The organism is Streptomyces yunnanensis (assembly GCF_029011865.1).
Taxonomy (GTDB): domain Bacteria; phylum Actinomycetota; class Actinomycetes; order Streptomycetales; family Streptomycetaceae; genus Streptomyces; species Streptomyces yunnanensis.
Genome location: NZ_CP095749.1, coordinates 2559393 through 2674735, shown reverse-complemented (window position 1 = coordinate 2674735; position 115343 = coordinate 2559393). Strand labels below are relative to the sequence as shown.

Below are 115343 nucleotides of genomic sequence, written 5' to 3'. Positions count from 1 at the left end.
CTCGTCGAGCCGCTGCTCGGCGGGGTCTACGCGGGCGACGCCTACCGCATCTCGATGCGCGCCGCCGTCCCGCAGCTCTTCGAGGCGGCCCGGCGCGGCGGTTCGCTGATCGAGGGCGTCCGGGGCATCCAGGAGCGCGCCGCGGCCGCCGTGCCCGAGGGGCCGGCCGCGACCGGCCCGGTATCGGTCTTCATGGGCATCGCCGGCGGCATCGGGACGCTGCCGGGCGCGGTCGCCGACGCGGTGCGCCGCTCGGGCGGCGAGATCCTGCTGCGCACGCCGGTGCGCGAGCTGCGCTGGAGCGCCGCGGACGGCTGGCACGTCCAGGCCGGCGACCGGGTGCTCACCGCCGACGCGGTGGTCCTGGCCGCGCCCGCGCCGGCCGCCGAACGCCTGCTGCGCGCCGGCTCCCCGGCCGCCGCCGGCGAGCTGGCCGCCGTCGAGTACGCCTCGATGGCGCTGGTCACCATGGCCTTCCGGCGCGCCGATCTGACGGCCGTTCCGCGCGGCAGCGGCTTCCTCGTCCCGCCGGTCGACGGCCACCGGATCAAGGCGTCGACCTTCGCCAGCCACAAGTGGAACTGGATCGCCGAGGCCCACCCGGACCTGTTCGTGCTGCGCACCTCCCTCGGCCGGTACGGCGACGAGGCCGATCTGGAGCGCGACGACGCCGAACTGGTCGCCCTCTCCCTCGCCGACCTCGGCGAGGCGGTCGGCCTGACCGCCCGGCCGGTGGCCACCACCGTCACCCGCTGGGACGGCGGGCTGCCGCAGTACGCCGTCGGCCATGTGGACCGGGTGGCGCGGATCCGGGCCGCGGTCGCCGGACTGCCGGGCCCGCTGCGGGTCTGCGGCGCGCTCTACGACGGCGTCGGCATCCCGGCGTGCATCGCCTCCGCGCACCGGGCCGCCGACGAGGTCCTCGGGACCCTGACGCCGGGCGTCGCCGGCGGCGAGTGAGAATGGACGACATGACAGACGCTTCCACCCCCGCCTCCGACAAGATCCCCAACGCCGGCAAGAAGGCCAAGGACCTCAACGAGGTCATCCGCTACACCCTCTGGTCGGTCTTCAAGCTGCGCGACGTCCTCCCCGAGGACCGGTCCGGCTACGCCGACGAGGTCGAGGAGCTGTTCGCCCAGCTCGCCGCCAAGGACGTGGTGGTCCGCGGCACCTACGACCTCTCCGGGCTGCGCGCCGACGCCGACGTGATGATCTGGTGGCACTCGGAGAACTCCGACGACCTCCAGGAGGCGTACAACCGCTTCCGCCGCACCCGTCTGGGCCGCGCGCTGGAGCCGGTCTGGTCGAACATGGCGCTGCACCGTCCCGCCGAGTTCAACAAGTCGCACATCCCGGCCTTCCTGGCCGACGAGCACGCCCGCGACTACGTGAGCGTCTACCCGTTCGTGCGCTCCTACGACTGGTATCTCCTCCCCGACGAGGACCGCCGCCGGATGCTCGCCGACCACGGCAAGATGGCCCGCGGCTTCCCCGACGTCCGCGCCAACACCGTCGCCTCCTTCTCGCTCGGCGACTACGAGTGGATCCTCGCCTTCGAGGCCGACGAGCTGCACCGCATCGTCGACTTGATGCGCCACCTGCGGGCCTCCGAGGCGCGCCGCCACGTCCGCGAGGAGATCCCGTTCTACACCGGCCGCCGCAAGCCGGTCGCCGAGCTGGTCGCCGGCCTGGCCTGACCGGTCGGACACCCCGGAACACGGACGTCGGGGCCGCCCCCGAAGGGACGGCCCCGACCTCCACGCTCCGGGGCGGCTACCGCCCCTTCACCTGCTGCACCAGCGTCGGCCGGGCCCGCTGGAGCGGCTGCCCCGGCACCGGCTCGGCGCGCGGTCCGCAGTACGCCCGGTGCCCGGGGACCTTCCCGTGCAGCAGGTACGTCTCGACGTAGGTGTTGACACAGAGGTTGTCGCCGTACGCGATGCCGTGGGTGCCCGCGTCCCGCTCGGTCACCAGGGACGAGCCGGGCAGTCGCCGCTGGAGCTCCAGCGCGCCCGGGTAGGGGGTGGCCGCGTCCCGTTCGGCGGCCAGCAGCAGCACCGGCGGCAGCGCGCCGGGCTCGGTGCGGATGTCCAGCGGGCGGCCCCGCCCGTACAGCGCGTCGTCCAGGTCGGTGTCGGCGGCCTGCTGGGAGGCGTGGGCCAGGGCGTCCCCGGCCGACGCGCCCTTGACGGCCCGCTGGGTGGTGGTGCGGATCGCCTCCTCGACGCCGGCCGCCGCCGACTGCCGGTGCTCCGGCCAGAAGGCGCACGGCAGGTTCATCCAGGCGTTGTCCCAGGTCTCGAACGGCGCGGTGCGGGCCAGGGCGGTGTTGTCCCGGTCCCAGACGTGCCAGTTGCGCGGCCAGGCCGAGTCGTTGCACTCGACGGCGGTGTAGACGGCGTTGGCGTTCTCCTCGCCCTGGCCGTCGCCGGAGGGCAGTGCCTGGGCGATCAACAGCTGGGCGTCGCCGCGCAGGTACTTCGACAGCGCCTCGGCGCGCATCGGCCAGAACGCGTCGTTGTAGCCGGTCTTGAGGTACGCCGCCTGGAGCTGCCCGGGGCCGATCTTCCCGTTGACCGGCGCGCGCCGCAGCCGCTGGATGACGGTGTCGTAGGAGTGCTGCACCGCCTGCTTGTCGGATCCCAGGTGGTAGGTGGCGTCGTGCTTGGCGACCCAGCGCAGCCAGTCGCCCCAGCGGCGCTCGAAGGCGACGCTCTGGTCGAGGTTGTTCTGGTACCAGATCTGCCGGGGATCGGGGTTGACCACGCTGTCGAAGACCATCCGGCGGACATGGCCGGGGAACAGCGTCGCGTAGACCGCCCCGAAGTACGTCCCGTAGGACGCGCCCATGAACGTCAGCTTCTTCTCGCCGAGCGCCGCCCGCAGCATGTCCAGGTCCCGGGCGTTGTTGACCGAGTTGTAGAACGGCAGGTCGGCGCCGGCCCGTTGAGCGCAGCCGTGGGCGTACGCCTTCGCCTCCGCCACCTTCTTCTGCTTGAAGGACTCGCTGGGGTACCGCGGGCTGTCCGTGGGCGCCTTGGTGAAGTCCTTGGGGTCCTGGCAGGACAGCGGGGCGCTGCGCCCCACCCCGCGCGGCGCATAGCCGACGAAGTCGTAGGCGCGGGCGGTCCGGCGCCAGGTCGGCAGCGCTCCGTAGAGGGGGAACTGCATGCTGGACGCGCCGGGGCCGCCAGGGTTGAAGACCAGGGCGCCCTGCCGTTCGGCGGACGAGGTGGCCCGGGTCCGGCTGACCGTCAGCTTGATCTGCTTGCCGTGCGGCCGGGCGTAGTCGAGCGGGACGGCGAGCGTGCCGCACTCGACGGAGGCCGGGAGGTGCTCCACGCCCGCGCACCGGCCGAAGGTGAGGGGGCGAACAGGGGCGGGCGGCGCCGCCGGGTCCCGGGCGGCGCCGCCGGCCGGTGCGGAGGCGAGGCCGGTCAGGACCAGCGACCCGAGGGCGCCGTACAACGCAAGTGCTCTCACGAGCCGTCCCTTCATATGGTGCGCGGTGCGGGGCTCCGGGGAGGGGCTCGCTGCACGGGGTCGCACGGTGGGCATACAAAAGGGATAGTTGGGCCAACCGAGGGCGAAGTAAAGCACCGTACGGCGGTGTCGGACGCTATGCCCCGGAAGAGTGGAGCGCCGCGCGCAAACCGGGATCGACGAGCACGGCGGGTCCGTGCAGGGCGAGTCCCGTCAGGCCGGCCGGCTCCGGCGCCGGACGTCTGTCCCGCACGCCGGGGTGCTCCTGCCGCAGCCGCGCCGCGCCGGCCTCGGTGGCCCAGCCGATGGACGGGCGGGCCTCCGCGCGGGCGATGGCCCAGGTGCCGAGGGCGAGGATCAGCGGGAGCGCGAACCACGCCAGCACCAGCCGGTCGGGCTCGCCGGACGGGGCCGTCCAGTAGGTCGCGCCGGCGGCCGACAGCACCACCAGGGCGGCGCCGCGGACCTGGCGGACCGCGGTGCGGATCGCGGCGGGCGCCGCGAGACCGGCGTCGACCAGCCGGTCGGCCAGCCCCCGGACCGCATCGGTGCCGGACAGGGCGGTCCGGACGGCGGGTATGCGGCACTGCCCCTCGGGGCCGATGGCGGTGAGCGCGGCCCGCTCGACGGGGTCCTGGCCGACCGGGTCGACGACCGTGGCCCAGCCGGTGTGGGCGAGGTGCAGCCGCCGCTGTTGGGCCATCAGGACGAGCACCACATCGGCGAGTCGGTGCGGGCCGCCGGAGAGATAGGCCGTCTCGTACAGGGTCAGCCCGGCGAGGGCGCCGTCGGCGTCCGGCGCGGTGTCCGGTGGGGTGTCCTGGGCGCGGTGCTGGGCCTGGCCGGTGACGACCGCCGTGCGGCAGACCCGGACACAGGAGACGACCGCCGCCACCCAGGCGAGCAGGAGGAAGAGGAGCCACATGGTGGACGTTCTACGGGACGGCGGGCGCGGCCGCCATGACGTTTCTCACCCTGTGGATAGTGCGCCCCGGCCGGCCGGGGCGCCGAACTCGCCGCCCTGGCCAGCCCCTTCGTGCGGACACCCGATCTGACGGTTCGTCAGTCACCGCCGCCGCAGCCCCCGCCGCCGCACCCGGAGCCCCCACAGCCCGAACTCCCGCCGCACGACGACCCGCCGCCGCACGAGGACGCCCCGCATCCGGAGTCCCCACCGCCGTCTGAGGAGCCGCACCACGCCGAGCCCGCGTCCCCGCCGCACCCGCCGGAGCCCGCCGACGACCCGCCCGACGGTGTCGAGGCCGCCACCGCCCCCTGGGCCTGCACGAAGTGGTCCCGCAGCAACTCGTCCGCGAGCACCGCGGTACCGCCCAGCGCCACCGCCAGCCCGGCGACCCGCCAGGCCGCCTCCAGGCCCCGGAGGTCGTCGGGCCGGGTGCCCCGGGGCCGGGCCGCGGCCAGGGCGGACCGGCCCGCCCGGGTGATCCGGCGGGTGAACAACCGCCGGCACGGCAGCCCGACCAGCAGGCCCACGGCCACCGCCGGGACGACCCGGACGGCCACCGGCGGCGCCCACGGACCACCGCCGTCGCGGACGGCGAGGAAGGACAGCACCAGCGCGACGGCGAAGAGCACGAGGCTCGCCTTCACCTGGAGCCCGGCCAGCAGCCGCCAGCCCCGGCCGGCGCGCGGCGGACGCAGCAGTCCCCGGGCCGCCAGCCGGTCGCCGACCTCCTGCACCGCCGCACTGCGCATCACCCGCCCGCGGACGGCGGCCAGCGCCCCGCCCGGGGTGGCGGCGACCGCGTCCAGCACGGCCGCCTCCACCGGGTCGTGCGCGGCGGCGCGCCGCACCGTCACCACGCCCGGGCCGCCGATCGCCAGCCGCCCGTCCTCGTGCATCACCCAGAGCGCGGTGTCCGCCACCCGGCCCGGCCCGCCGGCCAGGAACGCCAACTCCCGGACGTCACGGGTCGGTCCGGCCGCCCGCCCGACCGCCGGCGTCCGCAGCCGCACCACCAGGGCCCCGACGAGCAGCGCCAGCGACGACAGGCCGAGGCTCAGATACACCCCTTGCGTGAACGACACGGCGGCACCTCACTTCCGGCGCAGCGCGCGCTGCAGGGACCCTGCCCGCCGGGCGGCGGCCCGCGCGAGCTGTGCCGCGCGGCCCCCGGACGGCGGTCGCGGACCGGCCCGGTCGCGCCACCAGTGCGTCAGCCGCCGCCGTGCCACGGGGTCCGCGGGGTGGTCCTGCGCCAGCAGGAACGCCGCGAAGTCCAGGGCGTCCTGGCGGTAGCCGCCGGCCATGGGGCGGCGCCGGGCGTAGCCGAGGAAGGCCGACCGGTAGCCGTCGCCGAGGATCTCCGTCAGCTCCGGTGCCACCTTGGCGACCACCGAGGCCCGCTTGGCGGCCAGGGCCCGGCTCTGCACCCGCAGCCGGGCCGGATCAAAGCCCTCCGGGGTGGGCGTCCCGGCCACCAGCGCGGACAGCAGCGCGGCCTGCGCCAGCGCCAACCGCGCACGGGCCGGACCGGTGTCCGCCACCGCCTCAAGCCGCCCGGACACGGCGCGCCTCCTCCACCACGGCGCGGATCGCGTCGAGTTCGCCGGCCAGCTCGCCGCCCTCGGGGAAGTCGTCGTCGCGCTCCAGCAGCACGCCGGGCGGATCGGTCCGGGCGCACAGCTCCGCGAGGACGTCCAGGACCGGCCGGGTCACCGGGTGGGCGTGGCTGTCGTGCCACACCCCGTCCCGCTCGACGCCGCCCGCGACATGGACGTAGGCGAGCGCCTCGACCGGCAGCTCGTCGAGGGTCGCGGTCGGGTCCTCGCCGCGGTTGACGTGGTTGGTGTGGAGGTTGGCGACGTCGATCAGCAGCCCGACCCCGGTGCGCTCGACCAGCTCGGACAGGAACTGCCCCTCGGTCAGCTCCTCGCCGGGCCAGGCGAACAGCGCGGCGATGTTCTCCAGGGCCAGCGGCACCGGCAGCGCGTCCTGGGCGATCCGGACGTTCTCGCACAGCACGTCCAGCGCGTCCCGGGTGCGCGGCATCGGCAGCAGGTGCCCGGCCTCCAGCACCGGCGACGCGGTCAGCGGGCCGCCGGCGCGGACGAACGCGATGTGCTCGGTGACCAGCGGGGCCTCCAGCGCGGTGGCCCGCTCGGCGAGGGCCGCCAGCCGCCCGGCGTCCGGCCGGTCCGCGCCGCCGAGCCCGAGCGAGACCCCGTGCGGGATCACCGTCGTGCCGCGTTCCCGCAACTCCCGCAGGGCGTCCGGGAGATGGCCGGGGCACACGTTCTCGGCCACCACCTCCACCCAGTCCACCCCGGGCAGCGCGGCGATCTCCGCGGCGATCTCCGGCCGCCAGCCGATGCCCGTCCCCAAACGACGCATGGTTCCCCCTTTGTGCTCCCCACGGTCGGGGTAGTCCTGACCCGGCGCGGGCGGGGCGAATCCCGCACCCGCGCGGTTCAGAGGTTGATTTGAGCTTCTCTCACCAGAGGCCGGCCCGGACCGTGCCGTGCGCCGGCCGTTGCGTCCCGCCGCGGCTCAGCGGGCGACCTCCCACCCGACCGCCGCGCCCAGCGCCACCAGCACGCCGCCGGTGGCCTGGTCCAGCCGCCGCCGCACCCGCGGGCGCTGCAGCACCGCCCGCGCCCGGTGCACCGCCAGGGCCACCCCGCCCAGCCACAGCACACCCAGCACCGCGTGCACGGACACCAGCAGCAGCGTCGTGCCGACCACCGGCGCGCCGTGCGGGATGAACTGCGGCAGCAGGGAGAGGTAGACCACCCCGACCTTGGGGTTGAGGACGTTGGTCAGCAGTCCGCCGCGGAACGCCCGCCAGGGGCTGCCCGGAACGGCCGGGGCGGCCTCCTCCGCCGGCCCGTGCTCCGCCGCGTCCGCGCCGCTCCGGCGCCGGGCGCCGCGCAGCGCCTGCACCCCGAGCCACACCAGATACACCGCTCCGGCCACCCGCAGCGCGTCGTACGCCGTCTGCGAGGCGGCCAGCATCGCGGTCAGCCCCACCGCCCCGGCCAGCCCCCACACGAAGCAGCCGGCGGCTATCCCCAGCGCACTGCACAGTGCGGCGCGCCGCCCCGAGCCGAGCGCGGTCCGCAGGACCACCGCGAAGTCCGGGCCGGGGGAGACGGTGAGCAGCGCGGCCACCACGGTGAAGCCGATGAGCGAGGTCAGCATGGGTGACACGGTATGTCCCGCGGTGGGCCGGACCGCCGGCGGGGACGGGGGAGCGGTCCACCGGGGCCCCCGCCGCCGGCGACGCCCCCCGCGCGGGTTCGCTACCGGGCCAAGGCCGTGATCCACGCGCCGTTGCGCGAGCTGAAGGCCACCGCCGAAGCGACCACCCTCGATCAGCGGCACTGAACCCCGACGCCCCGATTCCGTAAGGGGCACGGAACTCACGGTCGAAATCGGCCAGTTCGCGGCGGGTGGCGTGGGTGCGCGGGGTGGTGGATAGGGGTGTTCGAAAGGGGCGGCGGACCTTCGATCTGGTCCCCTGCGTCCCCTTCGGCGCCTCATGTGGAGATCTTCCGACCGTAGTTGCTGACGGCGCGTCAGGTGGGACCTGCTGTGCTGCCCGGTGCGGCCACGGTGTCGCCCCGAGGGCAGACTTCGGTCGGGCGCCGTCCGGAACGCCGGGCAGCCCGTGGTCCGCAATCCGCGCGACCTACGGCCGTCGTGTGCGGGGGAGGGGGCAGAATCGGCTGCCCCCTTCGGTCACCACGGTTTTCCCGGGGGCGATCTCGGTGAACCCGGCGTCCCGCACCACGGGCAGTCCGCTGGTCGTCAGTGCCGGCCAGGCCGCGGGCGTCGCGGTGCGCACGGTCAGCGGGAACCCTGCCGCGCGCCAGGCTTCCCGCTCCGCCGTGGACAGCTCCCACCAGGCCAGCTGTGCGCCGTGCCCGGCCTGTGCCATCGCCTTGCCCGCCGACATCTTCAGCCCGGGATTGAGCCACAGCACCGGCGCGCCGTCCGCGGGCTCCGCGGGGGCCTGCGGTTCGTCCAGCTCGGTGCCGGAGACCTGGAGCCGGGCGAGGTCCTTCGGCCAGCCGTCCAGCGGCACCGGCGGGAAGACCCGCACCTCGGCCTCGCGGCCGGTGACCGTGATGCCGGGCAGGGCCTCGGCCCGCCGCCACTCCGCTCCGCGCGCCCGCCGGACCACCTTCCGTATCCGGGAGTCCTGCCAGTCGTGCACCGCACGGGCCCACTCGCCCGCGTCGGTGGCCCGTTCGTCGGAGAGCAGTACCAGCACCGCCCGCGCCGCGGTCTCCAGCGCGTCCGTGCGCCCGGGGGGTGCGGCCCGCTCCACGCGCACCACCAGCGGCAGGACGTACTCCGGCGCTGGCTCCGTGGGGGCCTGCGCCCGCTGGTCGTCGATCCGGGTGGGCGCGCTGTGCTCGCCGGACGGGCCGGCGGTCTCGGTACTGGTCACCCGATCAGTCTGCCAGCCGCCACCGACAGTCCCCCTCGCGACCGCCGACGGTCGCCGAGCCCGCGCCCGCCGAAGCGATGCTGCCCGCGCCCGGCTACCGTCGGCGGCTACAGGGGAACAGGGGAGCGGGGGAGGTGCGGCCGATGCCGCGGCAGGATGCGCAGCGGATGCGGCTGGACGGGGTCGGGCGGCGCTACGGCCTGCGCGGGCCCTGGGTGCTGCGCGAGGTGCGGCTCGATGTGCCGGCGGGCGCGCTGTTGCGCATCGAGGGGACCAACGGCAGTGGCAAGTCCACGCTGCTGCGGCTGCTCGCCGGCATCGACCGGCCCACCACGGGTCGGATCACCGGGCGTCCGCGCACCGCCTACGTCCCCGAGCGGTTCCCGGCCGCCCTGCCGTTCACCGCCGCCGGCTATCTCGCCCACCTCGGCCGCGTCCACGGCCTGCGGACACCGGAGGCGGCGGACCGCGCCGCCGAGTGGCTGGCGCGCTTCGGCGCCGCCGGTCACGCCCGGACACCGCTGGCCGAGCTGTCCAAGGGGACGAGCCAGAAGGTCGCGGTCGCCCAGGCACTGCTCGCCGAGCCCGAACTCCTCGTCCTGGACGAGGCGTGGACCGGGCTGGACCCGGCTGCCCGCGACACCCTGGACCGCGCGGTCGCCGAACGGGTCGCCGCCGGCGGCACCGTGGTCTTCGTCGACCACGACCCGCGCCGACTGGCCGGGGCCGCGAGCGCCCGCTACCGCGTCGCCGACGGCCGGCTGCTGCCCCGGGAGCCCGGTACGGCCGCCGAGCCGGCCGACGGGGTCGACGCCGGTGCCGGCCCGCGGACCGTCGTCGAGGCGGAGGGTCCGCCGGGCAGCCCGCCGCCGCCCGGCCTGCCGGGCGCGCCGGACCTCGCCGCCGGCCCCGGCAACAGCCTGCGGCTGACCGTCGCCACCGTCCACTCCGACGCCCTGCTGCGCGCCCTGCTCACCGCGCGCCCGCCCTGGCACATCCGGGTGGTCGCCGCCGCCGAGCCGCCCGGCCCCGGAACCCCTGGAACCCCCGGAACCCCTGCTCCCGGAGAGGCCCCCCGTCCATGACCGCCTCCCTGCCCCCGCTGATCCGCTATCAGGCGGCGCTGCTCGTCGGTTCCTACCGCTGGCTGCCGCCGCTCCTCGCCTACGCGGCGTTCCTCGCGATCGGCGTCCAGACCGGCGGCCCGATCCTGGACGCGTACGGCTACGCCGCCGGCGGGCTGCTGCCGGTCTCCGTCTGGCTGGCCCGGATCTGTGCCACCAACGAGCCGCCGGCCGCCCGCAGTTGCGTGGCGGCCGCCGCCGGACCCGGCCGGGCGCACCTCGCCGCGCTGCTGGCCGCGGTCGGCGCGGCGCTGGTCCTCGCACTCGCCGGGACGGCCTTCGTCGCGCTGCTCTCCGACCCGCACTCGACCGGCCACCGGGTCGCGGTCCCGGTGCTGCCCGCGACCGGCGCCGGGCTGCTCACCGCGTTGGTCTGCCTCTTGCTGGGCATCGGGATCGGCGCGCTGTGCTCCCCGCCGGTGCTGCGCCGCCCCGGCTGGGGCGTCCCGGTCGGGCTGATCGCCGCGCTGCTGGTCCTCGTGCTGGGCGCGTCGCCCGCCAACGCCGCGCTGCGCGGCATGATCACCGGCTCCGAGCGGGGCACCGTCGCCGTGCCCTGGCTGTCGCTCGCCGTCGCGGTGCCGCTGGCGTCCGCAGCCACGGCCCTGGCCTGCGCCCTCAGCGGGCGCCGCGGCTGAGGGCTCCGGGTCCGCGGCGTACGCTCGCCCCATGCCCCGCACCGATCCGCACCCCACGCCCGACCCGGACGACCCGGGCCCGGAGGCCCCCGGCGCCGAGGCGGGCGAGCCCCACGCCGACTGCGTCGAGTGCGGCCGTCCGACCGCATACCCGGCGTCCCGGCCGGGCATCGTCCGCTGCCCGGTCTGCGAGTGGCAGGAGGCCCAGCGCTCGGCCTGCTCGGGCTGACCCGCCCGGCGCCCGCCGGACGACCGGCCGCCGGCTACGCCACCAGCGTCTTGGCGTCCCGGGCCAGCGCGGTCAGCCGGGAGATGGCACGGAAGTACTTCTTCCGGTAGCCGCCGCGTAGCATCTCGTCGCTGAACAGCTCGCCGAAGGGCTTGCCGGAGGCCAGCACCGGCACCTCCCGGTCGTAGAGCCGGTCGGCGAGCACCACCAGACGCAGCGCGGTGGACTGGTCCGGAACCGCCTGCACGTCGGTGAGGCAGACCGCCGCTATGCCGTCGCACATCGCGCCGTACCGGCTGGGGTGCACCGTCGAGAGGTGGTGCAGGAGGGCCGGGAAGTCGTCGAGCGACGCGCCGGGGGTGTGGTGCGCCGCGCGGGCCACCGTCTCGTCGTCGTACGGGGCGGGCGCCTCGGGCAGGCCGCGGTGCCGGTAGTCCTCGCCGTCGATGCGCAGGGCGCGGAAGTGGGCGCTCAGGCCCTGGATCTCGCGCAGGAAGTCGGCGGCGGCGAACCGGCCCTCGCCGAGCTTGCCGGGCAGCGTGTTGGAGGTGGCGGCCAGCGCCACACCGGACTCCACCAGCTTGCCCAGCAGGGTGGAGACCAGCACCGTGTCGCCGGGGTCGTCCAGCTCGAACTCGTCGATGCACAGCAGCCGGTGGGAGCCGAGCGTGCGCACGGTCTGCTGGAAGCCGAGCGCGCCGACCAGGTTGGTCAGCTCGACGAAGGTCCCGAACGCCTTGAGCTCGGGGGCGGCGGGGGTCGCGTGCCAGAGGGAGGCAAGCAGGTGGGTCTTGCCGACGCCGTAGCCGCCGTCCAGATAGACCCCGCGCGGGCCCTTGGGCGCGGCGGTCTTCTTCGGTCCCCGGGAGAACCAGCGCCGCTTCCCGCCGGTGTCCGCGTCCGCGCCGTCGATGCCCGCGGCGAACGTCCGCAGGACCTGCACGGCCTCGGCCTGGCTGGGCTGCCCCGGGTCCGGCAGGTAGGTGTCGAAGCGGGCGCCCTGGAAGCGCGGCGGCGGCACCATCTCGGCGACCAGGCGCTCGGCCGGGACGTGCGGCGCGCGGGAGGTGAGCGCGGTGGGCGCCGTGGCGCGGTCCCCGTCGGCCGGGGGCGCGGCTATCGGAGAGGGGGCGGGGGAGGACGAGCAGTGGGAAGGTGACACAGCCGTCCAGCCTAGTCGCTGCGTGGCATCACCCGACCGGGTGAGCGAGGCATGTCACACTGCGCCCATGCGACGCCTGTTCCCCTTCCCCACCCCGACCACCCCCACCCCGGAGGCCGACCGGACCGCCGGTCCCGATACGACCGCCGACCGCGAGTGGACGCTGGACGAGCTGGCCACGGCCTATGCGTACCCGGAGGCGGACGACCCGGTGCGGGCCGGCCGCCCCGGATGGCTGCGCGCCAACATGGTGTCCTCCCTGGACGGTGCGGCGCACCACGAGGGGCGTTCCCAGCCGCTCTCCGGGGATGCCGACATGCGGATCTTCGGGGTGCTGCGGGCGCTCTCGGACGCGGTCGTGGTGGGCGCCGAGACGGTCCGGCGGGAGGGCTACCGGCCGGCCCGCGCCCGGGCCGCGTTCGCCGACCGGCGGGCCGCCGCCGGACAGGGCCCGGCCCCCGCCATCGCGGTGGTGACCGCGGGCCTGGAGCTGGACTTCGCCCTGCCGCTGTTCACCGAGCCGCTGGTGCCCACCCTGGTGCTCACCGGTGCCGGCGCCCCCGAGGACCGGGTGCGCGCGGCCCGGGCGGCGGGTGTCGAGGTGCTCTTCGCCGGCGAGGGGCTGGGCGTCGACCCGGCCCGGGTGGCCGAGGTGCTGGCCGGACGGGGACACACCCGGCTGCTCACCGAGGGCGGGCCGCGCCTGTTGGGGCAGTTCGCTGCGGCCGGGGCGCTGGACGAGATGTGTCTGTCGCTGGCCCCGGTGGTGGCGGTGGGCGATGCGCAGCGGATCATGGACGGGCCCGCGGTCGCGGTTCCCGCGCGGTTCGCGCTGGTGTCCGTGCTGGAGGAGTCCGGATTCCTGTTCACCCGTTACCGCCGGTTCTGACAGCGCCGCAGGTTCTCGAAAGAGCGGAATTATCTGTTCCGCTTAGCTTCCGTTGGGCACACTAAAAGCCGACAGGTCCCGTGTGGCGACGGGGCAGGATGGTTTCTGTGGGCACCGTGGCGAGCGGTGCGGAAGAGAAGAAGGGCGTCCGTCGTGTTCACGAGCGTACTGATGATCGAGAAGCCTCTGACGCCCGCCGACGTGGAGTTCGTCACCACCCTGCACGGCGATGACCCGGTCTCCTTCGTCGTCCTCATGCAGCCGCGCGGCAAACAGGACGTCCTGTTGCGGGCCATCGACGATGTCGCGCTCGGCGAGTTCGAGGACGCCGTGCGGGAGGGCGACGAGCCCGGCGGGGCGAACGCCGTGCTCCCCGCCGAACAGGGCTTGTCGCACACCCTGGAGGCGCTGCGCGCCGCGGGCTCCGAGGCGGTCGGCCAGGTGGTCGAGGACCATCCGCTGGACCTGCTGAAGTCGGTGGTCGACGAGACCGGCGCCGACGAGGTGATCGTGCTGACCACCCCGCACTTCGTCGAGGAGTTCTTCCACCGCGACTGGGCCTCCCGGGCCCGCCACAAGGTCGGCGTCCCGGTCCTGAAGCTGTTCTCGCACGCCGCCGACGACCAGCCGCACGCGTCCGGCGCCTGACCCGCTCCGGTACGGCCCGCACCCGCCGGATCACGTCAATCCCGCACCGACCCGCCACCCGAACGGGGTATCTGTAGCGGACTGCTGTCCCGATTCGGTGCGTTCCTGGTCAGGAAGCGGCCCACCGCGGGCCGCAGCCGGCACCGCCGAGGACCGGCGCATCGAGGAAAGGGGACGTCATGGCGGAGCAGCGGGAACCGGACGCGCCACGCAAGCGCGGTCGTCGCGAGGGCCGGGCCAGGGACGACGAGCGCGACCCGGAGCGGTCGCGGCAGGCCGCCCCGGAGACCGAGGAGTCCACGCCCGAGAGCGGAACCGGCACGAGGCGGGCGACCGACAAGCACGGCCTGTTCCCCACCTTCTCGCACCGTGACGACTAGCAGCCGCGCGTACGGGACGCGCCGGTCCCCCCGCCCGTCCCATACACCCTCACACCCCGGCGCCCGCCCCTGAGGTCAGCCGGCCGTCCAGCACCTCCGCCACCGCGTCCACCGCGTCCAGGTGGGAGCGGTCGTGCGTGACCAGCACCGTCGCGGTGCCGCGGGCGTGGGTGAGCTCGGTCAGCAGGCCGAGGACCGCCGCGCCCCGCTCGTGGTCCAGTGCGCTGGTCGGCTCGTCGACCAGCAGCACCGAGGGCTCGTTCATCAGCGCCCGGGCGATGTTGACCCGCTGCCGCTGGCCGCCCGACAACTGGTGCGGACGCCGGTCCGCCTGGTCCGCCAGGCCCACCGCCGCCAGCAGCTCCCGCGCCCGGGACCGCGCCGTACGGGGCGAGCGGCCGTCCAGATGGGCCATCACCTGGAGCTGCTCGGCCGCGGTCAGCGCCGGCAGCAGGTTCGGCTGCTGGAAGACCGTCCCGATGGTGCTGCGGCGCAGCGTCGTCAGCTCCGCGCGGCTTCGCCCCGTGGTGTCCCGGCCGGCGATCACCACCCGCCCGCGGTCCGGCCGGATCAGCGTCGCGGCGACCGCCAGCAGGCTGGACTTGCCGGACCCGGACGGCCCGACCACCGCCGTCAGGCAGCCCGCCGGCACGGTCAGCGACACCGCGTCCAGCGCGGTCAGCCGGGTGTCGCCGTCGGGGTAGGTGAGGGTGACATCGGACAGTTCGAGGCTCATCGGGCACTTCCCAGGGCGGTCAGCGGATCGACGGACGTGATGCGGCGGATGGACAGCGCGGCGCCCACGGCACCCAGCGCGATCATGATCAGGGCCGGGACCAGCACGGTGGACGGGTCGAGCACGAACGGCACGGTGCCGCCCACCGCGGCGCCCACCCCGGCCGCCGTCGCGGTCCCCAGGGCCGTGCCGGCCACCAGCAGGACGACGGCCTGGCCGAGGGCGTCCCGCAGCAGATAGCGGGTCGAGGCGCCGAGCGCCTTGAGCACCGCGACATCGCCGCTGCGCTGGATCGTCCAGACCGTGAAGAACGCCCCGATGACCAGCGCGGATATCGCGAACAGGAAGCCGCGCATCAACTGGAGCGAGCCGTTCTCGGCGCTGTACGAACCGATCGCGGTCAGGGCGTCCGCGGCGGCCACCGTCCTGGTGTCCAGCCGGCGGTCGGCGGCGGCCAGGCCGTCCGCTCCGGTGGTGGACAGGGCGAGCACGGTCGCGCCCCCGGAGTCCGCGCCGCCGGGGCTCCCGGACAGCCGGTGCCAGTCGCCGAGCGAGGCCCACACCACCGGCGTGTGGCTGTACATCGCCGCGCCCGACACCGCCGCCACCGCGAGCTTCCGGCCGCCCAACGAGACCCGGTCGCCGGCCCGTACACCGAGCGTCGAGGCGGCCTTCTCGGACAGCACCACCGTGCCGTCCCCGGCCGGCCCCGCGGACGGCGCCAGGTGCGACCCGGGCCGCACCCCGAACACCGACACCGCCGCCGACTTCCCGCCGGCCCCCTCGGCCTTCGTGGTGGCGATCCCCAGCGGCTCCGCGCTCCGCACACCGGGCACCCGGGCCCACTCCCGCACCGTCCGCTCCGGCAGCCGGGAATCGGTGAACGACGGCTTGCCGTCCCCGGCGGGAGCGGAGAAGACCAGGTGGTCGGCGGGGAGCGCGGTGATCGCCGAGGTGTTCTCCCGGCCCAGCCCCGCCGTCAGGCCGGACAGCAGCCCCACCAGCACCGTGATCAGGGTGACGACGGTCCCCATCAGGGCGAACCGGCCCTTGGCGAATCTCAGATCTCTCCAGGCGACGAACACCGGCGCGGCCATCCTCGACAACGGTGCCGGGCCCGCTGCCCGGCGACTGGCTCCCACCGTCGCCCACCGCGCGGGTACCGGGCATCGCGCCCAGGTGTGGTTCACCGGGGCCGAAAGATGCGGTCCGGCCTCCACCTTTGGATGCCCGCGCTCCACCTTTCGATTGATGCCGGCGGCGGAACCGGACCGTAGCCTGAAGGGGCCGTGACCGAAGAAGCCAGGACCGACCACTCCCTCACCCCTGTTCTGCGCGTCCTGCGCCTGTGCCTCCATCTGATGGTGGCCGCGCTGCTCGCGCTCGCCGCCGTACGCGCGGTGGCCGACGGGAGGCCCACCGCACCGGCCGTGCTCGCCACCGCCGTGGTCCTGCTGACGCTCTACGTCCTCGGCCCCGTACTGCCCCGGGTCCGCAGCTCCTCCCGCGCCGCCGCGCTCTGGCTCGCCGCCGTGGTCGCGGTCTGGATGGTGCTGCTGGCGCTTACCCCGGACGGCGTCTGGCTGGCCTTCCCGCTCTTCTTCGTCCAGCTGCACCTGCTGCCGCTGCGCTGGGCACTGCCCGCCGTCGCGGCCAGTACGGCCCTCGCCATCGCCGGATTCGCCTGGCACACCCACACCCTCAGCGTCGGCACGGTCATCGGCCCCGTCCTGGGCGCCGCGGTCTCGATCGCCGTCGTCCTGGGCTACCAGGCCCTCTACCGGGAGAGCGAGCAGCGCCGCCGCCTCATCGAGGAGCTCACCGAGGCCCGCAGTGAACTGGCCGTCGCGGAGCGGGCCGCCGGCGTCCTCGCCGAACGGGAGCGGCTGGCCCGCGAGATCCACGACACCCTCGCCCAGGGCCTGTCCAGCATCCAGCTGCTGCTCCGGGCCGCCGAGCGGGCCGTGCCGGAGCGGCCGGAGACCGCCCTCGGCCACATCCGGCAGGCCCGTACCGCCGCCGTCGACAACCTCGCCGAGGCGCGCCGCTTCGTCCGCGCGCTGAGCCCGCCCGACCTGGAGGCCGGTTCGCTGCCGGCCGCCCTGGAGCGGCTGTGCGCCGCCACCGCCCGCACCTCCGGGCTGGTCGTGCACTGCCAGGTCTCCGGCGTCCCCGCCCCGCTGCCCACCCCGCACGAGGTCGCCCTGCTGCGCATCGCCCAGTCCGCGCTCGCCAACACCGTCCAGCACGCCGCCGCCGGCCGCGTCGAGCTGACCCTGAGCTACATGGACACCGAGGTCGCCCTGGACGTCGTCGACGACGGCGCCGGGTTCGTGCCCGCCGAGGTCCCGCCGCCCGGCTCCGCGGCGGCCGGCGACTCCGGCTTCGGGCTGGCCGCGATGCGCGCCCGGGCCCGCGCCCTCCAGGGCACCCTCGCCGTCGAGTCCGCCCCGGGGGAGGGCACCGCACTCGCCGTCACCCTGCCCTGCCCCGACCCGTCCGCCGCCCCCGAGACCGCACCGGGAGCCGCCCCGTGACCGCACCCGCCGCCCCCGTCCGGCTGCTGCTCGCCGACGACCACCCCGTCGTCCGCGCCGGACTCCGCGCCGTCCTGGAGACCGAGCCGGACTTCGAGATCGCCGCCGACGTCCCCACCGCCGAGGAAGCCGTGGAACTGGCCGGGCGGCTCGACGTCGACGTGGTCCTCATGGACCTCCAGTTCGGCGGCCGGATGCTGGGTTCCCGGGCCACCGCCGAGATCACCGGCCGCCCCGGAGCCCCCCGCGTCCTGATCCTGACCACCTACGACAGCGACGCCGACATCCTCGCCGCCATCGAGGCCGGCGCCACCGGCTACCTCCTCAAGGACGCCCCGCCGGACGAGCTCGCCGCCGCGGTGCGGGCCGCCGCCGCCGGGAAGTCCGCGCTCGCCCCCACCGTCGCGCTGCGCCTGATGGACCGCATGCGGACGCCCGCCACCGCCCTCTCCCGCCGCGAGACCGAGGTCCTCCAGCTCGTCGCCGACGGCCTGTCCAACGCGGCGATCAGCAAGCGGCTCTTCCTCAGCCAGGCGACCGTCAAGTCCCACCTCGTCCACATCTACTCCAAGCTGGGCGTCGACTCCCGCACCGCCGCGGTCGCCGCCGCCACCGCCCAGGGCCTGATCCGCCGCTGAGCGTCGCCGCCGCGGGGCCGGCCGCGCGGCGCACACCGCCGCGGGGTCGCGGACCGCCGCTGTCGGTGCCGGGTGCGAGAATCGTCCGCAGCACGACGTACGACACCACGCTCGACCGCACGATCCGCTCGACGATCAGGGAGACCCATCCATGGCACCCGCCACCGCCATCCCAGCCTCGATGGAACGGCCGCACTTCATCGGCATCGGCGGTGCCGGCATGTCGGGCATCGCCAAGATCCTCGCGCAGCGCGGCGCAGCGGTGGCGGGCAGCGACGCCAAGGACTCCGCGACCGCCAAGGCCCTGCGCGACCTCGGCGTCACCGTCCACATCGGGCACGCCGCCGAGCACCTCGCCCAGGACGCCACCAGCGTCGTGGTCTCCTCCGCGATCCGCCCCGACAACCCCGAGCTCGCCGCCGCCCAGCAGCGCGGCGTCCCCGTCGTGCACCGCTCCGACGCCCTCGCCGCCCTCATGGACGGCCTGCGCCCCATCGCCGTCGCCGGCACCCACGGCAAGACCACCACCACGTCGATGCTCGCCGTCTCCCTCGGCGCCCTCGGCCTGAAGCCGTCGTACGCCATCGGCGGCGACCTCGACGCCCCGGGATCCAACGCCGAGCACGGCACCGGCCAGATCTTCGTCGCCGAGGCCGACGAGAGCGACCGCAGCTTCCACAAGTACGCCCCCGAGGTCGCCATCGTCCTCAACGTCGAGCTGGACCACCACGCCAACTACGCCTCGATGGAGGAGATCTACGCCTCCTTCGAGACCTTCGTCGACCGCGTCCGCCCCGGCGGCACCCTGGTCGTCTCCGCCGACCACCCCGGCGCCCGCGAGCTGACCGCCCGCCTCGCCGACCGCGACGACATCGAGATCGTCACCTACGGCGAGTCCAAGGACGCCGACGTCCGCATCCTCCAGATCACCCCGCACGGTCTGGCCAGCGACGTCACCGTCACCCTCACCAGCGGCAAGATCCTCACCTTCACGGTCTCCGTCCCCGGCCGGCACTACGCCGGCAACGCCGTCGCCGCGCTCGCCGCCGGTGTCGCCCTCGACCTCCCGCCGCACCAGCTCGCCGACGCCCTCGGCAAGTACACCGGCGTCAAGCGGCGCCTCCAGCTCAAGGGCGAGGCCGCCGGCGTCCAGGTCATCGACTCCTACGCCCACCACCCCACCGAGATGACCGCCGACCTGGAGGCCATCCGCAGCGCCACCGAGGAGTCCGGCGGCCGCATCCTCGTGGTCTTCCAGCCGCACCTGTACTCCCGCACCCAGGAGCTGGGCACCGAGATGGGCCAGGCGCTCGCGCTCGCCGACGCCTCCGTCGTCCTGGACATCTACCCGGCCCGCGAGGACCCGATCCCGGGCGTCACCAGCGCCCTGATCACCGACGCCGCCCGGGCCGCCGGCGCCCAGGTCACCCCCGAGGCCGACAAGAGCGCGATCCCGGACCTGATCGCCGGAATGAGCCGCCCCGGTGACCTTGTTCTCACCATGGGCGCGGGCGATGTGACCGACCTCGGCCCCGCCATCCTGACCCGCCTGGGCGCATGAGCTGAGGAGCCCCCGATGACGTACGAGATCGACAAGCCCGACGAGCAGTGGCGCGCCGAGCTGACCCCGGCCGAGTACCACGTCCTGCGCCAGGGCGGCACCGAGCCCGCCTTCGTCGGCGAGTACACCGACACCAAGGCCGCCGGCGTCTACTCCTGCCGCGCCTGCGGCGCCGAACTCTTCCGCTCCACCACCAAGTTCGAGAGCCACTGCGGCTGGCCGTCCTTCTACGACCCCAAGGACACCGACGCCGTCGAGCTGTTGGAGGACCGCGGCCACGGCATGGTCCGCACCGAGGTCCGCTGCGCCCGCTGCGGCTCCCACCTCGGCCACGTCTTCGAGGGCGAGGGCTACCCGACGCCGACGGACCAGCGGTACTGCATCAACTCGATCTCGCTGCGACTGCTCTCCGACGAGAGCTGAGCACCGGTCGGGTCGGGAGGAGGTGCCCGTCGCCCCCTCCCGACCCGACCGCCCCGCCTCGCCGCTTCCCCCTCCCCCGCGGGCGACCGACGCCGGCCGCGGACCGCCGGGACCCGTCCCGCGCGCCCGGTCCTACGGTGACGCCGCGCTCCGGTCGGTCCGGACACCGGAGCGGACCGGCGATCCAGGGCGGGCGAGGAACGATGACCATCGACGAGGACGTGCACTTCCCCGAGTACCGGGCTCCGGCGGGATGCCTGGGCGGGCTGGCCCTGCCGAGCGTGGGGCTGACCGGGATCCTGGCCGGGCTGGCGCAGATCTCCCGGAACGGCGCGCCGTTGTGGCTGCTGCTCGCGCTGCCCGCCTTCCTGATCCTGGTGTTCCTCCTCCTGCGGATCGCGTCCGGACGCGTCGCGACGTTCACCGGGCCGGACGGCATCACGCTCCGCAGGCCGTTCGGGGAGCGCGGGACCGCGTGGCCGGACATCCAGGCCATCGAGATCCACTCCAACCCGTCCGCCGTCGCGGACTCCGGCATGATCGCGGAGTTCGTCGTGCTCTACGACCGGGACGGGCGCCGGCTGCTGCTTCCCCACCTCAACAGCAAGACGGTGTTCGGGCTGCACGAGGACGTGGCGAGGCTGCGGGAGCTGTGGGAGCACCTGCGCGGCGAGGACTCGGTGGCGCTGCCGGAGGTCGCGGAGAAGATCGCCAGGACCCGGCGCGGCATGCGCCGGCAGCGCGGGCTCGTGGTCGGGGTGGCGGTCGGTGGCGGAGTGGCGATGGTCGGCCTCGTGCTGTTCCTCGTCCCGGTGCTCACCGGGGCCCTCGACGGTGTCGGGGTGGACGCGCCGCCCCTGGTGGCCGTGGGGTTCGTGGCCGTGGGCGGGGCGGTGGGCGCGGTACTCGGCCAGCGGTCGGCGCGGCGGGGGCCCGCCGCGCCACGGACGCGCTGGACCCGCCTGCACCGATGAACGCGAAAATCCGGTGAAGGCGCACGGTGACGCCCCGGTGACCCACTACGTTCGGTGGTCGCAGGCAGCGGACTTCCGGAGCGTGGGTGAGGGGGCGTCTCGGTGCGCCTGGGAACGACGATGGGTGGGCGCTACCGGCTCACGCGGGGTCCGCTGCGCGGGGGCATGAGCGAGGTGTGGCTGGCCCGCGACCAGCGGCTGCCGCGCGATGTCGTCCTCAAGCGGCTGCTCGCGGCGGACGGGACCGCCCCGTTCGACGTGCTGGAGGCCGAGGCGCGGGCCCTCGCCCGGTTCGGCCACCCCCACGTCGTCACCCTGCACGACGTGCTCACCCTGCCCGCCCCGGGACGGCTCCGGGTGGGCCGCGGACGGCGCACGCGCCAGACCCGGCTGGTGATGGAGTACGTCTGCGGGGGCAGCCTGGAGGACCGGCCGCCGCTGCCGCCGCGGCGCGCCGCCCGGCGACCCTCACCCCGCGGCGCCCCGCCGGCTACACCCCCGACTACGCGGCTCCCGAGGTCGTCCGGGGTCGCCCCGAGCGCGCCTCGGACGTCTTCTCCCTGGCCGCCACGCTGCACCACCTGGTCACCGGCCGGCCGCCGCGCCCCGGCGCCACCGGCGCGGACGCCGACCCGTACGTCCTCGCCCGCCGGGCCGCCCGCGGCGAGGTCGAACTCGCCCCGGATCTGGGCGTGTTGAGCGAACTGCTGCCGGCCATGCTGGCCCGCGACCCCGCCGACCGACCGACCGCGGCACAGGCCCTCCGGTTGCTCCGCGAGGTCGCCGGTCCACAAGACCCGCTGCCGGCGCCAACGCCAACGCCAGCGCCGACGCCGGCGCCGAGCGTCGACGATGCGGGCGCGCCGGCAGCGCCGCCGGCCGGGATCGGGCGGTTCCGGGGCCTGCTCATCGGCGCGGGATCGGCCGCCGTGCTGGGCGCCGTCGTCGTCCTCGCCGTCCGGATCCTGCTCGGCGGTCAGGGCCCCGCGGCGCCGTCGGACGGCACGCCGACGCGGGCGACGGACGCCGGGTCCCGCTGGGGCGACCACCGCACCGCCGACCCCTGCGCGCTGGTCGAGCCGTCCGTGCTCGGGCGGTTCGGCGGGCGGAGCTGGACCCCGCCTACGGCAACTTCGACCGCTGCGACGTCCTAGCGGCACACCGTGGGGACGGCTCCCGAACACCGGGGCGCACCATGGCAGGCCGTCCGCACCTCACCAGGGACACGCCCTGGAGCCACCATCCGAGGAGACCGGCGATGCACTTCTCCGACAGCCTGGCGCGCGGTGTCGCCTCGACGGGGCCCGGCACCCTGCACGCCCGTACCGTCACCGGCGGCATCAAGGTGCCGCCGCGGACGGGACTGACCGTGCGCTTCGGCCGTGGTGAGCGGCCCGATGTCGATCTGGGCGTCGGCGTGGACGACCTGCGGGTCAGCCGCCGGCACGGTCAACTGACGTTCCGCAGACGGCAGTGGTGGCTCACCAACACCGGGCAGCAGCTGCTGCGGCTGCCGCGCGGCCGGATGGTGCACGGCAGCAGCGAGCCGGTACCGCTCGCACCGGGCTACACCCCGCTGTTCGTGCGGGGGTCCGGATTCCGCGAGCACCTGGTCGAGCTGTATGTGACGGGCCACGACGACCAGGGCCCGGTCTCCCGTCGCCGCGCCGACACCGTGGCCCCCGACCGGTGGCCGATGGATGACGACGAACGGCTGCTGCTGGTCGTACTGGGCCAGCGCTACCTGCTCTGCGAGGAGGACCCGCGCCCGCTGAGCCACGGCCGCGCCGCCGAGCAACTCCGCTACCTCCGCTCCGAGGAGAGCTGGAGCGGGCGCAAGGTCGAGTACCGCATCGAGGCGGTGCGCCGGCGCCTGCACGGCACCGGGTTCCCCACCCGCTGATGCACGACACGTCCGCCGGCCGCCCCTCGGACAACAGCCTGCTGCACAACCTGCTCAAGGGCCTGGTGGAGTCGACGACGCTGGTCCCGCCGGACCTGGACCTGATGGAGGAGGGCGGGCTGTGACGATCGCCGCTGCTCCGCCCGCGCCGCCGGCCGATGGACCGGCCCCCGCTGCGGGCTCAGCGTCCGAGGATCCGGCGGAGCCAGCGGGTACGCGCGTCGAGGGCGTCCAGGCTGAGGGCCGCCCGCGGCGCGAGGGTGTCGAAGCCGTGGCAGGCACCGGCCCACACATGGAGTTCGGCCTCGCCGCCGGAGCGCCAGATCGCCTGGGCGTAGGCCACCGCCTCGTCCCGGAAGGTCTCGGCCGACCCGACCTCGACGTAGGCCGGGGGCAGCCCGGACAGCTCCGTGGCGCGCGCGGGTGCCGCGTAGGGCGGCAGGTCGGCGGCGCCGTACCGGTCGCCCAGCAGCGCCTGCCACGCGGTGGCGTTGGAGGTGCGGTCCCAGGTGTCGACGCCGGCCATCTGATGGCCGGAGAAGGTGTCGTTGCGGTCGTCGAGCATCGGGCTCAGCAGCAGTTGACCGATCGGAGCCGGCCCGCCGCGGTCGCGGGTCAGCAGGGCGAGCGCCGCGGTGAGGCCGGCGCCGGCGCTCTTTCCCCCGAGGATGATGCGGTCCGCGTCGAAGCCCTGCCCGGCCGCCTGGTCGGCCGCCCACACGAGCCCGGCGTAGCAGTCCTCCACGGGGTCGGGGTACTGCGCCCGCGGCGCCAGTCGGTACTCGACGGAGAGGACGGCGAGCCGCAGCGGAAGGGCCCATTCGCGCAGCAGCCGCGGAAGCACGGACCAGGCATTGCCCATGATCATGCCGCCGCCGTGCAGGTAGTACAGCAGTGGCAGCGGCCCGGCGATCCCGGCGGGCCGGGCGCTGACGAGCCTGACCTCGCCCCCGCCGCGCGGCCCCGGCGCGGACACCTCCGCCACCTCGAACCGGCCGCCGTCCGCCAGCTCCCGGACCGTCGGCCGGGGCCGGGCCGCGGCGTCCCGCTCCTGCCTGGCCGCGAGGTCCTGAGGGGTGACCGGTCTCCGTGCCGCCTCGTCCATGGCCGCCAGCACGGTGCGCAACTCCGGGTCGATGGGCGGCACCTGACGCGTCGTCGCGCCGGGAGCATGCTCCGACGGCGTCCCACCGAGACCCACACCCACACCCACGACAGGTCCTCCCCACGGTCGCGGGACGCCCGATGCCGTCCCGCCCGGGACAGCTTGTCAGCCGTGGCCGATTCCCGACGAGGCCGGGTCCCGCGTCGGCGGGTGAGGGGGTGCACCCTGGTGGAGAGCGCCGGAAGCGGTCGTGGTCCGCACACCGATGCCCGCCCCTCACCGAGCGAGGAGCGGGCATCCGGGCCGCGCTGTTGCGCGGGGTGCGTCGGGCGTGTGGTGCCGGGCGCTCAGAAGCGGACGACGTTGTTGCAGCCCACGGTCGTGCCGATCCTGGTGTGCTCCACGCCCCGCCGGTCGAACCACCGGTGCCAGGAGCCGAACCAGCCGTTCGCGACCCCGACCCCGCCGAGGACGTCGACGTTCTTGTCGAACGTCCGGCACGAGGTGAACTGCCGGATGACGATCTTGTGGCCGTGCGACGAGCCGCGCCGGCCGTTGGACTGCTGCCGGACGACGGGCTGCCGGATCGGTTGCTGCCGGACGATGTTCTGACGGACCGGCTGGTGCCGGACGACGATCTGCCGTCTCGGCTGCTGGGGGGCGGTGTACTGCCGGATCGGCTGCTGCCGGATGATGACCTGCGGCTGCTGCCGGATGATCACCTGCTGGCCCGGCAGCGTCCGGATGGCGGTCTGCTGGCTCGGCTGGAGCTGGCGGTGGCCACCGCCCGGCCCGGCGTTGGCGGAGGCCGTGCCCGCGCCGAGAAGGCCGACGCTGCCGAGGACAGCCACCATGACGGCAGCCTTGCGAAGCTTGCGCATGTTATCTCCGAAAATCGATCGGATACGATCGGTAATTGATCGTCTTCATACGGTTAGTGGAGATTAATGCAAAATGTGACGCACTTGCCCAGGGACGCGCCGAATTCCGCGGCCGTCACCAACCGGTGCCGCAACGGGTGCCGCAACTGGTGCCGCCCGGGCCGTCTTTGACGGTGTGCCGGGTCAAGCCCACTCGGCCGCACGGCTGACTTCGGATTCCGGGCCGTCGGTTCGGGGCGAGGCTGCCCGCTCCGGCGGGCGTACGAAAATATGACGGGACGTCGGCCCGGCCGGACGGCGCGAGGACGGCGCGCGGTGCCGGGCGGGGCGCGGGTGCCACAGGGCCCGGCCGGGGCGCCCGAGACGGCGCACCTCCCGGCCGGGCCCGCCCCGGTGCCGAACTATCCCCGGCTGAAGGGGAGTTTCGCGGTGAGCCAGGTGACCAGCTCATGGGGGTTGCGGCTCTGGGTCCACAGCCGGCCGGGGCCGGTGAACTCGAAGACCAGGCCCTCGCCGGACTTCAGCGTCTGCATCAGCCCGCGGGTCACCTTGCGCGTGGTGTAGGAGACGCCGTCGTCGAACGCGACCAGGTGCCCGGAGTCCAGGACCATCTGCTCGCCGGGCCCCAGCTCGACCTCGTCCAGCGCCCCGTAGCAGGTTGCGAGGACCTGGCCCCGGCCCTCCGCGCGGACCAGGAAACCGCCCTCGCCGCCGGCCAGGTTCTTGAACCCGCCCCACTTGGTGTCGAGGTCGATGCCCTCGGACGAGCACAGCCAGGCGCCGCGGGCGAGGTTGACGCCGCCGTCGACGGCGATGGCGGTCACGTCGCCGGGGAGGTTCGCGGCGAGATCGACCCAGCCGCCCGCGGGCCCTGCCGTGAAGCGGGTGACGAAGAGCGACTCACCGCCCAGGACGCTGCGCTTGAGCCCCTTGAACAGGCCGCCCTCGGCTTTCGCCTCGACCCCGATGTCCGCGGAGGTGGCCATCATCGCCCCGGACTCGCCGCGGACGGCCTCGCCCGCCGCCAGGTGCACCCGGGCCACCGCGAACGAGGGGCTATGCCGTACTTCGATCTTCATGTCAGCCTTCTCTCGGCGGAGCGGTTCTCCATGGGGTGGTCGCTGCCGGCGACGCGGCGCAGCGCACCGCGGCCCGGCCGAGGGCGGTCTCCGGAGGCGTCGCCCCCGCCTCCTCCGGGCCGCGGCAGCGGCCGCGGCGTCGCCCGGCGCGTCCGGTGGGCCTGCTCCGCGTCCGGCGGATTCCTCCACGTCACAGCCCCGAATCATCCCATGTCGGGGGTGGGCGCGCGGAGGCGTTTCCCGGCCGCCGGGACCGGACGGGAGGGGCGAGCCGGGACCGGCCCGGGCGGCGGGGCGCCGCCGGGCGCTTCCGCGCCGGGTGCCCGGGCCCCGTCCGTCACGCCGGTATCGTCACCGCCGTCACCACCAGTCCCGCCCCGATCAGCCACCGGCCGTTGAATTCGCCGAGCCTCCGGCCGTCCACCACCGGGCCCGGTACCAGCAGCCGGGCGGTGAAACTGGCGTTGGTGGGGTCGAGCGTGAGGTGGGCGTCCTCGAAGCCCAGCCAGCGGCCGGTGAGCGGATACCACGCCTTGTAGACGCTCTCCTTGGCGCTGAAGATCAGGCGGTCCCAGCAGATCTCCGGTTGGTGCCGGGAGAGTTGGGCTATCTGGGCCCGCTCCTCGGGGAGGGACACCAGCTCCAGGACGCCGGGGTCGTCTATACGGGCGTGCGGCTCGGCGTCCACGCCCAGTGAGCGGATGTCCGTCGCCCGGGCCACCGCGGCGCAGCGGTAGCCGGTGCAGTGGGTCATCGCGCCGACGATGCCCTTCGGCCAGATCGGGGCGCGGCCGGGCCCGGGAAGCACCGGGCCGGGGGCGATGCCGAACGTGCCGAGGGCCCGGCGGGCACAGTTGCGCACCGTGCCGAACTCCCGCTGGCGGTGCGGCACCGACTCGGCCACCAGCGCGAACTCCTCCGGGTACATCTCCGAGACCGGGTCGTCGTGGAAGGACTCGGCGGTCGCTATCGGCGGGGGCAGCAGCTTCTCGATCACGCGGGCACTCCGGTGGTCGCGACGGGCAGGATCTGGACCGGGCGGCCGGGGGAGCCGGAGCGGCGCCGCCACTCGCGAGGGTAGCCCAGCGACACCTCCTGATGAGGCACTCCGTCCCAGACGATCAGTCGGGGGATGTGCAGGTGGCCGTAGACCACCGTGGCGGCGCGGAACCGCCGGGGCCAGTCGGCGGTGGCCTCCGTCCCGCACCACAGGGCGAACTCCGGGTACCACAGCGGTCTGGTGGGTTCGCGGACCAGCGGCCAGTGGTTGATCAGGATCGTCGGCAGGTCCTCCGGGAGCGCGGCGAGCCGGGCCTCGGTCTCCGCCACCCGGGCCCGGCACCACGCCTCGCGGGACGGATGGGGGTCGGGGTGGAGGAAGTACTCGTCGGTGCAGACGATCCCGGCCTTCTCGGCGATCGCCAGGGCCTCCTCCTTGGAGCTCGCGCCGGGCATCCGGAAGGAGTAGTCGTAGAGCAGGAACAGCGGTGCGATGACGACCGGGCCGCCCGCGCCCTCCCAGATCGGATAGGGGTCCTCAGGGGTGATCACCCCCAACTCCCGGCAGATCTCCACCAGATGCTCGTAGCGGGCCACCCCGCGCAGCTGGAGCGGGTCCTGGGCGGGCGTCCACAGCTCGTGGTTGCCGGGCACCCAGATCACCTTGGCGAACCGTTCGCTCAGCAAACCGAGTGCCCACCGGATGTCCTCGGAGTACTCCCCGACGTCGCCGGCGACGAGCAGCCAGTCGTCGTCGGATTCCGGTCGCAACCGCTCGACGATGTCGCGGTTCTCCTCGTACCGGACGTGCAGATCACTGACGGCCACCAGCCGGCCCTCGCGCGAGGCGGGGGCCGGCCCGGAGGTGGCGTGTTGGGCGCCGGGGGCGAAGGTGCGGATCTCGTAGGTCACCTCAGCAGTAAAGACGGTGACGCGGGGAGAGTGAAGCGACTTCCATGATCCAACAGCTGTGCCGCCGGCCCGCCGGGCCCGCGTGCCCGGCCGTCACCGGCTCCCGGGCAGGGGGGCGCCGCCGCGCCGGATCCGGGTGGCAAGCCACAGGTCGAAGCGGTCGTCGGGGTCCTCCAGGCGCCGCCCGGTGAGGTCCATCGCCTTGTCCAGACGGTTGCGCACGGTGTGCCGGTGGACGCCGAGCCGGCGGCTGGTGGCGTCCCAGGCCCCGCCGGTCTCCAGCCAGGCGGAGAGGGTGGCGATCAGCTCCTCGCCGTGCTCGGCCAGGTCCAGCGGGCCCAGCACGGTGTCGGCGTAGCCGTGCAGCGTCCGCCGGTCGCCCAGCCCCAGCAGCAGCCGGGCGGCCTCGCTCTGCCGGGCCTCCACGGGCGCGCCGCTGGTCCGACTGACCGCCAGCAGCCCGGTCGCCTGCCGCAGCGACACCCGGACCGCCTCCGGCGCGGTCGCCGGGCCGATGCCCGCCGGGCAGTGCGGCGCGAACCGCCCGAGCACCGCGTGGATGTCCAGCTCCTCACCCACCACCGCCTCGATCAGCGGCGCCGCAGCGGGCCCCGGACCTCCGGTCACCCGCACCAGGCCCCCGGGCATCGCCAGCGCCAGATCGGCCGCCGTCTCCTGGGCCGCGCCCTCCGACGGCCCGACCGGCGCGGGGTCGCCGCCCGCCCCCGTGGCGGGCGCGCTCTCCACGACGACCGCACGCACCCGCTCCGCTGACAGCCCCACCGAGGCCAGCATGTCCCGGGCCCGGTCCGCCGCCAGCTCCTCGTCGGCCAGTAGCTCCGACAACAGCGCCGACCGCCGGCGGCGCTCCGGCTCGTCCCGCAGGTGGCGTCGCTCCAGCTCCAGGGAGAGCAGCGAGATCAGTCCCGGGACGACGGACCGGGCGGCGTCGTCCGGGCGGCCGGCGAGCAGCAGCAGGCCGCGCAGCCGGCGGGCGCCGAGCGGCTGCACCTCCAGCTGCCGGCCGCCGAAGGTGCTGGTCGCGCTGCCCCGCAGCCCCCGTGCGGCGACCCGTTCGACCAGGTCGTGGGCGTGTTCCAGGGGCGTCCGCGGCTCCTGCTCGGCGGTGGCCAGCTGCCGGCCCAGCGGATCGAGGACCGTGGCGCCGATCCCGGTGGCGGCCGTCCACTCCTCCAGCATCGGCTGCAGGCCGTCGCTGGTCGCCGCCGCCGCGGTCAGCCGCCGCTGGGTGGCGAACGCCCGGTGCAGCACCTCCCGCTGCTCGGTGGCCCGGGCGTCGAAGACCGCCTTGGTGACCGCGATGAACGGCACCTCGTCCGGCACCGTCAGCAGCGGCAGCCCGGCCTCCCGCGCCGCCGTGACCAGTGGCTCCGGCGCCGCCTGGTAGGGCAGTCCGTGCCCCAGCCCGAGTGCCAGGCAGGCCGCGCCGCCCTCGGCCACGTCGCGGACGTAGGCCCGGCAGGCCGCCGGCTCCATCGGCAGCAGCAGCCCGATCGTCATCAGCAGCTCGCCGCCCTGCAGCCACTTCCCCGGGACCAGGAGGTCGGAGACGGTCGCCGCCTCGATCGTGCGGGACAGCAGCTCGGGCGGCACGTCGTAGGTGAGGGCCAGATGCAGGCCGGGTCGGGCCAGCAGGTCCGAGATACGCAAGGACATAGACATAGTGTCCACCACATATTCATAATCCGTCGGCCGTGGGTTCGAGTCCCACCCGCCCCACCGCGGGCGGAAGCACCAGGGCGGCGTCCTCGGACAACTGTCACGCTGTCCAGCCCAGAGGTGGGAACTTCAACCCTGCGCCGATCCGACGCGGCGGCCGAGCCATCGGCATGTCCATCAACCCCGACTATTTGAAACGGCCCACCGGATGAACCGATGGACCGTCACGAAGGATCGAGGTCAGGTGAAGGTGCCGAACCCTGTCGCCTCGTCCAGGGCGCTTTCTGCAGCCGTCACGTACATCGACGAGGAGGAGGCCAGCGCCAGTGGTGGCCTCCTCCTCATGTCGGTCTGTCAGTCGGGGCACTTCTCCTTGATCTTGTACGTCATGGCCTTGGGATAGTCGTGGCGGTCGAGCTTGACCTGGATCAGGATCGGGCCGTCGTTGATGCGGTCCTCCGGGTTGGCGATCCGGTTCAGCAGTCCGGCGAGCTGTCCGTGGGTGTGGATCTGCTCGCCGTACATCGGAGTCTTCTCCGAGCCGAACACCTCGGCCAGCCGGTCGTAGTTCCACGGGTGAAGGACGTTGTAGAAGTCGGCACCGTCCGACGTCCGGCCCTTGTAGTAGCAGGGATTGATCAGCATCTGCTCGATCCCGTAGAAGCCCTCGTTGTCCAGCACGAAGACGACGGGATTGATCAACTGCCTGACATGGGTGGACAGTTCCTGGCAGGTCTCCTGGAACGAGCCGTCCCCGACGAACACCACAGGGCGCTTCTCCTGCTCCTGCCGAGCCAGTGCGATGCCCGTGGTGGCGCCGACCGCATAGCCGATCGACAGCCAGCTGTTCTGCGCGATGTACGAGGCACGTTCGGGCATGTGCAGGTTCATCGAGCCGATCAGGGCGAACGCGGCGTCCGAGATGACGGTGTACGGGGTGGTGGCGCTGGTGCCGGAACCCGTGGTCTCGTCCCTGAGGAACGCGCTCATGTGCTCGAAGAAGGTGTCGTAGGTCAGCGGTGACGGCATGGCCTGATCCGCGGAGCTGAGGCCGGCCAGGTAGGCGGCGGTGCTCTCCGGGACGTCGAGGCCCTGGTCGTGGGCCTGGGCGAAGGCGTCGGAGGCCAGTTCGCGAGGGCCGAAGGACTGCGTGAGCGCCTTGCCCAGTTCCGGGATGAAGCGGGCGAGCTGCACATCGGGGAAGTAGGAGGTGCCGACGCTGACACCGTCGCGGGCGGCGACGACCCAGTCGGGGCCGATGGTTTTCGTGCCGGCGAGGTTCTTCGACGTCGACCAGGTGCCCAGGCCGATCCGACAGCACGCGCCCTTGAAGGCGGCGTGCACATCCGGGTCGCTCGCCTTGCCGTTGTAGACGCCGGAGAACCCCGGAGTGTTCTCGGAGACGACGGACTTGGCGCCGATGGTCGTACAGAACGGGATCCCGGTGTCCGCCACCAGCGTGGTGAACTCCTCGGCCAGCCGGTAGCGGTCGACCTCCTCGCCAGCCCACAGGATCGGATTCTTGCCCGGATGTTGGTTCTTGAAGTGCGTGATCAGTTCGACGGTGGCCTTGACCGCATCCTTGAGCATGTCGCGGTTGCGGGAGGTGAACGGGCGAACGCGGCGCTCCAGCCTGCCCTGGGGCGCCTCGCAGGGCGCTTTCCAGAGATCGTCCATGACCTCCAGGTAGACGGGTCTGCGTTCGGAGAGGCACGCGGTGAGCGCGGTGTCGATCTGGGCGGGGGCCAGTGCGGCGTTGGAGATCACCTGGGCGTCGACGGTGACCTGGCGGTAGACGTCGAGATTGCTCTCACGGCGCTGGCTCATATGGGAGGTGAGCAGGCCGACCGCCTGGTAGTTGAGCCACTGCTCGTACGACGGCGCGGCGGTGATGGCGATCAGTGGCACGTACTCGACGTACGCGCCGCCGATGGGGTTGAGCAGGTTGAAGGACCCCACGCTGTAGGTGACCGCGACCGCGCCGATGCCCTGTTCGCCGTCGGCCGGGGTGACGTCGGCGGCACGTGCCCGGGCGTACGCGTCGGCTGCGTAGCCGGCTCCTGTCTCGGTGGGGGTGCCGACCCACTTCACCTCGGTGTTGTCCTGCATGATCGTCAGGAACGGGCCGAGATGGTCGCCGGGCACTCCGAAGAGGTGCGTGATGCCGAGCTGTTCGAGGCGTGTGGCCAGGTAGCGGCCCACGTTCCACTGTTCGGTGCTCGTCATGATGTCAGGGCCTCCTGCGGGCGGGCTTCTTCCGGTGCCATGGCGGCGATGTCGAGAGGGGGTGGGGCGGGGTGTTCGTGCACCGTGATGGCGGCGGCGACGGCGGTTTCCACCGCTCCTTCGATCCAGGCGTGCTTGAGTGAGATGTGCTCGCCGGCGAAGTGCACCGGTCCTTCCGGCTGCATCGCGTCGAGATGGAAGCTGGTCATCTGGTGGGGGGTGTACACCGCGGCCTCGCCGAAGGCGTACCGGTCGCGCAGCCAGCTCTGGGTCTGCCCGCGGTAGGTGTAGAACGCCTCGATGCGGCGACCGTGGACGGTCTGCAGGTTGCGCAGGGCGTAGACGTACCGCTCGTCGTCATCCATGGAGTCCCAACGCGCGGCGTCGTCCGACCAGCTGTAGCTGGCCAGGACCACGCCGCCCTGAACGTCGAGAGCGTCGGAGGCGAGGTGGGAGGGGTAGTACATGAAGCGGTTGGGGTTGTCCGTGGTGGAGCCACCGCCGAAGGCGTTGGTGGCCTCCCGGACGGGAGCCTGGCGCAGCGGCGTGTTGCGGTAGTGCTTCAGCTGTGCCTGGTTGACCTGTGCGGGCTCCAGGCCGCTGCGGCTGCCGAGCGGACCGGTCGGCGAGTCCAGCAGCTCCTGCGGCATGGCCCTGGCGGCCTCGGCTTCGTCCTCGCCCTGCTCCTGGTACCACTTGTACAGCTCTTCGCCGAGCTCTGTTCTCCAGTCCTGCTCGGTGAACTCCCACCAGCGGCGGGAGAATTCCAGCAGCACCTTCGTGGCCTGGTCGTAGTGCGTTTCGATGATGGCGCGGCGCTTCTTGTACGAGAAGGGCGGGTGCACCGCGGTGAACCGCAGGCTGGAGAACGGAACGGTGACGATGGCCATGTCACCCACCCAGGTCTGAGGCGGCGCCAGCGGGTCCGCCTCACTCACGGTGTCGATCACGACCTGAGGGCCGCACGATCCTGTGATCCGGCCGGGTGCCTCGTCGCTGCCGGGGTTCCGGTACTCCAGCCGGATCATCCGCTGGCCCATCTCGATGCTGCCGGCCAGCTGGTCCGCGAGCCGTTGGGGGAGCTGCCAGTTGCCGCCTTTGATCTCCCAGTAGGTGGCGCTCGGGTTGATGTCGCTCCGGCCCAGGAAGGTGTGGAAGAACGCCAGGTGCAGGCGTGAGGTCATGTTCTCGATGGTGCCGATGGCCTCGATCGCCTCGTCGCTGAACTTCGCGTACTCCCGCAGGAACCGGCCCATGGAGTAGCCGTCGAAGTCCCTGATGACCTCGGCCCAGCCTTCCACCCACTCCTCGAACGGCTTGCGCACGCGCTTGCCGTTGTCGTCGATGTACGAGTAGTAGTTACGGACCGGTTCCAGGGCCTCGTGGACCATCTCGGAGACAGGCGTGCACGCCTCGCTGCCGGAGAGCTGGAAGCCCTCGTTGATCGGACGTGGGTTGTTCGCGTAGTGCCCCCTGCGGTTCTGGGTGCGGTTGGTACGGATCCAGGTGCGGTTGGCCTTCTCCGGCTCCTTGAAATCGGGGCTGTCGCTCCCGTACTGCCACTTCTCGTTGTTCTTGAAGGAGTGGTAGACGACGGGAGGGGTCGGCGCGTTCTCGTTGCCCGTACCCGGTTTGACGTCGACGTTGTAGAACAGCCGTCGGTGGAGCCCGAGTTTGTCGATGAGCGCCACGGTGAGCGGATGGAAGTCCGGGATCCGCATCGCCCCGGCCTCCGCGTACTGGCGCTCGTCCTGGAACGGCGGCTTCTTGCCGGCGTCTTCGGTGCGGAACGTCTTGATCCGGCCGCCCACCCGGCTGGCATTGGCCTCCAAGATCGTCACCTCGTGGCCTGCGTTCTTCAGCAGGTGACCGGCGACCAGGCCCGCGATGCCCGCGCCGACGATCAGTACGTGCTTGCGGTTCTCCTCCGTGGCGGCGGGCAGCCCGGTGTCGATGAGCGTCTTGAGATACCGCAGCGTGAGGTCTTCACCTTCCGGGCCGATCAGCAGCAGGGCCTTGGCGAGCTGCCGGTGAATCTCCGAGGGAGGCTCGCAGCCGGGAGAGGTGTTCGAGGGAGGGGTGCTGGTGGTGTCCATGCCTTCTTCCCGTCGGGGTAGGGGGGAGGAGTGCTGTACGGCGCGCCTCAGCTCCTGGGGAGCTTCTTGCCTGCGGCGAGGTGGCGCAGCGTGGTGACCGAGGGAGTGAAGGCGTAGATGGCGCCCTTGGTGGTGACGAACTGGGCCATGTGGATATCGCCCTTCGTCACGAAGGGTTTGTGCAGTTCGATCCTGCCGCCGCCCTCGGGTCCGGTGACCTTGTCGATGCAGTTGGGTGCCCCTTGCGCCCCAGGAGTGAAGCCCGGGGCGTTGGACCAGTCCGCCTGGACGAACTCGAACTGTTCGTCGATGGAGGTGCCGTAGCAGACGAACATCAGCCCACGATCCGCTTCGGAGTCCTCCTCCAAGGCAGGGCCGTACGGGATGCCCCGGCGCATGATGCGGTTGCTGTCCGCGGTGAGCCCCGGTCTACCCATGCGGGGATTGGTCCGACGGATGTGCGCCGCGCAGGGGGTCTGGTAACCCATCTGGTCGTTCTTGTAGTCGAAGTCGTTGCCGTCGCCTTCGATACCCCTTGCAAGGGGGTCACCGTTCTGTTCTCTGCCGACCAGGCACGCTCCGAGCAGTTCGGCGGTGATGGGCCCATCGAACTTCCCGGCCTGTTCGTTCACCGCATTCCACCAGCCCACAACATCCTGGCTCAGCCGACGCACCACCTGGAGTGAGCCGTTCTTCATCCACGTTGGCCCGGTGCGGTTCTTGCTGTTCGGCTCGGTCGGGTAGCCGAAGACGAATTCGCCGGGCTCGATGAGCTTGGCACCGGCCCGGTTCTCGCGGTAACCGGGGTTTCGAGGGTCCTCGCGGTGGAAGTCCTTGACCCCGGGCTGCGAGATGCCGTCCTTGAAACCGAAATGCTCATGCCCCTTCAGAGGCGGGGGCAGGGTCTTGCCGTCATCCTGATGGACCAGCTTGACGCCGTGTGCCTGGTCCGCTACCTCGATGTTCTCCAGCTTGGCATTCAGGGCCTCCTCGCTGTCCGAGGCGACCAGGAGCACCGCGTGCACCGGTGGATTCCCCGACGAGCCGAACAGCCAATTGTCAGGGGCGCTGTTTCCGGTGTCCTTGAGCCGTTCCGCGCTCGCGGGTGCGCCCTTGAGCAACTGTGGGAAGTTCTTGAGGTCCTCTTTGAGGGTCTGCTCACCGTCCTCTGCGACCTTGAGCAGACCAGCGAAGGTGAGGGACACCCCTACCCAGGTCGCCTGCTTGTCAGGGTCGTGGCCGAATGCCCGGCGGGACAGGGAGAACTCCTCGTTGAAGTCCTCCACGTCGGCGGTGACCGACACGGTGTTGAGGATCACCGACAGCCATCCGCGGCCCTTTGCCCTGTCGTCCGGGAACTGCATATAGCGGAACGCCACGTAGTCCTTGTTGAACGCGGCCAGAACGTTGCCCTGGATCTCCCTCGACTTGCGCAGTTCCGGCGTGGGCAGCTGCTCCATCGCGGGTACGGCCATGGGGCGCGCGGGGGTTGTGGTCATGCAGAACTCCTTGGAGCCTGATGGAGTGGTCAGCGAACAACCACGGAGAGTGGATATGGCATATGTTTCTCGCATATGTCGGACCTCTCAAACGCATGGTGCGCCGACTGGCGTCACAACCCACCCGGCGTCCGTGGCGTCGGACTTCGATCCCTGGCAGGCACGTGCTGGCCTCCCTCAACGCGGCTCCTCCGACAGGTGGCGACCGCCACCCTCTCGGCTGGCCCTCCCCCCACAGCCGCTCGGCCGTCCACACGGCCACAGGGTTCCCCGCGGGGCGTCGCCCAGCAGCCACCGTGCGCAGGAGTGCCGCCCTGTTCGAAGGCAGCGCGCCGTCAACCCTTATGCGAGGGCGCGGGGTGGGGCCGCCCTGTCTGTTGCGGCAACCCCGCCCGACATCACCTCGATATGCTGCCGGCCGCTTTTCCCGCCCTCGCCCGGGTCCGTCTGTTCGACCGGCACCCCAAGCGTGCCCGAGGCGTGCCCTCACCCCTGCCGGTTACGGTTGCCGCCACCGCGGCCGAGGCCGTACAGGGAGCGGAGGTCGTGGTGACTGTGACCAACACCGTCGATACCTCGGGTCCGTCGCCCCGGCACTCGATCAACGCCCGGTCGTCGAGCCGAACTTGATGCGGGTCAAGCCCGGCTCGACGGGTGGTCTCGATCACGTGCCCTGGTTCAGCGATCGACTGTCAGCCCGGGTGGGTGCTGACTGGCGTTTCGGTGCCGCGTAGGTGTCAGCGACGCGTGCGGTGGGCTGTCACTGTTGCTCCGGGAGCTGGGGCGCAGGGTCGGTGATGGCACACGTCATCGCCACCGCGCGCGCCGCCGACGAAGACCACGTCCGCGGCTTGGGCGCCGACGAGGTCATCGACTGCCTCACCACCGACATCGTCGCCGAGGTGTCACGGCGCTACCCCGACGGCGTTGACGCCGTGGTGAACATCGCCCTGCCGGCCGACCGACTGATCGACGTCAGCCTGGTGGTACGACGCGGCGGCCGCGTGAGGAATGCGACCCATCCCGCCCCGGAACCCGGCACCTACGAACGCGCGCAGGAACACACCCGCGGCAAGCTGATCGTGGTGAGGGGCACATGAGCCTGACGTGATGGGCCAGAGGCCGGTCTCGGGAAGACCGCGGTGCTCGAACGAGCCGCGGCGGCCGCAGAGCGCACGGGACTGCGAGTGCTGCGGGGGAGGGTCCAGGAGCGGTCAGAGGCATTGCCGTTCGCCTTCATTTCAAGCTGCTTGAGGCTGGCGGAGCTCCCCCGGACACCTGGCGGGCCCACGTCGCCGAGGTGCCGCGTGGCGATGCGGGCCGGAAGCAGGAGCCTCGGCCCGTGCCTGGCGGTTCAGTCCGTGAGGGTGGTGAGCCAGCCGGTCAGCAGACGGTTGACCTCCTCGGGGCGTTCCTGCTGGATCCAGTGGCCGCAGCCGTCCAGGAGGTGCGAGGCGGTCAGGCCGGGGAGGGTGGTGGGGAAGGCAGCGATCGCGTCGGACATCCAGGTGGTGGAGGCGTCCAGGGCGCCGCCGATGAACAGGGACGGCTGCTTGATCGGGACTCCGCGGTGGGGGGCGAGGTCTTCCCAGTCGCGGTCCATGTTGCGGTAGCGGTTGAGGGCGCCGGTCAAGCCGGTGCGCTCGAACTCCCCGGCGTAGACGTCGAGGTCGTCCTCGGTCAGCCAGGCCGGGAGGGTGCCGGCGGGGAAGCGGTCGCGCAGCCGGCCGCCGCGGGCAGCGAAGTGCGGGTCGGGCTCGCCCTGGGCGGGCATGGTGTCGGCGGACAGGGCCGCGTAGAAGCCGGCGAGCCAGCCCCGGACGTCAAGCTCGATCTCTGCCTCGGCGCGGCCGGGCTCCTGGAAGTAGGAGACGTAGAACTCCTGCTCGGGGCCGCCGATCTGGCCGAACACGTCGGTGGGGCGGGGCCCGCCGGGCGGCGCGTAGGGGACGCTCAGCAGGCCGACCGCGCGGAAGACCTCGGGGTGGAGCAAGGCGGAGGCGGCGGCGATGCTGGAACCCCAGTCGTGGCCGACGACCACCGCGTTCTCCTCGCCGAGGGCGCGCACGACGGCGACGTTGTCCTCCACCAGGTCGAGCATCCGGTAGGCGTCGGTCGCCGCAGGCTTGGAGGAGCGGCCGTAACCGCGCACGTCGATCGCCACCGCCCGGTAGCCGGCTGCGGCGAGGGCCGGGAGCTGGCGGCGCCAGGAGTACCAGGACTCGGGGAAGCCGTGCACGAGCAGGACCAACGGGCCGGCGCCCTGCTCGACCAGGTGCAGGCGCCCGGCCGGGGCCTCAACGGTGCGGTGGCGGAGAACGGTGGACGGCTCGGACTGCATGGGGACTTCTCCTCGGTTCGCTGGTCGTCGCGGGTACCCATCGATCATGCGGCGCGGCGACCATCCGACGCGATGAATGTTGCCATTCTGGCAAACTTGCGGGACAGGGTGACGGAGCGCCACATTCGGGAGGTGCAGGGGCGATGGCAGGCGACGACGTGGCCGAGACACTGGCGGCGATGGGCCCCCTGCTGCGGGCCACACGCGAGCACCGCGGCGCCACGCTCACCGGCGTCAGCTGTGCGACCGGCATCTCGCCGAGCACGCTGTCGCGGATCGAGACCGGCCGGCGCAAGCCCACCCTGGAAGTGGTGTTGCAGCTGGCTAAGGAGTACGGCGTCTCCCTGGACGAGCTGGCCGGCACCGCACCCGCCCCTGCGGCCGAACGCCGCACCTCGGTGCCGCTGAGCCTCGGCGACGACAAGGCAGTCCTACCACTGACCCGCTACGTCGGCGGACTGCACGCCCACAAGCACATCCTTCCCGCCGTCGAGGAACCGCCGACGCGGCCGCGGCAGGTCTCCCACGACGGCTACGAGTGGCTGTGCGTCCTGTACGGACGGCTGTGGCTCGCGCTCGGCGACCAGGACCTCGTCCTGGTCGCCGGGGACGTCGCCGAGTTCGACACCCGTACCCCGCACGGGGTCGCGAACGTCGGCCCCGGCGGGCCGGTCGAGTACCTGATCATGTTCGGGCCGCAGGGAGAGCGCCTGCGACCGCGCACCCCGCCCGCCCCCGGCCGCGGGGCCCGATAGCGAGCAGCGAACGAGCGACCTGACATCCCGGATATGCCCGGGATATCAGGCATCCTCCCCGCAAGGAGCGATACCTCCAGCTGCTCGCAGTGGTCAACGGCTGGCCGGCCCCGGAGAGTCTGGCTCCGGTCATCGACTGGTCCGTCCAGGCCCTGCGCGTCCGGACACAGCACTGACGGGGCGGTCGCAAGGCGACATGGGCCGGACGCGGCTGGCGTCGGGTGAAAACACCGCCGCTTACGATCGGTTGGTGAATGCCGCCGTCGTGCTTCAGGTGACCGCGACGCCTGACTCTCCCGCTCTCGTTCTTCGCCCCTGGCGCATGGCGGACGTTGCCGCATTGGTTGAAGTGAGCCGGGATCCCGCAATGCGCCAGTGGGCGAACTCTGTCGTGGACAACGATGCTGACGGGGCACGGTGGGTGGAGGCCCAGCAGCGGGGCTGGGCAGCGGGAGACCAGTTCGGCTTCGCCGTCCTTGCGGCACAACCGGGGTCAGTTCGCGAGCAGTTGGTGGGCAACGTGGCGAAAGACCTGGGTCGGCTTCGCCTCGTTGTCCTTCTGACATGCGAAGACGGACGACCGTCGAGGTAGATCGAGATGGACTGATCGTCCAAGGGGCATGCCATTGAATGGACTATCGGGCGATCGAGTCCCGGCGGCCGGGCGCCTAGGTTCACACCACCGCGGAGTCCGCAGTTGCCAGGCGGCCTCCCGCGGTGTCGTCCGCGCACACCCCGTCGCCACGTCCGAGGAGTAACCCATGGATCCCACGGCACCCGTGGAAGGCACGAGCGAGGGGCGAGGCTCCCGCATGATCGAGGTCCGCTCCATCGACTACGTACCCGTCCGCGAGCGGCACGGGAAGGTGTGGCACCAGGGCCCCTTCTGGTTCACCGGCAACTTCGTGCTGACCACGATGGTCACCGGCTTCCTCGGCCCGGCCCTCGGCCTGAGCCTGCCCGCCTCCGTGGCGGCGGTCGTCCTCGGCGCCTGCTTCGGCACCTTCTTCATGGCCTTCCACGCCAACCAGGGCCCGCGGATGGGCCTGCCGCAGATGATCCAGTCGCGGGCCCAGTTCGGCATCCGCGGCGCGATCGTCCCGTTCGCCGCGGTGGTCTTCGTCTACGTCGGCTTCAACGTCTTCAACGTCGTCCTGGCCGCGCAGGGCCTGCGGACCGTCTTCCCCGGCGGCACCACGCTCTGGTACGTGCTGATCATCGGCGTCGCCATCGTGCTCGCCGTCGTCGGCCACGACCTGCTGCACCTCGTCCAGCGCTGGCTCACCTACGTGCTGATCGCGGTCTTCGGCGTGCTGACCGTCGGCGCGCTGATCCAGCTCGACCCGCACTCCGCGGCCGCCGCCGGGCACGCCGCGCACGGCTCCTGGACGTCGTTCCTGGTCGTCTTCTCCGCCGCGGCCGGCTACCAGATCAGCTACGCCGTCTACGTCTCGGACTACTCCCGCTACCTGCCCCGCGACGTCTCCGCGCGCAAGGTCATCTGGTGGACGTACGCGGGCGCGGCCGGCTCCGCTGCCTGGCTGATGTCGCTGGGCGCGCTGCTCGCCTCGGCGCTGCCGCACCCGGACGCGATCAGCGGCATCCGTCAGGTCGGCAACGCGATCATCCCCGGCTTCGGCACCTTCGCGGTGGTCGTCTCCTCCGTCGCCCTGGTCGGCATCATGGCCGTCAACGCCTACGGCGCGATGCTCACCACCACCAGTGCGATCGACGCCTTCCGCGCGGTCAAGCCGACCGTCCGGATCCGGATCGCCGGCATCGTGGCCATCGGCCTGATCGTCTTCACCGTGGCGATGCTGCTCCCGGAGAACTACCTGGAGAGCTTCAACACCTTCGTGCTGATGATGCTCTACTTCCTGATCCCGTGGACGGCGGTCAACCTGGTCGACTTCTACTGGGTCCGGCGCGGCCACTACGCGGTCACCGCGATCTTCGACCCGGCCGGCATCTACGGCCGCTGGTCCTGGCGCGGCATCGCCGCCTACGTCGCGGGCTTCGTCGCGATGATCCCGTTCTTCTCCACGTCCTTCTACTCCGGCCCGGTGACCGAGGCGCTGGGCGGCGCGGACCTGGCCTTCGTCCCCGGCCTGCTGGTCGGCGGCGGCCTGTACTACCTGCTCAGCCGCAACCTCGACCGGGCGGCGGAGGCGACGGCGGTCGCCGAGAGTGAGCGCGAGCTGGAAGGGGGCGACGGGGTGGGGACGGTCACCGCGGCCTCGCGCCCGCCCGCCTGACCCGCGGGGCGGCGCGGGCCGCCCGGGGTCGCCGCACACCAGCGGATGAGCCGCCCCGTTCCTCCCGCTATGGTCGGTCGGTAGGGACACGTCCCACCGACCGACCGGCGGTTTCCGGCCCCGTCCGGCCATCCGGCCGCCCGGATGAAGGGAAGTGAGCGCACCATGCAGGTGGCGTTTCTGGTGGCCCCCGCGGGCACCGAACAGATCGAGCTGACCGAGCCCTGGCAGGCGGTCCTCGCCGCGGGCGGCACCCCCACGCTGATCTCCACCAGGTCGGGCCGGATCCAGGCGTTCCATCACCTCGACAAGGCCGACACCTTCCCCGTCGACCTGACCGTGGACGCGGCGTCGGTCGCCGACTTCGACGCCCTGGTCCTGCCCGGCGGCGTGGCCAACCCCGACGCCCTCCGGCTCGACAAGGGCGCCATCTCCCTCATCGCGTCCTTCTTCGAGACCGGCAAACCGGTCGCGGCCATCTGCCACGCACCCTGGACCCTGATCGAGGCCGACGTGGTCCGCGGCCGCACCCTCACCTCCTGGCCCAGCCTGCGCACCGACATCCGCAACGCCGGCGGCACCTGGGTCGACAAACAGGTCGTCGTCTGCACCCAGGCCGCCAACACCCTCGTCACCAGCCGCAAACCCGCCGACCTGCCCGCCTTCTGCAAGGCCATGGTCGAGGAGTTCGCCCGCTGAACGGCTGAAGCGCACAGAACCGCTGAACGGCAGAGCGGCAGAACTGCACGACCAGAACTGCTGGGCGGCTGAACCACTCAAGCGCTGAACCGCTCGCCGGCGGCGCGCCCCGGGGCACGGCGGCCGGGGTCCGTCGCCCCTCACGCCGGTCCGTGGACGGCGGGCCGGCAGCCCGGCGCCGCCGCCCGGCCAGCCGCGGAACATCCCCACCCCGCACCGGCGTTGTGGCCCAACAGGGGGCGCGCCCACCCCCTAGGGAACATCCCCCACGCCATCCCCCACCCCATCCGCCGCCCCGTCCCCCACCCACACCACCGCCGATTCCGCCGGCAGGTGCAGTGTCCCGTCGGCCTCCGGGTACAGCGGGCGCGGCCAGCCCGCCACCGCTTCGAAGCGGGATGCCCCGGCGGGGCCCACCGGGATGGTTGACGTGCCCTCAGAGGCGAGGTTGACGGCCAGGTGTACGGGGCCGCGGCGGAGGAGGAGCCAGCGGGCGGACGCGTCGTGGGTGAGGCGGGTGCGGGACGGGTCGGGGTCGGTCAGCGCGGGTTGGGTGCGGCGGAGGGCGAGGAGGGTGCGGTACCAGGACAGCAGGGCGGCGTGCGGTGCGGCGGAGGGTTCGGCCCAGTCCAGGACGCAGCGGTCGCGGGTGGCCGGGTCCTGCGGGTCCGGCCAGTCGGCGTCGAGCCCGTCCCCGTGCGCCGCGCCGCCCTCCTGCGCGGCGAACTCGCGTCGTCGGCCGGCCCGTACGGCCTCCGCGAGCTCCGGGTCCGGGTGGTCGGTGAAGTACTGCCAGGGGGTGCGTGCGCCCCACTCCTCGCCCATGAACAGCATCGGGGTGAAGGGGGAGCAGAGGACCAGCGCGGCGGCGCAGGCGAGCAGGCCGGGGGAGAGCGCCGCGGTGAGCCGGTCGCCGTGGGCGCGGTTGCCGATCTGGTCGTGGGTCTGGGCGTAGGCGAGCAGCCGGTGCGGCGGGGTCGTGCGCAGGTCGAGCGGTGCGCCGTGGCGGCGGCCGCGGAAGCTGGAGTGGCCACCGTCGTGGAAGAAGCCGCCGGTCAGGGTCTTGGCGAGGGCGGCGAGCGGGTCGCGCGCGAAGTCGGCGTAGTAGCCGTGGGACTCGCCGGTCAGCGCGGTGTGCAGGGCGTGGTGGAAGTCGTCGTTCCACTGGGCGTGCAGGCCGAGGCCGCCGCTCGCCCGCGGTGCCGTGGTGCGCGGGTCGTTGCGGTCGGACTCGGCGATCAGGAACAGCGGGCGGCGCAGCTGGGCGGCGAGCGCGTCCACGGCGGCGGAGAGTTCGGCCAGGAAGTGCTGGGCGCGGTCGTCGTGCAGGGCGTGCACGGCGTCCAGCCGCAGTCCGTCGATGCGGTAGTCGCGCAGCCAGCCCAGCGCGCTCCCGATGAGATAGCCGCGGACCTCGTCGGAACCGGGGGCGTCGAGGTTGACCGCGGCCCCCCAGGGCGTGTGGTGGGCGTCGGTGAAGTACGGGCCGAACTCCGGGAGGTGGTTGCCCGACGGGCCGAGGTGGTTGTGGACCACGTCGAGGACGACCCCGAGGCCGTGGCCGTGCGCGGCGTCCACGAACCGCTTGAGCCCGTCGGGCCCGCCGTACGGCTCGTGCACCGCCCAGGGCGCGATCCCGTCGTACCCCCAGCCGTGGGTTCCGGGGAACGGGCAGACCGGCATCAAGGAGATGTGGGTGATGCCGAGGTCGGAGAGGTGGCCCAGGCGGGCCGCCGCGGCGTCGAAGGTGCCTTCGGGCGTGTACGTCCCGATGTGCAGCTCGTAGAGGACCGCGCCGGGCAGCGGACGGCCGGGCCAGGGGTGCCGCCAGGCGAACCCGGCGTGCTCGACGACCGCGCCGGGTCCGCCGGGGCCCTCCGGCAGCCGGGCGGCGCGCGGGTCGGGCCGCGGCGGGCCGTCGTCGAGCCGGAAGGCGTAGCGGTCGCCGTCGCGGGCCGGCGCCTCGGCGCGCCACCAGCCGGGGCGTCCGGGGGCGGGCTCCAGCGGGACCGGGGGTTCGTCGGACCGGTCGCCGGCCCACTGGAGGGCGACCCGCCCGGCACCCGGCGCCCATACCTCGAACAGCACCGTTGTCCTCCTTCGTCACTGCGGCCCCGGCCGGCCCGACACCAGGCGGCCCCGGTTACCGACGACCAAAGCACGCCGCCGCCGTGGACGGAAGGACGCGGCGCGGTGGGGCACCGACATCGCCTGGACACCGACTCGCCGCAGGCCGGACAATCACGCTATGACTTCGCTCCAGTTCCCCGCGCGGCCTTCCGACGCCGATCGGGAACGCGCCCTTGAGCTGCTGCGCGACGGTGCGGCGGAGGGACGGTTGTCCCAGGACACCTTCCTGCGCCGGCTGGAACTCGTCCTGACCGCCCAGCAGCACTCCGATCTCGCGGCCGCCACGGCCGATTTGGAGAGCCGCGGCAAGGTCCAGGGGTTGCTGCTGCGGATGGTCGGCCGGGTGTCGGCGTTCCACATCCGGGTGCGCAGGGCCTGGCGCACGGAGCGGCTGCCGAAGCTGCTGCTGCCGGAGCCCGGGCCGTTCCCGCTGCTGATCGGGCGGGCCCCGGGCGTCGGCCTGCGGCTCAACCACGAGACGGTCTCCCGCAACCACGCCGAGCTGCGCAGCGAGGGCACCGGCTGGATGCTGCGCGATCTCGGTTCCACCAACGGCACTTGCGTCAACGGCCGCCGGCTGGTGGGCGAGATACCGGTCGGTCCCGGCGACCACATCAGGTTCGGGCAGGTCGACTACGTCCTGACGGAGCGCCAGGCCCCGCCCGAGCGCTGACGAACGCGGCAGGAGCGGGGAAAGGACGGGAAAGGGGCGGGGAAGGGGCGCGGTAGTCGGGCGCCCGGGGGCGGGCGACGGAGCGGCAGAGCGGCCCGGCGCGGGTGCGGTCAGTGCTGGTGCAGCCCCCGCCCCGCCAGCGTCAGGAACGCCTCGCCGACCGCCTCCGACAGCGTCGGATGGGCGTGCACCTGCTGGGCGACGTCGGACGGTTCGGCGTCCCACGCCACGATCAGCTGGCTCTCCGCGATCATCTCCGAGACGTGCGGCCCCACCAGGTGGACGCCCAGCACCGCGCCGGTGGCCTCGCCACCCGCCCCGTCCGCCGCCGCGATCACCTTCACGATGCCGCCCTGCCCGTGGACCATGCCCTTCGCGGTGGCCGTCAGCGGCATCGTGTTGACCTTGATCTCCAGCCCCCGGGCCCGCGCCGCGGCCTCGCTCAGCCCGACCGACGCGGTCTGCGGACTGGAGTACGTCACCCGCGGCACCGTCGCGTAGTCCACCGGACGGGACGGCACCCCGGCCAGCGTCTCGGCGACCAACAGCCCCTCCGCGAACGACGCGTGCGCCAGCCCGGGCGACGGCGGCGGCAGCAGATCGCCGACCACATGGATGCCGGGCACCGCGGTCTCCAGCCGCGACCAGTCCGCCGGCGCCACGAACCCCCGCTCGTCCACGGCCAGTCCGGCCGCCGCCAGCCCGAGCCCGTCGGTCACCGGGGCCCGCCCCACCGCGACCAGCAGCCGCTCGGCCTCGACCACCACCTCCTCGCCCTTGGGTGTGACGACGGTGGCCCGTACACCGTCCGGCAGCAGCTCCGTGCCGGTCAGCGTCGAACCCGTGCGGACGGTGATCCCGCGCCGCTTCAGCCCCCGGAGGAGATGCCGGCCGACCTCCTCGTCCTCCAGCGGAAGCAGCCGGTCCGCCGCCTCGACCAGGGTGACCTCGGCGCCCATCGAGCGGTGGAACGAGGCGTACTCGACGCCGATCGCCCCGCCGCCCAGGACCAGCACCGACGCCGGCAGGCCCGGCGCGAACAGCGCGTCGTCGCTGGTCACCACCCTCCGGCCGTCCGCCGGCAGACCCGGCAGCGTCCGGGGCCGGGAGCCGGTCGCCAGCACGATCCCGCGCCGGGCGGTGAACGTGCCGCCCTCCGGCCCGTCGACGACCACCGAACGCGGCCCGGTCAGACGCGCCGAACCGTGCACCACGCGCACCCCGGCGCGCGCCAAGGTGCCGCTCACGCCCTGGTGGTTGCGGGCCACGATGTCGTCCCGGGTGGCGGTCAGCGCGTCCCAGTCCACCGCGTCCACGCTGGCCTTGACGCCCCAGCGGGCGCCCGCCTCCGCGATGCCGTCGACCAGTTCCGCGGCGTGCAGCATCGCCTTGCTGGGGATGCAGCCGCGGTGCAGGCAGGTGCCGCCGACGAGATCGCGTTCAGCGAGCACCACCCGCAGTCCGAGGGCGGCGGTCCGCAGGGCGGTGCTGTAGCCGCCGGTGCCCCCGCCGATGACGACGACATCCGGCGCGTCGGGCCGGTCCGTGAGCGAGTCCGTGTTCATGGCCCCAGCCTCCGCCCACCCGCGGTCATGAGTCCAAGGCAATGTTTCTATGGGAGCGATGCACTGTGTGCATGGGAGCGCACGGGGGAGGCGGGGAGCGGCGGATGAGTCTGCGGCAGATGGAATACCTGGTGGCGGTGGTCGAGGAGCAGTCCTTCACCCGGGCCGCGGAGGCGCTGCACGTCAGCCAGTCCGCGCTCTCGCACCAGATCAAGGCGCTGGAACGGGAGGTCGGCGGTCCGCTGCTGGAGCGGATGAACCGCGGCGTGCGGCTGACCGCGATGGGCCGGGCCTACTACCCGCACGCCGAACTCGCCGTCCGCAGTGCCCGCCAGGCCCGCCGTGCGGCGCTGGCCGCCGGCGGGGCGGAGAGCGGCGAACTCCACATCGCGACGGTGCACGCCCAGGCCATCGGGGTGCTCCCGGCGGTCTGTGCCCGCTGGACCCGGCTGCGCCCCGGGGTCCGCCTGGTGCTCCACGAGTACGCCACCACCGACGAACTGACCGACCGGATGGCGCGCGGGGTGGCCGACGTGGCGCTGGGGCCGCGCCCGGAGGACTGGCCGGGACCGGTCACCGTCGTCGGCCGGGAGCGGATGGTGGTGGTCGTCCCGCACGACGACCCGCTCGCCGCCCGGGAGTCGCTGCGCCTGACGGACCTGGCGGACCGGCCCTGGGTGCGGTGCAGCCTGGAACCGGTGCTGGCGGGCCGCCGCTGGCTGGACGTGGAGTGCGAACGGGCGGGCTTCACCCCGCGCACCGCCGTCCGCACCCAGCACACCTCGACGGCCGTCCGGATGGCCTCGGCCGGCGTCGGCGTCCTGCTCACCGCGGCCCACGAACTGACCGGCCTGGACTGCGCGCGGATACCCACCGACCCGCCGTGGCGCCGCGATATCACGGTCTTCTCGCGGGTGGAACTGACCGGCGCAGCGGCGGAGTTCACCGAGCTGCTGCGGGAGTGGGGTGCCGCCGAGGGCTCCTGACGCTGCGTCAAGTATGCCTGGTCACAGCACCCCTGCCGCCGCCTCCGCCGCTCGGCGCTACTCCCGTACGAGCAGCGCCACCGGCCACTGCGTCAAAAGCGAGTCCACCCCCACCGCGGCACCGCCCGCCAGCGTGCGGCCGGTCAGCAGCTCCCGCCAGTCGCCGCCCGCGGGCAGCCGCAGCCCGGTGTCCCACCAGCCACCGGTCTCCCGCAACCGCAGCGACAGCCGGGTCACCGCCGTCACCACCCGTCCCGCCCGGACGAACGCCACGCAGTGCTCGGCCGCCGGGCCCTCCGCGGCCAGCGGCTCGTACGACGCGGCGGCGCCGAACCACTCCGGGTGCGCCCGCCGCAGCCGCAGCGCGGTGGCCGTCAGCCGCAGCTTCTCGGCGGACAGCCCGACCGGCGCGGCACCGTCGTCCAGCGCCGTGAGCGGTCCCGGATCGCACCGCGCGGGCCGCCGGTTGTCCGGATCGACCAGCGCCGCGTACTCCCGCTCGGTGTCCTGGTAGAGGTCGGGGACGCCCGGCATGGTGAGGTGCAGCAGCGTCGCGGCCAGTACGTTCGCCCGGACGTACGGGGACAGTTCGGCCTCCAGCGCGGCCAGTTGGTCGGCGGCCGGACCGCACGGACCGCTGCGGACGAACTCCGCCACCGCCTCCTCGTACACCGCGTCCGGCTCCGTCCAGGTCGTGCGCAACCCGGCCTCCCGCACCGCCTTGAGGACCGCGGGCGTCAACTGCTCCGCCGTCGGGCCGCCGGCGGCGGACGCACCCAGCCCGAACGCGGTCTGCCAGGCCGACCAGGCCACCAGGGGATCCACCCGCACCGCACCGTCCGCGACCTCCCGCCCGTCGGCCACCACGTTCAACACGTCCCGCCAGCGGTCCGGGCACTCCGAGAGCACCGCGATCCGCGCCCGCACATCGGCACTGCGCTTGGTGTCGTGCGTGGAGAGCACCGTGCCGCTCTCCGGCCAGTCCCGCTGCAGCCGCGCGCAGTACTCGTGGAACGTCCCGGGCCCCAGCGCGGGTTCCCCGGGATCGCCCCCGACCTCGCAGGCCGACAGCAGCACCGGGTAGCGGTAGAAGGCCGTGTCCTCCACGGACTTGGCGTGCAGCGCGGACGCGGTCTGCGCGAACCGCGCGGCGAAGTCCGCGACATCGGGGTCCACGGCGTCCGTCTCCACGGCCTCGCGCTCCACGGCATCGGGACCCGGGGCGCCGGCCCCGCCCGCCTCGCTCTGCGCGCCGTCCGTGCCGTCGGCGTCGTATCCGAACCGCCCCAGCACCAGGTCGTGGACCAGATCCACCGCCCCGGCCTCCTCCGGCACCCGGAAGGTGGCCCGGGCCCGCTCCGCCGCGGCGCGCAGCATCGCCGCGTCCGCCGCGGCCCGGGCGGTGTCCGTGGCCTCCCCGGCGTAAGGCCGGTAGACCGGCAGCCGCACCAGGAGTTCCCGCACCGCCTGCCGCAGTGCCCACGGCGCATGGTCGCCCGGCCGGGGCACCCGCTCGCCGATCCGCGCCGCGGTCCGTACCAGCCGCTCCACCTCCGCCGCCAGGTCGTGCTCGACGACCTCGTAGGCGGCCCGGCGCACCGTCTCGTCCCAGTCGCCGCCCTCGTCGGCCAACGGGGTGACGAAGTCGCGGTAGTGCGAGAACAGCCGCCCGGCGCCCTGCGGGCAGACGAACAGCCCGTCGATGTGGCGGAGCGCGTCATAGCCCGTGGTGCCCGCGCAGGCCCAGCCGTCCGGCAGCCGCTCCGCGCCGGTCAGGATCTTCTCCACCACCGTCCAGCAGCCCTTGGTCCCGGCCCGCAGCCGCGCCAGATAGCCCCCGGGATCCACCAGCCCGTCCGGATGGTCGACCCGCAGCCCGTCGACGACCCCCTCCCGGATCAGCCGCAGCACCGTCCCGTGCGTCGCGTCGAACACCTCCGGATCCTCGACGCGGATCCCGATCAGCTCCGAAATGGTGAAGAAACGCCGGTAGTTGAGCTCGGTGCGGGCCAACCGCCACCAGGCGAGGCGGTACCACTGCGCCTCCAGGAGACGCGGCAGCGGCAGCAGTTCCGTACCGGGGCGCAGCGGGAGGACCTGCTCCCCGTAGTGCAGCAGCCCGCGCTCGACCCGGAACCGGGGCAGCTCGTCCCCGATCCGCCCCTCCAGGACGGGCAGCAGCAGCCGTCCCCCGTGCCCGCCGTCCCAGTCGATGTCGAACCAGTGCGCGTACCGCGACGCCGGCCCGTCGCGCAGCACCTCCCACAGTGCCCCGTTGAGCGACAGCGGAGCGGGCACCGCCATGTGGTTGGGCACGATGTCGACGACCAGCCCGAGGCCGTGCGCCCGGGCCGTCGCCGCCAGCGCCCGTAGCCCCTCCTCGCCGCCCAGCTCCGCCCGGACCGCCGCGTGGCCGGTCACGTCGTACCCGTGGGTGGACCCCGGCACCGCCTCCAGTACGGGGGAGAGGTGCAGATGGGACACCCCGAGGGCGGCGAGGTACGGTACCGCCCGTTCGGCGGCGGCGAACGGGAAGTCCGGCTGGAGCTGCAGCCGGTAGGTGGCGGTCGGCGACGGACTCGAAGGCTGCGTCATGGGAACACCCGTACCCCGCCCACGGCCCGTTCTGTCATCGGGTTGCGTCATCCCGGGCCGTCCCGCCGGTCGTGTTTTCGTCCGAATCGGAAAGCCCCTTCGCGGTATCGCTTTGTACGTACCGCCGCTACGGATCGTGCGGGTGCGGTGGATAGCTTCTTGTGATGACCGCCGCCACCGCCACCTACCGCCGGGTGCTCGCCCTCAGCGGACCGCTGCTGCCCGTCGTCTCCTTCCTCGGGCGGCTGCCGACCGCCATGTGCCAGCTCGGCAGCGTGTTGTTGGTGGCCGAGACCAGCGGTTCGCTGACCACCGCGGGCCTGGTGGGCGGCGCCCTGGCGGCGGGTCAGACGGTCGCCGGCCCGCTGATGGGACGGCTCGCGGACCGGCACGGCCAGCGCCCGGTGGTGCTCGTCGCCTGCTGGCTCAACGCGCTGGCGGTGGCGGCCCTGGTGACGGCCGCGCTGACCCGGACGGCGACGCCGCCGCTCGCCGCGATCGGCCTGCTGGCGGGGGCGAGCGTGCCCCAGATCGGCCCGCTGGCCCGCACCCGGCTGGTCGCCCTGGCGCACCGCGCGGCGGCCGACGACCGGCTGGTGAGCGCCGCGCTGTCCCTGGAGGGCACCCTGGACGAGGTGTCGTTCGTGCTCGGTCCGGCGCTGGTGGGGCTGGCCGCCACCCTGGCGCACCCGGCGGTGGCGCTGGCCCTGGCCGCGGCGCTGCTGGCGGTCTGCGGCTCGGCGTTCGCGCTGCACCCGACCGCGGTCGCCGTGCGGCCCGCCGCGAACGCCGCCGCCCGGGCCGTCCGCCCCGCCCGCACCCGGATGCCCCGCGCCGTCCACGCCATGCGCCTGTCGACGGCCCTCCAGGGCGCCATGTTCGGCGCCTGCCAGGCCGGCATCACCGCGCTCACCGAACGCCTCCACCAGCCCGCCCAGGCGGGGCTGGTGTACGCGGCGATGGGCGTGATGAGCGCCGCCGCGGGCCTCTCGCTCGCGCTGGTACCGGCCCGGATCGGCCTGCCGACCCGCTGGCGGGCGGCCGCCGCCGCGCTCATCGTGCTGTCCGTGCCGCTGCTGTTCGTCCGGTCGATGGCCGCGCTCTACCTGGTCGTCGTGGTGCTCGGGGTGGCGTTCGCGCCGCACCTGATCACTCTCTTCGGGCTCACCGAGCGGCTGGTGCCCGCCACCCGGCTGGCCGAGTCGATGGCGTTCCTCACCAGCGCGGTGGTCGGGGGCCAGGCCGTCGCGCTGGCCGTCTCCGGGCGGCTCGCCGACGCGTACGGCCCGTCCGCGGCCTTCGCGGTCGCCGTCGGCGCCGCCGTGCTGATCCTCGGCGTCGCCCTCGCCACCCGCGCCGGCTCCCGGCCCACCGCCCCCGTCCGCACCGCCCGGCCCGGACGGGGGGCCGCGGCGGACCGCACCCCGGCCCCCTGAACCTCCGGACCCCCGACGGCTCAGGCCGGCCGCTGGAGCACCAGCAGGCTCCGCCCGACCAACGTCAGCCGGTCGCCGCCCTTGACCTTGGCGCCCCGGCCGTCCGCCGCCGCTGCCGGCCGGTCGGTGTCCACCACGACCTGCCACTGCCGGCCCAGGTGTTCCGGCACCGTGAACTCCTTCTCCTGGTCATGGGCGTTGAACATCAGCAGGAACGAGTCGTCGGTGATCGGCTCGCCGCGCGGCCCCGGTTCCGAGATCGAGCTCCCGTTCAGAAAGACCGTCAGCGACTTGGCGTGGACGGACTGCCAGTCACGCGTCCCCATCTCCGCGCCGACCTCGGTGAACCAGGCGATGTCGGACAGCTCGTCGTGGGTGCCCTCCATCGGGTGCCCCTGGAAGAACCGCCGCCGCCGGAAGACCGGGTGGTCCCGCCGCAGCCACACCATCTGCCGGACGAACGCCAGCAGCGCCAGCTCCTCCTCCCGCTCGGCCGCCGCCGGCGTGTCGACCACCGCCCCGCCGTCCCCCTCGACCGCCTCGCCCCCGTCCGCCTCGCCCGCCTCGCCCGTCTCTTCCGTCCCGCCCGCGCCGTCGGGCCGGTCGGCGTCGAGCGTCCCGGCGCCGCCCGGCGCCCCCGGCTCCGGCCACCGCACCCAGGTCAGCTCGTTGTCCTGGCAGTACGCGTTGTTGTTGCCGCGCTGGCTGCGGCCGAACTCGTCGCCGTGGCTGAGCATCGGCACGCCCTGCGACAGCATCAGCGTGGCGAGGAAGTTCCGCATCTGCCGCAGCCGCAGCCGGCGCACCCCGGGGTCCTCGGTCGGCCCCTCCACCCCGCAGTTCCACGACCGGTTGAAGCGCTCGCCGTCCCGGTTGTCCTCGCCGTTGTCCTCGTTGCGCTTGTCGTTGTACGAGACCAGGTCGCGCAGGGTGAAACCGTCGTGGCAGGTGACGAAGTTGACCGAGGCGAGCGGCCGTCGCCCGTCCTCCTGGTAGAGGTCCGACGAACCGGTCAACCGGGAGCCGAAGTCCGCCAGCGTGCGCGGTTCGCCGCGCCACAGGTCCCGCACGGTGTCCCGGTACTTCCCGTTCCACTCCGTCCACAGCAGCGGGAAGTTCCCCACCTGGTAGCCGCCCTCCCCGACGTCCCACGGCTCGGCGATCAGCTTCACCTGGCTGACCACCGGGTCCTGGTGCACCAGGTCGAAGAACGACGAGAGCCGGTCCACCTCGTGGAACTGCCGGGCCAGCGTCGCCGCCAGGTCGAACCGGAACCCGTCCACGCGCATCTCCTGCACCCAGTAGCGCAGCGAGTCCATCACCAGTTGAAGCACGTGCGGACTGCGCATCAGGAGGGAGTTCCCGGTGCCCGTGGTGTCCATGTAGTACCGGCGGTCGTCCGACAGCCGGTAGTAGGAGGCGTTGTCCAGCCCCCGGAAGGACAGCGTCGGCCCCAGGTGGCTGCCCTCGGCGGTGTGGTTGTAGACGACGTCGAGGATGACCTCGATGCCCGCCCGGTGCAGCGCCCGGACCGCGGTCTTGAACTCCAGCACCTGCTGCCCGCGATCCCCCCAGGACGCGTAGGCGTTGTGCGGGGCGAAGAAGCCGATGGTGTTGTAGCCCCAGTAGTTGCTCAGCCCGGCGTCCACCAGCCGGTGGTCCTGGACGAACTGGTGCACCGGCATCAGCTCCAGGGCCGTGACCCCCAGCGCCGTCAGGTGGTCGATGATCGCCGGGTGCGCCAGCGCCGCATAGGTGCCGCGCAGTTCCTCCGGCAACTCGGGGTGGCGCATGGTCAGGCCCTTGACGTGGGCCTCGTAGAGCACCGTCTCGTGGTAGGCGGTCCGCGGCGGGCGGTCGTCGCCCCAGTCGAAGTACGGGTTGACCACCACCGACGCCATGGTGTGCGGCGCCGAGTCCAGGTCGTTGCGCACCTCCGGGCGCCCGAAGCGGTAGCCGTAGACCGCCTCGTCCCAGTCGATCACGCCGCTCATCGCCCGCGCGTACGGGTCGAGGAGCAGCTTGGCGGAATTGCAGCGGTGCCCCCGCTCGGGCTCGTAGGGGCCGTGCGCCCGGAAGCCGTAGCGCTGTCCCGGCATCACCCCCGGCAGATACGCGTGCCGTACGAAGGCGTCGGACTCGCGCAGCTCGACGGCGGTCTCCGACCCGTCGTCGTGCAGCAGACACAGTTCGATGCGCGTGGCGGCTTCGGAGAACACCGCGAAGTTGGTGCCCGCACCGTCGTAGGTGGCACCCAACGGATACATCTGTCCCGGCCAGACCTGCATGCGTAGACTCTTCCACTTTCTCTACGGGGCGGCGGCGGCTCCACGACACCCGTCCGCGGACCGAATCGGATTCCTTCCCCCATACGTCCCAAACTGCCGGATAGTGGGAGATTTTCGTGTGAACTCCGCTGAATGGTGGGTCGTCTTCTGCGATGTCGGATTGTCGTACCGTGCGCCGATCGGGGTCGGTGGCCGGCGTGAACGGTCGGTGTACGGGGCGGCGGACCGGCGGCTGTCCCTCAAGCGGACCTCTTCGACGGACTACATCAAATGCCGGCAGTTTCGCCAGCGATATTCCGGCCCATCGCGGCGCCCCGCGCCCGGTCCGGCCCCGCGGCGCGATGTCAACGGCCCGCCGTCGGAACACTCCATCGCGTGGGCCGGAATCGGTCCGCGCCCCCTGCCCCGGCTATGAAACCGCTCACTCCCCCCGCGCCTTCCGGCCACAACCGGCACTATGAATAAGGGGAGTTGGCATCCGACTCGATGCATCCTGCTGCACCGCCCCCCGCGCCGCAGTAGTCTGCCTTGATCGTTGGCACGGGGGTTCGGGAGGCGGTGGCAGGTGAGCGGCGGGCTGGAGTTGCCCCCTGGTGACGAGAGTCATGAGGGCCACGAGGGCGGCTCCGTGGACGCACCGCCCGGCACGGTGTCCCTGGCCCGCCCCCTGGAGATCGGCGCGGAATTGGACTGGGGGGCCGACGCCTGGAGCGAGGTGCGGACCCGGGCCCGACGGGCCGGCCGCGCCTATATCTGGCTGAATCTCGTCGAGCAGCGCCTGCGGGCCGTCGTCGCGGCCGTCCTGCGCCCCATCTACGAGCCGGTGCACGGCGACGAATGGGTCATCGCGGCCGCCGGGCCCGCCGGCCAGGAGTGGGTCCAGCGTGCGGTCGCGGTCCGCGAGGTCAGCCGCCGCAAGGGCTACCTCCTCGACCCCGCCGACGACAACATCGTCAGCTTCCTGACGCTCCCGCAGCTCCGCGAGCTGATGGTCCAGCACTGGCCCTGCTTCGAGCCCTACGTGGACGACCGCCGCGAGGTCGAGCTGGTCCTGGACGAGCTGGAGGTGGCCCGCAACATCGTCTCCCGCAACCGCGCGCTGTCCGAAACCGTCCTGGCGCAGGCCGAGCGGGCCTCCGCCCGTCTGCTGGACATCCTCGGTTCCGGGGCCGGCACCCGTATTTCCGGGCGGCTGCCCATCGACGCCGTCGAGGACCTCGTCGGCGACCGCTACGCCGACGTGGTCGGCGTGCACCCCGACCGGGTGCGGCTCCAGCGCCAGCTGCCCGCCGAGGACCTCTTCGGCGGCGCCCGCCGCCTCGACGCGGTGGGCATAGGACTCAACCTCCTGGTCCAGAACTACTCCGGCCGCCGGCTCGTCCGGCTCGCCGAGTCCGGCTGCCGGGTCCGGCTGCTGTTCCTCAACCCGGCCAGCAGCGCGGTCCGCCGCCGGGAGCGCGAAATCGGCCTCAAAAAGGGCGAGATGAGCCGCTCCATCGAGATGAACATCCTCCACATGCGCCGGGTCCGGGCCCGGCTCCGGGACCCCGGCGCCTTCGAGATCCAGGTCTTCGACGAGACCCCGCGCTTCACCGCCTACCTCGTCGACGGCGACGGGCCCGACGGGATAGCCGTCGTCCAGCACTACCTCCGCAAGAGCCGCGGGATGGAGTCGCCGGTCTTCGTGCTGCGCGGGGGCGGCCGCGAGGTGGTCCGCCAGGACGCCCGCGATGGCCGGGACATCGACCACGGGCTCTTCGAGATCTACCGCGAGGAGTTCGAGAGCGTCTGGGCGGACTCGCGGCCGGTCTCCTGAGCCGGTCCGGGCGGCGGCGTGCCGGGCGGCCCGGCCCGTTGTCAGTGGCGCGTGGGAGAGTGGTCGGACCACGGGGGAGGAACCACCGAAGGAGGCCGCGCATGAGTGAGCGCAGCGTGGGGATCGGCCCGGCCGAGGGCCGGGACGGCATCGAGCAGGGGTGTGCGCCGCGCCGGTGCGGGGTCGGGCGAAGCGAGGTTTCGGCATGAGCTGGCATCAGGAGCTGCTGGTCGGCTTCGACCTGGAGACCACCGGCACCGACGTCGAGCAGGACCGCGTCGTCACGGCCGCGCTGATCCGGCTGGAGGGGGACGGCCGGGTGGCCGACAAGCGGTCCTGGCTGCTGGATCCGGGCGTGCCGATCCCCGACGAGGCCGCGGAGATCCACGGCATGTCGACCGCATACGTCCAGGAGCACGGCCGAGCGCCGGCGGCTGCCATAGCGGAGATCACCGAGGCGCTGACCGAGGTCCTGCGCGCGGACATACCGCTGGTGGTGATGAACGCCCGCTACGACCTCTCGCTCCTGGACCGCGAGTGCCGCCGCCACGGCATGCCGACGCTGACCGACCGGCTGGGCGGACCGCCCGCCCCGGTCATCGACCCGCTCGTCCTCGACAAGCACGTGGACCGCTACCGCAAGGGCAAGCGTGCGCTCCAGGCGCTCTGCGGGCACTACGGCGTACCGCTCGACGGCGCGCACGAGGCGGGCGCCGACGCGGTGGCCGCGGCCGGCGTCGCCCGTCGCATCGGGGAGAAGTACCCGGCCGTCGCGCTGCCCTCGCCGCGCGCCCTGCACGCCCTCCAGGAGCAGGCCGCCGCCGAGCAGGCCGCCTCGTTCCAGGCGTATCTGCGCCGGTCCGGTGACCCGCGGGCGAGAGTCGAGCCGGCCTGGCCGCTGATCCCGTTCCAGCGCTGAGGCACGCGGCCGGTGCGGCCCGCAGGCCGGGTCACCGCCTCAGAACGGATACCACCGGACCGCCGCGTCCTTCTCGCGCAGCGAGGCGATCCGGCGCCCGAACTCCTTGAGCGCCGCCGGATTCCCGGGCGCGTGCTGGGAGACCCAGGCACAGCTCGCCGTCTCCCGGGATCCGCGCAGGACGGCGCAGCCCTCCCAGTCCCGGACGTCCCACCCGTACACCGACACGAAGGCGTCGTAGGCTTCCGTGCCCAGCCCGTAGCGGTCCCGGCTCAGCGCCATCACGACCAGGTCGTGCTCGCGCAGGTCCGAGGAGAAGGTCTCCAGGTCGACCAGCACCGGCCCGGCGGGCCCGATGTGGACGTTGCGGGGCAGCGCGTCGCCGTGGATCGGGCCGCGCGGCAGATGCGGCTCCAGCGCCGTCGCGGCCAGTGCGAAGGCGTCCCGCCGGCCGCGCAGATACTCCGCGTCGGACGGCGACACCGCGTCGCCGGCCAGCCGCAGCCACCGCTCCACGCCGTCCAGCAACTCGCGCCGGGGGAGCGCGAACGGCGGCTCGGGCAGCGCGTGGACGCGCTTGAGGAGCTCGGCGAGGTCCTGCGGCGCGGCGGGCCGGACGGCCTCCGGAAGCTGCTGCCAGTACGTCACGGGGTGCCCGTCGACGAGCCGCGCGGTCGGCTCCGCGGCCCGCACGGCCGCGACGTCCTCGGCCGCCAGCCACTGCGCCACGGCCAGCTCCCGCTCGGCGCGCGCCAGCAGTTCGGCGCTGCGGCCGACCCGGACGACCGGGCCGCGCTCGCCCAGGGCGAAGACGGCGTTCTCACCGAGTGCGAGCAGCCGGGCGTCCGCCGCCGCGCCGGGGTGCCCGGCCGCGGCCAGCACGTCCCGGGCGCGCGCCTCGGTGAAGGCGGGGCTGGGTTCGGTCATCGGGTTGCCTCCTGCGGTGCGGTCTCGCGACCAGTGTCGCAGGTGCCCGATGCCGCTCCGGGGCCCGTCCGCCCACCGTCGGAAGAGCACTGCCGGGTGGGGGAGTTGGCCGCCCGCCGCACCTTCAGTGTGGCGACTTTTCGCCGTTGAACGATACGTATCGTCTCGCATAGGGTCCTGGGCATGCCTCAGCACCCCTCGCACATCGCCATGTTCAGCATCCCGGCGCACGGCCACGTCCAACCGAACCTCGACGTCATCCGCGAACTGGTCGACCGTGGCCACCGGGTCAGCTACGCCCTCCCGGACGCCTTCGCCGATCTCGTCGCCGCCACCGGCGCCGAACACCGGCCGTGGACCTCCGTCCTGCCCATCGACGAAAATCCGCAGTCCTGGGGCCCGGACGTCCTCGACCACCTCGAACCCTTCCTCGACGACGCGATGCAGGCCCTGCCGCAGCTCGCCGCGGCCTACGAGGGCGACACCCCGGACCTCGTCCTCCATGACAGCGCCGCGTTCCCGGCGCCGCTGCTCGCCCACCGGTGGGGGGTTCCGGCCATCCAGCTCACCCCGCACATGGTCGCCTGGGACGGCTACGAAGAGGAGGTGGGCAAGGGGATTCGGGAGGAGGTGGTGGGCACCGAGCGCGGCCGCGCCTACTACGCGCGCTTCCGGGCCTGGTTGGAGGAGCACGGCGTGCCGGGCGTCATCGTGCCGGATTTCCTCTCCGCCCGCCCCGCCCGCGCCATCGTCCTGATCCCCCGCGCCATGCAGCCGAACGCCGACCGGGTCGACGCCTCCGTCTTCACCTTCGTCGGCTCCTGCCGGGGCGACCGCTCCGCGCAGGGCGACTGGCGGCGGCCCGCCGGCCTCGCGCCGGACGCCAAGGTGCTCCTGGTCTCCCTGGGCTCGGTGTTCACCGACGCGCCGGAGGTCTACCGGGCCTGCATCGAGGAGTTCGGCGGGCGACCGGACTGGCATGTGGTGCTGCAGATCGGGAAGTTCACCGACCCGGCGGTGCTCGGCGAGATCCCGGACAACATCGCGGTGCACACCTGGGTCCCGCAGCTGGCGATCCTCCGCCAGGCGGACGTGTTCGTCACCCATGCCGGGATGGGCGGCAGCCAGGAAGGTCTGGCAAGCGGGGTGCCCATGGTGTGCGTACCGCAGGCCGCCGACCAGTTCATGAACGCCGACACCCTGGAAAGGCTCGGTGTCGCACGGCAGTTGGCGAAAGGGCAGGTGACGGCGCAGGCGCTGGGTGATGCGGTGCGCTCGCTGATCGACGATCCCGATGTGGCCGCGACGCTCCGACGGATCCGCGCGGAGATGGCGGACGAGGGTGGCAGCCGGCGGGCCGCCGATCTCATCGAGGCCCAACTCCCGTAGGGGTAACCGCCGGTACGCAGATCTTGCGAGGCGCGAGCATGCCACAGGGGGACAGTTGAACGAGCAAATGAATCGTCAGCTGTCCCCCTTCGTTGCGCCAACGTAAACGGAGTTGAGTCGGCGTGCGTCAACTCCAGCGCGTCCTTTGGGTACTTCTGAAGCCTTTTGTATTTCTACAGGGTTGTTGCGAATCTCACACGGCCCGGCGGCCCTTGAATTGCACTCGTCAATCCGACAGGGTTTCGAACCAGTCCGCCGGAGATCTCGCGGTCTCCTCGGGCCATTCGCAACGCTTCCCCCCACACCACGAACGAGGAGAACCCTCGCCATGGCTCATAAGCGTTCCAGCAAGAAGCGGCTCATCACGGCGATATCCGCCGCCGTGGCCGCCACTGGTATCGCCGCCGTCACCGCGGTCACCGCGGGCGCGTCGCCCGCCGCCGAGGGCAAGATCTACGGTGCCGACGCCAAGGGCGCCGTCAGCGGCAGCTACATCGTGCTGCTGAAGAAGTCCGCCTCGATGCGCGCCGCCGAGAGCGGCGACCTGGCCGCCAAGTACGGCGGCAAGGTCAAGCGGACCTTCACCTCCGCCATCGACGGCTTCTCGACCACCGGCCTGTCCGCCGAGGACGCCAAGCGCCTGGCGGCCGATCCGGCCGTCGACAAGGTCGTCCAGAACCACACCTTCCACATCGACGGCACCCAGGAGAACCCGCCGTCGTGGGGTCTGGACCGCATCGACCAGACCGACACCAAGGGTGACGGCAAGTACAACTACCCGGACAGCGCGGGCGACGGCGTCACCGCCTATGTCATCGACACCGGTATCCACATCAGCCACAAGGACTTCGGCGGTCGCGCGTCGTACGGCTTCAACGCCATCGACAACAGCAACAAGGCCGAGGACGACAACGGTCACGGCACCCACGTCTCCGGCACCATCGGCGGCACCGAGCACGGCGTCGCCAAGAAGGTCAAGCTCGTTGCCGTGAAGGTCCTCGACGCGCAGGGCTCCGGCAGCACCGAGCAGGTCGTCGCGGGCATCGACTGGGTCACCAAGAACCACAAGGGCCCCTCGGTCGCCAACATGTCGCTCGGCGGCGGCGCGGACGAGGCGCTCGACGCGGCCGTGAAGAAGGCCATCGACTCCGGTGTCACCTTCGGCGTCGCGGCCGGCAACGAGTCCACCGACGCGGGCCAGGGCTCCCCGGCGCGCGTCAAGGAGGCCATCACGGTGGCCTCCAGCACCAAGGACGACCAGCAGTCCGACTTCTCCAACTACGGCAGCGTCGTCGACCTCTACGCTCCGGGCTCCGACATCACCTCGGACTGGAACACCAGCGACGACGCCACCAAGACCATCTCCGGCACGTCGATGGCGACCCCGCACGTCGTGGGTGCCGCCGCGATCTACCTGGCCGACCACAAGGACGCCAAGCCGGCCGACGTGGAGAAGGCGCTGACGGACGGGGCCACCCCCGACAAGATCAGCAACCCGGGCCAGGGCACGCCCAACAAGCTGCTGAAGGTCGTGGAGTAGTCCGTCAGCAGCCGATCGGGTCGTTCGGCACCTGACGCCGGCCGTCGCGCTCGCCCCCACGGGGCGCGGCGGCCGGCGTCGCCGTGCCCGCGGCCCGCCAACGCGCCTTCCCCCGCGTCGGGTTATCCACAGGAGGCTCCCTCCGAATCCGTGGACGGCCGAGCATGGCTACCGTCGGTGACATGCACGGAGTCACGCCGATTCTCGGCATCAGCACCATCGTCTACGGAGTGATCGGACTGATCTGCGTCGTCCTCGGCGCGGTCCGCACGACAGGGGGGAGCCCGCCATGCACACCGTCACCGTCATCGTCCCGGCGCACAACGAGGAAGCGGGGCTACCGGCCACGCTGGAGTCCCTCGCCCGGCAAACCGTCCCGCCCGACCGGATCCTGGTCGTCGACGACGCCTCCACCGACCGCACCGGCGAGGTAGCCGCCGCACACGGCGCCACGGTGCTCCGCCCGCCGCGCAACCTCGGCAGCAAGGCGAGGGCACAGAACCACGCCCTCCCGCGGTGCACCACCGACCTCGTCCTGGCCGTCGACGCGGACACCGTCCTGGCCCCGGACTACCTCGAACGCATCCTCCCGGTCTTCGACGACCCCGACGTCGCCGTCGCCGCGGGCACGGTCCGCACCCGACACACCCGCACCGTCTGGGAGCGGGGCCGCTCCACGGAGTACCTCTTCGGGTTCCACTTCCACCGGCCCATCCAGGCACTCGCCGACAGCCCCATGGTCTGCTCGGGGTGCTGCTCGGTCTTCCGGCGCGGCGAACTGGTGGCGTGCGGCGGCTTCCCCGAGCGCACCATCGTCGAGGACATGGACTACACCTGGTCCCGGCAGATCGCCGGCCGGCGCGCGGTCTACGTCTCCGACGCGGTGGCCCTCGCAGCCGACCCGGAGAACCTCACCTACTTCCGCAAACAGGTCAAGCGCTGGATGGCCGGCTTCTGCCAGAACGTCCGGCTCCACCTCGGCCGACTCCTCGTCCACAAACCGCTGTTGGCGATCTGGGTGCTGCTCGCCCTGTTCGAGATCCTCACCGCGCCGCTGTGGTGGGTCACCCCGTTCGTGCTCACCGCGACGACCGGCGCCTCACCACCGGCCGCCCTCGCGTGGTGGGCCGGCACCGACCTCCTGCTGACGCTGCCACCACTGGTGTACGCCGCCCATCGCCGCAAACTCCCCCTGTGGGGCGTGCTGGTGAACATCCCCTGTGCCTACGCCACCAAGGCGGTCAACGTCGTCTACGCCTGGAAGGCCCTGGTCGTCGAGTTGTTGCTGGTGCCCCTGCACCTGGCGCGGGGACTCACGGTCTATGAGAAGGGGCGCGCCGACGCACCCTCGGGGCAGCGGGTGGTGATGGCGACATGACCCGACCCGCCCCGCTCTGGCCTTGGCCCTGACCTGCACTGACGAGATGTGAGGCGGGGCGGGCCGTGGCGAGGCGGTGGTAGTCGGTGTCGCTCAGGCGATCAACGCCGTCGCGTCGCCGCGGGAGCGGGCCCGGACGGCCTGGTCGTAGCGGCGCAGCAGCAGCCGGGCCAGTTCGGGGGCGGCGCCGAGCACCGGGGCGAGGATGTCGGCGCGGGCCTCGCGGGCACCGGCGGCGATCCGGTCCGGCAGGAAGCCCGGCGCGATGACGTACGGGGCGACGGCCACCCGCTGGACGCCCTCGGCCCGCAGTTCCCGTACGGCGTCGGCCGTGCGGGGAAGGGATGCGGAGGCGAACGCAGGTCGCACGGCACACCAGTCAGCGGTGCGCCGCCACTCCCGCGCGATTTCAGCGATCACTGCGATCGCCTCCGGGTCTGAGGAGCCCGCCGAGGCCAGGACGACCCCGGTCGAGCGGTGGTCACCGGGCCGCAGCCCGGCCTCCTCCAGCCGGCGCTCCAGGGCGCCGGTCAGGAGGAGTGAAGGGCCGAGCACATCGGCCTGGTGGACGGTGAGCAGGGGCAGTCGCGCAGCGGCCTCCCGCAGCACCGCGGGGATGTCGGACTTCGCGTGAAAAGCGTGAGTGAGGAGGAGGGGAAGCGCCACCACGTTCCGTACGCCCTCGGCCGAGAGGCGCTCCAGTACACGGGGCACCCGGGGCGCGTTGAAGTCGAGGTAGCCGACCTCCACGCGCAGCCCCGGCCGCCGCTTCCGGACGCGCGCGCAGAGCGCGGCGACGGTCGCGGTGTGCCGAGGGTCGCGGCTGCCGTGGGCGATGACGAGGAGAGTGGGGCGTGTGCTCATGGTTTCAGCTCTTGACGAGGAGGCCGCGGCTGCGCAGCACCCGGCGCTCGATCGGGGCGAAGATCAACAGCTCGATGCCGATGCCGACGATCAGGATCAGCAGGATCGCGGCCAACACCCAGGACATGTCCTGCAGTTCGCGGCCCTGTTCCAGGAGCTGGCCCAGGCCGGTGCCGAGATCGGGAGCGTTGACGATGAGTTCGGCGGCCATCAGGGACCGCCAGGAGAACGCCCAGCCCTGCTTGAGCCCGGCGAGGTAGCCGGGCAGCGCGGCGGGGAGCAGCACATGGCGGACACCGGCCAGACCGGTCGCGCCGATGGTGCGGCCGGCTCGCAGATAGAGAGGAGAGATCTGGTCGACACCGGACACCAGCCCGTTGGCGATCGAGGGCACGGCGCCGAGCAGCACCACCGCGTAGATGGTGGCGTCGCTCAGCCCGAACCAGATGATCGCCGCCGGGACCCAGGCCACCGAGGGGAGGGACTGCAGCCCGCTCAGGATCGGACCGATCGCGGCCCGTACGGGCTTGACGCGGGCCACGATCAGCCCGAGCACCGTGCCGAGGACGACCGACGCCAGGAAGCCGAGGGCGCCGCGGGAGAGGCTGGTCCACACGAAGCCCAGCAGGGTGCCTTCGAGCCACTTCTGCTGGAGCGAGCGGAAGACGTCGAGCGGGCTCGGCAGCAGATAGTGCGGCTTGAGCTGGAAGTGGTACGCGAGCTGCCACAACGCCAGCACGATCACGATCGCGATGACGGGAGGGAACGCCTTTGACAGCGCAGTATGCAGCCACGGCTGCCGGGCGACCACGGCGGAGTCCAGGGCGTCGAGCCCGGCCTCCAGACCGGCGAGGTCGCCGGCGGCGGGACGGGGCGTGGCGCCGGCCGCCTCCGCGCCGGCTCCGGTCCGGGTTTCCGTGGTCGCCTCGCCGGGGGAACCGTCCGTGGAGCCCGCTGAGCCGGCCCCCGCGTCGGCGGCCGGGGCGGTGGCCGGGGCGGTGGAGGGTCCGGAGGGGTCGTCGCCCGGGTTTCCCTTGGCGGACGGCGCGGTGGTCTCAGTGCTGGCCATGGCGGCGGATCTCCCCACGGAGCTGTTCGGTGATCTCGATGGACAGGTCGGCGACCGCGGAGTCCTCGATGCGGCGCGGCTGGGGGATGTCCACGTGCCACTCCCGGGCGACCCGGCCGGGGCGGGAGGAGAGCAGCACGACCCGCTCGCCGAGCCGCACCGCCTCACGGACGTTGTGGGTGACGAAGAGCACCGAGAGGCTGTCCGCGGCGGAGCCGCTGCTGTTCTGGGTCTGCCAGATCCGGGTCAGTTCGTCGTGCAGCACATCGCGGGTGATGGCGTCGAGGGCGGCGAACGGCTCGTCCATCAGCAGCAGTTGGCTGTCCTGGGCCAGCGCCCGGGCCATAGCCACCCGCTGGCGCATGCCGCCCGACAGCTCGTGCACCCGCTTGCCGTACGCGCCCTTGAGACGGACGAGTTCCAGCAGCCGCTCGGCCTCGCCGCGGCGCTCCGCGCGCGGCACCCCGCGCAGCCGCAGCGCCAGTTCGATGTTGCGGCCCGCGGTCAGCCACGGGAACAGCGCGTGCTCCTGGAACATCAGGGCCGGCCTGCCACCGGGCGTCTCGATGGTGCCGGCGGACGGCTTGTCCAGACCGGCCACGAGACTGAGGAGGGTGGACTTGCCGCACCCGGAGGCCCCCAGGAGGCAGACGAAGGAGCCGGGCGCGACGTCGATGCTGATGTCGTCCAGCACCTGCTGTTGCGCGCCGGGGCGGCCGAAGGACTTCGAGACGTGGTGGATACGAGCGGCGTACGGGCCGGTGGTGCCGGCGTCCGCCGGGGCGGGCTTGGTGAGCGTGCTGGTCGTCATCGGTGTCACCTCCTGGGAGTTCGGGGGGCCGGGGTCAGTTGCCGCCGAGGCCGGCGTCGTCGACCGGCGGCTTGCCCTCGGACTTGAGCACCTTGTTCAGCAGGGTGAGGTCGTAGATGCCCTTGAGGTCGGGCTTCTTCAGCAGCCCCGCCTTGACGGCGTGGTCCGCCTCCTCCTGGAGGGTGGCGGCCAGCGGGTCATCGGTGACGTCGACGTTCTTGAAGGCCGGGTCGATGACGTCGTCCGGGAGCGGCTTGCCGGTGATCGCCGGGTCGGCCAGCTTCTCGTTCAGCGCCTTGACCGCCTCGGCGGGGTGCGACCGGATCCAGGCGTTGGTCTTCACCGAGGCGCGCAGCACGGCCTCGACCGCCTTCGGGTGCTCCTTGAGGAAGCGCTGCGAGACGATCACGTTGGTGATGACGAACTTGCCGTCCTGCCACAGCTTCTTCTCGTCCAGCAGTGCCTTGCCGCCCGCGGCGACCAGTTTGGACGCGGTGGGCTCGGGCACCCAGGCGGCGTCGATGCTGCCCTGCGTGAAGGCGGTGGGCGTGACCTTGTTGTCGATGCGCTGGACGGTGACGTCGCCCTTGCCGGTGGTGGCGTCGACCGTGTAGCCCTTGCCGGAAAGGAAGTTCAGCAGGGCAACGTCCTGGGTGTTGCCCAGCTGCGGGGTGGCGATCGTCTTGCCCTTGAGATCGTCCAGGCTCTTGATCTTCTTGGGGTTGACGATCAGCGAGACACCGCCGGAGGCCGAACCGGCGATGATCTTCAGGCTCTTGCCGTGCGACTTCACATAGCCGTTGATCGCGGGGGAAGGGCCGATCCAGCCGATGTCGATGGCGTTCGAGTTGAGCGCCTCGATCTCGGCGGGGCCGGCGTTGAAGACCGAGGACTTCACCGCGGTGCCGCCCAGCTCCTTCTGGAACTGGCCGGTCTGAAGGCCGATCAGCGGCGTGGCGTGGGTGGTGTTGCCGAAGAATCCGATCTTGACCTGATCGAGCCCGTCGACCTTGGGCCCCTTCGGGGCGACGGTGGCCGCGGTGTCCTTCGGGGCCTGGGAGCCGTAGCCGCAGGCCCCCAGTGCGAGGGTCAGCAACGGGACGGTGGCGGCGACCGCCAGGAGGCGATGACGAACGGCAGACACGGGAGGTGTTCCTCTCGGAAGGCCGGGGGAGTACGCGCCTCGCTAGGGGGGCGCGCCCGGCGAAAGGGTGGAACTTCGGAGGGAGGACGTGGGGGGTACGGAGTCGGGCCCGGTCAGCACATACATCGGCCGACTCCGCCCTGTCCGCTCCCGAGGGCGCCGCTGCCTACGCGGCCCCCTTCCTTCGCGAAGGTCGAGAAGATGTCCCTGAGCATGATCAGAAATCCCACCCCTCGTCGTCGGTCGCACCCTCCGGCGCCGGGTCCGCGGTCGCCTCCGCGAACGCCGTGCCCGCCATGCCCGCGGTCAGCGTGGTGCCGTCCGAGGGGTCGATCAGTAGGAAGGAGCCGGTGCGCCGGGAGTCCGCGTAGGCGTCCAGCGCCAGCGGCGCGGCGGTGCGGACCACGATCCGGCCGATGTCGTTGGCGACCAGTTCGCCGGGGGCCGGGTGCTGGGAGAGATCGTCCAGGGTCAGCCGGGACGGGATCTCCTTGACGATCGCCTTGACGGTGCGGGTGGTGTGCTTGAGCAGCACCCGCTGCCCGACGGCCAGCGGCCGGTCGGCGACGTGGCAGACGGTGGCCTCGACGTCCTGGGTGACCGACGGCGCCGTGGCGGCGGGGGCGATCAGGTCGCCGCGGGAGACGTCGATGTCGTCGGCGAGCCGGAGGGTCACCGACTGCGGTGCCCAGGCGACGTCCACGCTCTGGCCGAGCGCGTCGATCCCCTCGACGGTGCTCGTCCGCCCCGAGGGCAGCACGGTGACGGCGTCGCCGACGCGCAGTACGCCGGAGGCGATCTGGCCCGCGTAGCCGCGGTAGTCGGGGTGCTCGGCGGTCTGCGGACGGATGACGTACTGGACCGGGAAGCGGGCCGGGTCGTCCGACGGGTCGGCGACCACCGGCACGGTCTCCAGGTGCTCCAGCACGGTCGGGCCGCCGTACCAGTCCATGGTGGCCGACGGCGTCACGACGTTGTCGCCGGCCAGCGCCGAGATCGGGATCGCGGTGATCTCCGGCACGCCCAGCGAGCCGGCGTAGGCGGTGAACTCCTCGGCGATGGCCGCGAAGACGGACTCCTGGTAGTCGACCAGGTCCATCTTGTTGACGGCCAGCACGACGTGCGGCACCCGCAGCAGGGCGGCGACCGCGGCGTGCCGGCGGGTCTGCTCGACCACGCCGTTGCGGGCGTCGACGAGGACGACGGCCAGCTCGGCGGTGGAGGCCCCGGTCACCATGTTCCGGGTGTACTGCACATGCCCGGGGGTGTCGGCCAGGATGAAGCGGCGGCGCGGGGTGGCGAAGTAGCGGTAGGCCACGTCGATGGTGATGCCCTGTTCGCGCTCGGCGCGCAGCCCGTCCGTCAGCAGCGCCAGGTCCGGCGCCTCCTGCCCGCGGTTGCGGGAGGCGTGCTCGACGGCCTCCAACTGGTCGGCGAGGACCGACTTGGAGTCGTGCAGCAGCCGGCCGACCAGGGTCGACTTGCCGTCGTCCACGGAGCCGGCGGTGGCGAAGCGCAGCAGCGAGGTGGCACCCGCCTCCACCGTCAGGTCCGCACGGGTGGTGTTGGTCGTGCTCATGGCTAGAAGTACCCCTCGCGCTTGCGGTCCTCCATGGCGGCCTCGGACAGCTTGTCGTCGGCCCGGGTCGCGCCCCGCTCGGTGAGCCGGGACGCGGCGATCTCCGCGATGACGGCCTCGATGGTGTCGGCGTCCGACTCGACGGCGCCGGTGCAGGACATGTCGCCGACGGTGCGGTAGCGCACCTGCCGGATCTCCAGCCGCTCGCCGTCCTTCGGGCCGCCCCACTCACCGGGCGCCAGCCACATGCCGCTGCGCGCGAAGACCTCGCGCTCGTGGGCGTAGTAGATGGCGGGGAGTTCGATCTTCTCGCGGGCGATGTACTGCCAGACGTCCAGCTCGGTCCAGTTGGAGAGCGGAAAGACCCGGACGTGCTCGCCGGGCGAGTGCCGGCCGTTGTAGAGCTGCCACAGCTCGGGCCGCTGCCGGCGCGGGTCCCAGCCGCCGAACTCGTCGCGCAGCGAGAACACCCGCTCCTTGGCGCGCGCCTTCTCCTCGTCCCGCCGACCACCGCCGAAGACCGCGTCGAAGTGGTTCTTCTCGATGGCGTCCAGCAGCGGCACCGTCTGCAGCGGATTGCGGGTGCCGTCCGGGCGCTCGCGCAGCTCGCCGCGGTCGATGAAGCCCTGCACCGAGGCGACGTGCAGCCGCAGCCCGTGCCGCGCCACGGTGCGGTCGCGGTAGTCGAGGACCTCGGGGAAGTTGTGCCCGGTGTCGACGTGCAGCAGCGCGAACGGCACCGGCGCCGGCGCGAACGCCTTCAGCGCCAGGTGCAGCATGACGATGGAGTCCTTGCCGCCGGAGAAGAGGATCACCGGCCGCTCGAACTCGCCCGCCACCTCGCGGAAGATGTGCACCGCCTCGGACTCCAGGGCGTCCAGGTGCGACAACGCGTAGGGGTTGTTGTCCAGTTCCTCGGAAAGCGAAGCAACGGTGGTCACGCGGTATCCCCTTCGTTCTCCCCCAGACTCCGTCCGGGGGCACCCCCATCTCCGCCCACGCGGCGCAGCGGCGCGGGTATCACGGCCGGCTGCGGGTCGGTGCCCGCGTGGGTGTCGCTCACGCCAGTCCCCTCTCGACGAGCAGCGCGTGCAGCGCCGCCGCGGATTCCTGCACGGTCTGGGTGTGCGACTCGATCCGCAGGTCCGGTGCCGCGGGCGCCTCGTACGGGTCGTCCACGCCGGTCAGGCCGGAGATCTCGCCGGCCGCCTGCTTGGCGTACAGCCCCTTCACGTCGCGCTCGGAGCACACCTCGACCGGGGTGGCGACGTGCACCTCCAGGTACGCGGTGCCCTCGCTCTGGTGGCGCTTGCGCACCGCCTCGCGGCTGTCCGCGTAGGGGGCGATCACCGGGACCAGGGCCTTCACGCCGTTGCTCGCCAGCAGTTCGGCGACGAAGCCGATCCGCTGGACGTTGGTGTGCCGGTCCTCGCGGCCGAATCCGAGGCCCGCGGAGAGGAACTCGCGGATCTCGTCGCCGTCGAGCACCTCGACGCGGTGGCCCTCGCCGCGCAGCCGCTCGGCCAGCTCACGCGCGATGGTCGTCTTGCCCGCGCTCGGCAGACCGGTCAGCCAGATCGTGGCGCCCGTCATCTGTGTCTCCAAAAACTCCGCCATCAGTGCAGTCCGCACTCGGTCTTGTTGCTGCCGGCCCAGCGGCCGGCCCGCGCGTCCTCGCCCGCCAGCACCCGGCGGGTGCAGGGGGCGCAGCCGACGGAGGCGTAGCCGTCCATCAGCAGCGGGTTGGTGAGCACCCCGTGCTCGGCCACGTACGCGTCCACGTCGTCCTGCGTCCAGCGGGCGATCGGCGAGACCTTCACCTTCTGCCGCCGGGTGTCCCAGCCCACCACCGGAGTGTTGGCGCGGGTCGGCGACTCGTCCCGGCGCAGCCCGGTCGCCCACGCGTCGTACCGGGCCAGCCCCTCTTCGAGCGGCTTGACCTTGCGCAGCGCGCAGCACAGGTCGGGGTCGCGGTCGTGCAGCCTCGGCCCGTACTCGGCGTCCTGCTCGGCCACCGTCTGACGGGGCGTCAGGGTGATGACGTTGACGTCCATCACCGCCGCCACCGCGTCCCGGGTGCCGATGGTCTCCGGGAAGTGGTAGCCGGTGTCCAGGAACACCACGTCCACGCCGGGGAGGGCCCGCGAGGCCAGGTGCGCGACGACCGCGTCCTCCATCGAGGAGGTGACGCAGAAGCGCGGACCGAAGGTCTCGGCGGCCCAGGTGAGGATCTCCAGGGCGGGCGCGTCCTCCAGGTCGCGGCCCGCCTGCTCGGCGAGCCGCTGAAGGTCGGTGGTGGTGGTCACGGCGTACCTCCGTCTGAAGCGGAAGGAGCTGCGGAAGGGGAAGCGGAAGGGGACGGGGCGGACCCAGCGGCTCCCGGGGCCAGCAGCCCCAGGAACTTCAGCCGGAAGGCCCGGCTGCACGCCCGGCACTCCCACGATCCGCCCCCAAGCCCTCGGCTCCGCTCGGGCAGGGGGGACCCCGCTCCCTCCTCGGAGGGGCGCAGGTCCTCGTCCCCGCAGTACGGGCAGTAGAACGGCGCGGCGCGTTCGCTCACGGTTCCTCCCGTTCGGTCTCGGTGCGTTGCGGCGTCACTTCAGCGCACCCTCTTCGGCGCGCGCCGCCCAGCTGGCGAACCGCTCGCCCTCCGTGCGCTGCTCCTCGAAGTTGCGCAGCACCCGCTCGACGTAGTCGGGCAGCTCCGCGGAGGTCACCTTCAGCCCGCGGACCTTGCGGCCGAAGCCGGGCTCCAGGCCCAGCGCGCCGCCCAGGTGCACCTGGTACCCCTCGACCTGATTGCCGTCGTCGTCCAGCACCAGCTGGCCCTTGAGGCCGATGTCGGCGACCTGGATGCGGGCGCAGGCGTTCGGGCAGCCGTTGAGGTTGATGGTGATCGGCTCCTGGAAGTCCGGCATCCGGCGCTCCAGTTCGTCGATCAGCGCGGAGCCGCGCCCCTTGGTCTCGACGATGGCGAGCTTGCAGAACTCGATGCCGGTGCAGGCCATGGTGCCGCGCCGGAACGGCGAGGGGTTGACCTGGAAGTCCAGCGCCTCCAGCCCGGCGACCAGCGAGTCGATCCGGTCCTCGGCCACGTCGAGGATGATCATCTTCTGCTCGACGGTGGTGCGCAGCCGGTCCGAGCCGTGCGCGGCGGCGAGTTCGGCGACCTTGGTGAGGGTGGCGCCGTCGACCCGACCGACCCGCGGGGCGAAGCCGACGTAGAAGCGGCCGTCCTGCTGCCGGTGCACGCCGATGTGGTCGCGCCACTTGTGCGCGGGCTGCTCCGGCGCCGGGCCGTCGACCAGCTTCCGCTGGAGGTACTCGTCCTCCAGCACCTGGCGGAACCTCTCCGGGCCCCAGTCGGCCATCAGGAACTTCAGGCGGGCGCGGGTGCGCAGCCGCCGGTAGCCGTAGTCGCGGAAGATCCCGACCACGCCGGCCCAGACGTCGGCGACCTCGTCCAGCGGCACCCAGGTGCCCAGGCGCTGCGCGAGCTTGGGGTTGGTGGACAGGCCGCCGCCGACCCACACGTCGAAGCCCGGCCCGTGCTCGGGGTGGACGACGCCGACGAACGCCACGTCGTTGATCTCGTGCACCACGTCCTGGACGGGCGAGCCGGAGATCGCGGTCTTGAACTTGCGCGGCAGGTTGGAGAACTCCTTGCTGCCGATGTAGCGCTCGTGGATCTCGTCCACGGCCGGGGTGCCGTCGATGATCTCGTCCGCCGCGATGCCGGCCACCGGGGAACCGATGATCACGCGCGGGCAGTCGCCGCACGCCTCGGTCGTGGACAGGCCCACCGCCTCCAGCTTCTCCCAGATGGCCGGGACGTCCTCGATGCGCACCCAGTGCAGCTGGATGTTCTGCCGGTCGGTGATGTCCGCGGTGCCCCGGGCGAACTGCTCGGAGACCTCGCCGATGGCGCGCAGCTGGGCGACGGTGAGCCGGCCGCCGTCGACGCGGACCCGCAGCATGAAGTACTTGTCGTCGAGCTCCTCGGGCTCCAGCACCGCGGTCTTGCCGCCGTCGATCCCGGGCTTGCGCTGGGTGTACAGGCCCCACCAACGCATCCGGCCCCGCAGGTCGTTGGGGTCGATGGAGTCGAAGCCGGCCTTGGAGTAGATCGTCTCAATGCGTGTCCGCACATTGAGACCGTCGTCGTCCTTCTTGAACTGCTCGTTGCCGTTGAGGGGCGTGAAGTGGCCAACGGCCCACTGACCCTCGCCGCGGTGGCGGCCGGCCTTGCGGCGGGTCGTGGCGGTGGGGCGTTCCGGGGTGGCGGCCATGGGTTTCGTCCTTCTGGGCGGCTCAAAGGGGGCTGCGGACGGCGCGATGCATCCCTGTTGACCTGCGCGGACACACCGAAGTGCGGCGCGCGGGCGCGCGTCGGCGGTGGGCTGCAGGGTGGGGGGCAACGCGTCCGCGACGGTGGGGACGGCGTGCGAAGTGGTGGTGCCGAGTGCTGTCCGGGTACGCAGGGCGGCGGGGCCCTCACGCGGGCAGCGTCAGCCTGCCCGACAAATGGCGCTGGACATGCGGCCGAGGTCGACGTGGCGTCGACTCACCAAGGCAATTCCAGCTCGAGACATGACGGAAGCGTGGCACGCGGCTCTCTGGCCAGTCCACCGTCATCCAAGATATGGACATCAGCGTCCCGCATTACGAGATGCTGTGGCGTCCGTCACGTACGGAGGGGGTGCCGCCGGATCCCCGGCCGCACCCCCTCCACGGGTCCGCGGTGAGCGCGTGCGTCAGCCGGCGTGGGCCGGCGTCGGTCCCGCGCCGGGCCACGGGCCGGGGTTCTCGACCACCGGCTCCTCGGTCGCCGTGGTGTCGTACAGCCGGAAGCCGCGCCGCTCGTAGTTGGCCCGGGCGTGGGCCCCGTCGTCGCTGCAGGTGTGCACCCACACCCGCGTGGTCTCCGGCACGTCCGGCCACCGCTCGGCCAGGTCCCAGGCCCGCGCCGTACCGTAGCCGAGCAGGTGCCCGCCGATCCGCCGCCCCCGGAAGGCCGGCAGCAGCCCGAAGTAGGCGACCTCCACCACCCCCGCCGGCTGGGCCTGGAGCTCGATGAAGCCGGCGGGCGTGCCGCGCTCGTACGCCACCCAGGTCTCGGTCCCCGGCTTCCCGAGGTGTTCGGCCCACCGCGCGTACGACCACTCCAGGCGGTCGGTCCACAGGATGTCCCCGCCGACCGCCGTATAGAGGAACCGGCTGAATTCGGGCGAGGGTACCTGGGAGCGGACGATCCGCACATCCTGCTCGGCGGGCGGCTCGACGGCGGGCGCCAGATCGGTGCGCGAGGTCTGTTCGAGATACCAGGTGGTGACGGAGTGGCTCATGGCGCCAGCACATCACACCGGGGGAGGGGGTCGGCGGCCGGTCCGGAGAGCGGGCAGGGCCCTTCCGGGGCGGCGTCCCAAGGGGCCGGGCCCGAGGGCGACGCTCACCCGGGCCAGCAGTCGGGGCCGGCCGGCGCGCTCCCGGGCCGCCTCCACATCACGGGACAACCCGTCCATCTGCTGGGACGGCAGGGCCGCCCCGAGGAAGCCGTCGCCCGGGTGGGCCACCCGCTCGACCACGGCCGACACCGACCTGCCGCACAGTACCTCGGTCCGCAGCCGCACCCGGGCACCGTGTTCTCCGAGCGCGCTCCGGCCCCTCACACCGGCCCGACGACGGCCCCCGACCGCCGGGCCGCCAGCACCGCCGGCGACGTGGAGTGCGGCAGCAGCTCCACGGGCCTGGCCGGCAGCCGGAGCTCGACCTGAACCCCGTCCGCGAAGCGGTACGGCCGGTGGGCCAGCACCCCCGCGAGATGGCGCCGCAGCCGGGACAGCTCGGCCCGGACCGTCACCGTGCGCCCGCCGTCGCCGAACACGTCCCGGGCCAGCTCGGCGGCGCTGCGGCCGCGCGGATGGACGGCCAACAGGAACAGCAGCTCGGCGTGGCGCGGGGTCAGCGCGTGCGACCAGCTGCCCGCCGGCCCGGCCACCGTCACCACCGGACCGTCGGCACCGCCGAGGTCCAGCACCACCGGGTGCGGCCCGGGCGCCGGCTCCGGCCGGCCGAGCCGGATCAGCCAGCCGCCCGGCAGCGGTTCCAACGTGCACATCCCGTACCGCGGCAGCCACAGCGGCCCGGCCTCCGGCGCCTTGGGCAGCGCCACCCGGTCCGGCGGGGTCATCCCCGTCACCGCGGCCGTCCAGCCGTGCGGATCGACGGCCAGCGCCCGCCCGCCGATCCGCGCCAGTATCGGCGCCGCGCTCGCCCGCAGCCGTTCCAGGGACGCGTGGTGGCGGGTCCGCAGCTCGCCCTCGGCGAGCCGGGCCACCGCGGAGACCAGGGCCAGCGTCGTCGGGTGGAACGAGGGCGCCGGGCCGCTGACGTCCACCGTGCCCAGCAGCCGCCCGTCGCGCGGGTCGTGCAAGGGTGCCGCGGCGCACGTCCACTGGTGGTGGCTGCGCAGGAAGTGCTCGGCGGAGTGCACCAGCACCGGGCTGCGGGCCACCAGTGCGGTGCCGATCGCATTGGTGCCGACCACCCCCTCCGTCCAGTCGGCGCCCTTGTCGAAGCCCAGCCGGTCGGCCATCCGGCGGATCGGGGCGCTGCCCTCCCGCCACAGCACCCGGCCCTCGGCGTCGGTGACCACCATGATCTGCTGGGCGGCGTCGGCGGTCGGCAGCAGCCCGCCGCTGAGCACCGGCAGTATCGACGCCAACTGGGACTTCTGCCGCCGATGCTCCAACTCGGCCACCGACAGGGGGTGTTGGTCGGTCCCCCGCTCCGGGTCCACTCCGCGGTCCAGCACCCGCCGCCAGGATTCGCCGATCACCGCACGGGGCGCGTCCCGGGGCACGTCCGCCGGCAGGTGGTCGCCGGTCAGCGTCACCTCGTGGAGCCCGGCCAGCCGCCGCGAGGTCTCCCGGATGTCCTGGGCGGACCGGACGGCGCTCTCGACCGGTCTGTCGGTCGGCCGGTCCCCGGTTCGCCCGCCGGTCCTGTCGATCGGTCTGTCGCTCACACTGCTCTCCGTTGTGCCCGTGTGTCCGGTCGGTGCCCATCGTGCCGTCAGCCGCCCGCCGTGGAGAGCCCCTTGACCAGATCGGTTGCAACGGCATGCAACCGTTGTGGCCTATGACGCCTGCGGGGAAATCTGGTGTCAGCGGCCGATGGCACCCTTCCCCTGCCTTGTGGGTCGGGGACCCACATCCGGAGGTTTCGCCGGTCACCCGACGGAGAACCCGCCGGAGCCCGCCGGGGAGGCGATCGGCCGCCCGCGTCGTCGGCACGATGGGGGAGGGGGACGCCATGGTGGCCGCCGCCCCACGTGTCGTGGTGATCGGCACCGGCGAGGGCGGTCGGCTCGCCCGGGCCGCCCGGCTGGCCGGGCACTACGGCGTGCCCCGACTGTCCGCGGTCGACGTCCTGATCAGGCGTCAGCCACTGCCGTGCGCGGGATATGTGATCGACGGTGCGCCGCAACTCCTCGACCGGGTCGCGCGCTTCGGCGGTCCGCTGCCCGCACCGGCCTTCGCCGACCTCGTCGTGCATCTGCGCGAGGCGGAGCGGGACGGCACGGGTGACGCCTCCCGCGTGATCCGGTACTACGAGGCGCGCGGCGTCCTGGTCGGCTTCCGGCCGGACGTACCGGACGCCGAGATCATCGTGGCCATCGACGCGGCGCTGCGCGGGCGCACCGCGGCGCAGCCGCCGCGATGGCCCTGAAGACCGGGATCGGTGCCGAGTCGGCGCGGCACCGTTCCCTGCCCGGCGCGGCGGCGGTTATCCCCTGTCCCGTCCCCCTCGGAGCCGCCTCCTGACGGCTCCGAGGGGACGGCGAACCGCCGCCGCGCCGCTGGAGGCCGGGCGGGCGCCTACTCGGCCACCACCGGGCGCGCCCGCCCCACCACCGCGGCCAGGTCCAGCGTGTGCGGCAGCGTGCCGAACGCCGCCCCCGCATCGCCGCCCAGCCGCGCGGCACAGAACGCGTCGGCCACCTCCGGCGGCGCGTACCGCACCAGCAACGCCCCCTGGAGCACCAGCGCCATCCGCTCGGCCAGCCGCCGGGCGCGCGCCTCGATGCCCTCCAGATCGGCGAGTTCGGTCAGCAGGCCCCTGATCGCCCGGTCCAGTCGGTGGTCGGCGCCCCGCACGGTGCCGATCTCGGACAGATACGCGTCCAGCGCCGCCGGTTCGCGCCGCAGCGCCCGCAGCACATCGAGCGCCTGGACGTTGCCCGCGCCCTCCCAGATCGAGTTCAGCGGGGCCTCCCGCAGCAGCCGCGGCAGCCCCGACTCCTCCACGTAGCCGTTGCCGCCCAGGCACTCCAGCGCCTCCGCGACCATGGGCGTGCACCGCTTGGTCACCCAGTACTTGGCCGCCGGCACCGCCAGCCGCAGGAAGGCCCGGTCCCGCTCGGTGCCGCTGTCGTAGGCCGCCGCCAGCCGCAGCGCCACCGTGGTCGCCGCCTCCGACTCCAGGGCCAGGTCGGCCAACACGTTGCGCATCAGCGGCTGGTCGGCCAGCTTGCGCCCGAACGCCGCCCGGTGCGCGGTGTGGTGCAGCGCCTGCGCCGCCGCCTGCCGCATCAGCGCCGCCGACGCGGTGACGCAGTCCAGCCGGGTCGCCGCGACCATGTCGATGATCGTCGCCACCCCGCGCCCCTCCTCCCCGACCCGGCGCGCCCAGGTGTGCCCGTCGAACTCCACCTCCGCCGAGGCGTTCGAGCGGTTGCCGAGCTTGTCCTTGAGCCGCTGGATCCGGAAGGCGTTGCGGGTGCCGTCCGGCAGCACCCGCGGCAGCAGGAAGCAGGTCAGCCCGCCCGGCGCCTGCGCCAGCACCAGGAACGCGTCCGACATCGGCGCCGAGCAGAACCACTTGTGGCCGGTCAGGGCGTACTCCCCGGCCGCCGCCAGCGGTTCGGCGCGGGTGGTGTTCGCCCGGACGTCGCTGCCGCCCTGCTTCTCCGTCATCGCCATCCCCGCCAGCGCGCCCGCCTTGCGCGCCACGGGCCGCAGCTCCGCGTCGTACACCCGCGAGGTCAGCAGCGGCTCCCACACCGCGGCCAGCTCCGGTTCGGCCCGCAGCGCCGGCACCGCCGCATGGGTCATCGACAGCGGGCAGCCGTGCCCCGCCTCCACCTGCGTCCACACCAGGAAGCCCGCGGTGCGCCGGACGTGCCCGTGCGGGCGCGACCAGGCGTCGGTCAGCCCGGCCGTGACGGCGTGCCCGAGCAGCCGGTGCCAGGCCGGATGGAACTCCACCTCGTCGATGCGGTGCCCGTAGCGGTCGTGGGTGCGCAGCACCGGCGGAGAGCCGTTGGCCTGCTCGCCCCAGCGCTGTGCCTGGGCCGAACCGGCCGCCCGCCCCAGCCGGCCCAGTTCCTCCCGCACCTCGCCGAGGTGTTCCCCGGCGACGTACCGGGCCACCCCCTCGGTGAGCGCCGGATCGGCGGCGAAGACGTCGTAGCCGGTGAGCGGCGGGGGCTGGTTCGTCACGGTATGAGTGGTAGCTGCCATGCCCGATACGGTAAAGAGGTGCAGCCGCCGAACGAACCCACCGAACCGCACGGGCCGCCCCGGGGGCGCCTCACCCGTGCCCGGGCGCTCTACCGCAACGTCTCCAAGCGGCGGCTGGCGTGGCTGCTGGTCAAGGACATCGTCGGCAGCTGCCTGCGCTACCGGGTCACCGGCCTGGCCGCCGAGGCGGCCTTCTGGTGCCTGCTCTCGCTGCCCCCGCTGATCCTCGGCCTGCTCGGCGTCCTCGGCTACACCGAACCGTGGATCGGCCACACCACCCTGGAGAACTTCCGCGGCCACCTGCTGCGCGCCGCCGGCACCGTCCTGTCCCACCGCGGCGTCGACGAGGTCGCCCGGCCCCTGCTGCAGGACGTCTTCACCGGTCGCCGCCCCGACGTCATCTCCCTGGGCTTCGCCCTCGCCCTGTGGTCCGGCTCCCGCGCGCTCAACGTCTTCGTGGACACCATCACGATCATGTATGGGCTCGACGGCCGGCGCGGCATCGTCAAGACCCGGCTGCTGTCCTTCGTGCTCTACCTCGCCGCCCTGGCCGCCGGCGCGATCGCCCTGCCGCTGATGGTCGCCGGCCCCGACGTGGTGGTCGGCTGGCTGCCCGCCAGCGAGAACGTCATCCGCGTCCTGTACTGGCCGGTCGTGCTGATCCTCTCCATCGCCTTCCTGACCACCCTCTACCACCTGTCGGTGCCGGTCCGTTCGCCCTGGCGCGAGGACATCCCCGGGGCCGTCGTCGCCCTGGCGATGTGGATCCTCGGCAGCTTCCTGCTCCGCCTCTACCTCACCGCGGCCGTCGAGGGCCCCACCGTCTACGGCTCCCTGGCCGCGCCGATCGCGGTCCTGCTGTGGATCGGGGTCTCCGCCTTCGCGGTCCTGGTCGGCGCCGCCATGAACGCCGCGCTGGACCGGGTGTGGCCGTCGGTCGCCACCGCCGCCGCCCGCGCGGAGCTCGCCCGGCGCCGCGCCGCCGAGGACCTCGACGCCGGCTGACTCACGGCACCGGAATCCGCAGGAAGCGCCCGGCCACCCGCAGTTCGGCCTCGACGGCGGCGGCGGTCGCGCGCAGCGCGGGCAGCACCGCGGCGCGGGTGGCCGCCGGCGGCCGGCCGGCCGCGTGGGTGGCGACCCCGACCGCGGCGACGGCACGGCCGGCGCGGTCGTGCACCGGGACCGCCAAGGAGCGCAGGCCCGCCTCCAGTTCGTCGTCCACCAGCGCGTGCCCGTCGGCCCGCACCCGGTCCAGGAGGGCCGGCAGCCCGGCCGGGCCGGTGGCCGCGCGCTCGGCGGTCGGCAGGGCGGCCAGCAGGACCCGGCCCGGGGCGGTGGCCGGCGCCGGGGCACGGCTGCCCGGACTGATCGTGACGCTCATGATGCGCCCCGCCGGGACCCCGACGAGGTACTGGACGGCCGGCCCGGCGGCGTCGCCGTCGGCGGCCAGCACCGCCAACGAGGCCGAGTCCCCGACCCGTTCGGCCAGCGCGGCCAGGTGGGGCCGGGCGAGGGCCGGCAGGGTGAGCCCGGAGAGCGGCGCGAAGCCCAGCTCCAGCACCTGCGGGGTGAGCCGGAAGCGCCCGCCGTCGGCCGCGGTGTAGCCGAGGTGCTCCAGGGTGATCAGGGCGCGCCGGGCGGTGGCCCGGGGGAGGCCGGTGGCCTCGGCGACGGCGGAGAGCGTCAGCGCGGCCCGGCCGGCGCCGAACGCGGTGAGCACGGCCAGCCCGCGGGCGACGGACTCCACGAATCCCGGGCCTAGTTGCCGCTTGGCCGCGCGCCGCCAGGCCGCCTGGTGGCGCGCGGCCGGATCCTCGGCGGAGGGCGGCGCGGCCAGCGCGGCCTCCATCGCGGCGACGGTGTCGCGGAGCCGGGCGAGGACCGCGCCCGGCAGCGCGGCGGCGGTGTGCCGGCTGGTGTGGCTGACCACGCTCACCGCGCAGACCGTGCCGCCGGCCGGGTCCCGGACGGGCAGCGCCACGGCGATCAGGCCCGGCTCGATGAGCTGGTCGTCCGGGGACCAGCCGGTGGCGCGGGCCGCGGCCACCCGCGCCGTGAAGTCCGCCGCGATCCGGCGGGCACCGGCCGGCGCGGCGTCGCCGGCGCCCCGGGCCGGTACCGCGGGGAAGCCCGCGTCGACCGGGTCGGCGGCCCGGCGCGCCCGCCAGCGGCGCCACTCCGCCGGGCCCCAGTCCGCCGCGAACAGCGCCCCCGGCGCGCCCCGTTCGGCCGGCAGCAGATCGCCGATGCGGAACGCCAGCGACATCGCGCGGCGGCGGGTCGCCTGGTGGACGAAGCGCACCCCGTCGCCGTCCGGCACGGCCAGCGACACCGACTCGTCGAGCGTGTCGGCGAGGCGGTCGGCGAGCGGGCCGAGCCGGTCGGGGAGCCCGGTGGCGGCGAGGTAGGCGTTGCCCAGTTCCAGCAGACCGGGGGCGAGCACCGCGTCCCGGCCCTCGGCGCGGACGTGGCCGAGGGCGGCGAGGGTGCTCAGGACGCGGTCCGCGGTGGCGCGCGCCAGCCCGGTGGCCCGCGCCAGATCGCTCACCGCCGCTCGGCCGCCGGCTGCCGTCAGCGCGCGCAGCACGGCCAGCGCGCGGATCAGCGGCGTCACCGCCTCCGGTGGCGGCGGGGCGGGCGGAGCGGGGAAGGCGGACGGCGGCAAGGGGCTCTCCACGGTGCGGCGTTGTGGTCCGGGGTAGTCCGGAACCGTACCGGGCGGCCCGTTGACACGGCCCGGGGCCGGCCCCAGACTCGGGGGCAGCACGCAATGTGAACTTCAGTTCACTGGGCGAACGCCCTTTGTCCGGAAGGGAATTGAACCGTCGGGAGGGTCGGGAGCGCGCCACGTCCGGCCGGATCCTGACGGGGGTTCAGCAGGACGCCGCGGCCGCCGCCGGCGCGCCCCGGTGACCGTCGGGGGAAACGTCGGCACGCTGGACCGCGTCCCGGCGAAAGCGGTGTCCACCGCCCGGTCCGTACCCGTCCACCGCAGGGAAAGGGCACCATGACCGCACCGGCATCCCCCGCCCCGCCGCCCCCGGCCCCCGCGCCGTACCGCGGCGCGGTGGAGCGCCACCCCCGACGACCGCTCCTCCCCTTCGACACCGGCACCGACCCGGACGCCGTGGAGCTGACCGGCCCGGTGTTCGGCCCCGCCGACGTCGGCGAGTGGGACGCCGACCTCACCCGGCAGCACCCCGGCGAGCCGCTCGGCGAGCGCATCACCGTCACCGGCCGGATCGTGGACCGCGCCGGCCGCCCCGTCCGCGGCCAGCTCGTCGAGATCTGGCAGGCCAACGCCGCCGGCCGGTACACCCACCGGCAGGACCGGCACCCGGCCCCGCTGGACCCGAACTTCACCGGCGTCGGCCGCTGCCGCACCGACGACCGGGGCCGCTACGCCTTCACCACCGTCAAACCCGGCGCCTACCCGCTGCCCGACGAGAGCTCCTGGCGCCCGGCCCACCTCCACTTCTCGTTCTTCGGCACCGCCTTCACCCAACGCCTGGTCACCCAGATGTACTTCCCCGGCGACCCGCTCCTCCCGTACGACCAGATCCTCGCCGCGGTCCGCGACCCCGCCGACCGCCACCGCCTGATCGCCGCCTTCGACCACGCGCTGTCCCTCCCCGCGGGACCGCTGGCCTACCGCTGGGACGTGGTCCTCGACGGCCCGTCCGCCACCTGGACCGAGGAGGGCCGCTGATGCCGGACACCGACGACCGCGGCGGGCCGCTCGCCGCGACGCCCGCGCAGACCATCGGCCCCTTCTTCGGCCATGCGCTCCCCGTCCCCGACGGCGGCCGGATCGCGCCCGAGGGGCACCCCGACGCCGTCACCGTGCACGGCCTGGTGCGCGACGGGGCGGGCGCCCCGGTGCCGGACGCGCTGCTGGAGTTCTGGCAGGCCGGCCCCGACGGCAGCCTGGCGGGCGCCCCCGGCTCGCTGCGCCGCGACCTGGCCACCGGCGCGCACCTGGGCCGCGACGGCGCGGTCTTCACCGGCTTCGGCCGGGTCCCCACCGACGCCGGCGGGCACTACGCGGTCCGCACCCTGCGCCCCGCAGCCGTCGGGCGCTCGAACGCCGCGCCCCACCTCGCGGTCTGCGTGCACGCCCGCGGTCTGCTGCACCACCTGTTCACCCGCGTCTACTTCCCCGAGCACACCGCGGCGCACGTCACCGACCCGCTGCTGGCGCAGCTGCCCGAGGAGCGCGCCCGGACCCTCCTGGCCCGCCCCGACGGCCCCGGCCGCTACCGCTTCGACGTGCAGCTCCAACAGTCCGCGGACGGCGCCTTCGAGGAGACGGTCTTCCTTGCCTTCCGCTGAACCACCGGCGCAGCGGGCGGCGCCGGCCCGGGGCACCCGTTCCCGCGCCGCCCACCCGGCTCTCTCCCGCCCCGCGGGCCTGCCGGGGCCCGCGCCCGGGATGCGGTACAACCTCGGTACGGCCGGTGATCCGGTCGCCCCCTTGGGGGTGCCCCCGGACGACGTCCGGGGGAGCCTCGTCGCGGCCCTCACCGCCCTGACCGGCCGCGACGAGGTCCTGGAGGCACCGCTCCGGGCGCGCCGGGCCGGCGCCCCGGACGCCGCGGGCCGGCCCGTCGGTCCCGCCCGCCGCCCCGGACCGCCCGGCGCCCGCGCGCCCCGCGCGTACCTCGCAGCCGCCCGGCACCCTCCGCACCACCGGCACGACCCGCAGGAGCCCCGATGACGCCGCCCGCCGCCCCCGCACTGCACCACACCACCGACGGCCCGCCCGGCGCCCCGCCGCTCGTCCTCGGCCCGTCGCTGGGCACCACGCTCGCCGTCTGGGACCCCCAACTTCCGGCCCTGGCCGGCCGGTTCCACGTCGTCCGCTGGGACCTGCCGGGCCACGGCGGCACCCCCGTCGATGCGCTGGCCGACCCCGGGACGACCACCGTGCCCGAACTGGCCGGCCTGGTCCTGGAGCTCGCCGACGCCCGCGGCCTCGACCGGTTCGCCTACGCCGGGGCGTCGCTGGGCGGCGCGGTGGGCGCCTGGCTCGCCGCCCACCACCCGAGCCGGGTCGCCTCGCTCGCCCTGATCTGCTCCTCCGCCCGGTTCGGCGAGCCGGCCGGCTGGCGCGAACGGGCCGCCCTGGTGCGCGCCAAGGGCACCGACGTGGTCGCCGACCCGGCCGCCGGCCGCTGGTTCACCCCCGCCTTCGCCACCTCACCGGAGGCCACCGCCCTGGTCGAGGCGCTGCGCCGGGGCGTCTCCCCCGAGGGGTACGCGGCCTGCTGCGACGCCCTCGCCGTCTTCGACCTGCGCGCCGCGCTGCCCCGGATCGGCGCCCCCACCCTCGTCGTGGCGGGCCGCGCCGACCCGGCCACCCCGCCCGCGCACGCCCGGGAACTCACCGACGGCATCCCGGGCGCCAGCCTCGTCGAACTGTCCGGCGCCGCCCACCTCGCCGGCGTCGAGCGGCCCGCCGAGGTCCTCGCCGCCCTCCTCGCCCACCTCGCCCCGCTCCACACCGACCCCGCCCCAGGAACGGACCTCTGATGCCCCGCACCCCCGCCCCACCGAGGGACACCACCGTCGGCATCATCGGCGGCGGGCCGGCCGGACTGCTGCTCGCCCGGCTGCTGCACCGCGCCGCCGTCGACTGCGTGGTGCTGGAGAGCCGGGACCGCGCCTACGTCGAGCAGCGGCAGCGCGCCGGCATCCTCGAACAGGGCACCACCGACGTCCTGCGCGCCTGCGGGGCCGGGGAGCGACTGGACCGCGAGGGGCTGGTCCACGAGGGCATCGAGCTGCGCTTCGACCGGCGCTCCCACCGCCTCGACTTCCCGGCGCTCACCGACGGCCGCCGGGTCACCGTCTACGCCCAGACGGAGGTCGTCAAGGACCTGATAGCGCTCCAGCTCGCCGAGGGCCCGCCGCTGCTGTTCGGCGCCCGCGCCCTCGCGGTCACCGGCGCGGACACCGACCGGCCCCGCGTCCACTACGCCCACGACGGCCGCGAGCACACCCTGGCCTGCGCCTACGTCGTCGGCTGCGACGGCTTCCACGGCGTGGCCCGGCAGGCGATCCCGGAGTCCGCCCGCCGCACCTTCACCCGCCGCTACCCCTACTCCTGGCTCGGCGTCCTCGCCGAAGTCCCGCCCTCCTGCGACGAGTTGGTCTACGCCCACTCCGACCGCGGCTTCGCCCTGCTCAGCATGCGCACCCCCACCGTCAGCCGGCTCTACCTCCAGGTGCCCAACGACACCGACCCGGCGGACTGGCCCGACGAGCGGATCTGGGACGAACTCCAGGCCCGCGCCGCCGTCGACACCGTCCCCTGGAAACCGGCCCGCGGCCCGCTCACCGCCAAGGCGGTCCTCCCGCTGCGCAGTTCGGTCACCGAGCCGATGCGCTGGGGCCGGATCCTGCTGGCCGGCGACGCCGCCCACATCGTCCCGCCCACCGGCGCGAAGGGCCTCAACCTCGCGGTCGCCGACGTCACCGTGCTGGCCCGTGCGCTGACGCACCGGCACCGGACCGGGTCGGCGGAGCTGCTCGACGCCTACTCCGCCACCTGTCTGCGCCGGGTCTGGCGCGCCGAGCACTTCTCGCACTTCATGACCACGGCCCTGCACACCGACCCCGAGCAGAGCCCCTTCGACACCCGGCTGCAGCTCTCCCAGCTCGACCGGATCGCCGGCTCCTGGCACGCCGCCGCCGAACTGGCCGAGAACTACACCGGGCTGCCGCTGTACTGACCGGCGCCCGGTCCCGGCCGGTCCGGGTCCCGATGCCCCCTGCGGTAGCGCACCAGCAGCATCGCCGCGTCGTCGTGCAGCGGGCCCTCCGCGTGGTCGACCACGTCCTCCCGGACCGCCTGCAACGCCGCCTCCGGGTCGGGGTCCTTGAGCAGCACGGCCCGCTCGTCGAGGGGATAGAACCAGCCGGCCGAGTCCCGGGCCTCGGTGACCCCGTCGGTGTAGAAGAGCAGCTGGTCACCGGGGGCGAACGGCACCTCGTGGGGGACCGGCGCGTCCGGCCGGTGATCCATCAGTCCCAGCGGCAGGGCGCGTTCCGGCGGCGCCGCGTAGCGGACCTCGCCGGAGGGGCGGACGACCAGGGGGGAGGGGTGGCCGAAGTTCAGCAGGGTCGCGTTCGGGCCGTCGCCGATCTCGGCGAGGACCGCGGTCACGAACCGCTCGCCGGACAGATGGCGGTTCAGCGCCCGCTCGACCCGGGCGCCGACCGCCGGCAGGTCCGGTTCGTCGTGCGCCGCCTCCCGGAACGCGCCGAGCACCACCGCGGCGCTCTCCACCGCCTCCAGGCCCTTGCCCTGCACGTCCCCGACGATGATCCGCACCCCGGCGGGCGAGGTCACCACCTCGTAGAGGTCCCCGCCGATCCGGGCCTCGGCCACCGCCGAGGTGTACGAGACCGCGATCCGCAGCGGGCCGGCGCCGCGCGGCACCGGCCGCAGCAGCACCCGCTGGGCGACCTCGGCGATCGACCGGACATTGGCCAGCTCCGCCTCCCGGCGCTGCCGCATCACCGCGGCCACCACGCCGGCGGCGGTCACCCCGGCCACCGACAGCAGCGCGGTCAGCCCGCGCCGGCTCTCGAACAGCCCGCTGTGCACCCCCAGCCCGACGCAGAGCACCGCCGCGGTCAGCCCGACCAGCGCGGTCCGCCGCCAGCCGCCGACCAGACCGGCGAACGCCGGCCCCAGCGACACCAGGGGCAGGAAGCCGACCCCCGGGCCCGCGGTGATGTCCACCGCGCTGACCGCGGCCATGACCAGGTACGGAAGCGCGGCCAGCACGCGGGAGCGGGTGCGCTGCTCCCCCTTCTCCACGGTCAAAGGTCCACTCCGGCGTTGTGACGGCTCGGGGACCGGATGGCCGGCGGTGCCCGAGGGGCGATCGCTTGCGGGGCCGGCCACGGTCCGTTCGACTGTCCGAAACCGTCCTCCGGGCCCCCGACCTGAGCATATGCAACATTTGCCGGGCTGATGGACGGGGAGTACGCGGCCGTTACCGAATCGCAGCGGCACCGGGCGGCCCAGCGGGGCCGGACGACGCGAGGGCGAGGGCAGGAACCCGCGGTCCTGGGGCGGCTCCGGCCTACGGGGGGAACGACCGCGCGGCGTTCACCCTGCCGGGGCGCAGGATGCGGATCGGGCCGCGGTTGCAGTCGGGGCAGTCCGCACGGGTCAGCGGAGAGGGCACCCGGCGGCCGTGGGCGAAGTAGTCGGCGCGGCGGTGGCCCGCCAGATCGGTGGTGTGCCGGATCTCGTACTCCTCCTCCCACCCGTGCCCGCAGTGCAGGCAGACGAACGAGTACGCCTCGTGAACCGTCTCGGTGTCCCTTTCCATGGTCACCACGCCCTCTCTCCGGGGCCGTCGCACCCGCGGCGGCGCCGGACGGATCCTGCCGCACCTCCCATTATTGCGCCGCTCCGGCGCGTACGCGGCGGCGCCGGAGCGGCCCTCAGGCCCGGCCACGGACCTCCGCCAGCGCCTCGTACACCGCCGCCACCAGCGCCCGGCTCCGCGGATCCTCGCCGCTGGTGCCGCCCCCGAAGCGGTTCATCGTGTACGCGTAGGCCAGCCCGTTCTCCGGGTCCGCGAAGGCGTACGAACCGCCCGCGCCGCCGTGCCCGAACGCCCGCGGATTGGGGCCCGCCTGCCCCCGGTCGTTGAGCATGTAGCCCAGCCCCCAGCGGAACGCGGTGGCGGTGCCCTCCGGGACGAGCGCGCCCAGGGTCAGGTCCGGCTCGTCCGGCCGGCTCTGCGAACTGCGCAGCGCCTCCAGGGTGGCGGGCCCGACCAGCCGGCCGCCGGCCAGCGCCGCGTAGACGGCGGCCAGGCCGCGCGCCGAGGCGTGGGCGTTGCCGGCCGGGATCTCGGCCGAGCGGTAGGCGGCGCTGTTGACGTCGCCGATCGGGACGTAGCGCAGCGCCAGCGTGACCGGGGCCAGCGGATGCTCCTCGATGCCGCGCACCGGGGGGAGCGGCGCGTCCGGGAAGCGCTCGGCGAGAGTTGCGTCGCCCAGCTGCCCGACCATGTCGGCGCACCGCGGGTGCTCCTCGGCGGGGGTGCCGATGAAGAGGTCGGCGCCGAGCGGCCCGGTGATCTCGCTGCGCAGGAACGCCCCCAGCGACTGCCCGGTGATCCGCCGGACCACCTCGCCCACCAGATACCCGAACGTCGTCGCGTGATAGCCCTGCGCGGTCCCCGGCTCCCACCACGGCGGGGTGTGCGCCAGGGCGTCGCAGACGTACTCCCAGTCGTAGGCGCGGCCCTCGGCCAGGGGTTCGCGGGGCGCCAGCAACCCGGCGCGGTGGCAGAGCAGCCAGCGCACCGGTATGGCCTCCTTCCCCGCCTGGGCGAATTCCGGCCAATAGTGGGCGACCGGGGCGTCCAGGTCCAACTCGCCCCGGTCCGCCAGGAGATGGGCGCACAGTGCGGTCATCCCCTTGGATGTCGAGTAGACGTTGACCAGCGTGTCCCGCTCCCAGGCGCGGCTGCCGGCCGCGTCCGCGTGACCGCCCCACAGGTCCACCACCGGATCGCCGTCCCACGTCACCGCGACCGCCGCGCCGATCTCCCGGTGTTCGCGGAAGTTCCGCTCGAACGCGCGCCGCACCCCCTCGAACCCCGGTGCGCAGTGGCCTTCGACGGTGGTGGCTTCCACAGTGGCTCTCCTCGCGTCGTCGCGGTGCGGTCGGGCGGCGTGCCCCGCCGCCCGGACGCCCGCGCGCGGAGCACGACGCACCCCGGCCGTGGAGCACGTACGGATGATCCGTCCGGGTCGATGCCTGTGGCAACCATGCCTGTCCGGCCAGAAGCGTTCCCGCCCGTCCGGACCAGTGTCGCGGCACGGGATGATGGCTACCATGACTGCCCCGACCGCCGCCGCGATCCGCCCCGTCCAGGCCCTCGTCGTCGTCGACGTGCAAGCCGCGTTCGTCTCCGGGCGGGAGGCGGTCCCCGACGCGGACCGGGTCCTGCGCTGCACCCGCGACCTGCTCTCCCGGGCCCGCGCGGCCGGTGCCCTCGTCGTCCACCTCCAGAACGACGGTGAACCGGGCGCCGTCGACGCGCCGCACACCCCCGGCTGGGAACTCCACCTGCCCGTCGAGCCCGGCCCCCGCGAGCGGGTCGTCCGCAAGACCGAGGACGACGGCTTCGCGGACACCCCGCTCGGCGACCTGCTCACCGGCGCCGGCGTGACCGAACTCGCCGTCTGCGGCGTGCTCTCCGAGATGTGCGTGGCCGCCACCGCGCGCACCGCGCTGGCCCGGGGGCATCGCGTCGTCCTGCCGCACGACGCGCACGCCACCTACGACATCCCCGCCGCGCCCGGCATCAGCGACACCGTCCCGGCCGCGATGTCCTCCCGGGCCGCCGAATGGGCCCTCGGCGACGAGGTCGAGATCGTCCCGCACGCCGCCGCCGTCCCCTTCACCGCCGCGCCCGGCCCCGCCGTCCGGCCCGCCGCCGCGCCCGGCATCAGCGACACCGTCCCGGCCGCGATGTCCTCCCGGGCCGCCGAATGGGCCCTCGGCGACGAGGTCGAGATCGTCCCGCACGCCGCCGCCGTCCCCTTCACCGCCGCGCCCGGCCCTGCCGTCCGGCCCGCCGCCGCGCCCGGTCTCCCGGTCAGCCCCGCCGCTCCGCCGCCTTCTCCAGTGCGGTGACGTACGCCGCGATGAAGTGGTCCCGCACGCCGTCCGAGGCGGGGGCCAGCAGATCGGCGGTGAGGCCCCGGCCGCGGTCCAGCAGGCCGCCGATCAGCGGCATGGTGTTGTGCACCGCGCCCCGGGAGTCGATGTAGCGCAGCGCGGAGACATGGCGGAAGACCGGCTCCGGCGGGAGCTGGGGGACGATGTCGTTGTTGTTGACGAAGCGGTACGTACGGTCGGTGAAGGCGGAGTTGAACTCCTTGGCCAGGCCCGGGTCGCAGGTGCGGGGCTGGCCGAAGGTGTAGACGCCGTCGGCGGTCAGCTTCGGGTCCTCGAAGTGGAGCCGGGCGCCGGCCAGCATCGCCAGCGCCCCGCCCAGGCTGTGGCCGGTGAAGTAGAGCGCCTGGTCGTTGTCCCGGAACTCCTTGAGCGTGGTGAGGACCTGCGGCCAGATCGACTCCAGCGCCTCGGCGAAGCCGTAGTGGACGTGGCCCCGGCCGCCGGGGCCGGGCCATGGCGGGGTGGTGGCGTCGGACAGCCAGTCCCGCAGCTCGGCGGGCTCGGTGCCGCGGAACGCGGTGATGATCATGTGTCGCCCGCCGAGGGTGTACGCCTGCGTGTCCTGGAGCGGGAACGGCGGGCGGAAGGCGGTGTGGTGGTGGCGCACCCGGTCGAACCCCCACTCCCGGGCAGCGGCCTCGATGGTCTGCTCGCCCTGGTACGCGAGCTCGGCGGCGCGCACCATGCACACCGCCTGGCGGAGGCTGTAGCCGGTGGCCTGCTGGTCGACGCGGGGACTACTGGTCAACGGGGGGCTCCTGGAGGGGTGCGGACGGCAGTGACGACAGGGCGACTACAGAGAGCGCGCTCTGACTACACACCGTAACTCCGTGCTGGTGCGGCGAGCAGGTGCGCCCGTTTAAACCACTCGTTCGAGCCTCGGGTCGCACACACCGTGGCGCGGAGTGAGCCTGGAAGCGACCGGTACCCACCGACCGGCACCCACAGGAAGGGCCCACCGTGAACAGCGTGGAACAGGCGTCACACCCGGAACACCCATCGGCCGAGGTCGTGGTGGAGGTCGAGGGCTGCAGGACGGCGGACGCCCACGCCGTCTTCAGCGCCCTGCGCACCGCCTTCCGCTCCGACCGGGCCCCCGACGACGTGCCCCAGGAGATGGCCGGCCCCGGCACGACGGTGTGGACCTCCACCGTCGACGTCAGCGAGCGCGGCACCGAGCCGGAGCCGCGACGGCTGACCGCCCCCGTCACCGTCAGCCTCCAGGGCGGCTACTGGGCGGTGGACCAGCTGTGCGCGGGCCTGCGGCCGGCGTTCGCGGTCACCGTCCTAGGCACCGCCGCCGGCGACCAGGAGAAGGAGGTCGAACTGCGGCTGGAGACCCTGCGGCGGCCCGTCACGAGGGGCGCCTGATGGCGCCGGGGGAGGGCCGCCCGGACGATACCGGCGGCCCCCACCCGGTCAACGGCCGCCGCTCCGAACTGACCCTCACCGTCAACGGCACCCGGCACACCCTGACCCTCGACCACCGCACCACCGTCCTGGACCTGCTCCGCGAGCACCTCGGCCTCACCGGCGCCAAGAAGGGCTGCGACCACGGGCAGTGCGGCGCCTGCACCGTCCTGGTCGAGGGACGGCGCGCCAACAGCTGCCTGCTGCTGGCCGTGGCGCACGACGGCCGCCGGATCACCACCGTCGAGGGCCTCGCCGACGGTGAGCGGCTGCACCCCCTGCAGGAAGCCTTCCTGGACCGCGACGCCCTCCAGTGCGGCTACTGCACCCCCGGCCAGATCTGCTCGGCGGTCGGCGTCCTGGCCGAGGCGGCCGACGGCTTCCCCTCCCTCGTCACGCCGGACACCGCGCGGTCCGGGGCGCCGGTGGCGCTCACCGCCGACGAGATCCGGGAGCGGATGAGCGGCAACCTGTGCCGCTGCGGCGCCTACCCCCGGATCGTCGAGGCGGTCGCCGACGCGGCGGCCACGGCGGCGGTCACCGGGGCGGGGGTGACCGGCGGATGAGGCCGTTCGGATACCTGAGGGTCGCCAGCGTCGACGAGGCGGTGCGGGCCGCGGCCGGGCAGCCCGGCGCCCAGTTCCTCGCCGGCGGCACCAACCTCGTGGATCTGATGAAGCTCGGCGTGGAGGCCCCGCGCACCCTGATCGACATCGGCCGGCTCCCGCTGGACCGCGTCGAGGAACGGCCGGACGGCGGGCTGCGGATCGGCGCCCTGGTCCGCAACGCCGACCTCGCCGCGGTGCCCGCCGTCCGCGACCGCTACCCGGCGCTCTCCCAGGCCCTGCTGGCCGGCGCCTCCGGGCAGCTCCGCAACACCGCCACCACCGGCGGCAACCTCCTCCAGCGCACCCGCTGCGGCTACTTCCAGGACGTCTCCAAGCCCTGCAACAAACGGGAGCCCGGGACCGGCTGCCCGGCCCGCGAGGGCGCCCACCGCGACCTCGCCGTCCTCGGCCACTCCGCGCACTGCGTCGCCACCCAGCCCTCCGACATGGCGGTCGCCCTCGCCGCCCTGGACGCCACCGTGTGCCTGCACGGCCCCGAGGGCGAACGCACCGTCCCCGCCACCGAGTTCCACCGGCTGCCCGGCGACAGCCCCGAACGTGACACCGAGATCCGGCTCGGCGAACTGCTCACCGCCGTCGAACTGCCGCCGGCCCGCCCCGGCGCCCGCTCCCGCTACCGCAAGGCCCGCGACCGGGCCTCGTTCGCCTTCGCGCTGGCCTCCGTCGCCGCCGTGCTCACCGTCCGCGACGGCACCGTCGAGCACGCCGCCCTCGCCTTCGGCGGGCTCGCCCACCGCCCCTGGCGGGCCCGCGCCGCCGAGGCCGTGCTGCGCGGCGCGCCCGCCACCGAGGAGACCTTCGCCCGCGCCGCCGACGCCGAACTCGCCGCCGCCGCACCGCTGCGCGACAACGGCTTCAAGGTCCCGCTGGCCCGCGCCCTCGCCGTCGGCGTGCTCACCGACCTCGCCGGCCGCGCCGGCCGCGCCGCCCACGGATGACCCGCCCCGACCGCAAGGACCCGCGCCATGAGCCACGACCCCGTCCCGGAGCGCACTGCCTCCCCCGACCTCTCGCACCAGTACGAGCAGGGGAGACCCCCCTCCCCGGACCGGCCGCCGCACCTCGCGCCGGCGGCCCCGCTGCCGCACCCGCTGGGCGCCCCCTCGGTCCGCCGCGAGGGCCGCGAGAAGGTCACCGGCGCCGCCCGCTACGCCGCCGAGCACACCCCGCCCGGCTGCGCCTACGCCTGGCCGGTCCCGGCCACCGTCGCCCGCGGCCGGATCACCGAACTGGACACCGCGGCGGCGCTCGCGCTGCCCGGGGTGATCGCCGTGCTCACCCACGAGAACGCGCCCCGCCTGGCGTCCATCGGCGACCCCACCCTCGCCCTGCTCCAGGAGGACCGCGTCCCGCACCGCGGCTGGTACGTCGCGCTCGCCGTCGCCGACACCCTGGAGGCCGCCCGGGACGCCGCCGAGGCCGTCCACGTCGGCTACGCCACGGAACCCCACGACGTGCGGATCACCGCCGACCACCCGAGGCTGTACGTGCCGGAGGAGGTGTTCGGCGGCCCGGGGGCCCGCGAACGCGGCGACTTCGACGCGGCGTTCGCCGCCGCACCGGCGACCGTCGACGTCGCCTACACCGTGCCGCCGCTGCACAACCACCCCATGGAGCCGCACGCCGCCACCGCCCAGTGGACCGACGGCCACCTGACCGTCCACGACTCCAGCCAGGGCGCCACCAGGGTGTGCGAGGACCTGGCCGCGCTGTTCAAGCTCGGCACCGACGAGATCACCGTGGTCTCCGAGCACGTCGGCGGCGGCTTCGGCGCCAAGGGGACGCCCCGCCCCCAGGTCGTGCTCGCCGCGATGGCCGCCCGGCACACCGGCCGCCCCGTCAAACTGGCCCTGCCGCGCCGCCAGTTGCCCGGCGTCGTCGGCCACCGCGCCCCCACGCTCCACCGGGTGCGGATCGGCGCCGGCCACGACGGCGTGATCACCGCCCTCGCCCACGAGATCGTCACCCACACCTCCACGGTCGCCGAGTTCGTCGAACAGGCCGCGATCCCGGCCCGCATGATGTACACCTCGCCGCACAGCCGCACCGTGCACCGGCTGGCCGCCCTCGACGTCCCCACCCCCTCCTGGATGCGCGCCCCGGGTGAGGCCCCCGGGATGTACGCGCTGGAGTCCGCCCTCGACGAGCTCGCCGTCGTGCTGGACGTCGACCCCGTCGAACTGCGCATCCGCAACGACCCCGCCACCGAACCGGACACCGGCCGCCCCTTCAGCAGCCGTCACCTCGTCGAGTGCCTGCGCGCCGGCGCGGAACGCTTCGGCTGGCTGCCGCGCGACCCGCGCCCCGGCGTGCGCCGCCGCGGCGACCTGCTGCTGGGCACCGGCGTCGCCGCGGCCACCTACCCCGTCCAGATCTCCGAGACCGAGGCCGAGGCGCACGCCGCCGCCGACGGCGGCTACCGGGTCCGGGTCAACGCCACCGACATCGGCACCGGCGCCCGCACCGTTCTCACCCAGATCGCGGCCGCCGTGCTCGGCGCCCCCGAGGACCGGGTGCAGGTCGACATCGGCAGCAGCGACCTGCCGCCCGCGGTGCTCGCCGGCGGGTCCACCGGCACCGCCTCCTGGGGCTGGGCCGTCCACAAGGCGTGCACGTCGCTGCTGGCCCGGCTGCGCGCGCACCACGGGCCGCTCCCCGCCGAGGGGATCACGGTCACCGAGGACACCCGCCAGGAGACCGCGGAGCCCTCCCCGTACGCCCGGCACGCCTTCGGCGCCGTCTTCGCCGAGGTGCAGGTCGACACCCGCACCGGCGAGGTCCGGGTCCGCCGGCTGCTCGGCCAGTACGCGGCCGGGCGGATCCTCAACCCCCGCACCGCGCGGTCCCAGTTCGTCGGCGGCATGATCATGGGGCTGGGCATGGCCCTCATGGAGGACAGCGCCCTGGACCCCGTCTTCGGCGACTTCACCGCCTGCGACCTGGCCGCCTACCACGTCCCGGCCTGCGCCGACGTCCCGGCTGTCGAGGCGCACTGGCTCGACGAGGAGGATCCGCACCTCAACCCGATGGGCAGCAAGGGCATCGGCGAGATCGGCATCGTCGGCACCCCGGCGGCGATCGGCAACGCGGTGTGGCACGCGATCGGCGCCCGGCTGCGCGACCTGCCGCTGACCCCGGACAGGACACTGGCCGCGCTCGCCGGCCCGCTCACCTGAGAGCGGGGCTACTCATACGGCTCACCCCTGTTGCGGGCCCGATACCCCCGGGGCAGCATGGCAGTCCACCCATACGTGATGGATGCTCACTCTTCGTGTTCGGGGTTCGTTGGTCCAACGAGGTGAAGGACGTGAGCCTCGCGGTGAGGAGCGACGACATGACACCACCCGGCGACCGGCACTACACGGTCGAACTGCCCGCCTCGGCCGAGCGCGTCCCCCAGATCCGGCGGATCATCGCCGCGCATCTGCGCCATTGGAACCTCGAACCGCAGATCCCGCCCCTCTGCGAGGGGGTGGCGGAGCTCCTGACCAACGTCCACCGCCACATCGGCCCCGACGCCCGCTGTGTGGTCGAACTCCGCTGGAGCGGCCGGCACCTGACCGCCTCGGTCGCCGACGAGGGCCCCCGGCTGCCGCGGCTGGAGCGCGCGGCCGGCGGCGGACTCGCCCGGATCGCCGCCCTGAGCGACAGCTGGGGCACCTGCGGCACCCCCGAGGGCAAGGTCATCTGGTTCACCCGCCGGGTCGGGGCGGCCCGTCCCGCACCGGTGACCCCGCGGGTGTCGCCGCGCAGCGTGCCCGACGTGGTGGAGCCCGCGCCCGCCGCGGAGCAACCCGCCCCGGCGGCCGGGCCCCCGGCGGACCCCGGCGCCGGCCCGACCGTCGCCGCCGGACCGTCCCCGTCGGAGGCGTCGCTGGTCTGACCGCCCCGCCACCACCGCCCCTGGTCCCACGCGCCGCCGATCCGGCGCGCCCGCCCGGCCCCGAACGGCCGGCGGGTCACGGCACGACCGCCGTGACCCGCCGGCCGTTCGGCGTGCTCGGGTCGCCCCCGGCCTGCGAGTTCGCCCCCGTACCGTGAGGTGTCACTTCCGCGTCATCCCCCCTTCCCGGATCCTCGTTCCTCTTGGAACACTCTGCTGACCGCTGTACCGCACGACCCTTCGGCACCCTGTTCCAGATCCGATCCCCCGTCACTTCCCCCACCACGAGGTCCCCAGACACATGGTTGACATCAATCGCCGGCGCTTCCTCCAGATAGCCGGCGCCACCGCGGGCGCCACCGCCCTCACCAGCAGCATCGCCCGCGCCGCCGCCATCCCCGCCCGCCGCAGCGCCGGCTCCATCAAGGACGTCGAGCACATCGTCGTCCTCATGCAGGAGAACCGGTCCTTCGACCACTACTTCGGCTCGCTGCGGGGCGTCCGCGGCTTCGGCGACCCCCGCCCGGTCACCCAGCCGAACGGCAAGTCCGTCTGGTACCAGGCAGACGGCGGCAAGGACGTACTGCCCTACCACCCCGACGCCGAGAACCTCGGCATGCAGTTCATCGAGGGCCTCAACCACGACTGGCACGGCGGCCACCAGGCGTGGAACAACGGCAAGTACGACCAGTGGATCCCCGCCAAGGGCACCGGGACGATGGCCCACCTCACCCGGCAGGACATCCCCTTCCACTACGCCCTCGCCGACGCGTTCACCATCTGCGACGCGTACCACTGCTCCCTGATGAGCTCCACCGACCCCAACCGCTACTACATGTGGACCGGCTACGTCGGCAACGACGGCACCGGCGGCGGCCCGGTCGTCGGCAACGAGGAGGCCGGCTACGGCTGGACCACCTACCCCGAGCGCCTGGAGAAGGCCGGCATCTCCTGGAAGATCTACCAGGACATCGGCGACGGCCTCGACGCGGCCGGCAAGTGGGGCTGGATCGACGACGCCTACCGCGGCACCTACGGCGACAACTCCCTGCTCTTCTTCAACCAGTACCGCAACGCCAAGCCCGGCGACCCGCTCTACGACAAGGCCCGCACCGGCACCAACGTCAAGCAGGGCGACGGCTACTTCGACCAGCTCAAGGCCGACGTCAAGGCCGGCAAGCTGCCCCAGATCTCCTGGATCGCCGCCCCCGAGGCGTTCTCCGAGCACCCCAACTGGCCGGCCAACTACGGCGCCTGGTACGTCTCCCAGGTCCTGGACGCGCTCACCTCCAACCCCGAGGTGTGGAGCAAGACCGCCCTGTTCATCACCTACGACGAGAACGACGGCTACTTCGACCACGTCGTCCCGCCGTTCCCGCCGTCCTCCGCGGCCCAGGGCCGCTCCACCGTGGACACCGCCCTGGAGCACTTCCCCGGCAACGCCACCTACGCCGCCGGCCCCTACGGCCTGGGCCAGCGCGTCCCGATGCTGGTGGTCTCCCCCTGGAGCACCGGCGGCTACGTCTGCTCCGAGGTCTTCGACCACACCTCCGTCATCCGGTTCATGGAGAGCCGGTTCGGCGTCCACGAGCCCAACATCTCGCCCTGGCGCCGCGCCATCTGCGGCGACCTCACCTCCGCGTTCGACTTCTCCCTGGAGAACACCAAGCCGGCCGCGCTCCCGGACACCAAGGGCTACCAGCCGCCGGACCACAACCGGCACGACAGCTACCACCCCACGCCGCCCGCCAACCCCGTCCTGCCCAAGCAGGAGGCGGGCTCCCGGCCCAGCCGCCCGCTGCGCTACGTCCCGCTGACCGACGGCAAGGCCGACGTCGCCGGCGGCCGCTTCACCCTCACCTTCAGCGGCGGCGCCGCCGCCGGCGCGTGCTTCCTGGTCACCTCCGACAACCGCACCGACGGCCCCTGGACGTACACCACCGAGGCCGGCAAGACGCTCTCCGACACCTGGAACACCGCCTACTCCAAGGGCGACTACCACCTGACGGTGCACGGCCCCAACGGCTTCCTGCGCACCTTCCAGGGCCCCGGCAAGAAGCAGACCCCCGAGGTGACCGCCCGCCACAACGCCGCCTCCGGCCAGGTCGAGCTGTCCCTGGCCAACCCGGGCACCGCGCCCTGCCGCCTCACCATCGCCAACGCCTACGGCGGGGCCAAGCAGACCGTCCGCGTGGACCCGGGCGGCACCGTCACCCGGTCCATCGACCTCACCGCGAGCAAGCGCTGGTACGACCTCACGGTCACCGTCGACACCGACGCCGGCTTCCTGCGCCGCCTCGCCGGCCACGTCGAGACCGGCAAGCCGGGCGTCAGCGACCCGGCGCTGCACACCGCCTGACCGGCCCGGCCACAAACGCCGCACGCCGCCGCCCGGAGGCCGGGCGGCGGCGTGCGTGCCGTGGTGCGGGGGCGGCGGGCTACTTCAGCGCGCTCCGCTGCTGCCACTGCTGCCAGTTCTCCTGCCAGACCTCAAGGCCGTTGCCGACGTCGGTCTTCTTGGTGCTGCTGGTGCCCTTCACCTCGACCGTGGAGCCGACCGGCAGGAAGTCGTAGACCCGCTTGGCGTCCGAGGTGGTCATGCCGAAGCAGCCGTGGCTGTTGTTGACCACGCCGATGGACTGGTTCCAGGGGGCGGAGTGCAGGAAGGTCCCGGACGCCGTGAGGTGGGTGACCCACTTCGAGTCCAGCATCCACTCGTTGCCGTGGCCGATGGTGGCGGAGTCCATGGTCTCCGCGGCGTTCTTGCTGCGGACGGTGTGCACGCCGCCGCGGGTCGGGTCCTGCGGGGAGCCGGCGGAGCCCTTGATGGTGCCCACGGCCTTGCCGTCGGCGTACATGGTCAGGGTGTGCGACGGCACGTCGATGACGGCCTTGTGGTCGGCGCCGATGGCGAAGTCGTAGTCGTAGTCGCGGGTGAAGTACCGGCCGTCGCCGGAATCTATCCCGCCCAGCGCGCCCCGCACGGAGACCTTCGTGCCGCTCGGCCAGTAGTCCTTGGGCCGCCAGTCGATCCGGTCCTTGCCGTCCCAGTCCGTGACCCAGCCCCAGGCGCCCTCCACCTTCGGCTGGCTGGTGACCTTCAGCGCCTTCTCGACCTCGGCGCGCTGGCTCTTGGCCACCTTGTGGTCGAACTTGATCGAGACCGGCATGCCGGTGCCGACCGTCTCCCCGTTGCCCGGGGTGTTGGTGAGCTTGTTGACCTTGTCGGCCTGCTCCGTGGTGAAGGTCGCGGTGGACGAGGACTCCTTGCCGCCGTCCGTCTTCGCCTTGCTGGTCACGGTGTAGGTGGTCTTCGGCCGGACCTTGCCGTCGGACGTCCATGACGCCCCGTCGGCCGCCAGTCGGCCGGGCACCTTGGCCCCCTTGTCGTCCTTGACGTCGACCGCGGTCAGCTTGCCGCCGGCCGCCTTGACCGATATCGGCGAGCCGAGCTTCGCGGCGTCGCTGCCGGCGGCCGGGGTGACGGTCACCTTGGCAGCCGGCTCCGCCGCCTTGGACGAGCCGGCGCCGGTACCGCACGCGGACAGCAGCAGCCCGGCCGCGAGCGCGGCGGGTATCAACCGGGCGGTGTGGCGACGTGTTCCGGCGTGCACGAGGGTCCCTCCAAAGCTGAACAACGGACAGCGGCGGAGCCGGAGGCATCCGCCGCATATACAGATGTTTTGTCCGCTTCAGAGGTTGTGCGGTGCATCGGTTTATTAGGACACAGTTCGATATCGATGCCGGGAGGCGTCGGGAGGGCGCGACGCGGGGTCCGGGGCGAGCACCCGTCAGCTGGCGCTGCCGCCGCCGGTCCCGGTCGGGGTCTCGGGGGTCCCGGCCGGCCCGCTGGACGACCCGGAGCCTCCGGGCTGCTCCGGGGTCGTGGACCCCGGAGTGCCCGGCTGTTCGGGGGTGGTGGGCCCGCCCGACGTCTGCCCGGGCGTCGAGCCCGGCTCGGACGGCGACTCCGGCGTCGTACCCCCGCCCGGCGACTGCGAGGTCTCCGACGGCGAGCCGCCGCCCGGCGAACCGGGGGATTCGGGGGACGACGGCGACGGGGAGAACGGCGACGCGGACGGCGCCGGCGAGGGCTGGTCCGTACTGCCGTCGGTGCCCTCCGGGCGCGTGAAGTAGTCCCCGGTCCGCGGGTCCTGGAGGACGAACGTCTTCACCGACTTCGGGGCCGGCTGCACCGTCACCACGTTGGAGTCCCGGAACCCCGGCCACGGCTTGCCCTGCGTCTTGAGCCCCTTCCCGGTGGCCGTCGGCGGCGTCAGCGGGTTCCCGCAGGCGCAGCGGACCCGCGGCACCCCCTGCGCGTCCACCAGCACCGCCGTGCCCGCCTGGAGCACCGCCTGGTAGCTGGTCGCCTTGCCGTCCAGGTAGCCGTGGTTGGTGACCCAGGTGTCGACCAGCAACTGCACCGACGTCATGGACCGCAGGTACGCCGGCAGCTCCTCGGTGCTCTTCCCCAGCACGCCGGCGAACGCCCGTGCCTTGTCCGGGCTGGCCTGGAGATAGCGGATCTGCTTCTCCACGTCGCAGCTGGCCTTGTCGCGGCTGCCGCCGTACAGGCCGGGCGCCGACCCCGACACGCTGGCGCGCTGGTGGTCGCCGCGGGGTGCCACGGACGGGGTGGCCGTCGGAGTCGCGGTGCCGCCCCCGTTCACCGTCGAGTCGGTGTACGGGGCCGGGCCCGCCGAGCCGACCGTTTCCAGGTGCAGCTCGCCCGCGCTCCCGCCGCCTCCGGAGCGGGTCAGCACCACCGCCAGTACCACCGCCAGCACCACCGCGGCGGTGGCGACGGCGACCCGCGGCGTCGACCGCCACCAGGGCCGCCGGCGCTCGGGACCGCCGTGCGAGGCGTCTCCGCTGTCGGGGCCACCGGGGCCACCGGGCCGGTTCGGGGGAGGGGGCGTTCCCCGTCCGGGCGCGGTCGGCGGCGGTGGCTGCTGCCACGGCCGGGTCGGCTCGTGCGAGGGACCGGAGGAGGGTCCGGTGGAGGGGCCCGATACGGGACCCGGTGGCGGGCCGGTCGGGTGGCCCTCCGACGGGCCGTCCGGTGGCGGTGGAGCGGTCACGGGTCCTTCTTCCCGGGGCTGTTGGGCCATCCGGCGATGCGCACAACGCCCGGATTTGCCAATGTTTATGTGGTTCTAGGCAATTGTGTGCTTGGGGTCGGCGTCCTCCGCAAGCGGGGTGGCACGCCCGTGCGTACCGTGGCGGGGACGGCGTCCGACAGGCCCGTCCGTCGCCCCGCCAGCACCCCGGCAGGAGGCGCTGCGCGCCTCCCCTCTCACGCGCAGGAGACACCCGCAGGAGGCAGTCGTGAGCCAGACCCGCGGCCCGGCGGCGGCCGGTCCCGGCAGCCCGGCGTCCCACCGCGTCCCGCCGGCCCTGCGCGGCTGGGCGGAGGCGCTCGGCGCCGCCCTGGCGGGCCTGGTCGCCATGGTCGTGACCGCCGCGCTCGGCCTGTGGGCGGCCGGCGCGGCCGACCTGCCCGCGGGCGCGTTCCCCGCGGTGGTCGCCGCCACCGTGGTCGCCGCGGCCGGCGGCTCGCTCCAGGCGACCGGGGACGCCGGGATCATCGTCGAGGCGCAGGCCGCCGTGGACGCCGTCCCGCTGTCGGTGACCCTCGCCGGCGCGCTGGTGACCGCCGTCGCCTTCCTCCGGCCGCTGCGGCACCGCGCGGTCGCACCGGCCGGCGAACTCCTCGGCCGGATCGCCCGGACGGCGGCCTGCTGGCTGGTCCTGCTGTGGCTGATCGCGCTGGCCGCCCGGCACAGCTTCACCGTCACCGTCGGCAACGAACTCGCCGACCAGCTCGGCGCCCTCCTCGGCAGCACCCCCACCGTCGGCTTCCGCGCCGACCTCCCGGCCACCCTCGGCTTCGGCCTGTTGTGGGTGCTCGCCGTGCTGGTGCTGGCCTTCGTCGTCTCCCGCAAGGCCCCGCTCTCCGCCCGGCTGCTCCGCTTCCAGGCCCCGGTCCGTCCGCCGGCCCACGCGATGCTGCTGACGCTGCTGGCCTACGTCGGGCTCGGGCTCCTCGTCGGCCTCGTCGAGCTGGTCGTCCGCGGCGACCCGGCCCGGACCCTCGCGGTGATCCTGCTCGGGCTGCCGAACGTGGCCTGGCTGGCGCTGGGCATCGGCACCGGCGGCGCCTGGACCGGCCACGTCGACAGATCCCTCGGACTGCCGTTGCCGCACGCCCTGGAGCAGGTGCTGCGGGCCCGCGGACAGCGCACCCTCGACCTCGGCTCGATCGGCGCGTACGACGGGCGGGTCTGGCTGCTGGTGGCGGTGGCCGCGGTGGTGCTGCTCGGTGCCGCGTTCGACGCGGCGGTCCGCACCCCGGTCCGAAGGCCCGCCCGGCGGCACGCCCTGGAGATGGCGGTGGCGCTGGCGCTCACCCTCCTCGTCGTCGGGTCGGCCACCCGGATCGACGCCCACTACGGGCTCTCCCTGATCGGCGTCGGCGACCTCGGCGGCGACCTGGGCGGCGCGGTCACGCTGCAGCCGCAGCTGTGGCGGCTGGCGGCGGCGGGGTTCGCCTGGGGCCTGGTCACCGGGTTCGCCGGCGGCCTCGCGGCGCGCCGGGTCCGCCGCCCCGGCGAGGTCCGGGACGCTCCTCCGGCACGGCCGCCGGACCCCGGACGACGGGGCTGACGGCGAGCACGACGGCCGGGCCGACGCGGCAGCCCCGGGCCCGGACCCCTACGTCCCCGGGGCGCCGGCTCCGGGGAAGACCGGGATCGCCCAGCGCGGCGGGGGCGGGGGAGCGGTGCCGCGCCGGATGCTCGGGTCCGCGGTGCGTCCGGCGGCCCGCAGCGCCGCCACGAACCCCCGACAGGTCTCGTACCGCTCCTCCGGCGCCTTGGCCAGCGCGCGGGCGAACACCGCGTCCACGGCCGGGGGGAGGTCGGACCGCTGCCCGCTCGGCGCCGGCGGCGGATCGTACTGGTGGGCCCAGAGCAGCGCGAAGTCGTCCTCGCGGAGGAACGGCGGTGCCCCGGTCAGCATCTCGTAGGCCACGCAGGCCAGTCCGTACAGGTCGCACCGGCCGTCCACCGGGCGCCCGGAGATCCGTTCGGGGGCCACGTAGGCCAGCGTCCCGATGAACTGGTCGGTGCTGGTGAAACCGGTCAGCGCCAGCGACTTCTTGGTCAGTCCGAAGTCGGTCAGGTAGGCGTGCTCGGGCCGGTCGCTCTCGATGCCCTCGGAGATCAGGATGTTGCGCGGGGTGACGTCGCGGTGCACCAGGTCGTGGGCGTGCGCGGCGTCCAGCGCGGAGGCCACCTGGACGGCGATCCGGCAGGTGGTCGCGAGCGGCAGCGGGCCCTCGTCGTCCAGCAGCGCCCGCAGGTCGCGGCCCGGGATGAAGCGCATCGCGATGTAGAGGAGGCCGTTGGCCTCCCCGGCCTCGTAGACCGGCACGATGTGCGGGTGCTCGATCGCCGCGGCCGCCCGCGACTCGTACGCGAAACGCTTCCGGAAGGTGTCGTTCCGGGCCAGTTCGGGCGCCAGCAGCTTGAGGGCCACGGTCCGGCCCAGGTTCAGGTCCGCCGCCTTGTAGACCACCGCCATCCCGCCCCGGCCGATCTCGTCCCCGAGCAGGTACCCGGCGATCCGGCGGCCGCGCATCCCGGACGCGTCCGGCACGGTGGTGTGCTCCCGGCGCCGGCCGCCCGCCGGGCCGGTGCCCGCCTGCCCGGCGTCCGTCGGCCGCCCGTTCACGGCCGCTCACCCGTCCCGCCCGGCGGTGGGTACGGCGGTGGGTACGGCGGTGGGAACTCCGCCTCGCCGGGCAGCCCGCCCCCGGTCCCCGTACTCCCCGTGCTCCCCGTGCTCCCCGTGCTCCCCGTGCTCCCCGTGCTCCCCGTGCTCCCCGCACTCCCCGCGCCACCGGTACCCTCCGTCCCCGCCACGTCGGCGACCTCCTCCGCGGCCTCCGCAGCCTCCCGCGCCTCGGGCCCCTCCGCCATCGGCCCGTCCGACACGGCGAACGTCACCAACGATTCCCCGTCGCAGAAGCACCACCGCCCGTGCCGCGCGTCGTACAGCCACACCGCGTCGCCGTCCACCACCGCCCCCACCCGCGTCCCCCGCGACCGCTCACCGAACGCCTCCCGGTCCAGCCGCCCGGCCAGCATCTCCTCGACCAACTGTCGGTAGCGGCTCAGCGCGCCCTCGGCGGCGGCCAGCAGCGGCCGGGGGTCCGCGGCCCAGGCGGCGGGCTGCTCGGCGGTCGGCGGGTCGTGCGGCACGGACAGCAGCAGCCGCCCGTCCACCCACGCCGACCAGCCGTTGGAGCACAGCGCCCGCGCCCAGTCGCCGTGTCGCTCGACGACCTGGACGGGCAGCAGCGGATCGAGCGGCACCAGCGGACGGCCCGCGCCCGGGTCCGCCCACGTGGGCATCCCGCCCGGCGGGACGACATGGCTGGGACGGAACTCCGGCGCGGTCACAGGCGGCTCCTCGGCACTCCTCGCGCACGGCCCCGGCGCCGTACGCACCAACGGTCCCGACTACTGGCGCATGATCTCGGGCTCATGGCGCCGCAGCAGTCGCAGGACGAGGAAGCCGAACACCGCCGAGAGCACCACCAGCATCCCCATGTCCAGCAGCCAGGGGCCCACCGCGTGCCGGAGCAGCGGATCCGCGGTGAGCGGCTGCGGCAGGATCCGGTGCAGGTCGACGGTGCCCGCCATGGCCCCGAGCGCCCAGCGGGACGGCACCAGCCACGCCAGCTGCTCCAGCACCGGCGTGCCGCGCAGCGAGTGCAGCGCCCCGCAGAACACCACCTGGACGATCGCGAGGAGCACCAGCAGCGGCATGGTGACCTCCTCCTTGCGCACCAGCGCGGACACCAGCAGCCCCAGCATCATCGCGGTGAACGCCAACAGGGCCACCGCCAGGGTGATTTCGAGCAGTGGCGGCAGCAACACGCCTTTGCCGCCCGGCGCGTTGAGCTCCACCCCGAACAGGGCGACCACCGTCAGCACCGCCGCCTGGACCACCGTGACCGTCCCCAGCACCAGCACCTTCGACATCAGATACGCCGACCGGGACAGCCCCACCGCCCGCTCCCGCTGATAGATCACCCGCTCCTTGACCAGCTCGCGCACCGCGTTGGCGGCCCCGGTGAGCACCGCGCCCACGCACAGGATCAACAGCACGTTCGTCGCCGAGTCCGCGGTCAGCTTCCCGCCGCTCAGGCCGTGCGCCATCGCCCCCATCACGAACGGCAGCGCCACCATGATGATCAGGAACGTCCGGTCCGAGGACAGCGCCGCCGCGTACCGCCGCATCAGCGTCCACAGCTGGGTGCCCCAGCGCCGGGTCCGGGGCGCGGCCACCGGTTCCCGGGGCGCCTGCGGGGCCCGTGGGGCCGGCGGTGCCGGTGGCTGCCGGGTCTCCCCGGCGATGTACCGCCGGTACAGCGGCGAGGCCCGGAACTCCCCGGCCCAGTCCCGCCCGCGGTCGTTCTCGAACGCCTCGAACGCCTCCGGCCACTGGCCGAACCCGAAGTACGGCAGTGCCTCCTCCGGCGGCCCGTAGTAGGCGATGGTGCCGCCCGGCGCCAGCACCAGCAGCCGGTCGCAGACGTCCAGGCTGAGCACACTGTGGGTGACCACGATGACCGTGCGGCCGTCGTCGGCCAGGCCGCGCAGCATGTGCATCACCGAGCGGTCCATCCCCGGATCGAGGCCCGAGGTCGGCTCGTCGAGGAAGAGCAGCGACGGCTTGGTCAGCAGCTCCAGCGCCACGCTGACGCGCTTGCGCTGCCCGCCGGAGAGCTTGTGGATCGGCAGCCCGGCCCGTTCGACCAGGCCGAGTTGGCGGATCACCTCCTCGACCCGGGCCGCCCGCTCGGCCGGCGCGACGTCCTCGGGGAACCGCAGCTCCGCCGCGTAGCCCAGCGCCCGGCGGACGGTCAGTTGGGTGTGCAGGATGTCGTCCTGCGGCACCAGCCCGATGCGCTGGCGCAGCTCGGCGTAGTCCCGGTAGAGGTCCCGGCCGTCGTAGAGCACGGTGCCCTCGTCGGCGGGCCGCAGCCCGGTCAGCGCGTTCAACAGCGTCGACTTGCCCGCCCCGCTCGGGCCGATCACGGCCAGCAGCGACTTCTCACCCACCGGGAAGGACACCCCGCCCAGCAGGGTCCGGCGCTGGCCGCCCCGGCCCACCCGGACGGTCAGCCGCTGCACGTCCAGTGAGACCTCGCCGGTGTCGACGTACTGCTGGAGCTGGTCGCCGACGAGGACGAACGCGGAGTGGCCGATGCCGATGATGTCGTCGGGGCGCACCGGGGCGACGTCGACCGGACGGCCGTTGAGGTAGGTGCCGTTGTGGCTGCCCAGGTCGGCGATCCGGTAGCCGTCCGGGCCGGCCCGGAGTTCGGCGTGGTGGCGGGAGACCGCGAGGTCGTCGACGACCAGGTCGTTGTCGTCGGCCCGCCCGATCCGCGTGGTGCGCGCCGGGGGCAGCGGCCGGACCGTGCTCGGCCGGCGGAAGGTGTGGGTGGCCGCGGGCCGCGACACGGTCTTCGGATGGCCGACCGGCGTGGTCGGGCGGGGGACACCGGCGAGCACCGCGCACGGGCCGTCGGCCGGGTTGCCGAAGCGGATCACGCTCCCCGGGCCGACTCCGTACCGCGACACCCGATGCCCGTCCGTGTACGTGCCGTTCGTGCTGCCCTCGTCCTCCACCAGCCAGTGGCCCTCGGTGGCCCGGAGCACCGCGTGGTGCCACGACACCCGGTCGTCGCTGATCACCAGGTCGCTGTCGGGGTCCCGTCCCACGTGGTAGGCGTGGCCCGGGTCCATCACCTGCGTGACCCCGCCGGACTCCACCAGGAGTTCGGGCGCGGCGGACGCATCAGGCCGCTCAGCCATATTTCAGATTTTACGGCGCATTCCCCGCCCTCGCCCCCGGTTACTCGCGCGGACCGACGTAGGTCAACTAGGGTGAGCGCCCCGATGTGCCCGCACCTGCGCATTCCATGGAAATGCCGTACTTCGGTTCGCTGATCGAAGGATGCACCGGCAAACCGGGACGCACCGCACCCTGCAGGGCAACGCACCATAGGGCCCGGGTTCCTTCTTATTCACCTACCTCATGAAGGCAAGGCAGAGATGGCACGACTCGCGCGACAATCCCCTCGGCAGTTTCCCCGGCAGCGGGCCCATCCCGTCGACGAGGTGCTGCCGTTCGGCAAACTCGCCCTCTACGGCTTCCAGCACGTCCTCGCCTTCTACGCGGCCGCGGTCATCGTCCCGATCCTGCTCGGGAACGCCCTCGGGCTGTCCCGCCAGGAACTCGTCTACCTCATCAACGCGGACCTGCTGACCTGCGGAATCGCCTCCATCATCCAGGCGTTCGGCATATGGAAGATAGGCGCCAGGCTGCCTCTCGTCCAGGGCGTCACCTTCACCGCGGTCTCCCCGATGATCGCCATCGGACTGGGCGCGGGCGGCGGCACCGCCGGACTGCTGGTGGTCTACGGCGCGGTCATCACCGCGGGTATCGCCACATTCCTTTTCGCCCCGTTCTTCAGCAAGTTGGTGAAGTATTTCCCGCCGATCGTCATCGGCACGATCCTCACCATCATCGGGCTGACCCTCATCCCGCAGGCGCTCCAGGACGCGGCCGGCGGCGCCCAGTTGGTGGGCAAGCCCGAATTCGGCGACCTGAAGAACCTCGGATACGCCCTGGGCACGCTGCTGTTCATTCTCGCGATCGTGCGGATCGGAAAGCCGCTGCTGAGCAGCGTCGCGGTGCTGCTCGGCCTGGTCGGCGGAACGGCCGTCGCCTGGCTGCTCGGTGACGTCGATTTCAGCGGTGTGGGACAGACGGCCTGGTTCGGTGTCAGCACCCCGTTCCATTACGGAATGCCCAAATTCGAGCCGTTCCCGATCATCGCGATGATCGTCGTCATGCTGATCACGATGGTGGAGACCACCGGTGACGTCTACGCCATCGGCGAGATCACCGGCAAGCCGGTCGGCAACGACACCGTCGCCCGGGCGCTGCGCGCCGACGGCGTCGCCACCGTCCTCGGCGGCATCTTCAACTCCTTCCCCTACGTGGCGTTCGCCGAGAACATCGGCCTGGTGCGGATGTCGCGGGTGATGAGCCGGTTCGTGGTCGTCGCGGCCGGTGGCTTCATGATCGTGCTGGGGCTGGTGCCCAAGGCCGGCTCGGTGGTCGCCGCGATCCCGCACCCGGTGCTCGGCGGCGCGGCGCTCTCCATGTTCGGCATGGTCGCCGCGGTCGGCATCCAGATCCTGGGCAAGGTGGACCTCCGCGAGGAGCGCAACGCCCTGATCCTCGCGGTCAGTCTGGGCGTCGCGTTCCTGCCCACCGCGGTCGCGCCGTTCTTCGAGCGGATGCCGCAGGGGGTCCGGGCGGTGCTCGACAGCGGCATCACCCTGGGCGGTCTGACCGCGATCGTGCTGAACCTCGTCTTCAACGTCCTCACCCGCCGCAGGTCGCTGGAGATCGACTGGGACGAGTTCGCCGAGGACGACGAGCCGGGGCCGGACGAGTCCGCGCCGGCCGGCCCCCCGTCGCACCCCCGGGGCGCGTACTGACACCCGGCCGGACGGCGGGACGCGCCGTCCCGCCTCCGGCCGGCGCCCGACCCATCGGACAGGCTCTGGCTGGCTAGTGCACGGAGTGGAACGGCGGTGCCTCGCCCGCCTCGCCGATCAACTCCCAGAAGTGGTCGACCAGTCGCCGCAGATACGCCGACCGCTCGGCCGCGATCGCTTTCAGCCGGGCGTCGGCGCTCCGTGCCACCACGTGCCCCATGTACCGCTCGGAGAAGTCCGCGAACTCCGCGTGCATGGTGCGCAGCGCGTCGCCCACCCGCGTCCGGTTCAGCGAGGTGATCTCGGTGATCGGCGCGACGTGCGACTTCCAACGGCCCTCAAGCGCCGCGCGCAGGTGCCCGGCCAGCTCCTCGACCCGCCCCATCACCCCGATCAGCTTGCGCAGCGACAGTCCCAGCGCGTCCACCAGCGCCTTGGTCTGCCGGTAGTCGCCGTGCCACTCGTTGGCCCCCTCCGCCGCGCGGTACTCCTCCGGCGCCATGCCGACCAGCTGCGCCAGCCGTTCCGCGCTCAGCTGCCGGGCCATCCGGTGCTCGGCCAGCGTCCGCGGCTCCACCCCCATCAGCACGATCGGCGGGCACCACAACACATCCGCCAGGGCGAAGAGTTGCGCTTCGGTGGGCAGCAGGGAGCCGTACTCCCACGCCTCGATCACCTCGGGGCGCACCGGCGAGCCGCACGCCGTCATGGACTGGGCGGCCTGGCTCGTGGTCAGGCCGACCCGGGCCCGTGCGGAGCGGGCCTGAGCGGGAGAGAACGGAACGCTGTTCACGTACGCGACACCTCGCTGCACCCGGTGAGCAGGGGGTGCTGGGGGGAGAGGAAGGGAGCGGACATGGAGGAACATCCAGGGGCGGGCAGATTAACAGATCGGCGAGAGGTACGAACCTCCAGCTCAGAACTCCCGTTCCGGGTATAGCCGATGCACCGGTATCTACCGGGCAGTAGCGGCAGTTGGGGTCATCACGAAGGCGGGACGTAACCAAGGCGTTACGTGGATGAAGGTGTGGTGTCACAGTGATCGCAGAGGCTGGCGGGTGCCGATGGGCCTTGCCCAGCAGCGCCGGTCGGTGTACACCTGACATCCGGTCCTCCCCCCACAATCCGATCAGGATGGGACCCTCCCTATGCGATTCACGCTTGACCGCCCCCGCGCGGTCCGGTGCCTGCCGCTTGCCGTACCGCTCGCGCCCGTCGGGGCCGCGCGCCGCCGCGCCGCCGTCCGTTCCGCCGAGAGAAGACGCACCCCGGCGCGCCACTTCGCGCTGTCATGTCTCTGACAGTCAGCGCGCCGTCGGCGGCCCTCGCCAACTGAGCGCCGCCCGACGCCCGCCTGATCGTCACCGTCCCCGCATCGCGCGTCACGGAGCCGCCGGCACCCCACGAGCCGGCCCGACGGCATGCCCGACCCGCCGCCGTACCACGGCGGTTGCGCCGGCCTGCCCGCGCCCGGCCGCCGGGTCCCGTCCCGCAAGGACCGCCGACAGGCCGCTGTCCAGGGACCCCCGTCGCCGGCCTCCGTGTGCCCCGTAGCCAGAAAGGACAATCCCCGGTGCTCACTTCGCACCCGGCACACCCCCAGGGCTCACCCACGGCCCTCCTCGGCGGAACGGACCACCCCACCGCACCCGGTGCCCACCCGGCCGGCCAGGTCCTCGTCATCGGCACCCCAGGGCCACGCCTGGAACGCCTCACCCACACCCTGCGCACCACCGGTCACGACGTCACCCACGCCCCACCCGGCGAGGCCGGCCCCCGCGTCCGCCAGGCGCCCCCGGACGCCGTCGTCGCCCTGCACGAGCCCGGCGCCGGGCACGCCGGAGCCGACGTCATCCGCGAGGTCCGCACCGTCCCCGCCGGACGGGCCCTGCCGCTCCTCATGGTCACCGGCGCCCCCGGCCCGACCGGCGCCGCCGACCTGCTCCGCCAGGGCGCCGACGACTGCATACCCGAGGCGTCCGACCCCGACGAGCTCTCCGCCCGGATCGAGGCCAAGCTCCGCCGGATCCCGGTCCCCGTCGAGCACCTGCTCCGCGATCCGCGCACCGGCCTCTACTCCCGGCCGCACTTCCTCGACGAACTCGACCGCGAACTCAAGCGCCCCGAAGGCGCCCGGCACGGCGGCGTGCTCGCCGTCGTCGCCGTCGCCGAACTCGCCGCCCTGGAGGAGCGACTCGGCCCCCGGATCCGCCGCGAGGTCGCCGAACGGCTCGCCGGCGTCGCCGAAAGACTGGGCGGGGCCTGCGACCGGCTCGGCCGGGACGACGACGGCCACCTGCTGATGCTGCTCCCCGGCATCGGCGAGGAGACCGCCCTGCGCGCACTGCACGCCTTCGCGACCGCCGCCGCCGGCACCCGCTTCGTCGTCGCCGACGAGAACGTCCGCCTCACCCCCGCCGTCGGCTGGCTCCCGCTCGCCGAGTGCACCGATGCCGCCGACGTCGTGGACCGGGCCCGCGACGCGACCCGCGAATCCCTGCGCCACCGCGACCTCCGCCCGGTCCGCTACGCCCCCTGGATGCGTGGCACCCCCCATCGCCACCGTCGGCCGCCGCTGCGCGCCGTGCTCCGCCCCGCGCTCTTAGCGCTCTCCCCGGTCCTGGCGCTGCTGCTGGGCATCGGGGTGCCGTTCGCCCTCTACCGGCAGACCTATCTGGCCGGTTGGGACCTCGGCTCGGGCATGTACTGGGCGGTCGTCGCCGGGCTGGTGCTCTCCGCGCTGCTGATCGTCCTGGAATGCCTCTACGCGCTGGACGCGCCGACCCGACCGCAACGCCCCGGCGCCGCCTATCCGCCGGCCAGTGCGGTGATCGCCGCGTACCTCCCGAACGAGGCCGCCACCATCGTCGACACCGTCGAGTCGTTCCTGCGCCAGGACTACCCGGGCGGCCTGGAGATCGTCCTCGCCTACAACACCCCGCACCCGCTGCCCGTCGAGGACACCCTCCGCGAGATCGCCGCCCGCGACCCCCGCCTCGTCCTCCTCCCCGTCGCGGGCAGCACCTCCAAGGCCCAGAACGTCAACGCCGCCGTCACCCGCGTCCGCGGCGAGTTCGTCGGCATCTTCGACGCCGACCACCACCCCGCCCCGCACGCCTTCCGCGACGCCTGGCACTGGCTCTCGCACGGTTACGACGTCGTCCAGGGCCACTGCGTGATCCGCAACGGCGACAGCTCCCGGATCGCCCGGCTCGTCGCCGTCGAGTTCGAGGCGATCTACGCCGTCAGCCACCCCGGCCGCACCCGGCTCCACGGCTTCGGCGTCTTCGGCGGTTCCAACGGCTTCTGGCGCACCGACCTCCTCGCCCGCACCCGGATGCACGGCTCGATGCTCACCGAGGACATCGACTCCACCATGCGCTCCCTGACCGCGGGCGCCCGTATCGCCGTCGACCGCACCCTGATCTCCCGCGAACTGGCCCCCACCACCCTCACCGCGCTGTGGAACCAGCGTTCCCGCTGGGCCCAGGGCTGGCTCCAGGTCTCCCTCAAGCACCTCTGGCGCGGTCTGCGCTCACCTGTGTTGACGGTACGTCAGAAGTTCGGCCTGCTGGTCCTGTTGGGCTGGCGCGAGATACAGCCCTGGCTGACCCTGCAGATCCTGCCGATCCTGCTCTACGCCACCTGGAAGGTCGGCGGGCCCCAGCACCTCGACTGGGGCGTACCGGTCTGTGTGCTCGCCCTGCTCCTCACCCTCGCCGCCGGACCCGTCCAGGCCCTCTTCGCCTGGCGCCTGGCCGTCCCCGAACTCCGCGCCCGCCGCCGCTGGTTCTGGTCCTACCTCCTGGTGTCGACCGTCTTCTACAGCCACTTCAAGAACATGGTCGCCCGTCAGGCCCACCTCAAGGAGGCCCTCGGCGACCGGCAGTGGCGGGTCACCCCGCGCGCCCAGGCGACGAGGGCGGTGGCCCGCCGATGAGCGCCACCGCCGCGCCACCCGCCCCGCCGCGGACCCCCGAAGGCCCCCCGCGCCGCCGCCGCGCCGGGGACATCGACGGCTTCCGCGGCCTCGCCGCGCTCAGCACCGTCGCCTTCCACGTCTGGCAGCAGTACACCGCCTACGACGCGCACGGCACCCACCCGCCGGTGGCCAACCCCGTCCTCGACGCGGTGCTCTCCCTCGAAGTCATCGACCTCTTCTTCGTCCTGTCGGCGTTCCTGCTCACCCTCTCCTACGCCCGTGCCGCCCTCGACGGCGGCTCCACCCGCCCGGCCCGCGCCTTCCTCTTCCGTCGCGCGATCCGCATCCTGCCGCTGTACGTCCTGGCCGTCCTGGTGGTCTGGGCCACCCGCAACCCCACCCTCCCCGGCGACTGGCAGGACCTGTTCGAACACCTCACGTTCACCCACGTCTTCGACCAGGACCGGATCTTCTACACCCTCGGCCCCACCTGGTCGCTCTCCCTGGAGGTGCTCTTCTACTTCGTCCTCGTCGGCCTCGGTCCGCTCGCCGTCCGCGCCTGCCGCCGACTGCGCCGCCGGGCCGACCGGGTCGCGGTCTGCGCCGCCGGCTGCCTGTTCCTCTTCGCCGCACCGCTGGCCTGGATCACCGTCGCGCACTACGCCCTCGGCATCCCGCACACCGACTGGGTCGCCTACTTCGGCCCGCAGGCCCGCTTCGGCGGCTTCGCGGCCGGCATGCTGCTGGCCGTGGTCCTGGCCGCGCTCGGCGACCGGGCCCGCCTCTCCCCGCGCGCCGCGCTGCTCCTGACCGCCCTCGCGCTGGCCGGCCTCTTCTGCCTCTCGCGCCAGTCCGACGCGGAGGGCTTCACCTTCACCTACTACCACCCGATCGCCTCCGCCCTGTGGGCGCTGCTGCTCTTCGGCACCCTCCACATCCGCCGACGCACCTTCTGGAACCGCTTCCTGACGGCGCGTTGGCTCACCCCGCTGGGCCTGATCAGCTACAGCCTCTTCATCTGGCACGAGCCGGTCATGCTCCTGCTGCACAACGCCGGACTGCTGCCCGCGGGCCCGTCCGGCTTCCCCTGGGCCCTGCTGATCGTCTTCCTCGCCGCCGTCGCGGTGGCCGCGGCCAGCTACTGGCTCATCGAATACCCGGCGAGCCTGCTCGGCCGCCTCAAGGACGCCCAAGGGCGCCCCCGGGACTTCTATCCGGAACCCGCCCTCCGCTGACCGCGCCGAGAGCCGGTGACGGGGGTCGCCCGACGGCGGCCCCCGTCACCGCTCGGCCGCCCCGCCGGGCCCGTCGCCGAAGAGCGTCCCCAGCCGGTAGGCCAGCGCCCGTCGCGCCTGCGCCAACGACCGCCGGCCGTGCAGCACATCGCCGCCCAGCCCCACCGCCGCGGACACCAGCAGATCGGCCTCCAGGCGGACGTCCAACCCCGGCGCGGCCCGCCCCGCGTCCCGCGCCGCCGCGAGGATCCCCGCGACCATCTCCTCCAGCGGATGCTCGTCGGGCAGGAACACCGCGGCCAGCGCCGGATCGGTCAGGCTGCGCGCGTAGTACGCCGCGAACACCCGCAGCGCCGCGGCCCGTTGGGCGTCCACCGGCAGGAACTCGTCCAGCACGTCCCGCAGCAGCCCCCGCGGATCCGCCGGGTCGAAGCGGATCCGGGACCGGGCGATCCGCTCGTTCTCGTCGTGCAGCAGCCGCAGCGCGTCCACCAACAGCCGGTGCTTGTCCGCGAAGTGGTACTGCACCGCCCGCACCGACACCCCGGCCTCGGCCGCCACCTCCCGGATGCTGGCGGCGTGCAGCCCGCGCTCCGCCGCGATCCGCCACACCGCCTCGATGATCCGCCGCCGCTTGTCCGCCGCCGCCTCCCCGGCCGGGCCCGCCGCCGGGCGCGGCGCACCTGTCGGCGGCGGCACCGGCGGATGCTTCCGGCGCCGGTAGGCCCGGGCCTGGCAGCCGCGCGAGCAGTAGAGCGCCGGCCGTCCGCGCCCGGCCGGGGCCAGCGGCGCTCCGCACATCCGGCACGACGGATTGTTTTTCGCACGGCCCAAGTCCATTCGGCACCTCGCAAATACTGTGACGAAAAGCGAATTCGGCAATGCTGAAGCCTAATACGGCACCCATGGCGCTGATACGTTCGTAACGTTACGGGGCGGCGCCCGGTGGGCTGGAGGGCACGTCCGAGGCCGGTCAGGCTCCGGCGTTCCGCCCCGATATCCCGGTCCACCTCTCGGTTCACACCCCGGGCCACACCCCGGCCCACATCACGGCCCACTCGCGTTCTCCCCGTTGCCCGACCCGTTGCCCGACCCGCCTCGCGCCGGCGTCGTGTTGCGGCGTCGCGTCACGGCGGCGGAGGAGACCGAGGGCACGTCATCACCGCACGCTTCGAGGAGCGCCATGAAGTACGACGTCCTGCAGATCATCGCCATGGGCCTGGTGGTCACCGCCGCCCAGGGCGCCTTCCGCCTGCTGATCGACCACGGCAACACCGGCCTGCTCGGATGGGTCGGCGGCGGGTTCCCGGTCCTGCTGACCGCCTATCTCTCCGTCGTCGCCGTCGGCGTCGTGCTCGCCGGCTGGTCGCACACCCGCGCCAAAGCACTCGGCCGCCGGAAGTGATCCGGCGGCCGAGGAGGGGCGGGGGAGCGGGCGGGTCAGCCCACGTGGACCCGCGGGCGCCGCCGCAGGTCCGGCTCCGCCCGGCGCAGCACCTCGCGGGCGACCGGTGCGACCTCTCCGTCACCGAACACCAGGAAGCGCAGCAGGTGACTGAACGGATGGCCCTCGGTCCAGTTGAAGTAGATGTGCGGCACCTGGCCGGTCCGCTCGCGGAGCTGCATCAGCACCGCCGCGATGGTGTTGGGCACGCCCGCGCCCTGCACCCGCAGGATCCGCGCGCCGTGCTCCTCCACCCCGTGCACGTGCAGTTCCGCGGTGAAGTCCGAGGAGTCCTCGACGAGCACCTCCAGGAAGAGCACCGGTCCGCGGTCGGGGATGTGGGTCTCCTCGCGCTGGCTGTACTCCTTCTCCCGGTAGTCCGCCGCGTTCCGCTCGTCCGGCTCGTTGGCGATCACCCGCAGCGGTCCGGCGGCCAGCGCCTCCTCGATCAGCCGCTCCGCGGTCTCGTCGAACACCACGTCCGCGGCGCGCAGTTCGAAGGCGCGGTGCACCCGCGAGGCGAACGACGTCAGCAGGATGCCGAGGATGAACAGCAGCGCGATCTTCAGGCCGTCCGGCCGCTCGATGACGTTGGTGACCAGCGTGTAGCCGAAGACCAGGGTGATCGCGCCGAATCCGATGGTGGCGCCCCGGTGCCCGCGGTGCCGGGCCGCGACGGTCGAGGCGAACGAGGCGGAGAGCATCAGCACCAGCACGCCGGTCGCGTAGGCACCGCTCTGGTCGTCGACGCTGGCGTCGAAGACGACGGTGATCCCGAACGCGATGGCCATGAAGATCAGCACCAGCGGGCGCACCGCCCGGGTCCACTCCGGCGCCATGCCGTAGCGGGGGAGGTAGCGCGGCACGAGGTTGAGCAGCCCCGCCATCGCCGACGCACCGGCGAACCACAGGATCGCGATGGTCGAGATGTCGTAGACCGTGCCGAACGCCTCGCCCAGGTGCTCGTGCGCCAGATACGCCAGCGCCCGCCCGTTGGCCGAACCGCCGGGTGCGAACTCCTTCTGCGGGATCAGGATGGTGGTCGCCAGACTGGACAGCAGCAGGAAAACGCTCATGATCAGTGCCGCGGTGGTCAGCAGCCGGCGGGTGTCCCGGATCCGGCCGGCCGGCTTGACCGGGTCGTCACCGGCGTCGCCGCGCACCTGCGGCATCACCGCCACGCCGGTCTCGAAGCCGGACATGCCGAGTGCCAACTTCGGGAAGACCAGCAGCGCGACGCCGACGATCGCCAGCGGCGAGGAGTGCTGCGCGGTCATCGCGCCCCACCAGTTGCCGACCGCGACCGGGTGGGACAGCACCTGCCAGGCCGACGTGGCCAGCACGACCACGTTGAGCACCAGGTAGACGCCGACCAGCGCCACGGCTATCCCGATCGCCTCCCGGAAGCCCTTGAGGAAGACGGCGCCCAGGGCGGCGAGCAGCAGCAGCGTGATCCAGAGGTTGGCGCCGTGCAGCGCGGCCGGGGCGAAGGGATTCTCCACCACGTGTGCCGAGGCGTCCGCCGCCGACAGCGTCATCGTGATGACGAAGTCGGTGGCGGCGAACCCCAGCAGCACCAGCACCAGCAGCTTCCCCGCCCACCAGGGCAGCAGCCGCTCCAGCATCGCGATCGAACCCTCGCCCTGCGGGCTCTCCTTGGCGACCCGCCGGTAGACGGGCAGCGCGCCCAGCAGCGTCAGCGCGATCAGCACGAGCGTGGCGAACGGCGACAGCAGTCCGGCGGCCAGCGCCGCGATGCCCGGCTGGTAGCCCAGCGTCGAGAAGTAGTCGACACCGGTCAGGCACATCACCCGCCACCAGGAGTGGCCCTTGTGCTCGGCGGGCGGGGTGCCGTGCGGCCCGGGGTGGCGGGCGCTCTGCTCGCTCAGGCCGTCCAGCAGCCAGGACCGCCACCTCGGTGCGGGGGCGGTGGGCGGCGGAGTGGGGTCCACCTGGGTACTGGTCATACGGCCACGTCCTGCCGATCGTCGTTCGTCCCGCCGGCCGTCACGGGGGCCGGGCGGGTGGGGGGTTGATGGGTGTGTCGCGGGGTGTCCGGCCGTGCGGTCGTCGTACGGGCCGGGGCGTGTTGCGGGCAGGGCGTGGCGTGGGCCGAGGCGACGCAGGAGGCGCGCTGAGGGCCACCTCGAAGACGCCCGGTCCGGCGCATCGGCGGCCTGCTCCGATAAGGGCCGATTCTGTCCAACTCGCTCTTCCTGCCGCCTTTTGTCGCTTTCGCCCAGGAGTTGTCCCCCGGGAGCCCGGGGCAACGAGGAGCGAGTATGCAACACGTGCCGGTGCCCCTCGGTGCCCGGGGCGCGTCCGGGGGCATCCGGTGTCCATACGCGCCGCGTCAGGGCCGCGTCATAATCCCTCGGCCCCCCGTACGCACCGCGTTAAGTTCCCCGCCGGATCGGTCCCGGTCCCGCCGGCCCGCGCACCCTGGCACACAGGCCCCCGGCCCCAGGAGGTGCTCTCATGGCGACCCTTCACCACCCCGTCCCCGCCCACCCGCCGCCCACCCCGCGCTTCCCGGCGCCGACCTCGCGCCCGGAGCGGGCCGCGGGACGGCGGGCCGGGCGCGGGACGGCGGTCGGTCGGGCGGTCGCCGCGCCGCCGCCCGCCGACGCGCTCGGCCGCGACCTCGCGCTGCCGGTCGGCGCCGCGGCGGCCGCGGTCGCGGTGACCGTCCTGCTGGTGACCGGCGAGGCCACCCACCTGGCGTTCTCGCTCGTCGCGTTCGCGCTGCTGACCGTCGCCGTCGCGGCGGCGGCCCGGCCCCGCCTGGTCCCGGCCGTCGTCCTCGTCTCCTGGCTGTTCTTCGACGGTTTCGTGGTGCAGCAGCGCGCGGAACTGGGCTGGCAGCAGACCGACCGGCTGAGCCTGTGGGTCCTCGCGGGGGCGGGGCTGGTCGGGGCGGGGTGTGCGGCGGCGGTACGGGCCGTGCGGATCCGGCGCGGCGGCGCGGTGTGACGTCCGGCCGGCCCGCCGTGACGTGCCGGCCGGTCGGTCAGCGGCCCCTCAGGAAGCCGGGGCAGGGGCACCGGCGGCCGTCGGCGCGGCGCCGGGCACCGAGGAAGCCGATGCCGATGCCCAGCATCCAGACGTCCTTGGCGAGCGGCAGGCCGCTCTGCGTGGGGCGCAGGCTGCCGGGTCGGCGCATGCCGGGCAGGCGCAGGTAGAGGCCGACCAGGCCGCCGGCGAAGCCGGTCAGGGCGACGCCCGCCAGCCGGGTCGGGACGAACGGGGCGAGCAGTGCGCCGCCGACGGCGATCTCCGCGGCCGCCAGCAGCCGCGTGAACTGTTCCGCGGGCAGTGCCGACAGGAACGGGTACGCCGTGGTCGCCGTGCCGTGCACGGAGGCCGCGGTCTCCTCGTCCGCCCGCCACAGTGTCAGCCCGGAGTTCAGGATGAACGCGCCGGTGGCCAGTCGAGGGGCGATGTCGCGCGGTTCGGGCAGCTGCGTCATGGGGCCTCCAGAGGTCGGGTTCCGGCCCTTCGATCGAGGTTAGCGAGCGGCGGGTGGGGCTGCATCCGGTGCCGTCCGGGGCCCGTCCGGCACGGTCCGCTGCTCACGGGGCCGCCTCGTCCCACTGGTC

General features: G+C 73.6%; 101 protein-coding genes and 3 pseudogenes (2 of these 104 cut by a window edge). 50 read left to right on the top strand and 54 right to left on the bottom strand.

The window, feature by feature from the left end; genetic code table 11:
* Both hemG and hemQ read left to right on the top strand, forming a co-directional pair.
* A protein-coding gene (gene hemG / locus MOV08_RS11725) for a protoporphyrinogen oxidase (protein WP_275307425.1) crosses the window boundary here: on the top strand, positions 1-960 show its 3' portion. It extends 504 nt beyond the left edge of the window; only the last 960 of its 1464 coding nucleotides appear in the window; the start codon falls outside the window, past its left edge; its stop codon occupies positions 958-960.
* A gap of 2 nt (positions 961-962) precedes the next feature.
* Positions 963-1700, top strand: coding sequence for a hydrogen peroxide-dependent heme synthase (gene hemQ, locus MOV08_RS11720; protein ID WP_039631871.1), 738 nt, complete (start codon positions 963-965; stop codon positions 1698-1700).
* A gap of 76 nt (positions 1701-1776) precedes the next feature.
* On the opposite strand, the gene MOV08_RS11715 is transcribed toward hemQ, so the two are convergent.
* The 6 genes and pseudogenes from MOV08_RS11715 to MOV08_RS11690 form a co-directional block, all read right to left on the bottom strand.
* Entirely contained in the window at positions 1777-3486 is a 1710-nt protein-coding gene (locus MOV08_RS11715) for an alpha/beta hydrolase (protein ID WP_275307424.1), read from the bottom strand.
* 136 nt (positions 3487-3622) lie between these two features.
* A complete protein-coding gene (locus MOV08_RS11710) occupies positions 3623-4411 on the bottom strand; it encodes a TIGR04222 domain-containing membrane protein (protein WP_039631866.1) in 789 nt (262 codons plus the stop codon).
* 137 nt (positions 4412-4548) lie between these two features.
* On the bottom strand, positions 4549-5535 hold the full coding sequence (locus tag MOV08_RS11705) for a TIGR04222 domain-containing membrane protein (RefSeq protein ID WP_275307423.1): 987 nt from the start codon (positions 5533-5535) through the stop codon (positions 4549-4551).
* A 9-nt stretch (positions 5536-5544) separates the two neighbouring features.
* Positions 5545-6841 (bottom strand): annotated as a pseudogene (locus MOV08_RS11700) (MbnB/TglH/ChrH family RiPP precursor modification enzyme).
* A gap of 156 nt (positions 6842-6997) precedes the next feature.
* On the bottom strand, positions 6998-7648 hold the full coding sequence (locus MOV08_RS11695; protein ID WP_275307421.1) for a LysE family translocator: 651 nt from the start codon (positions 7646-7648) through the stop codon (positions 6998-7000).
* Between the two features lie 490 nt (positions 7649-8138).
* Positions 8139-8849 (bottom strand): aminoacyl-tRNA hydrolase, encoded by a 711-nt coding sequence (locus MOV08_RS11690; RefSeq protein WP_275311761.1) that lies wholly within the window; start codon positions 8847-8849, stop codon positions 8139-8141.
* Positions 8850-9070: 221 nt separating this feature from the next.
* On the opposite strand from MOV08_RS11690, the gene MOV08_RS11685 reads away from it, so the two are divergent.
* From MOV08_RS11685 to MOV08_RS11675, 3 genes are read left to right on the top strand one after another with little or no spacing between them, the layout of a single operon-like run.
* Entirely contained in the window at positions 9071-9988 is a 918-nt protein-coding gene (locus tag MOV08_RS11685; RefSeq protein ID WP_275311760.1) for an ATP-binding cassette domain-containing protein, read from the top strand.
* Complete coding sequence (locus MOV08_RS11680) at positions 9985-10665, top strand: ABC transporter (RefSeq protein ID WP_275307420.1); 681 nt, start codon at positions 9985-9987, stop codon at positions 10663-10665. Before MOV08_RS11685 ends, MOV08_RS11680 begins: the two co-directional genes overlap by 4 nt.
* 31 nt (positions 10666-10696) lie before the next feature.
* Complete coding sequence (locus MOV08_RS11675; RefSeq protein ID WP_275307419.1) at positions 10697-10894, top strand: hypothetical protein; 198 nt, start codon at positions 10697-10699, stop codon at positions 10892-10894.
* A 34-nt stretch (positions 10895-10928) separates the two neighbouring features.
* Here MOV08_RS11675 and zapE read toward each other — a convergent pair whose 3' ends face one another.
* Positions 10929-12056, bottom strand: coding sequence for a cell division protein ZapE (gene zapE, locus MOV08_RS11670; protein WP_420834148.1), 1128 nt, complete (start codon positions 12054-12056; stop codon positions 10929-10931).
* Positions 12057-12123: 67 nt separating this feature from the next.
* Here zapE and MOV08_RS11665 point away from each other — a divergent pair, with 67 nt between their 5' ends.
* From MOV08_RS11665 to MOV08_RS11655, 3 genes are all read left to right on the top strand, one after another.
* Positions 12124-12945, top strand: a complete 822-nt coding sequence (locus MOV08_RS11665; RefSeq protein ID WP_275307417.1) for a pyrimidine reductase family protein — start codon at positions 12124-12126, stop codon at positions 12943-12945.
* A gap of 171 nt (positions 12946-13116) precedes the next feature.
* The gene (locus MOV08_RS11660) at positions 13117-13593 is read left to right on the top strand and encodes an indole-3-glycerol phosphate synthase (RefSeq protein WP_073448961.1); all 477 of its coding nucleotides are present in this window, start codon (positions 13117-13119) and stop codon (positions 13591-13593) included.
* 179 nt (positions 13594-13772) lie between these two features.
* Entirely contained in the window at positions 13773-13973 is a 201-nt protein-coding gene (locus MOV08_RS11655; protein ID WP_039631840.1) for a hypothetical protein, read from the top strand.
* Positions 13974-14022: 49 nt separating this feature from the next.
* Here the strand turns inward: MOV08_RS11655 and MOV08_RS11650 are convergent, their stop codons facing one another.
* Positions 14023-14709 carry an ABC transporter ATP-binding protein gene (locus MOV08_RS11650; protein ID WP_275307415.1) on the bottom strand — a complete coding sequence of 229 codons (687 nt, stop codon included), beginning with the start codon at positions 14707-14709 and terminating at the stop codon, positions 14023-14025.
* The gene (locus tag MOV08_RS11645) at positions 14706-15794 is read right to left on the bottom strand and encodes an ABC transporter permease (protein ID WP_275311758.1); all 1089 of its coding nucleotides are present in this window, start codon (positions 15792-15794) and stop codon (positions 14706-14708) included. Before MOV08_RS11645 ends, MOV08_RS11650 begins: the two co-directional genes overlap by 4 nt.
* Before the next feature lie 204 nt (positions 15795-15998).
* On the opposite strand from MOV08_RS11645, the gene MOV08_RS11640 reads away from it, so the two are divergent.
* The 9 genes from MOV08_RS11640 to MOV08_RS11600 all read left to right on the top strand — a co-directional run bounded on the left by MOV08_RS11640 (position 15999) and on the right by MOV08_RS11600 (position 22870).
* Positions 15999-17246 (top strand): sensor histidine kinase, encoded by a 1248-nt coding sequence (locus tag MOV08_RS11640; RefSeq protein ID WP_275307413.1) that lies wholly within the window; start codon positions 15999-16001, stop codon positions 17244-17246.
* Positions 17243-17884: a response regulator transcription factor gene (locus tag MOV08_RS11635; protein WP_039631831.1), complete on the top strand. Its 642-nt coding sequence runs from the start codon at positions 17243-17245 to the stop codon at positions 17882-17884. The genes MOV08_RS11640 and MOV08_RS11635 overlap by 4 nt, the downstream gene beginning before the upstream one ends.
* A gap of 151 nt (positions 17885-18035) precedes the next feature.
* Positions 18036-19445 (top strand): UDP-N-acetylmuramate--L-alanine ligase, encoded by a 1410-nt coding sequence (murC, locus tag MOV08_RS11630; protein ID WP_039631829.1) that lies wholly within the window; start codon positions 18036-18038, stop codon positions 19443-19445.
* Between the two features lie 15 nt (positions 19446-19460).
* On the top strand, positions 19461-19868 hold the full coding sequence (gene msrB, locus MOV08_RS11625) for a peptide-methionine (R)-S-oxide reductase MsrB (protein WP_039631828.1): 408 nt from the start codon (positions 19461-19463) through the stop codon (positions 19866-19868).
* 203 nt (positions 19869-20071) lie between these two features.
* A complete protein-coding gene (locus MOV08_RS11620; protein WP_275307411.1) occupies positions 20072-20842 on the top strand; it encodes a PH domain-containing protein in 771 nt (256 codons plus the stop codon).
* Positions 20843-20944: 102 nt separating this feature from the next.
* Positions 20945-21541, top strand: a complete 597-nt coding sequence (locus tag MOV08_RS11615; protein WP_275307409.1) for a protein kinase family protein — start codon at positions 20945-20947, stop codon at positions 21539-21541.
* Positions 21535-21996: a hypothetical protein gene (locus tag MOV08_RS11610; RefSeq protein WP_275307408.1), complete on the top strand. Its 462-nt coding sequence runs from the start codon at positions 21535-21537 to the stop codon at positions 21994-21996. The genes MOV08_RS11615 and MOV08_RS11610 overlap by 7 nt, the downstream gene beginning before the upstream one ends.
* Before the next feature lie 104 nt (positions 21997-22100).
* On the top strand, positions 22101-22745 hold the full coding sequence (locus MOV08_RS11605) for an FHA domain-containing protein (protein WP_275307407.1): 645 nt from the start codon (positions 22101-22103) through the stop codon (positions 22743-22745).
* Positions 22745-22870, top strand: a complete 126-nt coding sequence (locus tag MOV08_RS11600; RefSeq protein ID WP_275307405.1) for a hypothetical protein — start codon at positions 22745-22747, stop codon at positions 22868-22870. Before MOV08_RS11605 ends, MOV08_RS11600 begins: the two co-directional genes overlap by 1 nt.
* Positions 22871-22926: 56 nt before the next feature.
* On the opposite strand, the gene MOV08_RS11595 is transcribed toward MOV08_RS11600, so the two are convergent.
* The 9 genes from MOV08_RS11595 to MOV08_RS11555 form a co-directional block, all read right to left on the bottom strand.
* On the bottom strand, positions 22927-23892 hold the full coding sequence (locus MOV08_RS11595) for an alpha/beta hydrolase (RefSeq protein WP_039631826.1): 966 nt from the start codon (positions 23890-23892) through the stop codon (positions 22927-22929).
* Positions 23893-24197: 305 nt separating this feature from the next.
* Positions 24198-24731, bottom strand: a complete 534-nt coding sequence (locus MOV08_RS11590; RefSeq protein ID WP_052286689.1) for a hypothetical protein — start codon at positions 24729-24731, stop codon at positions 24198-24200.
* A gap of 401 nt (positions 24732-25132) precedes the next feature.
* Entirely contained in the window at positions 25133-25810 is a 678-nt protein-coding gene (locus tag MOV08_RS11585) for a TIGR00266 family protein (protein WP_275307403.1), read from the bottom strand.
* Positions 25811-26147: 337 nt separating this feature from the next.
* Entirely contained in the window at positions 26148-26807 is a 660-nt protein-coding gene (locus tag MOV08_RS11580; protein ID WP_275307402.1) for a 4'-phosphopantetheinyl transferase family protein, read from the bottom strand.
* Positions 26804-27721 carry a metallophosphoesterase family protein gene (locus tag MOV08_RS11575; protein ID WP_275307400.1) on the bottom strand — a complete coding sequence of 306 codons (918 nt, stop codon included), beginning with the start codon at positions 27719-27721 and terminating at the stop codon, positions 26804-26806. Before MOV08_RS11575 ends, MOV08_RS11580 begins: the two co-directional genes overlap by 4 nt.
* A 93-nt stretch (positions 27722-27814) precedes the next feature.
* Entirely contained in the window at positions 27815-29398 is a 1584-nt protein-coding gene (locus MOV08_RS11570; RefSeq protein WP_275307398.1) for a PucR family transcriptional regulator, read from the bottom strand.
* A 357-nt stretch (positions 29399-29755) separates the two neighbouring features.
* Positions 29756-31627 carry an alpha-keto acid decarboxylase family protein gene (locus tag MOV08_RS11565; protein ID WP_275307397.1) on the bottom strand — a complete coding sequence of 624 codons (1872 nt, stop codon included), beginning with the start codon at positions 31625-31627 and terminating at the stop codon, positions 29756-29758.
* Positions 31624-33723 (bottom strand): flavin monoamine oxidase family protein, encoded by a 2100-nt coding sequence (locus tag MOV08_RS11560; protein WP_275307395.1) that lies wholly within the window; start codon positions 33721-33723, stop codon positions 31624-31626. The genes MOV08_RS11565 and MOV08_RS11560 overlap by 4 nt, the downstream gene beginning before the upstream one ends.
* A gap of 47 nt (positions 33724-33770) precedes the next feature.
* Positions 33771-35183: a Dyp-type peroxidase gene (locus tag MOV08_RS11555; RefSeq protein ID WP_275307394.1), complete on the bottom strand. Its 1413-nt coding sequence runs from the start codon at positions 35181-35183 to the stop codon at positions 33771-33773.
* Positions 35184-36019: 836 nt separating this feature from the next.
* Here MOV08_RS11555 and MOV08_RS11550 point away from each other — a divergent pair.
* A complete protein-coding gene (locus MOV08_RS11550; RefSeq protein ID WP_275307392.1) occupies positions 36020-36322 on the top strand; it encodes an MDR/zinc-dependent alcohol dehydrogenase-like family protein in 303 nt (100 codons plus the stop codon).
* Between the two features lie 254 nt (positions 36323-36576).
* Here the strand turns inward: MOV08_RS11550 and MOV08_RS11545 are convergent, their stop codons facing one another.
* Positions 36577-37563 carry an alpha/beta fold hydrolase gene (locus MOV08_RS11545; protein ID WP_275307391.1) on the bottom strand — a complete coding sequence of 329 codons (987 nt, stop codon included), beginning with the start codon at positions 37561-37563 and terminating at the stop codon, positions 36577-36579.
* Between the two features lie 143 nt (positions 37564-37706).
* Between MOV08_RS11545 and MOV08_RS11540 the strand changes: the two genes are divergently transcribed.
* The 4 genes and pseudogenes from MOV08_RS11540 (at position 37707) to MOV08_RS11525 (ending at position 41272) form a co-directional block, all read left to right on the top strand.
* Positions 37707-38318 carry a helix-turn-helix domain-containing protein gene (locus MOV08_RS11540; protein ID WP_039631809.1) on the top strand — a complete coding sequence of 204 codons (612 nt, stop codon included), beginning with the start codon at positions 37707-37709 and terminating at the stop codon, positions 38316-38318.
* 56 nt (positions 38319-38374) lie between these two features.
* A pseudogene (locus tag MOV08_RS11535) lies at positions 38375-38494 on the top strand (MerR family transcriptional regulator); the annotation flags it as partial.
* Between the two features lie 585 nt (positions 38495-39079).
* Positions 39080-40573 (top strand): purine-cytosine permease family protein, encoded by a 1494-nt coding sequence (locus tag MOV08_RS11530; RefSeq protein ID WP_275307390.1) that lies wholly within the window; start codon positions 39080-39082, stop codon positions 40571-40573.
* 165 nt (positions 40574-40738) lie between these two features.
* Positions 40739-41272 (top strand): type 1 glutamine amidotransferase domain-containing protein, encoded by a 534-nt coding sequence (locus MOV08_RS11525; protein WP_039631805.1) that lies wholly within the window; start codon positions 40739-40741, stop codon positions 41270-41272.
* A gap of 252 nt (positions 41273-41524) precedes the next feature.
* Here the strand turns inward: MOV08_RS11525 and treZ are convergent, their stop codons facing one another.
* A complete protein-coding gene (treZ, locus tag MOV08_RS11520) occupies positions 41525-43360 on the bottom strand; it encodes a malto-oligosyltrehalose trehalohydrolase (RefSeq protein WP_275307389.1) in 1836 nt (611 codons plus the stop codon).
* Positions 43361-43520: 160 nt separating this feature from the next.
* Between treZ and MOV08_RS11515 the strand changes: the two genes are divergently transcribed.
* Positions 43521-44075, top strand: coding sequence for a DUF1707 and FHA domain-containing protein (locus MOV08_RS11515; protein WP_039631801.1), 555 nt, complete (start codon positions 43521-43523; stop codon positions 44073-44075).
* Positions 44076-44185: 110 nt separating this feature from the next.
* Here MOV08_RS11515 and lpdA read toward each other — a convergent pair whose 3' ends face one another.
* Complete coding sequence (gene lpdA / locus MOV08_RS11510) at positions 44186-45640, bottom strand: dihydrolipoyl dehydrogenase (RefSeq protein WP_275307387.1); 1455 nt, start codon at positions 45638-45640, stop codon at positions 44186-44188.
* 104 nt (positions 45641-45744) lie between these two features.
* On the opposite strand from lpdA, the gene MOV08_RS11505 reads away from it, so the two are divergent.
* Positions 45745-46626: a LysR family transcriptional regulator gene (locus tag MOV08_RS11505; protein WP_275307385.1), complete on the top strand. Its 882-nt coding sequence runs from the start codon at positions 45745-45747 to the stop codon at positions 46624-46626.
* A gap of 57 nt (positions 46627-46683) precedes the next feature.
* Here MOV08_RS11505 and treY read toward each other — a convergent pair whose 3' ends face one another.
* A complete protein-coding gene (treY, locus tag MOV08_RS11500) occupies positions 46684-49221 on the bottom strand; it encodes a malto-oligosyltrehalose synthase (protein WP_275307383.1) in 2538 nt (845 codons plus the stop codon).
* A 164-nt stretch (positions 49222-49385) separates the two neighbouring features.
* Here treY and MOV08_RS11495 point away from each other — a divergent pair, with 164 nt between their 5' ends.
* On the top strand, positions 49386-50657 hold the full coding sequence (locus tag MOV08_RS11495) for an MFS transporter (RefSeq protein WP_275307381.1): 1272 nt from the start codon (positions 49386-49388) through the stop codon (positions 50655-50657).
* 20 nt (positions 50658-50677) lie between these two features.
* Here MOV08_RS11495 and glgX read toward each other — a convergent pair whose 3' ends face one another.
* Positions 50678-52945 (bottom strand): glycogen debranching protein GlgX, encoded by a 2268-nt coding sequence (gene glgX, locus MOV08_RS11490; RefSeq protein ID WP_275307380.1) that lies wholly within the window; start codon positions 52943-52945, stop codon positions 50678-50680.
* A gap of 565 nt (positions 52946-53510) precedes the next feature.
* Between glgX and MOV08_RS11485 the strand changes: the two genes are divergently transcribed.
* Entirely contained in the window at positions 53511-54761 is a 1251-nt protein-coding gene (locus MOV08_RS11485; RefSeq protein WP_039631791.1) for an SAV2148 family HEPN domain-containing protein, read from the top strand.
* A gap of 205 nt (positions 54762-54966) precedes the next feature.
* Complete coding sequence (locus tag MOV08_RS11480; protein ID WP_039631789.1) at positions 54967-55680, top strand: exonuclease domain-containing protein; 714 nt, start codon at positions 54967-54969, stop codon at positions 55678-55680.
* Between the two features lie 39 nt (positions 55681-55719).
* On the opposite strand, the gene MOV08_RS11475 is transcribed toward MOV08_RS11480, so the two are convergent.
* Complete coding sequence (locus MOV08_RS11475; protein ID WP_275307378.1) at positions 55720-56607, bottom strand: aminoglycoside phosphotransferase family protein; 888 nt, start codon at positions 56605-56607, stop codon at positions 55720-55722.
* 183 nt (positions 56608-56790) lie between these two features.
* On the opposite strand from MOV08_RS11475, the gene MOV08_RS11470 reads away from it, so the two are divergent.
* The 3 genes from MOV08_RS11470 (at position 56791) to MOV08_RS11460 (ending at position 60914) form a co-directional block, all read left to right on the top strand.
* Entirely contained in the window at positions 56791-57996 is a 1206-nt protein-coding gene (locus tag MOV08_RS11470; protein WP_275307377.1) for a macrolide family glycosyltransferase, read from the top strand.
* Between the two features lie 328 nt (positions 57997-58324).
* On the top strand, positions 58325-59536 hold the full coding sequence (locus MOV08_RS11465; RefSeq protein WP_275307375.1) for a S8 family peptidase: 1212 nt from the start codon (positions 58325-58327) through the stop codon (positions 59534-59536).
* A 289-nt stretch (positions 59537-59825) separates the two neighbouring features.
* Positions 59826-60914 (top strand): glycosyltransferase family 2 protein, encoded by a 1089-nt coding sequence (locus MOV08_RS11460; RefSeq protein WP_275307373.1) that lies wholly within the window; start codon positions 59826-59828, stop codon positions 60912-60914.
* 93 nt (positions 60915-61007) lie between these two features.
* Here MOV08_RS11460 and MOV08_RS11455 read toward each other — a convergent pair whose 3' ends face one another.
* The 14 genes from MOV08_RS11455 to MOV08_RS11395 form a co-directional block, all read right to left on the bottom strand.
* Positions 61008-61778, bottom strand: coding sequence for a sirohydrochlorin chelatase (locus MOV08_RS11455; protein ID WP_275307372.1), 771 nt, complete (start codon positions 61776-61778; stop codon positions 61008-61010).
* 4 nt (positions 61779-61782) lie between these two features.
* Entirely contained in the window at positions 61783-62847 is a 1065-nt protein-coding gene (locus MOV08_RS11450; RefSeq protein ID WP_275307371.1) for an ABC transporter permease, read from the bottom strand.
* The gene (locus MOV08_RS11445) at positions 62834-63658 is read right to left on the bottom strand and encodes an ABC transporter ATP-binding protein (protein WP_275307370.1); all 825 of its coding nucleotides are present in this window, start codon (positions 63656-63658) and stop codon (positions 62834-62836) included. Before MOV08_RS11445 ends, MOV08_RS11450 begins: the two co-directional genes overlap by 14 nt.
* 34 nt (positions 63659-63692) lie before the next feature.
* Positions 63693-64802: an aliphatic sulfonate ABC transporter substrate-binding protein gene (locus MOV08_RS11440; RefSeq protein ID WP_079182342.1), complete on the bottom strand. Its 1110-nt coding sequence runs from the start codon at positions 64800-64802 to the stop codon at positions 63693-63695.
* Positions 64803-65019: 217 nt separating this feature from the next.
* Positions 65020-66381 (bottom strand): sulfate adenylyltransferase subunit 1, encoded by a 1362-nt coding sequence (locus tag MOV08_RS11435; protein ID WP_275307369.1) that lies wholly within the window; start codon positions 66379-66381, stop codon positions 65020-65022.
* 2 nt (positions 66382-66383) lie between these two features.
* Positions 66384-67322 (bottom strand): sulfate adenylyltransferase subunit CysD, encoded by a 939-nt coding sequence (gene cysD, locus MOV08_RS11430; RefSeq protein ID WP_275307368.1) that lies wholly within the window; start codon positions 67320-67322, stop codon positions 66384-66386.
* 118 nt (positions 67323-67440) lie between these two features.
* Positions 67441-67974, bottom strand: coding sequence for an adenylyl-sulfate kinase (gene cysC, locus MOV08_RS11425; protein WP_039640634.1), 534 nt, complete (start codon positions 67972-67974; stop codon positions 67441-67443).
* A gap of 23 nt (positions 67975-67997) precedes the next feature.
* Positions 67998-68687, bottom strand: a complete 690-nt coding sequence (locus tag MOV08_RS11420; protein WP_275307367.1) for a phosphoadenylyl-sulfate reductase — start codon at positions 68685-68687, stop codon at positions 67998-68000.
* Positions 68684-68941 (bottom strand): hypothetical protein, encoded by a 258-nt coding sequence (locus tag MOV08_RS11415; RefSeq protein ID WP_275307366.1) that lies wholly within the window; start codon positions 68939-68941, stop codon positions 68684-68686. The genes MOV08_RS11420 and MOV08_RS11415 overlap by 4 nt, the downstream gene beginning before the upstream one ends.
* A 34-nt stretch (positions 68942-68975) precedes the next feature.
* The gene (locus tag MOV08_RS11410) at positions 68976-70670 is read right to left on the bottom strand and encodes a nitrite/sulfite reductase (RefSeq protein WP_275307364.1); all 1695 of its coding nucleotides are present in this window, start codon (positions 70668-70670) and stop codon (positions 68976-68978) included.
* Positions 70671-70889: 219 nt separating this feature from the next.
* Positions 70890-70973 carry a putative leader peptide gene (locus MOV08_RS44170; RefSeq protein WP_350257049.1) on the bottom strand — a complete coding sequence of 28 codons (84 nt, stop codon included), beginning with the start codon at positions 70971-70973 and terminating at the stop codon, positions 70890-70892.
* Positions 70974-71135: 162 nt separating this feature from the next.
* On the bottom strand, positions 71136-71726 hold the full coding sequence (locus tag MOV08_RS11405) for a GNAT family N-acetyltransferase (RefSeq protein WP_039631767.1): 591 nt from the start codon (positions 71724-71726) through the stop codon (positions 71136-71138).
* 12 nt (positions 71727-71738) lie between these two features.
* Positions 71739-72011, bottom strand: coding sequence for a hypothetical protein (locus MOV08_RS11400; protein ID WP_275307363.1), 273 nt, complete (start codon positions 72009-72011; stop codon positions 71739-71741).
* Between the two features lie 35 nt (positions 72012-72046).
* On the bottom strand, positions 72047-73408 hold the full coding sequence (locus tag MOV08_RS11395) for a helix-turn-helix domain-containing protein (protein WP_275307362.1): 1362 nt from the start codon (positions 73406-73408) through the stop codon (positions 72047-72049).
* Positions 73409-73677: 269 nt separating this feature from the next.
* Between MOV08_RS11395 and MOV08_RS11390 the strand changes: the two genes are divergently transcribed.
* The gene (locus tag MOV08_RS11390; RefSeq protein ID WP_275307361.1) at positions 73678-74112 is read left to right on the top strand and encodes a hypothetical protein; all 435 of its coding nucleotides are present in this window, start codon (positions 73678-73680) and stop codon (positions 74110-74112) included.
* Between the two features lie 149 nt (positions 74113-74261).
* Here the strand turns inward: MOV08_RS11390 and MOV08_RS11385 are convergent, their stop codons facing one another.
* Complete coding sequence (locus tag MOV08_RS11385) at positions 74262-75905, bottom strand: acyl-CoA dehydrogenase family protein (RefSeq protein ID WP_275307355.1); 1644 nt, start codon at positions 75903-75905, stop codon at positions 74262-74264.
* A gap of 18 nt (positions 75906-75923) precedes the next feature.
* Here MOV08_RS11385 and MOV08_RS11380 point away from each other — a divergent pair, with 18 nt between their 5' ends.
* Positions 75924-76910: a YihY/virulence factor BrkB family protein gene (locus MOV08_RS11380; RefSeq protein ID WP_039631758.1), complete on the top strand. Its 987-nt coding sequence runs from the start codon at positions 75924-75926 to the stop codon at positions 76908-76910.
* Between the two features lies 1 nt (position 76911).
* On the opposite strand, the gene MOV08_RS11375 is transcribed toward MOV08_RS11380, so the two are convergent.
* The gene (locus MOV08_RS11375) at positions 76912-78585 is read right to left on the bottom strand and encodes an IclR family transcriptional regulator domain-containing protein (RefSeq protein WP_275307353.1); all 1674 of its coding nucleotides are present in this window, start codon (positions 78583-78585) and stop codon (positions 76912-76914) included.
* Between the two features lie 330 nt (positions 78586-78915).
* Between MOV08_RS11375 and pcaH the strand changes: the two genes are divergently transcribed.
* Genes pcaH through MOV08_RS11350 form a run of 5 tightly spaced genes read left to right on the top strand, consistent with a single transcriptional unit; the run spans position 78916 to position 82642 of the window.
* Positions 78916-79617, top strand: a complete 702-nt coding sequence (gene pcaH / locus MOV08_RS11370) for a protocatechuate 3,4-dioxygenase subunit beta (protein ID WP_275307351.1) — start codon at positions 78916-78918, stop codon at positions 79615-79617.
* The gene (gene pcaG, locus MOV08_RS11365) at positions 79617-80240 is read left to right on the top strand and encodes a protocatechuate 3,4-dioxygenase subunit alpha (RefSeq protein WP_275307350.1); all 624 of its coding nucleotides are present in this window, start codon (positions 79617-79619) and stop codon (positions 80238-80240) included. The genes pcaH and pcaG overlap by 1 nt, the downstream gene beginning before the upstream one ends.
* The gene (locus MOV08_RS11360; RefSeq protein WP_275307349.1) at positions 80227-80625 is read left to right on the top strand and encodes a hypothetical protein; all 399 of its coding nucleotides are present in this window, start codon (positions 80227-80229) and stop codon (positions 80623-80625) included. Before pcaG ends, MOV08_RS11360 begins: the two co-directional genes overlap by 14 nt.
* Positions 80622-81440 (top strand): 3-oxoadipate enol-lactonase, encoded by an 819-nt coding sequence (pcaD, locus tag MOV08_RS11355; protein WP_275307348.1) that lies wholly within the window; start codon positions 80622-80624, stop codon positions 81438-81440. Before MOV08_RS11360 ends, pcaD begins: the two co-directional genes overlap by 4 nt.
* A complete protein-coding gene (locus MOV08_RS11350; RefSeq protein ID WP_275307347.1) occupies positions 81440-82642 on the top strand; it encodes a 4-hydroxybenzoate 3-monooxygenase in 1203 nt (400 codons plus the stop codon). Before pcaD ends, MOV08_RS11350 begins: the two co-directional genes overlap by 1 nt.
* On the opposite strand, the gene MOV08_RS11345 is transcribed toward MOV08_RS11350, so the two are convergent.
* From MOV08_RS11345 to MOV08_RS11335, 3 genes are all read right to left on the bottom strand, one after another.
* Positions 82618-83676: a PP2C family protein-serine/threonine phosphatase gene (locus tag MOV08_RS11345; protein WP_052287420.1), complete on the bottom strand. Its 1059-nt coding sequence runs from the start codon at positions 83674-83676 to the stop codon at positions 82618-82620. The genes MOV08_RS11350 and MOV08_RS11345 overlap by 25 nt on opposite strands.
* Before the next feature lie 328 nt (positions 83677-84004).
* On the bottom strand, positions 84005-84256 hold the full coding sequence (locus tag MOV08_RS11340; RefSeq protein ID WP_239010350.1) for a hypothetical protein: 252 nt from the start codon (positions 84254-84256) through the stop codon (positions 84005-84007).
* A 115-nt stretch (positions 84257-84371) separates the two neighbouring features.
* The gene (locus MOV08_RS11335; protein ID WP_275307346.1) at positions 84372-85577 is read right to left on the bottom strand and encodes a serine hydrolase domain-containing protein; all 1206 of its coding nucleotides are present in this window, start codon (positions 85575-85577) and stop codon (positions 84372-84374) included.
* A gap of 190 nt (positions 85578-85767) precedes the next feature.
* Between MOV08_RS11335 and MOV08_RS11330 the strand changes: the two are divergent.
* Positions 85768-86364 (top strand): annotated as a pseudogene (locus tag MOV08_RS11330) (isochorismatase family protein); the annotation flags it as partial.
* A gap of 181 nt (positions 86365-86545) precedes the next feature.
* Here the strand turns inward: MOV08_RS11330 and MOV08_RS11325 are convergent.
* A complete protein-coding gene (locus MOV08_RS11325; protein WP_275307345.1) occupies positions 86546-87376 on the bottom strand; it encodes a lipase family protein in 831 nt (276 codons plus the stop codon).
* Between the two features lie 212 nt (positions 87377-87588).
* Here MOV08_RS11325 and MOV08_RS11320 point away from each other — a divergent pair, with 212 nt between their 5' ends.
* From MOV08_RS11320 to MOV08_RS11295, 6 genes are all read left to right on the top strand, one after another.
* On the top strand, positions 87589-87999 hold the full coding sequence (locus tag MOV08_RS11320; RefSeq protein ID WP_039631744.1) for a hypothetical protein: 411 nt from the start codon (positions 87589-87591) through the stop codon (positions 87997-87999).
* Positions 87999-88604: a 2Fe-2S iron-sulfur cluster-binding protein gene (locus MOV08_RS11315; RefSeq protein WP_275307343.1), complete on the top strand. Its 606-nt coding sequence runs from the start codon at positions 87999-88001 to the stop codon at positions 88602-88604. The genes MOV08_RS11320 and MOV08_RS11315 overlap by 1 nt, the downstream gene beginning before the upstream one ends.
* On the top strand, positions 88601-89605 hold the full coding sequence (locus tag MOV08_RS11310) for an FAD binding domain-containing protein (RefSeq protein WP_275307342.1): 1005 nt from the start codon (positions 88601-88603) through the stop codon (positions 89603-89605). Before MOV08_RS11315 ends, MOV08_RS11310 begins: the two co-directional genes overlap by 4 nt.
* A 27-nt stretch (positions 89606-89632) precedes the next feature.
* Positions 89633-91843 (top strand): xanthine dehydrogenase family protein molybdopterin-binding subunit, encoded by a 2211-nt coding sequence (locus tag MOV08_RS11305; RefSeq protein WP_275307341.1) that lies wholly within the window; start codon positions 89633-89635, stop codon positions 91841-91843.
* A gap of 158 nt (positions 91844-92001) precedes the next feature.
* A complete protein-coding gene (locus MOV08_RS11300; RefSeq protein WP_039640626.1) occupies positions 92002-92550 on the top strand; it encodes an ATP-binding protein in 549 nt (182 codons plus the stop codon).
* 301 nt (positions 92551-92851) lie between these two features.
* Positions 92852-94909 (top strand): phosphocholine-specific phospholipase C, encoded by a 2058-nt coding sequence (locus MOV08_RS11295; RefSeq protein ID WP_275307339.1) that lies wholly within the window; start codon positions 92852-92854, stop codon positions 94907-94909.
* A gap of 79 nt (positions 94910-94988) precedes the next feature.
* On the opposite strand, the gene MOV08_RS11290 is transcribed toward MOV08_RS11295, so the two are convergent.
* Together MOV08_RS11290 and MOV08_RS11285 are read right to left on the bottom strand one after the other, a co-directional pair.
* Positions 94989-96164: a L,D-transpeptidase family protein gene (locus tag MOV08_RS11290; protein ID WP_275307338.1), complete on the bottom strand. Its 1176-nt coding sequence runs from the start codon at positions 96162-96164 to the stop codon at positions 94989-94991.
* A 177-nt stretch (positions 96165-96341) separates the two neighbouring features.
* Positions 96342-97634, bottom strand: coding sequence for a DUF6777 domain-containing protein (locus tag MOV08_RS11285; protein WP_275307337.1), 1293 nt, complete (start codon positions 97632-97634; stop codon positions 96342-96344).
* Between the two features lie 247 nt (positions 97635-97881).
* Between MOV08_RS11285 and MOV08_RS11280 the strand changes: the two genes are divergently transcribed.
* Entirely contained in the window at positions 97882-99219 is a 1338-nt protein-coding gene (locus tag MOV08_RS11280; RefSeq protein ID WP_275307335.1) for a streptophobe family protein, read from the top strand.
* 48 nt (positions 99220-99267) lie between these two features.
* Here the strand turns inward: MOV08_RS11280 and MOV08_RS11275 are convergent, their stop codons facing one another.
* The 3 genes from MOV08_RS11275 to MOV08_RS11265 all read right to left on the bottom strand — a co-directional run bounded on the left by MOV08_RS11275 (position 99268) and on the right by MOV08_RS11265 (position 103445).
* On the bottom strand, positions 99268-100194 hold the full coding sequence (locus tag MOV08_RS11275) for a serine/threonine-protein kinase (protein WP_275311757.1): 927 nt from the start codon (positions 100192-100194) through the stop codon (positions 99268-99270).
* Positions 100195-100283: 89 nt separating this feature from the next.
* Positions 100284-101018: a hypothetical protein gene (locus tag MOV08_RS11270; protein ID WP_275307334.1), complete on the bottom strand. Its 735-nt coding sequence runs from the start codon at positions 101016-101018 to the stop codon at positions 100284-100286.
* A gap of 60 nt (positions 101019-101078) precedes the next feature.
* Entirely contained in the window at positions 101079-103445 is a 2367-nt protein-coding gene (locus tag MOV08_RS11265; RefSeq protein ID WP_275307333.1) for an FHA domain-containing protein, read from the bottom strand.
* A 240-nt stretch (positions 103446-103685) separates the two neighbouring features.
* Between MOV08_RS11265 and MOV08_RS11260 the strand changes: the two genes are divergently transcribed.
* Complete coding sequence (locus MOV08_RS11260) at positions 103686-105143, top strand: nucleobase:cation symporter-2 family protein (RefSeq protein WP_039631729.1); 1458 nt, start codon at positions 103686-103688, stop codon at positions 105141-105143.
* Positions 105144-105216: 73 nt separating this feature from the next.
* On the opposite strand, the gene MOV08_RS11255 is transcribed toward MOV08_RS11260, so the two are convergent.
* On the bottom strand, positions 105217-105852 hold the full coding sequence (locus tag MOV08_RS11255; protein WP_052287418.1) for a hypothetical protein: 636 nt from the start codon (positions 105850-105852) through the stop codon (positions 105217-105219).
* 864 nt (positions 105853-106716) lie between these two features.
* On the opposite strand from MOV08_RS11255, the gene MOV08_RS11250 reads away from it, so the two are divergent.
* Together MOV08_RS11250 and MOV08_RS11245 are read left to right on the top strand one after the other, a co-directional pair.
* Positions 106717-109083 (top strand): glycosyltransferase, encoded by a 2367-nt coding sequence (locus MOV08_RS11250; RefSeq protein ID WP_275307331.1) that lies wholly within the window; start codon positions 106717-106719, stop codon positions 109081-109083.
* Positions 109080-110300, top strand: a complete 1221-nt coding sequence (locus tag MOV08_RS11245) for an acyltransferase family protein (RefSeq protein ID WP_275307329.1) — start codon at positions 109080-109082, stop codon at positions 110298-110300. Before MOV08_RS11250 ends, MOV08_RS11245 begins: the two co-directional genes overlap by 4 nt.
* Before the next feature lie 45 nt (positions 110301-110345).
* On the opposite strand, the gene MOV08_RS11240 is transcribed toward MOV08_RS11245, so the two are convergent.
* Complete coding sequence (locus MOV08_RS11240) at positions 110346-110999, bottom strand: TetR/AcrR family transcriptional regulator (RefSeq protein ID WP_275307327.1); 654 nt, start codon at positions 110997-110999, stop codon at positions 110346-110348.
* A 484-nt stretch (positions 111000-111483) separates the two neighbouring features.
* Between MOV08_RS11240 and MOV08_RS11235 the strand changes: the two genes are divergently transcribed.
* Entirely contained in the window at positions 111484-111705 is a 222-nt protein-coding gene (locus MOV08_RS11235) for a hypothetical protein (RefSeq protein WP_039631721.1), read from the top strand.
* A gap of 35 nt (positions 111706-111740) precedes the next feature.
* Here MOV08_RS11235 and MOV08_RS11230 read toward each other — a convergent pair whose 3' ends face one another.
* Positions 111741-113711: an APC family permease gene (locus MOV08_RS11230; RefSeq protein ID WP_052286687.1), complete on the bottom strand. Its 1971-nt coding sequence runs from the start codon at positions 113709-113711 to the stop codon at positions 111741-111743.
* A 511-nt stretch (positions 113712-114222) separates the two neighbouring features.
* Here MOV08_RS11230 and MOV08_RS11225 point away from each other — a divergent pair.
* Entirely contained in the window at positions 114223-114717 is a 495-nt protein-coding gene (locus MOV08_RS11225; RefSeq protein ID WP_275307325.1) for a DUF4118 domain-containing protein, read from the top strand.
* Between the two features lie 37 nt (positions 114718-114754).
* On the opposite strand, the gene MOV08_RS11220 is transcribed toward MOV08_RS11225, so the two are convergent.
* Together MOV08_RS11220 and MOV08_RS11215 are read right to left on the bottom strand one after the other, a co-directional pair.
* Positions 114755-115213 (bottom strand): hypothetical protein, encoded by a 459-nt coding sequence (locus MOV08_RS11220; protein ID WP_052286686.1) that lies wholly within the window; start codon positions 115211-115213, stop codon positions 114755-114757.
* A gap of 103 nt (positions 115214-115316) precedes the next feature.
* Positions 115317-115343: the 3' portion of a SpoIIE family protein phosphatase gene (locus tag MOV08_RS11215; RefSeq protein ID WP_275307324.1), read on the bottom strand. Its footprint extends 2784 nt past the window's final position; 27 of the gene's 2811 nt are visible here — the last part of the coding sequence; its start codon lies beyond the right edge, outside the window; it ends in the stop codon at positions 115317-115319.

Coding starts and splice junctions, on each gene's coding strand:
- hemQ (WP_039631871.1), top strand. CDS start 963: ATGGACGACATGACAGACGCTTCCACCCCCGCCTCCGACAAGATCCCC.
- MOV08_RS11710 (WP_039631866.1), bottom strand. CDS start 4,411: ATGTGGCTCCTCTTCCTCCTGCTCGCCTGGGTGGCGGCGGTCGTCTCC.
- MOV08_RS11695 (WP_275307421.1), bottom strand. CDS start 7,648: ATGCTGACCTCGCTCATCGGCTTCACCGTGGTGGCCGCGCTGCTCACC.
- MOV08_RS11685 (WP_275311760.1), top strand. CDS start 9,071: ATGCGGCTGGACGGGGTCGGGCGGCGCTACGGCCTGCGCGGGCCCTGG.
- MOV08_RS11680 (WP_275307420.1), top strand. CDS start 9,985: ATGACCGCCTCCCTGCCCCCGCTGATCCGCTATCAGGCGGCGCTGCTC.
- MOV08_RS11675 (WP_275307419.1), top strand. CDS start 10,697: ATGCCCCGCACCGATCCGCACCCCACGCCCGACCCGGACGACCCGGGC.
- MOV08_RS11665 (WP_275307417.1), top strand. CDS start 12,124: ATGCGACGCCTGTTCCCCTTCCCCACCCCGACCACCCCCACCCCGGAG.
- MOV08_RS11660 (WP_073448961.1), top strand. CDS start 13,117: ATGATCGAGAAGCCTCTGACGCCCGCCGACGTGGAGTTCGTCACCACC.
- MOV08_RS11655 (WP_039631840.1), top strand. CDS start 13,773: ATGGCGGAGCAGCGGGAACCGGACGCGCCACGCAAGCGCGGTCGTCGC.
- MOV08_RS11650 (WP_275307415.1), bottom strand. CDS start 14,709: ATGAGCCTCGAACTGTCCGATGTCACCCTCACCTACCCCGACGGCGAC.
- murC (WP_039631829.1), top strand. CDS start 18,036: ATGGCACCCGCCACCGCCATCCCAGCCTCGATGGAACGGCCGCACTTC.
- msrB (WP_039631828.1), top strand. CDS start 19,461: ATGACGTACGAGATCGACAAGCCCGACGAGCAGTGGCGCGCCGAGCTG.
- MOV08_RS11620 (WP_275307411.1), top strand. CDS start 20,072: ATGACCATCGACGAGGACGTGCACTTCCCCGAGTACCGGGCTCCGGCG.
- MOV08_RS11605 (WP_275307407.1), top strand. CDS start 22,101: ATGCACTTCTCCGACAGCCTGGCGCGCGGTGTCGCCTCGACGGGGCCC.
- MOV08_RS11600 (WP_275307405.1), top strand. CDS start 22,745: ATGCACGACACGTCCGCCGGCCGCCCCTCGGACAACAGCCTGCTGCAC.
- MOV08_RS11590 (WP_052286689.1), bottom strand. CDS start 24,731: ATGCGCAAGCTTCGCAAGGCTGCCGTCATGGTGGCTGTCCTCGGCAGC.
- MOV08_RS11585 (WP_275307403.1), bottom strand. CDS start 25,810: ATGAAGATCGAAGTACGGCATAGCCCCTCGTTCGCGGTGGCCCGGGTG.
- MOV08_RS11570 (WP_275307398.1), bottom strand. CDS start 29,398: ATGTCCTTGCGTATCTCGGACCTGCTGGCCCGACCCGGCCTGCATCTG.
- MOV08_RS11565 (WP_275307397.1), bottom strand. CDS start 31,627: ATGACGAGCACCGAACAGTGGAACGTGGGCCGCTACCTGGCCACACGC.
- MOV08_RS11560 (WP_275307395.1), bottom strand. CDS start 33,723: ATGGACACCACCAGCACCCCTCCCTCGAACACCTCTCCCGGCTGCGAG.
- MOV08_RS11555 (WP_275307394.1), bottom strand. CDS start 35,183: ATGGAGCAGCTGCCCACGCCGGAACTGCGCAAGTCGAGGGAGATCCAG.
- MOV08_RS11550 (WP_275307392.1), top strand. CDS start 36,020: ATGGCACACGTCATCGCCACCGCGCGCGCCGCCGACGAAGACCACGTC.
- MOV08_RS11545 (WP_275307391.1), bottom strand. CDS start 37,563: ATGCAGTCCGAGCCGTCCACCGTTCTCCGCCACCGCACCGTTGAGGCC.
- MOV08_RS11540 (WP_039631809.1), top strand. CDS start 37,707: ATGGCAGGCGACGACGTGGCCGAGACACTGGCGGCGATGGGCCCCCTG.
- MOV08_RS11530 (WP_275307390.1), top strand. CDS start 39,080: ATGGATCCCACGGCACCCGTGGAAGGCACGAGCGAGGGGCGAGGCTCC.
- MOV08_RS11525 (WP_039631805.1), top strand. CDS start 40,739: ATGCAGGTGGCGTTTCTGGTGGCCCCCGCGGGCACCGAACAGATCGAG.
- MOV08_RS11515 (WP_039631801.1), top strand. CDS start 43,521: ATGACTTCGCTCCAGTTCCCCGCGCGGCCTTCCGACGCCGATCGGGAA.
- lpdA (WP_275307387.1), bottom strand. CDS start 45,640: ATGAACACGGACTCGCTCACGGACCGGCCCGACGCGCCGGATGTCGTC.
- MOV08_RS11505 (WP_275307385.1), top strand. CDS start 45,745: ATGAGTCTGCGGCAGATGGAATACCTGGTGGCGGTGGTCGAGGAGCAG.
- treY (WP_275307383.1), bottom strand. CDS start 49,221: ATGACGCAGCCTTCGAGTCCGTCGCCGACCGCCACCTACCGGCTGCAG.
- MOV08_RS11495 (WP_275307381.1), top strand. CDS start 49,386: ATGACCGCCGCCACCGCCACCTACCGCCGGGTGCTCGCCCTCAGCGGA.
- glgX (WP_275307380.1), bottom strand. CDS start 52,945: ATGCAGGTCTGGCCGGGACAGATGTATCCGTTGGGTGCCACCTACGAC.
- MOV08_RS11480 (WP_039631789.1), top strand. CDS start 54,967: ATGAGCTGGCATCAGGAGCTGCTGGTCGGCTTCGACCTGGAGACCACC.
- MOV08_RS11475 (WP_275307378.1), bottom strand. CDS start 56,607: ATGACCGAACCCAGCCCCGCCTTCACCGAGGCGCGCGCCCGGGACGTG.
- MOV08_RS11470 (WP_275307377.1), top strand. CDS start 56,791: ATGCCTCAGCACCCCTCGCACATCGCCATGTTCAGCATCCCGGCGCAC.
- MOV08_RS11465 (WP_275307375.1), top strand. CDS start 58,325: ATGGCTCATAAGCGTTCCAGCAAGAAGCGGCTCATCACGGCGATATCC.
- MOV08_RS11460 (WP_275307373.1), top strand. CDS start 59,826: ATGCACACCGTCACCGTCATCGTCCCGGCGCACAACGAGGAAGCGGGG.
- MOV08_RS11455 (WP_275307372.1), bottom strand. CDS start 61,778: ATGAGCACACGCCCCACTCTCCTCGTCATCGCCCACGGCAGCCGCGAC.
- MOV08_RS11450 (WP_275307371.1), bottom strand. CDS start 62,847: ATGGCCAGCACTGAGACCACCGCGCCGTCCGCCAAGGGAAACCCGGGC.
- MOV08_RS11445 (WP_275307370.1), bottom strand. CDS start 63,658: ATGACGACCAGCACGCTCACCAAGCCCGCCCCGGCGGACGCCGGCACC.
- MOV08_RS11435 (WP_275307369.1), bottom strand. CDS start 66,381: ATGAGCACGACCAACACCACCCGTGCGGACCTGACGGTGGAGGCGGGT.
- cysC (WP_039640634.1), bottom strand. CDS start 67,974: ATGACGGGCGCCACGATCTGGCTGACCGGTCTGCCGAGCGCGGGCAAG.
- MOV08_RS11410 (WP_275307364.1), bottom strand. CDS start 70,670: ATGGCCGCCACCCCGGAACGCCCCACCGCCACGACCCGCCGCAAGGCC.
- MOV08_RS44170 (WP_350257049.1), bottom strand. CDS start 70,973: ATGTCTCGAGCTGGAATTGCCTTGGTGAGTCGACGCCACGTCGACCTC.
- MOV08_RS11405 (WP_039631767.1), bottom strand. CDS start 71,726: ATGAGCCACTCCGTCACCACCTGGTATCTCGAACAGACCTCGCGCACC.
- MOV08_RS11390 (WP_275307361.1), top strand. CDS start 73,678: ATGGGGGAGGGGGACGCCATGGTGGCCGCCGCCCCACGTGTCGTGGTG.
- MOV08_RS11385 (WP_275307355.1), bottom strand. CDS start 75,905: ATGGCAGCTACCACTCATACCGTGACGAACCAGCCCCCGCCGCTCACC.
- pcaH (WP_275307351.1), top strand. CDS start 78,916: ATGACCGCACCGGCATCCCCCGCCCCGCCGCCCCCGGCCCCCGCGCCG.
- pcaG (WP_275307350.1), top strand. CDS start 79,617: ATGCCGGACACCGACGACCGCGGCGGGCCGCTCGCCGCGACGCCCGCG.
- pcaD (WP_275307348.1), top strand. CDS start 80,622: ATGACGCCGCCCGCCGCCCCCGCACTGCACCACACCACCGACGGCCCG.
- MOV08_RS11350 (WP_275307347.1), top strand. CDS start 81,440: ATGCCCCGCACCCCCGCCCCACCGAGGGACACCACCGTCGGCATCATC.
- MOV08_RS11345 (WP_052287420.1), bottom strand. CDS start 83,676: ATGGCCGCGGTCAGCGCGGTGGACATCACCGCGGGCCCGGGGGTCGGC.
- MOV08_RS11340 (WP_239010350.1), bottom strand. CDS start 84,256: ATGGAAAGGGACACCGAGACGGTTCACGAGGCGTACTCGTTCGTCTGC.
- MOV08_RS11315 (WP_275307343.1), top strand. CDS start 87,999: ATGGCGCCGGGGGAGGGCCGCCCGGACGATACCGGCGGCCCCCACCCG.
- MOV08_RS11310 (WP_275307342.1), top strand. CDS start 88,601: ATGAGGCCGTTCGGATACCTGAGGGTCGCCAGCGTCGACGAGGCGGTG.
- MOV08_RS11305 (WP_275307341.1), top strand. CDS start 89,633: ATGAGCCACGACCCCGTCCCGGAGCGCACTGCCTCCCCCGACCTCTCG.
- MOV08_RS11300 (WP_039640626.1), top strand. CDS start 92,002: ATGACACCACCCGGCGACCGGCACTACACGGTCGAACTGCCCGCCTCG.
- MOV08_RS11295 (WP_275307339.1), top strand. CDS start 92,852: ATGGTTGACATCAATCGCCGGCGCTTCCTCCAGATAGCCGGCGCCACC.
- MOV08_RS11275 (WP_275311757.1), bottom strand. CDS start 100,194: ATGCGCGGCCGCCGGATCGCCGGGTACCTGCTCGGGGACGAGATCGGC.
- MOV08_RS11265 (WP_275307333.1), bottom strand. CDS start 103,445: ATGGCTGAGCGGCCTGATGCGTCCGCCGCGCCCGAACTCCTGGTGGAG.
- MOV08_RS11260 (WP_039631729.1), top strand. CDS start 103,686: ATGGCACGACTCGCGCGACAATCCCCTCGGCAGTTTCCCCGGCAGCGG.
- MOV08_RS11255 (WP_052287418.1), bottom strand. CDS start 105,852: ATGACGGCGTGCGGCTCGCCGGTGCGCCCCGAGGTGATCGAGGCGTGG.
- MOV08_RS11245 (WP_275307329.1), top strand. CDS start 109,080: ATGAGCGCCACCGCCGCGCCACCCGCCCCGCCGCGGACCCCCGAAGGC.
- MOV08_RS11235 (WP_039631721.1), top strand. CDS start 111,484: ATGAAGTACGACGTCCTGCAGATCATCGCCATGGGCCTGGTGGTCACC.
- MOV08_RS11230 (WP_052286687.1), bottom strand. CDS start 113,711: ATGACCAGTACCCAGGTGGACCCCACTCCGCCGCCCACCGCCCCCGCA.
- MOV08_RS11225 (WP_275307325.1), top strand. CDS start 114,223: ATGGCGACCCTTCACCACCCCGTCCCCGCCCACCCGCCGCCCACCCCG.
- MOV08_RS11220 (WP_052286686.1), bottom strand. CDS start 115,213: ATGACGCAGCTGCCCGAACCGCGCGACATCGCCCCTCGACTGGCCACC.